At 60.4% G+C, this 112,607-nt stretch carries 108 protein-coding genes, 1 other RNA gene and 2 pseudogenes (1 of these 111 running past the window's edge); 60 read left to right on the top strand and 51 right to left on the bottom strand.

Features of this window, described 5'->3' with window-relative positions:
* Positions 1–1,265: the 5' portion of a phospholipase D family protein gene (locus AACY52_RS17695; protein ID WP_339436654.1), read on the bottom strand. 304 nt of this gene lie to the left of the window's left edge; 1,265 of the gene's 1,569 nt are visible here — the first part of the coding sequence; it begins with the start codon at positions 1,263–1,265; the stop codon falls past the left edge of the window.
* Positions 1,266–1,327: 62 nt separating this feature from the next.
* Positions 1,328–2,752 (bottom strand): PLP-dependent aminotransferase family protein, encoded by a 1,425-nt coding sequence (locus AACY52_RS17690; protein ID WP_339415096.1) that lies wholly within the window; start codon positions 2,750–2,752, stop codon positions 1,328–1,330.
* A 167-nt stretch (positions 2,753–2,919) separates the two neighbouring features.
* Here AACY52_RS17690 and AACY52_RS17685 point away from each other — a divergent pair, with 167 nt between their 5' ends.
* On the top strand, positions 2,920–3,144 hold the full coding sequence (locus AACY52_RS17685; RefSeq protein WP_339415097.1) for a DUF1127 domain-containing protein: 225 nt from the start codon (positions 2,920–2,922) through the stop codon (positions 3,142–3,144).
* A gap of 1 nt (position 3,145) precedes the next feature.
* Here AACY52_RS17685 and AACY52_RS17680 read toward each other — a convergent pair whose 3' ends face one another.
* Positions 3,146–4,438 (bottom strand): FAD-binding oxidoreductase, encoded by a 1,293-nt coding sequence (locus tag AACY52_RS17680; RefSeq protein ID WP_339438898.1) that lies wholly within the window; start codon positions 4,436–4,438, stop codon positions 3,146–3,148.
* Between the two features lie 114 nt (positions 4,439–4,552).
* Between AACY52_RS17680 and AACY52_RS17675 the strand changes: the two genes are divergently transcribed.
* Positions 4,553–4,906, top strand: a complete 354-nt coding sequence (locus AACY52_RS17675; RefSeq protein ID WP_314564404.1) for a YkgJ family cysteine cluster protein — start codon at positions 4,553–4,555, stop codon at positions 4,904–4,906.
* A 43-nt stretch (positions 4,907–4,949) separates the two neighbouring features.
* Here AACY52_RS17675 and AACY52_RS17670 read toward each other — a convergent pair whose 3' ends face one another.
* Positions 4,950–5,438 carry an Lrp/AsnC ligand binding domain-containing protein gene (locus tag AACY52_RS17670; RefSeq protein WP_003176896.1) on the bottom strand — a complete coding sequence of 163 codons (489 nt, stop codon included), beginning with the start codon at positions 5,436–5,438 and terminating at the stop codon, positions 4,950–4,952.
* A 156-nt stretch (positions 5,439–5,594) separates the two neighbouring features.
* On the opposite strand from AACY52_RS17670, the gene dadA reads away from it, so the two are divergent.
* From dadA to AACY52_RS17640, 6 genes are all read left to right on the top strand, one after another.
* Positions 5,595–6,896, top strand: coding sequence for a D-amino acid dehydrogenase (dadA, locus tag AACY52_RS17665; RefSeq protein WP_339560645.1), 1,302 nt, complete (start codon positions 5,595–5,597; stop codon positions 6,894–6,896).
* Positions 6,868–7,221 carry a RidA family protein gene (locus AACY52_RS17660; RefSeq protein ID WP_339415100.1) on the top strand — a complete coding sequence of 118 codons (354 nt, stop codon included), beginning with the start codon at positions 6,868–6,870 and terminating at the stop codon, positions 7,219–7,221. The genes dadA and AACY52_RS17660 overlap by 29 nt, the downstream gene beginning before the upstream one ends.
* 78 nt (positions 7,222–7,299) lie before the next feature.
* Complete coding sequence (gene alr / locus AACY52_RS17655; RefSeq protein ID WP_339415101.1) at positions 7,300–8,373, top strand: alanine racemase; 1,074 nt, start codon at positions 7,300–7,302, stop codon at positions 8,371–8,373.
* 116 nt (positions 8,374–8,489) lie between these two features.
* A complete protein-coding gene (locus tag AACY52_RS17650) occupies positions 8,490–9,038 on the top strand; it encodes a cupin domain-containing protein (protein WP_339415102.1) in 549 nt (182 codons plus the stop codon).
* A gap of 182 nt (positions 9,039–9,220) precedes the next feature.
* Entirely contained in the window at positions 9,221–9,631 is a 411-nt protein-coding gene (locus AACY52_RS17645) for a c-type cytochrome (protein ID WP_339415449.1), read from the top strand.
* 137 nt (positions 9,632–9,768) lie between these two features.
* Positions 9,769–11,691 (top strand): acetyl-CoA hydrolase/transferase C-terminal domain-containing protein, encoded by a 1,923-nt coding sequence (locus AACY52_RS17640; RefSeq protein ID WP_339428299.1) that lies wholly within the window; start codon positions 9,769–9,771, stop codon positions 11,689–11,691.
* An 82-nt stretch (positions 11,692–11,773) separates the two neighbouring features.
* Here the strand turns inward: AACY52_RS17640 and AACY52_RS17635 are convergent, their stop codons facing one another.
* Together AACY52_RS17635 and rep are read right to left on the bottom strand one after the other, a co-directional pair.
* Entirely contained in the window at positions 11,774–12,346 is a 573-nt protein-coding gene (locus tag AACY52_RS17635; protein WP_003195447.1) for a xanthine phosphoribosyltransferase, read from the bottom strand.
* Positions 12,347–12,404: 58 nt separating this feature from the next.
* Complete coding sequence (rep, locus tag AACY52_RS17630) at positions 12,405–14,414, bottom strand: DNA helicase Rep (protein WP_339428300.1); 2,010 nt, start codon at positions 14,412–14,414, stop codon at positions 12,405–12,407.
* Between the two features lie 256 nt (positions 14,415–14,670).
* On the opposite strand from rep, the gene AACY52_RS17625 reads away from it, so the two are divergent.
* Positions 14,671–16,335, top strand: coding sequence for a bifunctional diguanylate cyclase/phosphodiesterase (locus tag AACY52_RS17625; RefSeq protein WP_065875462.1), 1,665 nt, complete (start codon positions 14,671–14,673; stop codon positions 16,333–16,335).
* Between the two features lie 29 nt (positions 16,336–16,364).
* Here the strand turns inward: AACY52_RS17625 and AACY52_RS17620 are convergent, their stop codons facing one another.
* Positions 16,365–17,768, bottom strand: coding sequence for a NorM family multidrug efflux MATE transporter (locus tag AACY52_RS17620; protein WP_339415105.1), 1,404 nt, complete (start codon positions 17,766–17,768; stop codon positions 16,365–16,367).
* A 136-nt stretch (positions 17,769–17,904) separates the two neighbouring features.
* On the opposite strand from AACY52_RS17620, the gene AACY52_RS17615 reads away from it, so the two are divergent.
* Together AACY52_RS17615 and AACY52_RS17610 are read left to right on the top strand one after the other, a co-directional pair.
* Positions 17,905–18,825 (top strand): LysR substrate-binding domain-containing protein, encoded by a 921-nt coding sequence (locus AACY52_RS17615; RefSeq protein WP_339415106.1) that lies wholly within the window; start codon positions 17,905–17,907, stop codon positions 18,823–18,825.
* Between the two features lie 177 nt (positions 18,826–19,002).
* A complete protein-coding gene (locus AACY52_RS17610) occupies positions 19,003–20,979 on the top strand; it encodes a methyl-accepting chemotaxis protein (RefSeq protein ID WP_339415107.1) in 1,977 nt (658 codons plus the stop codon).
* Positions 20,980–21,089: 110 nt separating this feature from the next.
* On the opposite strand, the gene AACY52_RS17605 is transcribed toward AACY52_RS17610, so the two are convergent.
* The 3 genes from AACY52_RS17605 to AACY52_RS17595 form a co-directional block, all read right to left on the bottom strand.
* Positions 21,090–22,586 carry a YifB family Mg chelatase-like AAA ATPase gene (locus tag AACY52_RS17605; protein ID WP_339428303.1) on the bottom strand — a complete coding sequence of 499 codons (1,497 nt, stop codon included), beginning with the start codon at positions 22,584–22,586 and terminating at the stop codon, positions 21,090–21,092.
* 93 nt (positions 22,587–22,679) lie between these two features.
* Positions 22,680–23,960, bottom strand: coding sequence for an MFS transporter (locus AACY52_RS17600; RefSeq protein ID WP_339428304.1), 1,281 nt, complete (start codon positions 23,958–23,960; stop codon positions 22,680–22,682).
* 17 nt (positions 23,961–23,977) lie between these two features.
* On the bottom strand, positions 23,978–24,238 hold the full coding sequence (locus AACY52_RS17595) for an accessory factor UbiK family protein (RefSeq protein ID WP_339415117.1): 261 nt from the start codon (positions 24,236–24,238) through the stop codon (positions 23,978–23,980).
* Between the two features lie 422 nt (positions 24,239–24,660).
* Between AACY52_RS17595 and glnK the strand changes: the two genes are divergently transcribed.
* The 4 genes from glnK to sutA all read left to right on the top strand — a co-directional run bounded on the left by glnK (position 24,661) and on the right by sutA (position 27,441).
* Positions 24,661–24,999, top strand: a complete 339-nt coding sequence (gene glnK / locus AACY52_RS17590) for a P-II family nitrogen regulator (protein WP_002555808.1) — start codon at positions 24,661–24,663, stop codon at positions 24,997–24,999.
* A 34-nt stretch (positions 25,000–25,033) separates the two neighbouring features.
* Positions 25,034–26,371 (top strand): ammonium transporter, encoded by a 1,338-nt coding sequence (locus tag AACY52_RS17585; RefSeq protein ID WP_049710955.1) that lies wholly within the window; start codon positions 25,034–25,036, stop codon positions 26,369–26,371.
* 210 nt (positions 26,372–26,581) lie between these two features.
* On the top strand, positions 26,582–27,007 hold the full coding sequence (locus tag AACY52_RS17580) for a secondary thiamine-phosphate synthase enzyme YjbQ (RefSeq protein ID WP_339415118.1): 426 nt from the start codon (positions 26,582–26,584) through the stop codon (positions 27,005–27,007).
* A gap of 104 nt (positions 27,008–27,111) precedes the next feature.
* Entirely contained in the window at positions 27,112–27,441 is a 330-nt protein-coding gene (gene sutA, locus AACY52_RS17575; protein WP_339415119.1) for a transcriptional regulator SutA, read from the top strand.
* A 126-nt stretch (positions 27,442–27,567) separates the two neighbouring features.
* Here sutA and AACY52_RS17570 read toward each other — a convergent pair whose 3' ends face one another.
* Genes AACY52_RS17570 through AACY52_RS17545 form a run of 6 tightly spaced genes read right to left on the bottom strand, consistent with a single transcriptional unit; the run spans position 27,568 to position 32,150 of the window.
* Complete coding sequence (locus AACY52_RS17570; protein WP_339428306.1) at positions 27,568–28,263, bottom strand: HAD family hydrolase; 696 nt, start codon at positions 28,261–28,263, stop codon at positions 27,568–27,570.
* Positions 28,260–29,159, bottom strand: coding sequence for a tyrosine recombinase XerC (xerC, locus tag AACY52_RS17565; RefSeq protein ID WP_049710959.1), 900 nt, complete (start codon positions 29,157–29,159; stop codon positions 28,260–28,262). Before xerC ends, AACY52_RS17570 begins: the two co-directional genes overlap by 4 nt.
* A 2-nt stretch (positions 29,160–29,161) precedes the next feature.
* Positions 29,162–29,878, bottom strand: coding sequence for a DUF484 family protein (locus AACY52_RS17560; RefSeq protein WP_049710960.1), 717 nt, complete (start codon positions 29,876–29,878; stop codon positions 29,162–29,164).
* Between the two features lie 13 nt (positions 29,879–29,891).
* Positions 29,892–30,722: a diaminopimelate epimerase gene (gene dapF / locus AACY52_RS17555; RefSeq protein ID WP_339415121.1), complete on the bottom strand. Its 831-nt coding sequence runs from the start codon at positions 30,720–30,722 to the stop codon at positions 29,892–29,894.
* A gap of 3 nt (positions 30,723–30,725) precedes the next feature.
* Complete coding sequence (gene lysA / locus AACY52_RS17550) at positions 30,726–31,973, bottom strand: diaminopimelate decarboxylase (protein ID WP_339506454.1); 1,248 nt, start codon at positions 31,971–31,973, stop codon at positions 30,726–30,728.
* Between the two features lie 9 nt (positions 31,974–31,982).
* Positions 31,983–32,150, bottom strand: a complete 168-nt coding sequence (locus AACY52_RS17545) for a lipoprotein (RefSeq protein WP_017845169.1) — start codon at positions 32,148–32,150, stop codon at positions 31,983–31,985.
* A gap of 238 nt (positions 32,151–32,388) precedes the next feature.
* Between AACY52_RS17545 and cyaY the strand changes: the two genes are divergently transcribed.
* The 3 genes from cyaY (at position 32,389) to rnk (ending at position 33,487) form a co-directional block, all read left to right on the top strand.
* Positions 32,389–32,721: an iron donor protein CyaY gene (gene cyaY, locus AACY52_RS17540; RefSeq protein WP_339415123.1), complete on the top strand. Its 333-nt coding sequence runs from the start codon at positions 32,389–32,391 to the stop codon at positions 32,719–32,721.
* Between the two features lie 2 nt (positions 32,722–32,723).
* The gene (locus tag AACY52_RS17535; protein ID WP_082224400.1) at positions 32,724–32,942 is read left to right on the top strand and encodes a DUF1289 domain-containing protein; all 219 of its coding nucleotides are present in this window, start codon (positions 32,724–32,726) and stop codon (positions 32,940–32,942) included.
* Between the two features lie 131 nt (positions 32,943–33,073).
* Positions 33,074–33,487: a nucleoside diphosphate kinase regulator gene (gene rnk / locus AACY52_RS17530; protein WP_314564452.1), complete on the top strand. Its 414-nt coding sequence runs from the start codon at positions 33,074–33,076 to the stop codon at positions 33,485–33,487.
* Positions 33,488–33,499: 12 nt separating this feature from the next.
* Here rnk and AACY52_RS17525 read toward each other — a convergent pair whose 3' ends face one another.
* The 3 genes from AACY52_RS17525 to AACY52_RS17515 form a co-directional block, all read right to left on the bottom strand.
* The gene (locus AACY52_RS17525; RefSeq protein ID WP_339560644.1) at positions 33,500–36,340 is read right to left on the bottom strand and encodes a class I adenylate cyclase; all 2,841 of its coding nucleotides are present in this window, start codon (positions 36,338–36,340) and stop codon (positions 33,500–33,502) included.
* A gap of 167 nt (positions 36,341–36,507) precedes the next feature.
* Positions 36,508–36,762, bottom strand: a complete 255-nt coding sequence (locus AACY52_RS17520; protein WP_339415125.1) for a TIGR02647 family protein — start codon at positions 36,760–36,762, stop codon at positions 36,508–36,510.
* A 96-nt stretch (positions 36,763–36,858) separates the two neighbouring features.
* Complete coding sequence (locus AACY52_RS17515) at positions 36,859–37,143, bottom strand: hypothetical protein (protein WP_065875446.1); 285 nt, start codon at positions 37,141–37,143, stop codon at positions 36,859–36,861.
* A 126-nt stretch (positions 37,144–37,269) separates the two neighbouring features.
* On the opposite strand from AACY52_RS17515, the gene AACY52_RS17510 reads away from it, so the two are divergent.
* The gene (locus tag AACY52_RS17510) at positions 37,270–37,929 is read left to right on the top strand and encodes a glutathione S-transferase (protein ID WP_339415126.1); all 660 of its coding nucleotides are present in this window, start codon (positions 37,270–37,272) and stop codon (positions 37,927–37,929) included.
* Between the two features lie 110 nt (positions 37,930–38,039).
* Here the strand turns inward: AACY52_RS17510 and argH are convergent, their stop codons facing one another.
* Entirely contained in the window at positions 38,040–39,434 is a 1,395-nt protein-coding gene (gene argH, locus AACY52_RS17505) for an argininosuccinate lyase (RefSeq protein ID WP_339415127.1), read from the bottom strand.
* A 505-nt stretch (positions 39,435–39,939) separates the two neighbouring features.
* Here argH and AACY52_RS17500 point away from each other — a divergent pair.
* The 7 genes from AACY52_RS17500 to rsd all read left to right on the top strand — a co-directional run bounded on the left by AACY52_RS17500 (position 39,940) and on the right by rsd (position 46,350).
* Positions 39,940–40,686, top strand: a complete 747-nt coding sequence (locus AACY52_RS17500) for a LytTR family DNA-binding domain-containing protein (RefSeq protein ID WP_339415128.1) — start codon at positions 39,940–39,942, stop codon at positions 40,684–40,686.
* A gap of 138 nt (positions 40,687–40,824) precedes the next feature.
* A complete protein-coding gene (gene hemC, locus AACY52_RS17495; protein WP_339428308.1) occupies positions 40,825–41,766 on the top strand; it encodes a hydroxymethylbilane synthase in 942 nt (313 codons plus the stop codon).
* A complete protein-coding gene (locus AACY52_RS17490; protein ID WP_339428309.1) occupies positions 41,763–42,512 on the top strand; it encodes a uroporphyrinogen-III synthase in 750 nt (249 codons plus the stop codon). The genes hemC and AACY52_RS17490 overlap by 4 nt, the downstream gene beginning before the upstream one ends.
* Positions 42,513–42,553: 41 nt before the next feature.
* Complete coding sequence (locus tag AACY52_RS17485; protein WP_339415131.1) at positions 42,554–43,678, top strand: uroporphyrinogen-III C-methyltransferase; 1,125 nt, start codon at positions 42,554–42,556, stop codon at positions 43,676–43,678.
* A gap of 5 nt (positions 43,679–43,683) precedes the next feature.
* On the top strand, positions 43,684–44,925 hold the full coding sequence (locus AACY52_RS17480) for a heme biosynthesis protein HemY (RefSeq protein WP_339415132.1): 1,242 nt from the start codon (positions 43,684–43,686) through the stop codon (positions 44,923–44,925).
* Between the two features lie 236 nt (positions 44,926–45,161).
* A complete protein-coding gene (locus AACY52_RS17475) occupies positions 45,162–45,683 on the top strand; it encodes a disulfide bond formation protein B (RefSeq protein WP_339415133.1) in 522 nt (173 codons plus the stop codon).
* 208 nt (positions 45,684–45,891) lie between these two features.
* Positions 45,892–46,350, top strand: a complete 459-nt coding sequence (rsd, locus tag AACY52_RS17470; protein WP_339415134.1) for a sigma D regulator — start codon at positions 45,892–45,894, stop codon at positions 46,348–46,350.
* 53 nt (positions 46,351–46,403) lie between these two features.
* Here rsd and AACY52_RS17465 read toward each other — a convergent pair whose 3' ends face one another.
* Positions 46,404–47,081 (bottom strand): FKBP-type peptidyl-prolyl cis-trans isomerase, encoded by a 678-nt coding sequence (locus AACY52_RS17465; RefSeq protein WP_339415135.1) that lies wholly within the window; start codon positions 47,079–47,081, stop codon positions 46,404–46,406.
* Between the two features lie 192 nt (positions 47,082–47,273).
* Between AACY52_RS17465 and AACY52_RS17460 the strand changes: the two genes are divergently transcribed.
* Complete coding sequence (locus AACY52_RS17460) at positions 47,274–48,368, top strand: AlgP family protein (protein ID WP_339496774.1); 1,095 nt, start codon at positions 47,274–47,276, stop codon at positions 48,366–48,368.
* Here AACY52_RS17460 and AACY52_RS17455 read toward each other — a convergent pair.
* Positions 48,365–48,832 carry a TIGR02444 family protein gene (locus AACY52_RS17455; protein WP_339415137.1) on the bottom strand — a complete coding sequence of 156 codons (468 nt, stop codon included), beginning with the start codon at positions 48,830–48,832 and terminating at the stop codon, positions 48,365–48,367. The genes AACY52_RS17460 and AACY52_RS17455 overlap by 4 nt on opposite strands.
* 50 nt (positions 48,833–48,882) lie before the next feature.
* Here AACY52_RS17455 and AACY52_RS17450 point away from each other — a divergent pair, with 50 nt between their 5' ends.
* The 3 genes from AACY52_RS17450 to AACY52_RS17440 all read left to right on the top strand — a co-directional run bounded on the left by AACY52_RS17450 (position 48,883) and on the right by AACY52_RS17440 (position 52,086).
* The gene (locus AACY52_RS17450; RefSeq protein ID WP_339436188.1) at positions 48,883–50,793 is read left to right on the top strand and encodes an ATP-binding cassette domain-containing protein; all 1,911 of its coding nucleotides are present in this window, start codon (positions 48,883–48,885) and stop codon (positions 50,791–50,793) included.
* Positions 50,793–51,365, top strand: a complete 573-nt coding sequence (locus AACY52_RS17445) for a mechanosensitive ion channel family protein (RefSeq protein ID WP_339415139.1) — start codon at positions 50,793–50,795, stop codon at positions 51,363–51,365. Before AACY52_RS17450 ends, AACY52_RS17445 begins: the two co-directional genes overlap by 1 nt.
* Positions 51,366–51,453: 88 nt before the next feature.
* Positions 51,454–52,086, top strand: coding sequence for a LysE family transporter (locus AACY52_RS17440; RefSeq protein WP_339415140.1), 633 nt, complete (start codon positions 51,454–51,456; stop codon positions 52,084–52,086).
* Positions 52,087–52,174: 88 nt separating this feature from the next.
* Here AACY52_RS17440 and AACY52_RS17435 read toward each other — a convergent pair whose 3' ends face one another.
* The 4 genes from AACY52_RS17435 to AACY52_RS17420 are packed head-to-tail and all read right to left on the bottom strand — an operon-like array spanning position 52,175 to position 55,318.
* Positions 52,175–52,915 carry a penicillin-binding protein activator LpoB gene (locus tag AACY52_RS17435; protein WP_339415141.1) on the bottom strand — a complete coding sequence of 247 codons (741 nt, stop codon included), beginning with the start codon at positions 52,913–52,915 and terminating at the stop codon, positions 52,175–52,177.
* Between the two features lie 3 nt (positions 52,916–52,918).
* Complete coding sequence (lpoB, locus tag AACY52_RS17430; protein WP_049710984.1) at positions 52,919–53,506, bottom strand: penicillin-binding protein activator LpoB; 588 nt, start codon at positions 53,504–53,506, stop codon at positions 52,919–52,921.
* Positions 53,507–53,541: 35 nt separating this feature from the next.
* Complete coding sequence (locus AACY52_RS17425) at positions 53,542–53,913, bottom strand: YcfL family protein (protein WP_339415143.1); 372 nt, start codon at positions 53,911–53,913, stop codon at positions 53,542–53,544.
* A gap of 10 nt (positions 53,914–53,923) precedes the next feature.
* Positions 53,924–55,318, bottom strand: a complete 1,395-nt coding sequence (locus AACY52_RS17420; RefSeq protein WP_339415144.1) for a hypothetical protein — start codon at positions 55,316–55,318, stop codon at positions 53,924–53,926.
* A 269-nt stretch (positions 55,319–55,587) separates the two neighbouring features.
* Here AACY52_RS17420 and AACY52_RS17415 point away from each other — a divergent pair, with 269 nt between their 5' ends.
* Positions 55,588–57,483 carry an FTR1 family protein gene (locus AACY52_RS17415; RefSeq protein WP_339427614.1) on the top strand — a complete coding sequence of 632 codons (1,896 nt, stop codon included), beginning with the start codon at positions 55,588–55,590 and terminating at the stop codon, positions 57,481–57,483.
* A 1-nt stretch (position 57,484) separates the two neighbouring features.
* Positions 57,485–57,940, top strand: a complete 456-nt coding sequence (locus AACY52_RS17410) for a YaiI/YqxD family protein (protein ID WP_339415146.1) — start codon at positions 57,485–57,487, stop codon at positions 57,938–57,940.
* 54 nt (positions 57,941–57,994) lie between these two features.
* Here AACY52_RS17410 and elbB read toward each other — a convergent pair whose 3' ends face one another.
* Complete coding sequence (gene elbB, locus AACY52_RS17405; RefSeq protein WP_339415147.1) at positions 57,995–58,660, bottom strand: isoprenoid biosynthesis glyoxalase ElbB; 666 nt, start codon at positions 58,658–58,660, stop codon at positions 57,995–57,997.
* Positions 58,661–58,775: 115 nt separating this feature from the next.
* On the opposite strand from elbB, the pseudogene AACY52_RS17400 reads away from it, so the two are divergent.
* Positions 58,776–60,011 (top strand): annotated as a pseudogene (locus AACY52_RS17400) (sterol desaturase family protein).
* Here the strand turns inward: AACY52_RS17400 and AACY52_RS17395 are convergent.
* The gene (locus AACY52_RS17395) at positions 59,992–60,627 is read right to left on the bottom strand and encodes a DedA family protein (RefSeq protein ID WP_339427617.1); all 636 of its coding nucleotides are present in this window, start codon (positions 60,625–60,627) and stop codon (positions 59,992–59,994) included. The pseudogene AACY52_RS17400 and the gene AACY52_RS17395 sit on opposite strands and share 20 nt — an antisense overlap.
* 206 nt (positions 60,628–60,833) lie before the next feature.
* Between AACY52_RS17395 and hemB the strand changes: the two genes are divergently transcribed.
* Both hemB and ppk1 read left to right on the top strand, forming a co-directional pair.
* Positions 60,834–61,847, top strand: coding sequence for a porphobilinogen synthase (hemB, locus tag AACY52_RS17390; protein ID WP_339560643.1), 1,014 nt, complete (start codon positions 60,834–60,836; stop codon positions 61,845–61,847).
* Positions 61,848–61,865: 18 nt separating this feature from the next.
* Positions 61,866–64,088, top strand: a complete 2,223-nt coding sequence (ppk1, locus tag AACY52_RS17385; protein ID WP_339427619.1) for a polyphosphate kinase 1 — start codon at positions 61,866–61,868, stop codon at positions 64,086–64,088.
* Positions 64,089–64,225: 137 nt separating this feature from the next.
* On the opposite strand, the gene ppx is transcribed toward ppk1, so the two are convergent.
* On the bottom strand, positions 64,226–65,728 hold the full coding sequence (gene ppx / locus AACY52_RS17380; RefSeq protein WP_339415152.1) for an exopolyphosphatase: 1,503 nt from the start codon (positions 65,726–65,728) through the stop codon (positions 64,226–64,228).
* A gap of 474 nt (positions 65,729–66,202) precedes the next feature.
* On the opposite strand from ppx, the gene AACY52_RS17375 reads away from it, so the two are divergent.
* The 4 genes from AACY52_RS17375 to AACY52_RS17360 all read left to right on the top strand — a co-directional run bounded on the left by AACY52_RS17375 (position 66,203) and on the right by AACY52_RS17360 (position 70,747).
* Positions 66,203–66,853, top strand: a complete 651-nt coding sequence (locus AACY52_RS17375; RefSeq protein ID WP_339415153.1) for a DUF1120 domain-containing protein — start codon at positions 66,203–66,205, stop codon at positions 66,851–66,853.
* Between the two features lie 139 nt (positions 66,854–66,992).
* The gene (locus AACY52_RS17370; protein ID WP_339415450.1) at positions 66,993–67,685 is read left to right on the top strand and encodes a fimbria/pilus chaperone family protein; all 693 of its coding nucleotides are present in this window, start codon (positions 66,993–66,995) and stop codon (positions 67,683–67,685) included.
* Positions 67,686–67,692: 7 nt separating this feature from the next.
* Entirely contained in the window at positions 67,693–70,209 is a 2,517-nt protein-coding gene (locus AACY52_RS17365) for a fimbria/pilus outer membrane usher protein (RefSeq protein ID WP_339415154.1), read from the top strand.
* A complete protein-coding gene (locus AACY52_RS17360) occupies positions 70,199–70,747 on the top strand; it encodes a hypothetical protein (protein WP_339415155.1) in 549 nt (182 codons plus the stop codon). Before AACY52_RS17365 ends, AACY52_RS17360 begins: the two co-directional genes overlap by 11 nt.
* Here the strand turns inward: AACY52_RS17360 and AACY52_RS17355 are convergent.
* The 4 genes from AACY52_RS17355 to AACY52_RS17340 are packed head-to-tail and all read right to left on the bottom strand — an operon-like array spanning position 70,728 to position 73,568.
* Positions 70,728–71,465, bottom strand: coding sequence for an amino acid ABC transporter ATP-binding protein (locus AACY52_RS17355; protein ID WP_339415156.1), 738 nt, complete (start codon positions 71,463–71,465; stop codon positions 70,728–70,730). The genes AACY52_RS17360 and AACY52_RS17355 overlap by 20 nt on opposite strands.
* Positions 71,452–72,102 carry an amino acid ABC transporter permease gene (locus AACY52_RS17350; RefSeq protein WP_339415157.1) on the bottom strand — a complete coding sequence of 217 codons (651 nt, stop codon included), beginning with the start codon at positions 72,100–72,102 and terminating at the stop codon, positions 71,452–71,454. The genes AACY52_RS17355 and AACY52_RS17350 overlap by 14 nt, the downstream gene beginning before the upstream one ends.
* Positions 72,099–72,767, bottom strand: coding sequence for an amino acid ABC transporter permease (locus AACY52_RS17345; RefSeq protein WP_339560642.1), 669 nt, complete (start codon positions 72,765–72,767; stop codon positions 72,099–72,101). Before AACY52_RS17345 ends, AACY52_RS17350 begins: the two co-directional genes overlap by 4 nt.
* A 15-nt stretch (positions 72,768–72,782) precedes the next feature.
* Positions 72,783–73,568 (bottom strand): transporter substrate-binding domain-containing protein, encoded by a 786-nt coding sequence (locus AACY52_RS17340; RefSeq protein ID WP_339415159.1) that lies wholly within the window; start codon positions 73,566–73,568, stop codon positions 72,783–72,785.
* A 255-nt stretch (positions 73,569–73,823) separates the two neighbouring features.
* Between AACY52_RS17340 and AACY52_RS17335 the strand changes: the two genes are divergently transcribed.
* The 5 genes from AACY52_RS17335 (at position 73,824) to AACY52_RS17315 (ending at position 79,055) form a co-directional block, all read left to right on the top strand.
* The gene (locus AACY52_RS17335) at positions 73,824–74,519 is read left to right on the top strand and encodes a FadR/GntR family transcriptional regulator (RefSeq protein WP_339427620.1); all 696 of its coding nucleotides are present in this window, start codon (positions 73,824–73,826) and stop codon (positions 74,517–74,519) included.
* 121 nt (positions 74,520–74,640) lie between these two features.
* Entirely contained in the window at positions 74,641–74,970 is a 330-nt protein-coding gene (gene trxA, locus AACY52_RS17330) for a thioredoxin TrxA (protein WP_003213989.1), read from the top strand.
* 234 nt (positions 74,971–75,204) lie between these two features.
* Positions 75,205–76,464 (top strand): transcription termination factor Rho, encoded by a 1,260-nt coding sequence (gene rho, locus AACY52_RS17325; protein WP_048729328.1) that lies wholly within the window; start codon positions 75,205–75,207, stop codon positions 76,462–76,464.
* Between the two features lie 156 nt (positions 76,465–76,620).
* Positions 76,621–78,087, top strand: a complete 1,467-nt coding sequence (ubiD, locus tag AACY52_RS17320) for a 4-hydroxy-3-polyprenylbenzoate decarboxylase (RefSeq protein ID WP_049711003.1) — start codon at positions 76,621–76,623, stop codon at positions 78,085–78,087.
* A complete protein-coding gene (locus AACY52_RS17315; RefSeq protein WP_339415161.1) occupies positions 78,087–79,055 on the top strand; it encodes a CDP-6-deoxy-delta-3,4-glucoseen reductase in 969 nt (322 codons plus the stop codon). Before ubiD ends, AACY52_RS17315 begins: the two co-directional genes overlap by 1 nt.
* 65 nt (positions 79,056–79,120) lie before the next feature.
* Here the strand turns inward: AACY52_RS17315 and AACY52_RS17310 are convergent, their stop codons facing one another.
* Complete coding sequence (locus AACY52_RS17310) at positions 79,121–79,603, bottom strand: sn-glycerol-3-phosphate transporter (RefSeq protein WP_339415162.1); 483 nt, start codon at positions 79,601–79,603, stop codon at positions 79,121–79,123.
* Positions 79,604–79,898: 295 nt separating this feature from the next.
* Here AACY52_RS17310 and AACY52_RS17305 point away from each other — a divergent pair, with 295 nt between their 5' ends.
* A complete protein-coding gene (locus AACY52_RS17305; protein WP_049711006.1) occupies positions 79,899–80,552 on the top strand; it encodes a gamma-glutamylcyclotransferase in 654 nt (217 codons plus the stop codon).
* On the opposite strand, the gene glpT is transcribed toward AACY52_RS17305, so the two are convergent.
* Complete coding sequence (gene glpT, locus AACY52_RS17300) at positions 80,549–81,886, bottom strand: glycerol-3-phosphate transporter (protein ID WP_339415163.1); 1,338 nt, start codon at positions 81,884–81,886, stop codon at positions 80,549–80,551. The genes AACY52_RS17305 and glpT overlap by 4 nt on opposite strands.
* A 227-nt stretch (positions 81,887–82,113) precedes the next feature.
* Complete coding sequence (locus tag AACY52_RS17295) at positions 82,114–83,091, bottom strand: NADPH:quinone oxidoreductase family protein (protein WP_339415164.1); 978 nt, start codon at positions 83,089–83,091, stop codon at positions 82,114–82,116.
* A 150-nt stretch (positions 83,092–83,241) separates the two neighbouring features.
* On the opposite strand from AACY52_RS17295, the gene AACY52_RS17290 reads away from it, so the two are divergent.
* Positions 83,242–83,649: a flagellar basal body-associated protein FliL gene (locus AACY52_RS17290; RefSeq protein ID WP_049711009.1), complete on the top strand. Its 408-nt coding sequence runs from the start codon at positions 83,242–83,244 to the stop codon at positions 83,647–83,649.
* A gap of 57 nt (positions 83,650–83,706) precedes the next feature.
* On the opposite strand, the pseudogene AACY52_RS17285 reads toward AACY52_RS17290, so the two are convergent.
* From AACY52_RS17285 to AACY52_RS17270, 4 genes and pseudogenes are all read right to left on the bottom strand, one after another.
* Positions 83,707–84,812, bottom strand: a pseudogene (locus AACY52_RS17285) (ABC transporter permease).
* The gene (rbbA, locus tag AACY52_RS17280) at positions 84,812–87,529 is read right to left on the bottom strand and encodes a ribosome-associated ATPase/putative transporter RbbA (RefSeq protein ID WP_339438909.1); all 2,718 of its coding nucleotides are present in this window, start codon (positions 87,527–87,529) and stop codon (positions 84,812–84,814) included. Before rbbA ends, AACY52_RS17285 begins: the two are co-directional and overlap by 1 nt.
* Positions 87,526–88,491, bottom strand: coding sequence for an HlyD family efflux transporter periplasmic adaptor subunit (locus AACY52_RS17275; RefSeq protein ID WP_339415167.1), 966 nt, complete (start codon positions 88,489–88,491; stop codon positions 87,526–87,528). Before AACY52_RS17275 ends, rbbA begins: the two co-directional genes overlap by 4 nt.
* Positions 88,492–88,560: 69 nt before the next feature.
* On the bottom strand, positions 88,561–89,010 hold the full coding sequence (locus AACY52_RS17270) for an EVE domain-containing protein (RefSeq protein ID WP_339415168.1): 450 nt from the start codon (positions 89,008–89,010) through the stop codon (positions 88,561–88,563).
* Positions 89,011–89,205: 195 nt separating this feature from the next.
* On the opposite strand from AACY52_RS17270, the gene AACY52_RS17265 reads away from it, so the two are divergent.
* The gene (locus AACY52_RS17265; RefSeq protein WP_339415169.1) at positions 89,206–89,355 is read left to right on the top strand and encodes a hypothetical protein; all 150 of its coding nucleotides are present in this window, start codon (positions 89,206–89,208) and stop codon (positions 89,353–89,355) included.
* A gap of 7 nt (positions 89,356–89,362) precedes the next feature.
* Here AACY52_RS17265 and AACY52_RS17260 read toward each other — a convergent pair whose 3' ends face one another.
* The 4 genes from AACY52_RS17260 to AACY52_RS17245 form a co-directional block, all read right to left on the bottom strand.
* Positions 89,363–89,992, bottom strand: a complete 630-nt coding sequence (locus tag AACY52_RS17260) for a 5-formyltetrahydrofolate cyclo-ligase (RefSeq protein ID WP_339415170.1) — start codon at positions 89,990–89,992, stop codon at positions 89,363–89,365.
* A gap of 56 nt (positions 89,993–90,048) precedes the next feature.
* Positions 90,049–90,227: non-coding RNA, 6S RNA (gene ssrS, locus AACY52_RS17255), on the bottom strand.
* A 30-nt stretch (positions 90,228–90,257) separates the two neighbouring features.
* Positions 90,258–90,575, bottom strand: a complete 318-nt coding sequence (locus AACY52_RS17250) for a cell division protein ZapA (protein ID WP_339415171.1) — start codon at positions 90,573–90,575, stop codon at positions 90,258–90,260.
* The gene (locus AACY52_RS17245; RefSeq protein ID WP_339415172.1) at positions 90,572–90,781 is read right to left on the bottom strand and encodes a TIGR02449 family protein; all 210 of its coding nucleotides are present in this window, start codon (positions 90,779–90,781) and stop codon (positions 90,572–90,574) included. Before AACY52_RS17245 ends, AACY52_RS17250 begins: the two co-directional genes overlap by 4 nt.
* Positions 90,782–90,919: 138 nt before the next feature.
* Between AACY52_RS17245 and AACY52_RS17240 the strand changes: the two genes are divergently transcribed.
* The 9 genes from AACY52_RS17240 (at position 90,920) to gcvH (ending at position 100,330) form a co-directional block, all read left to right on the top strand.
* The gene (locus AACY52_RS17240) at positions 90,920–91,477 is read left to right on the top strand and encodes a YecA family protein (protein ID WP_058426458.1); all 558 of its coding nucleotides are present in this window, start codon (positions 90,920–90,922) and stop codon (positions 91,475–91,477) included.
* A 20-nt stretch (positions 91,478–91,497) separates the two neighbouring features.
* Positions 91,498–92,820 carry a Xaa-Pro aminopeptidase gene (gene pepP / locus AACY52_RS17235; RefSeq protein WP_339427624.1) on the top strand — a complete coding sequence of 441 codons (1,323 nt, stop codon included), beginning with the start codon at positions 91,498–91,500 and terminating at the stop codon, positions 92,818–92,820.
* Positions 92,817–94,004, top strand: a complete 1,188-nt coding sequence (gene ubiH / locus AACY52_RS17230; RefSeq protein WP_339415176.1) for a 2-octaprenyl-6-methoxyphenyl hydroxylase — start codon at positions 92,817–92,819, stop codon at positions 94,002–94,004. Before pepP ends, ubiH begins: the two co-directional genes overlap by 4 nt.
* Positions 93,997–94,482 (top strand): DUF4442 domain-containing protein, encoded by a 486-nt coding sequence (locus AACY52_RS17225; RefSeq protein ID WP_339415177.1) that lies wholly within the window; start codon positions 93,997–93,999, stop codon positions 94,480–94,482. The genes ubiH and AACY52_RS17225 overlap by 8 nt, the downstream gene beginning before the upstream one ends.
* Before the next feature lie 9 nt (positions 94,483–94,491).
* Positions 94,492–95,709, top strand: coding sequence for a 2-octaprenyl-3-methyl-6-methoxy-1,4-benzoquinol hydroxylase (locus AACY52_RS17220; RefSeq protein WP_339415451.1), 1,218 nt, complete (start codon positions 94,492–94,494; stop codon positions 95,707–95,709).
* Between the two features lie 162 nt (positions 95,710–95,871).
* Complete coding sequence (locus AACY52_RS17215) at positions 95,872–96,876, top strand: extracellular solute-binding protein (protein ID WP_339415178.1); 1,005 nt, start codon at positions 95,872–95,874, stop codon at positions 96,874–96,876.
* Positions 96,877–97,037: 161 nt separating this feature from the next.
* Positions 97,038–98,654, top strand: coding sequence for an iron ABC transporter permease (locus tag AACY52_RS17210; protein WP_339415179.1), 1,617 nt, complete (start codon positions 97,038–97,040; stop codon positions 98,652–98,654).
* Positions 98,655–98,810: 156 nt separating this feature from the next.
* Positions 98,811–99,893 carry a glycine cleavage system aminomethyltransferase GcvT gene (gene gcvT / locus AACY52_RS17205; protein ID WP_339415180.1) on the top strand — a complete coding sequence of 361 codons (1,083 nt, stop codon included), beginning with the start codon at positions 98,811–98,813 and terminating at the stop codon, positions 99,891–99,893.
* A gap of 53 nt (positions 99,894–99,946) precedes the next feature.
* The gene (gene gcvH / locus AACY52_RS17200) at positions 99,947–100,330 is read left to right on the top strand and encodes a glycine cleavage system protein GcvH (protein ID WP_339415181.1); all 384 of its coding nucleotides are present in this window, start codon (positions 99,947–99,949) and stop codon (positions 100,328–100,330) included.
* Positions 100,331–100,412: 82 nt separating this feature from the next.
* Here gcvH and AACY52_RS17195 read toward each other — a convergent pair whose 3' ends face one another.
* From AACY52_RS17195 to AACY52_RS17170, 6 genes are all read right to left on the bottom strand, one after another.
* The gene (locus AACY52_RS17195) at positions 100,413–101,555 is read right to left on the bottom strand and encodes a DegT/DnrJ/EryC1/StrS aminotransferase family protein (protein WP_339415182.1); all 1,143 of its coding nucleotides are present in this window, start codon (positions 101,553–101,555) and stop codon (positions 100,413–100,415) included.
* 175 nt (positions 101,556–101,730) lie between these two features.
* Positions 101,731–102,045, bottom strand: coding sequence for a DUF2388 domain-containing protein (locus AACY52_RS17190; protein WP_339415183.1), 315 nt, complete (start codon positions 102,043–102,045; stop codon positions 101,731–101,733).
* Positions 102,046–102,112: 67 nt separating this feature from the next.
* The gene (locus AACY52_RS17185; protein ID WP_339415184.1) at positions 102,113–102,559 is read right to left on the bottom strand and encodes an NfeD family protein; all 447 of its coding nucleotides are present in this window, start codon (positions 102,557–102,559) and stop codon (positions 102,113–102,115) included.
* Positions 102,560–102,569: 10 nt separating this feature from the next.
* Positions 102,570–103,490: an SPFH domain-containing protein gene (locus AACY52_RS17180; protein ID WP_339415185.1), complete on the bottom strand. Its 921-nt coding sequence runs from the start codon at positions 103,488–103,490 to the stop codon at positions 102,570–102,572.
* 77 nt (positions 103,491–103,567) lie between these two features.
* Positions 103,568–105,247, bottom strand: a complete 1,680-nt coding sequence (locus AACY52_RS17175; protein WP_339415186.1) for a GspE/PulE family protein — start codon at positions 105,245–105,247, stop codon at positions 103,568–103,570.
* A gap of 83 nt (positions 105,248–105,330) precedes the next feature.
* Entirely contained in the window at positions 105,331–105,669 is a 339-nt protein-coding gene (locus AACY52_RS17170; protein ID WP_339415187.1) for a hypothetical protein, read from the bottom strand.
* 127 nt (positions 105,670–105,796) lie between these two features.
* Here AACY52_RS17170 and AACY52_RS17165 point away from each other — a divergent pair, with 127 nt between their 5' ends.
* Positions 105,797–106,267 (top strand): Lrp/AsnC family transcriptional regulator, encoded by a 471-nt coding sequence (locus AACY52_RS17165; protein ID WP_339415188.1) that lies wholly within the window; start codon positions 105,797–105,799, stop codon positions 106,265–106,267.
* 115 nt (positions 106,268–106,382) lie between these two features.
* On the opposite strand, the gene AACY52_RS17160 is transcribed toward AACY52_RS17165, so the two are convergent.
* Complete coding sequence (locus tag AACY52_RS17160) at positions 106,383–107,750, bottom strand: CYTH domain-containing protein (protein ID WP_339415189.1); 1,368 nt, start codon at positions 107,748–107,750, stop codon at positions 106,383–106,385.
* Positions 107,751–107,908: 158 nt separating this feature from the next.
* On the opposite strand from AACY52_RS17160, the gene argE reads away from it, so the two are divergent.
* The 3 genes from argE to AACY52_RS17145 all read left to right on the top strand — a co-directional run bounded on the left by argE (position 107,909) and on the right by AACY52_RS17145 (position 112,440).
* Positions 107,909–109,057 carry an acetylornithine deacetylase gene (argE, locus tag AACY52_RS17155; RefSeq protein WP_339415190.1) on the top strand — a complete coding sequence of 383 codons (1,149 nt, stop codon included), beginning with the start codon at positions 107,909–107,911 and terminating at the stop codon, positions 109,055–109,057.
* Positions 109,058–109,190: 133 nt separating this feature from the next.
* Positions 109,191–110,489, top strand: a complete 1,299-nt coding sequence (argA, locus tag AACY52_RS17150) for an amino-acid N-acetyltransferase (RefSeq protein WP_065891333.1) — start codon at positions 109,191–109,193, stop codon at positions 110,487–110,489.
* Positions 110,490–111,114: 625 nt separating this feature from the next.
* Positions 111,115–112,440 carry an OprD family outer membrane porin gene (locus AACY52_RS17145; protein WP_339456532.1) on the top strand — a complete coding sequence of 442 codons (1,326 nt, stop codon included), beginning with the start codon at positions 111,115–111,117 and terminating at the stop codon, positions 112,438–112,440.
* The last annotated feature ends 167 nt before the right edge of the window (positions 112,441–112,607 follow it).

Raw genomic sequence — 112,607 nt, 5'->3', positions numbered from 1 at the left:
GCCTTGCTGTGCAGGCTGGAGTCCGAGCCGCGGAAGGTGCTGCGCCGGAACAGATGCGGCCCGCTGCCCGCGCTGGGGTCACCGGGCTGACGGCGCAGTTCGTAGAGCTTCACGCCGTGCTCCAGCAGCGCCTTGCGATAGGGCGCATAACCACCGTGCACGGCCGGCACGTCAGTGGCTTCCAGGGCGTTGGTCAGCAGGCTGACCGACACCCCCGCATCGGCGCGCCCGGTCAGGTACACCAGCCCCGGTTGCCCCGGCACGAAATACGCCGAGATCATCATCAGCTCGTGGCTGACCCCTTCCAGTTCCGGCGCCAGTTGAGTGGTGAGCAGCAACCGAGGGTCTGGGTCGGCCTTGGACAGCACCTTGCTCGGTGCGTCCCACAGGGCCTGGTTCCAGGCCCAGATCAGTTCGCGGCGCCAGATGTCCATGCGCGGTTGGGTCTGGTAGGTGCGCAAGCGGTTGTACAGCGCATGGTTCTGCTGGCGCGATTCGGCCAGCGACGCTTCCAGGTACACGCGCGCGTCGGCCAGGTCGCCTTTGGACGGTGCATTGGAAACGAAGTTGTCGATAGGCTTGCTCAGGGCGCTATTCCAGTATTGGTCGAAACTGTGGCCAAGCTGTTCGGCTACCGGGCCCACGCTGAGCATGTCGATATCGGTGAAGTTCAGGTTGGGCTCGGCATCGAAATACTCATCCCCCAGGTTGCGCCCGCCGACGATGGCCACGCTGTTGTCCGCCAGCCATAGCTTGTTGTGCATGCGCCGATGCTGCAGCGACAGGTTGAACAAGCGGCCCATGGCGCGCGTCACGCCGGTGCTGCGCCCCAGGTGCAGGGGGTTGAACAGACGGATTTCGATCTTGGGGTGGGCGGCGAGCGTGGCGATGATCTGGTCGAGGCCGTCGCTGGTGGTGTCGTCCAGCAGGATGCGCACGCGCACGCCACGGTCGGCAGCCTTGAGCAGTTCGTCCACCAGCATGCGCGTGCTGATGCCGTCGTGCACGATGTAGTACTGCAGGTCGAGGCTGGTCTGGGCGTTGCGGATCAGTTCGGCACGGGCCATGAAGGCCTCGCTGCTGTTGGGCAGCAGGCGAAAACCCGAGCGCCCTTGATACGGGGCGGCCTGGGCCTGGATCGAGCGGCCGAACGACGATTGCGCGGCGGGCAGGGCGTCGCTGGGGATGCGCGGTGCAGGCACCGTGGCGCAGCCGCCCAGGGCCAGGGCTCCCAACAGGAAAAACGGGAATAGCCGTTGAATCATCAAGGGAGTTGCTTCCAGATCAGGGCGGTTGTCGGCATATGACGGCAATTTCCTGAGAAAGGTCAGTCGGCCGCCTCGGCCAGCATTTTGCTCGCGGCAGCCCCCACCTTGCGCACCGCTTCTTCAATCTGCGGCGTAGGTTTGGCAGCGTAGTTCATGCGCAGGCAGTTCCGGTACTTGCCCGATGCAGAAAAAATGCTGCCTACGGCAATCTGGACGCCTTGCTCCATCAGCACGCGGTTGAGCTTCAAGGTATCAAAACCCTCCGGTAGCTCGACCCATAGCATGAAGCTGCCCTGGGGCCGGCTGGCGCGCGTGCCTGTCGGAAAATAGCGGCTGACCCAGTCGAGTATCAAATCGCGATTACGCTGGTATTGGGTGCGCATCCGCCGCAAATGCGGCTCGAAGTGCCCGCTTTTCAGGAATTCGGCAATGGCGATCTGCGGTTGTGTCGCCGTGGAACCCGTGCTGATGTATTTCATGTGCAGCACGCGCTCCAAGTATCGACCGGGAGCCACCCAACCAATGCGCAAACCAGGCGCCAGGGTTTTCGAGAACGAGCTGCACAGCAGTACACGGCCGTCTTCGTCGAAGGACTTGATGGTGCGCGGGCGCGGGTAGCTATAGGCCAATTCGCCGTACACATCGTCTTCAATGATTGCCACGTCAAAGCGCTGGGCCAGGGTGAGTAGTGCACGCTTGCGCGCCTCCGGCATGATGTAACCCAGGGGGTTGTTGCAGTTGGGGGTCAGCTGGATGACCTTGATCGGCCACTGTTCCAGCGCCAACTCCAGTGCTTCGAGGCTGATGCCGGTGATCGGGTCAGTAGGGATTTCCAAGGCTTTCATGCCCAGGCCCTTGAGGGTCTGCATGGCGCCGTGAAAGCTCGGCGAATCCACTGCGACGATATCGCCAGGCTCGCAAATGGCGTGGATGCTGGCGGACAGCGCCTCATGGCAACCGGTGGTGATCACGATGTCCTCGGCGGTCAGCTGGCAGCCAGAATCCAATGACAGTCGCGCAATTTGCTCGCGCAGCTCCATACAGCCGAGGATGTTGTCGTAATACAGGCCGGGCAGGTCCTGGCGGCGGCTCACGCGGGCGAGGCTGCGCAGCAAAGGTTTCAAGGTCGGGGAGAGCACATCTGGCATGCCGCGCCCCATCTGTATGACATCTTTGCGCGGCACCGCGCGAATCAGCTCCAGTACCTGGTCCCACTGGGATATCTCTACCGGTCGTTGGGCCGGTCGACCAATCTCCGGCAAGGCCGGCAGCTCGCGGCCGACGGGTACAAAATAGCCTGATTTCGGCTTGGGCATAGCGAGGCCGTTGTCTTCCAGTAACCGATACGCCTGCTGCACGGTGCTCAGGCTGACCCCGTGTTCCACACTCAAGGCCCGTACAGAAGGCAAGCGATCACCGGGGCGATAGAAGCCTTGTTCGATGCGCGTGCCCAATAATTCGGCGAGGTTCACATAAAGGGTCATGGCGGTCGCTCCTACGGAACCAGTACAGATGAGGCGAAAATACAGGATTCAGCCGCTAATGGGCAGTATCTGTATTGATTTAATAAAGGATGGTTGAATCTGTATTGGTTTGTGCTACGCACTCATGCTTGTCGCTCAAGGCAACAACGCGAATGAGGGGCAGCAAAATGAACGGTATGAGCGATGTGCGGCTGGCGTTACACAGTCAGGAACTGGAGGCCGGGCAGGAGCGGGCAACGGCGCCGCGCAACGTCAGCGGCTGGAGCCTGTTCTGGCAACGCCGTCAAACGCGCAAGGCGTTGCTGCACTTGACCCGTGAGCAACTGCGCGACGTCGGGCTGACTGCCGAACAGGCGCGCCAGGAAGGGTTGAAACCTTTCTGGCGCAGCTGATTCACACCAGCTCTTTGAAGCGGTGCCAGAGCATCCCAAGCGCCAGCAGCGGCGAGCGCAGGCGCTTGCCGCCAGGGAAAGTCATGTGCGGCACCTGGGCAAACAGATCGAAGCGGCCCTGTTGCTGGCCGCTGATGGCTTCAGCGAGCAGCTTGCCCGCCAGGTGTGTGGCGTTGAGCCCATGGCCGGCGTAGGCCTGGGCGTAATACACGTTGGGCTGCTCCGCGAGACGGCCGATCTGCGGCAGGCGGTTGGCGCCGATGCCGATCATGCCGCCCCATTGGTAGTCGATTTTCACATCGGCCAACTGCGGGAATACCTGCAACATTTTCGGGCGCATATAGGCACCGATGTCCTGGGGATCACGGCCGGAATAATGGCAGGCACCGCCGAACAACAGGCGACGGTCGGCGGACAGTCGGAAGTAATCCACCGTTACCCTTTGGTCACACACCGCCATATTCCGAGGCAGCAATTTGCTGGCCTGCGCTTCGCTTAACGGCTCGCTGGCGATGATGTAGCTGCCGGCGGGCAACACCTTGCCGCTCAGGTGCGGGTTGAGGCCATTGAGGTAGGCGTTGCACGCCAGCACCAAGGTCTTGGCGCGCACGTTGCCCTGGGCGGTGTGCACGTTGAGGTCGGGGCCGTAGTCGATGCGCGTGACCTGGGAGTGCTCGAACAGCTTCACGCCCAATTGCTGCGCGGCGGCGGCTTCGCCGAGGGCCAGGTTGAGCGGATGCAAGTGGCCCGAGCCCATGTCGATCATGCCGCCCACGTAGCGCTCGGAGCCGATTACGCTGTTCATCTGGTCTGCTTGCAGCAGGCGCACCTCATGGCGATAGCCGAGGCTGCGCAGTTCTTCGGCGTCTTCGGCCAGGCCTTTGAGGTCTCGGGGTTTGTTGGCGAGGTCGCAGTAACCCCAGGTGAGGTCGCAGGGGATCTGAAAACGTTCGACGCGCTCACGCACGATCTCCACGGCTTCCAGGCCCATCAGCTTCATTTGGCGCACACCATCGGTGCCGATCACATTGGCGAACTGGTCCAGGCCATGGCCGACGCCACGAATCAACTGGCCACCGTTACGTCCGCTGGCGCCCCAGGCGATCTTGCGCGCCTCCAACAGCACTACGCTGAACCCGCGCTCGGCCAGCTCCAGAGCCGTGTTCAGCCCGGAAAAACCGCCGCCGACCACGCACACATCGGCAGTGACTTCGCCTGCCAACATGGGGTAATCCGTTTGCGGCACGCTGCTGGCGGCGTAGTAAGAGGCGGTGTGCCGGGCGCTGGCGGTCATGGGAGCATCCCTGTTTGGAAAATTTGACGCAGGATACAGCGGTCGGACGAAGCTGTCTGCGCAGAGCGTTTTACGGCAGAATCCACACTTATTCGCCGTTCGGTAAATGTTTCGATGAGTTGCAACAGTCAGAAAATCAGCGCGCTGCGTCGGCAGATACCTTCGTTCGAGTGCGTCCCCGGTTGCCACGATTGCTGTGGGCCGGTGACCACTTCGCCCGAGGAAATGTCGCGCCTGCCGCGCAAGACTGCTGCAGAGCAGGACGCGGCCATGGATGAGCTGAACTGCGTACACCTGGGGCCCGATGGTTGCACGGTGTACGACGAGCGGCCGTTGATCTGTCGGCTGTTCGGCACCACCAAGACGTTGCCGTGCCCTAACGGGCGGCGGCCGGTGGAGCTGATTCACCCGCGGGTGGAAAAGCAGATCCACGAATACATGGCGAGTACCCGGCAGGTGCTGGTTTAACGGCTGGGCTCGGTCCAAATGTGGGCTGATTCGTGTCAGTGAGTCAGTCCGGGATAGGCAGATTCAGGCTCTCCTTCACTTCTTCCATCACGATATAGCTCTTGGACTCCCGCACATGGGGCAGTTTGAGGAGGATATCGCCGAGCAGTTTGCGGTACGACGCCATCTCGGAGATCCGCGCCTTCACCAGATAGTCGAAGTCTCCAGACACCAAATGGCACTCCAGCACATGCGGCAGTTTCAGCACGGCGCGGCGGAACTCCTCGAAGGTGTCGCCAGATTTGTAATCGAGGCTGATCTCGACAAATACCAGCAGACTGCCCTTCAAGTGCTGGGGATTGAGCCGCGCGTTGTAGCCCATGATGATCCCTTCACGCTCCAGCCGGCGCACTCGCTCGGTACATGGCGTGGTCGACAGCCCGACCTTTTCCCCCAATTCCGTGAACGAAATACGCCCGTCGGTTTGCAGGATGCGCAGGATGTTGCGGTCGATCTTGTCCAGCTCCCGCTTGGTCTGGGTGTTGGTACGCATAGGGGATACGCCTCTGTGAAAAGGGTTTTTGCCGAGAATTGTCGCCAAATATAGGCAGTTATATAGTGAAATGCACTGGCAATTGTTTTTTACACTGCGCTCATCATTGCTCGAATAACACACGTCAGCGGCCATGCCCGCGATGAGGATATAAAAATGCGCGTTCTGGTCTTGGGTAGCGGCGTGATTGGTGTGACCAGTGCCTACTATTTGGCGCGGGCCGGCTTTGACGTCGTGGTGGTTGACCGCCAACCTGCCGCCGCCATGGAGACCAGTTTCGCCAACGCCGGCCAGGTGTCCCCAGGCTATGCATCGCCATGGGCCGCGCCGGGCGTGCCGCTCAAGGCCATCAAGTGGCTGCTGCAACGCCACGCGCCGCTGGCGATCAAGGCCACCGCCGATATCGACCAATACCTGTGGATGGCACAGATGCTGCGCAACTGCACCGCCAGCCGTTATGCGGTGAACAAGGAGCGCATGGTCCGCCTGTCCGAATACAGCCGCGACTGCCTCGACGAACTGCGCGTTGAAACCGGCATTGCCTACGAAGGCCGCAGCCTCGGTACTACCCAACTGTTCCGCACCCAGGCACAACTTGACGGTGCCGCTAAAGACATCGCCGTGTTGAAAGAGTCCGGCGTGCCGTTCGAACTGCTCGACCGCGCCGGCATCGCCCGTGTTGAGCCGGCCCTGGCCAGCGTCACGGATATCCTCGCCGGAGCCTTGCGCCTGCCGAACGACCAAACCGGCGACTGCCAAATGTTCGCCACGCGCCTGGCCGATATGTGCACGCAGTTGGGTGTGGAATTCCGCTTTGAACAGAATATCCAGCGTCTCGATTACGCCGGCGACCGCATCAATGGTGTATGGATCGACGGCAAGCTGGAAACCGCCGACCGCTACGTACTGGCCCTCGGCAGCTACTCGCCGACATTGCTCAAGCCGCTGGGGATCAAGGCGCCGGTCTACCCGCTCAAGGGTTACTCGCTGACCGTGCCGATCACCAACCCGGCGATGGCGCCGAATTCGACCATTCTCGACGAGACCTACAAGGTCGCGATTACCCGTTTCGACAACCGCATCCGCGTCGGCGGCATGGCTGAAATCGCCGGTTTTGACCTGTCGCTTAACCCGCGTCGGCGAGAAACCCTGGAGATGATCGTCAACGACCTTTATCCTCAGGGCGGCGATTTGACCCACGCTTCGTTTTGGACCGGCCTGCGCCCGACCACGCCCGACGGCACGCCGATTGTCGGTGCCACCCCGTTCAAGAACCTGTTCCTGAATACCGGCCACGGCACGCTCGGTTGGACCATGGCGTGTGGCTCCGGCCGCTTGCTGGCTGACCTGATGGCCAAGAAAACCCCGCAAATCAGCGCCGAAGGCCTCGATATTTCCCGTTATGGCAACCACCAGGAGTCCGCACGACATGTCAATCCAGCGCCAGCTCACCAATGAGCGCATGAGCCAGATCGTTGTCCACAACGGTACCGTGTATCTGGCCGGGCAAGTCGGCGACGACATGAGCGCCGGGATTGAACAGCAGACCCGTGAAACCCTGGCCAATATCGAGCGTCTGCTGGAACTGGCCGGCACCGACAAGACCAAATTGCTGTCGGTGACGATCTACCTGAAAGACATTGACGCCGATTTCGCCGGCATGAACGCGGTGTGGGATAAGTGGCTGCCCAAGGGCGTTGCCCCGGCCCGTGCCACGGTTGAAGCCAAGCTGTGTGAACCGCAAATCCTAGTGGAGCTGTCCGTAGTGGTGGCGCTGCCTTAAGCAAGATCCCTCTCCCGGTGCCGATGCTGTCTGTCGGTGCCGGTTTTTCTTTACTCTGCCGCCTAGAAGCCTGCCGCCATGCGTCCAGCCCGTGCCCTGATCGACCTCCAAGCCCTGCTTCACAATTACCAACTGGCCCGTGAAGTCACGGGGGCCAAGGCCCTTGCCGTGATCAAGGCCGATGCCTACGGCCATGGTGCCGTGCGCGTGGCACAGGCGTTGGGAGCCGAGGCTGATGGATTTGCCGTGGCGTGCATCGAGGAAGCATTGGAACTGCGCGCCGCCGGGATTCGTGCGCCAGTGCTGCTGCTGGAAGGCTTTTTCGAAGCCGACGAGCTGCCGCTGATCATCGAGCATGATTTCTGGTGCGTGGTGCATTCGCTGTGGCAACTGGAAGCTATCGAACAAGCCAGGCTGAGCAAACCACTGACCATCTGGCTCAAGCTCGACTCCGGCATGCACCGCGTTGGCCTGCACCCCAAGGATTATCACGAGGCTTATCAGCGTCTGCTGGCCAGTGGCAAAGTGGCCAAAATCGTACTGATGAGCCACTTTGCGCGCGCCGATGAACTTGACTGCGTGCGCAGTGATGAACAAGTTGCGGTGTTTGAAGCGGCGCGCCAGGGCTTGTCGGCCGAGGTCAGCCTACGTAACTCGCCGTCGGTCATGGGCTGGCCAACTGTGTCCAGCGACTGGGTTCGCCCCGGCATCATGCTTTACGGCGCCACGCCGTTTGGTGAAGACCAGGCTGTGGCGGCGCGTTTGCAGCCGGTGATGACGCTGGAATCCAAGGTGATCTGTGTGCGGGAGTTGCCGGCCGGTGAGCCGGTGGGCTACGGCGCGAAGTTCATCACGCCCAAGCCGATGCGCATTGGTGTGGTTGCCATGGGTTATGCGGATGGCTACCCGCGTCACGCGCCGACCGGTACGCCGGTAATGGTGGCCGGGCAACGCAGTCAGTTATTAGGGCGTGTTTCCATGGACATGCTGTGCATCGACCTGACTGACGTGCCGCAGGCCGGGCTTGGGTCAACGGTAGAGCTGTGGGGCAAAAATATCCTCGCCAGTGACATTGCGGTCGCCGCCGAGACCATTCCCTATCAGCTGTTCTGCAACCTGCGCCGCGTGCCAAGGCTCTATTCCGGCGCTTGATCGCCAGATACGCGTGCAACCGCCTGGGATTTAGGCCCAAGTGTTGTAAATACTGAACGCTGTCGCCATGATAACGCTCAATTACAACAAAGCCTGAACCCTAGGAGGCACCTGCATTGGACGTCGGCGAACGACTGCAATCCATCCGTAAACTGAAGGGTCTTTCCCAGCGTGAGCTCGCCAAGCGCGCGGGTGTCACCAACAGCACCATTTCGATGATCGAAAAAAACAGCGTCAGCCCCTCGATCAGCTCCTTGCGCAAGGTGCTGGGCGGCATCCCCATGTCCATGGTCGAGTTCTTTTCCGAGGAGATCCTCCAGGAAGTACCGACGCAGATCGTCTATAAAGCCAATGAGCTGATCGACATCTCTGACGGCGCCGTCACCATGAAACTGGTAGGTCGGGCGCACCCGACACGGGCGATTGCGTTTCTGAACGAAATCTACCCGCCGGGCGCCGACACGGGCGAAGAAATGCTCACCCACGAAGGTGAAGAAACCGGGATCCTGGTGGAGGGTCGCTTGGAGTTGGTGGTCGGTTTTGAAACTTTTGTGCTCGAAGCTGGCGATAGCTACTACTTTGAAAGCACCAAGCCCCATCGTTTTCGCAACCCGTTCGACGTGCCGGCGCGACTAATCAGCGCAGCCACACCCGCGAACTTTTAAGAATAGAGGCGCCCTGCCAGCATTGCAGAGGTTCCCGTAGCAGTATTCCGTGAAGCCGAATCTCCCTTTGTTTAATAGGGTTGTTTCGGCCAGGCGGGCTAACCGTTATACTTTCGCCGCCTGCGAAACCGTGGCCGCAGGCGTGAATAGCCACCATTGAGGGTGAACGCGTGAACCTAATTATGAAAATGCTGGCCGCACCAGCAACCGTACTGGCCCTATGGGCTGTCAGCGCTCAAGCTGCGACCAATGATGACATTGCCAAGCGCCTGGAGCCTGTCGGCCAGGTGTGTGTTCAGGGTCAGGAATGCAAGGGGATGGAGGTCGCCGTGGCAGCGGGTGGCGGTGGGGCGAAAACCCCCGACGAAATCATCGCCAAACACTGCAACGCCTGTCACAGCACCGGCCTGCTGGGTGCGCCAAAAATCGGTGATACCGCCGCCTGGAAAGAGCGAGCCGACCAACAGGGCGGCCTCGACGGCATTCTGGCCAAGGCGATCACCGGTATCAATGCCATGCCACCTAAGGGTACTTGCGCTGATTGCTCGGATGATGACCTTAAAGGCGCCATCAAGAAGATGTCCGGCCTCTAATCAGCCGATCTTCGCCAAAAAAGCCGCTTACGGGCGGCTTTTTTGTGCCCGCAATTAGTGTTTCACCACTGTTCTTTGCAGCAAAGACCCGCCACTCTCTGTCCAACCCCTAATCACGGAATGTTCAGGAGGGTCGGATGGTGCAGTTGTGTTCAATCGAGCAAGCAGTTGATGACGTACTGGCGCGCTTGCCGGCGCATATCCACATGGGCATGCCGCTTGGCCTGGGCAAGCCCAACCTGTTTGCTAACGCGCTGTACCGGCGCATCGCTAAATTGCCGGATCGGGCGCTGACGATCTATACCGCCCTAAGTCTTGGCCGTCCGACGATGGGCGATGGTTTGCAGAAGCGCTTTCTCGAACCCTTTATCGAGCGAGTGTTTGGCGATTACCCCGAGCTGGATTTCCTCGCTGACCTGCATAAAGACAGCCTTCCAAAAAATATCCACGTGCAGCAGTTCTTCATGCAGCCCGGCAGCTTGCTCCACAGCGAATCGGCGCAGCAGGACTACGTCAGCAGCAACTACAGTCACGCTGCCCGCGACATTAATGCCGCCGGCCTGAACCTGGTGGCGCAATTGGTTGCGAGCAGCGCCGAACATCCTGATCGCCTGAGCCTGAGCTGCAACCCCGACATCACCCTCGACCTGCTGCCGATGATCGCCAAGCGACGTGATGCGGGGGAAACCGTGCTGATCGTTGGCCAAGTCCATAGCGATTTGCCCTACATGCCCGGCGATTCCGAGTTGGGCATGGACGCCTTCGACTACCTGATTGATGAAAAAGACAGCACCACGCTGTTCTCCACGCCGAATATGCCGGTGGGTTTCCAGGATCACTTTATCGGTCTGCATGCCAGCACCCTGGTGCGCGATGGCGGCACCTTGCAGATCGGTATCGGCTCGATGGGCGATGCGCTGACCGCCGCGTTGCTGGCGCGCCAAGCCGACAACGAGGCCTACCGGCTGCTGCTGACCGACATCGATGTGTATCAATGGGCGCCTTTGATCAGCCGGGAAGGGGGTGTCGATCCGTTCGCCCGTGGCCTGTATGGTTGCAGCGAGATGTTCGTCAACGGCCTGCTGGTACTGGCGGACGCGGGGATTATCCGCCGTAAGGTTTACCCGGATGTGGCGACCCAGGCGCAGGCCAACGCCGGCACGCTCGACGATGCGGCGCAGCCTGATGGCATCTCGATCCACGGTGGTTTCTTCCTTGGCCCGCGCAGTTTCTATCAGCGCCTGCAGGAAATGACCCACGCCAAGCGCCTTGAATTCAACATGACCCGCATCAGCTACATCAACGGGCTGTACGGCCAGGAAGAGCTCAAGCGCCTGCAACGCCGGGATGCGCGGTTTATCAACAGTGCGATTATCGTCACGTTGCTTGGCGCGGGTGTAGCCGACCAGTTGGAAGACGGTCGCGTGCTCAGCGGTGTGGGCGGGCAGTACAATTTCGTGGCCCAGGGCCATGCACTGGAAGGCGCGCGTTCGATCCTGATCCTGCGCAGCTGGCGCGAGTCGGCGGGGGAGGTCAGCTCCAATATCGTTTGGGGCTATGGGCATTGCACGATTCCCCGGCACCTGCGGGATATTGTCATCACCGAGTATGGGATTGCCGATTTGCGTGGGCAGACGGATGCCCAGGTTATCGAGGCATTGCTTAACATTACTGACTCACGCTTCCAGGACGATTTGATCGAACAGGCGCAAAAAGCCGGCAAGTTGCCCAAGGATTTCCAGCTGGATCCGCGCTTTGCCGATAACACGCCCGAGCGGCTACAGGCGATTCAAGCGCGCCATCGTCGGTTGTTTCCGGAATATCCACTGGGCAGTGATTTCACCGATGAGGAACGGGATTTGTTGCGGGCGCTGAACTGGCTCAAGAGCAAATTCAAGCTGACGGAGATGCTGGAGTTAGGCAAGGCGGCGTTGGATGCGCCTGAACCGGAGGCGTATCCGGAGCATTTGAAGCGGATGCGGTTGGATAAGCCGGAGGGACTGAAAGAGGACTTATACCAGCGCCTGCTACTCGCCGGCCTGCAGGCCACCGCGCACTAACAGCCAACACAGATCAAAATGTGGGAGCGAGCAACCCCGCACATTTTGATCTGTATTCACCTGGGATTTGCGGTGTCGCAAATTATTCGATGAAGGTGACCACGCCACCGGCCAGCGATTTCACACGCGCCAGCGACTCCACCCGATAACCCTGCGCATCCAGCTCCGCGCGGCCACCCTGGAACGACTTCTCGATCACAATCCCCAAGCCGGCAACGGTCGCGCCCGCCTGCTTGATGATCGAAATCAGCGCCTGGGACGCTTTCCCATTGGCCAAAAAGTCATCGATCACCAGCACGCGGTCGCTGCTGGTCAGGTGACGTGGCGAGATGGCTACGGTGCTTTCGGTTTTCTTGGTGAACGAGTACACCGTCGCCGACAGCAGGTTTTCCGTCAGGGTCAACGATTGCTGCTTGCGCGCGAAGATCACCGGTACACCCAGGTTCAGACCGGTCATGATCGCCGGGGCGATGCCAGAGGCTTCGATGGTGACAATCTTGGTGATGCCCGAATCCTTGAACAGCGCGGCGAATTCATCGCCGATCAGTTTCATCAGTGCCGGGTCGATCTGGTGGTTCAAAAAGGCGTCGACCTTGAGTACCTGATCGGAAAGCACGATGCCTTCTTCGCGAATTTTCTTGTGCAGTGCTTCCACGGAAAGCTTCCTCTAATGGCGCGGTGCGCGCCGAAAGTAGATTAAAAAGTAGTCGATTCTAGCGCTTTAACATCGCGCGTATATCCGCCAGGGCGGTGTTGCCGCGAACGGCCTTCACCTCGGTCGGGGTGTCGTCATTGCCTTCCCAGGCCAAGTCGTCCGGCGGCAGTTCATCCAGGAACCGGCTGGGCGCGCAATCGATGATTTCGCCGTACTGCTTGCGCTTGGCTGCAAAGGTGAAGGCCAGGGTCTGACGCGCGCGGGTAATGCCCACGTAGGCCAAGCGGCGCTCTTCTTCGATGGTGTCGGCTTCGATGCTGGAACGGTGCGGGAGGATTTCCTCTTCCATGCCCATGATGAACACGTAGGGGAATTCGAGGCCCTTGGACGCGTGCAAGGTCATCATCTGCACACCTTCGGCGCCGTCTTCCTCTTCTTGCTGGCGCTCGAGCATGTCGCGCAGCACCAGCTTGCCGATGGCATCCTCGACGGTCATCTCGCCGTCTTCGTCTTTTTCCAGGGTGTTCTTCAACGCTTCAATCAGGAACCAGACGTTGCCCATGCGGTAATCCGCGGCCTTGTCGCTGGAACTGTTGGTGCGCAGCCAGTTTTCATAGTCAATGTCCATGACCATGCTGCGCAGGGCGCTGATCGGATCTTCGCCGGCGCATTGCTCGCGCACCTTGTCCATGAAGCGCTTGAAGCGCGACAGGCGGTCGGTGAAGCGCGTGTCCAGGTGTTCGCCCAAGCCGATTTCGTCGGTAGCGGCGTACATCGAGATTTTGCGTTCCGTGGCGTAGTTGCCGAGTTTTTCCAGGGTCGTCGAGCCGATCTCCCGGCGCGGCACGTTGATCACGCGCAGGAACGCGTTGTCGTCGTCCGGGTTCACGATCAGGCGGAAGTAGGCCATCAGGTCTTTCACTTCCTGACGTCCGAAAAAGCTATTGCCGCCCGACAGTCGGTACGGAATCTGGTGGTGCTGCAGCTTCAGCTCGATCAGCTTGGCCTGGTAGTTGCCGCGATACAGGATCGCGAAGTCGCTGTAGGGGCGGTCGGTGCGCAGGTGTAAGGTCAGTAACTCGACGGCCACGCGCTCGGCTTCGGCGTCTTCGTTGCGGCAGCGGATCACGCGGATTTCGTCGCCGTGGCCCATCTCGCTCCACAGTTGTTTTTCAAACTCGTGGGGGTTGTTCGAGATCAGCACGTTGGCACAGCGCAGGATGCGGCTGGTGGAGCGGTAATTCTGCTCCAGCATCACCACTTTCAGGGACGGGTAGTCGTCCTTGAGCAGCATCAGGTTTTCCGGGCGGGCGCCACGCCAGGCGTAGATCGACTGGTCATCGTCGCCGACCACGGTGAACTGGTTGCGCTTGCCGATCAGCATCTTCACCAGCAGATACTGGCTGGCGTTGGTGTCCTGGTATTCGTCCACCAGCAGGTAGCGCACCTTGTTCTGCCATTTTTCGAGGACGTCGGCGTGTTCCTCGAACAGCTTGACCGGCTGCAGGATCAGATCATCGAAGTCCACCGCGTTGAACGCTTTGAGCGTGCGCTGGTAGTGGGTGTAGACGATCGCGGCAGTCTGTTCCTTGGGGTTGCGTGCGTTTTCCAGGGCCTGGGCGGGCAGGATCAGGTCGTTTTTCCAGGCGCCGATCATGTTCTTGATCTCATCCACGCCGTCGTCGCCTGCGTATTCCTTTTGCATGATGTCGGTCATCAGCGACTTCACGTCGGTCTCATCGAAAATAGAGAAACCTGGCTTGTAGCCCAGACGTGCATGCTCCTTGCGGATAATGTTCAGCCCCAGGTTGTGGAACGTACACACGGTGAGCCCGCGGCCTTCGCCACCCTTGAGCAGGGTGCCGACACGTTCTTTCATTTCCCGCGCGGCCTTGTTGGTAAACGTCATGGCGACGATGTACTGGGCGCGGATGCCGCACTGCTGGATCAGGTGCGCGATCTTGCGGGTGATCACGCTCGTCTTGCCGGAGCCTGCGCCGGCGAGCACCAATAGAGGGCCGCCGACGTAGTTCACGGCTTCTTGCTGCCGGGGATTGAGTCGGGACATACGGAATTCAGGAAGTCGTTGTTCAAAAGGGCGGGCATTTTAACAGGCTGGCAGGATTCTGCCCTGTCAGAACGACAGTGTGACGTACCACTCGATCTAAATTTGCCGGTTTTGATACTTTGCCGCAGGATGTGGGGGTTGTTTGAGACTATTGTTTACATTTTGAGTGTTTGATACCCCCTATCATTGGTGATTCTAAGGGCGCACGTCATAATGCCCGCCGCCAACGAAATATTGCAGAGTCTAGGGAGCTAGCTTGTCTACGCCTGTCGAACCCTTGCGTTTGCTGCTGCTGGCCGATGAGCCCGCGTGGGCAGCGTTATTGCGCGAGTGCCTGGCGCCGATGGGCGATGGGGCTGTGCTGATCAGCGCGCCAAACTGGGAGTCCGTGAGTCGTTTGTTCGATGACGACCACAGCGCCGTGCTATTGACCACGCCCAGCCTGCAACCCGGCCCTGGCCGTTGCAGCCTGCCGTGCGTGTTGCTGCTGGAGCAAGAGCCCCTGGTATCGCCCCTTGGCGTCAGCGATTGGCTGGTCAGTGATGTATTGGACGCCGATACACTGCGCCGCTGCCTGCGCCACGTTCGCGAGCGCGGGCTGCTGGAAAATACCTTGCAGCGCCTGGCCGAACAGGACCCGCTCACCGGCATTGCCAACCGCCAGGGCTTCCAGACCCTGCTGGCGGCGCGGCTGGCCGAGAATGAGGGGCGCGGCCTGGCCCTCGGTCACCTGGACCTCGACAACTTCCGGCACGCCAACGATGCCCTCGGGCACCAGGCTGGCGACCGGCTGATCCTGCAAGTGGTCTCACGGCTCAAGAGCCAGCTTGAGGTCGGAGACCAATTGGCGCGTCTGGGCAGCGACGAATTCGCCCTGCTGATCGACACCCGCCGTGCACCCCAGCGTGCCGAGTGGATGGCCGAGCGCATTACTGAAGTCATGGCCGAACCCTACTGGGTGGATGGCGAAAGCTTACTGATCGGTTGCAGCCTGGGTGTGGCGCATGCTCGGGCTCGCGCCGGTGCCGACCCGCTGATGTGGCACGCCCATATCGCCATGCAGCAAGCCAAGAGCACCCAGGGCTGCACCTTTCATATCTTCAACGAACGCATCAACCGCAACGCGCGCAGCCTGGCCGACCTGGAAAGCGAGCTGCGCCGCGCCTTGCGTCGTGATGAACTGGAGCTGCATTACCAGCCGCGCCTGGACCTGGACGACGGGCACATCGTCGGCCTGGAAGCCCTGGTGCGCTGGCGTCATGGCGAGCGGGGCCTGTTGCCGCCGAGTGAATTCGTGCCGTTGGCCGAGCAAAGCGGCTTGATCGTGCCGCTGGGCTACTGGGTGATTTCCCGAGCCCTGCGCGACATGCAGGACCTGCGTGAACGCGGCCTGCCGCCGCTGCACATGGCGGTCAATCTGTCGTTTCGCCAGTTTCAGGACAGCCAGTTGCTTTCGACCCTCAGCCGGCTGATTTCCGAGCGTGGTGTGGAAGCGCAATGGTTGGAGTTCGAACTGACCGAAACGGCCGTGATGCGTCGCAGTGACCTGGTCAAGCAGACCATGGATGCGCTGGGTCGCCTTGGCGTGCGGTTTTCCCTGGACGATTTCGGCACCGGTTTCTCGTCGTTCGTGCACCTCAACAGCCTGCCGATTGCCTTGTTGAAGATCGACAAGAGCTTTGTCGGTGGGATGGAAGAGCGTGAAGAAAACCGCAAATTGGTGCACGCCATGATCAACCTGGCCCACAACCTCAACCTGGAAGTGGTTGCCGAGGGGGTGGAAACGCCTGAGCAGCTAGCGTTGTTGCGGCTGTTTGGGTGTGACCAGGCGCAGGGTTACCTGATCAGCAAGCCACTGCCATTACCGGAGTTAGTGGATTACCTGACGTTTGGCAAAGGACAGCAGGCTTTGCTGGGTTGAGCTGTAAACCCAATCCAAATGTGGGATTTCTAGTCCGGCTGCATCGCCTGAAATTCAGCGCGAACCTCCGGCTCCCGCCGAATCATCCGCTTCATCTTCACTTCAAACGCCCATGTCAGGCTGACCGCCGCACACGCCAGGCCCAGCGCCAAACCCCACCACACGCCGGTCGGCCCCCAGCCCAGGGTGAAGGCCATCAGCCAGGCCGAAGGCGCACCGATCAGCCAGTAGCAGCCGAGGCCGACCAGGAAGGTGGTCTTGGCATCTTTCAACCCGCGAATACAGCCCATGGCGATGGTTTGTACGCCATCGAACAACTCGAACCAGGCCGCGACGGCCAACAGGCTGACGGCCAGCACGATCACGTCGTGAAACGCCGGGTCGTTATGGTCGAGGAACAGCCCGATCAGCGGGTCGGAGAATAGCCAGAACACCAGCGCAAATCCCAGCATCACGGCAGCACCAAAGCTGATCCCGACGCGACCGGCCATACGCGCCTGCAACAACTGACCGGCGCCGTAATGCTGGCCGATGCGCATGGTGACCGCGTAGGACATCCCCGCCGGCACCATGAACGCCACCGAGACGATCTGCAGCGCGATCTGATGCGCCGCCAACTGTGTGCTGCCCATGGTGCCCATGCACAGTGCCGCAAAGGCAAACAAACCGACTTCCACCGCGTAGGTGCCCCCAATCGGCAGGCCCAGACGCCACAGCTCGCGCAGATATTGAGTGTTGAGGCGCAGCAGGCCGTTGCTCAGCGGATAGGCGGCATAGGTGCGGTTTTGGTGGATGTACCACATCAACGCCAGTGCCATCCCGTTGGCGACGATGGCCGTGACCAGCCCGATGCCCACGAGGCCGAGCTTCGGCAGGCCGAACATGCCTTCGATCAGTGCATGGTTGAGCAGGTAGTTGGCCACCGCGCCGCCGAGGCTGATCACCATTACCGGCGTCGCCTTGCCTATCGCGCTGGTGAAGCCGCGCAGGGCCATGAAACTCAGGAAGCCGGGTAGGGCGAACGGCAAAATCGTCAGGAATTGCCCGGCCGAGTGCACATTGGTTTCGGTCTGGCCAAACAACAGCAGCAGCGGTTTGAGGTTCCACAGCAACAGGCCGGCCGCCAAAGCCATCAGCCAAGCCAGCCATAGCCCGGCCTGGGTCAGCCGAGTGGCGCCTTCGATATCGCCCGCGCCGTGGCGAATAGCCACCAGCGTACCCACGGCGGCGATCACGCCGATGCAGAAAATCGACACGAACGAATAGCTCGCCGCACCCAGGCCGCCACCGGCCAGCGCTTCGGGGCTGAGACGGGCCATCATCAGGGTGTCGGTCAGCACCATCAGCATGTGCGCCAACTGTGAGGCAATCAACGGCCCCGATAGCCGCAGAATGGCCCAGAGTTCGCTACGCGCCGGATGCTGCATGATCATCACGCTCGAAAAGTCAGAGGGGTGGGGAAGGGTTGATTCTCGGCGCTCTCCGGCCGTTGCACAAAGGGATAAATGCGATCGTTAGCATGACTAATACTCATGGTAGGGTGCGGCATTGCCTTGTAGGAGCTTCCCTATGTCGCGTCGTCTTCCTCCGCTTTATGCCTTGCGCGCATTTGAAGCCGCGTCACGGCACAACTCCTTTACCCGCGCGGCAGAGGAGCTTTCGATTACGCAAAGTGCAGTGAGCAGACATATCCGCACGCTGGAAGAGCATTTCGCCTGCCGCCTGTTCCAGCGCAGTGGGCGCACCTTGCAACTCACCGAAGCCGCGCGCCTGCTATTGCCCGGTGTCCGTGAAGGTTTCGCCGCGCTGGAACGGGCCTGCCATACCCTGAACGCCGAAGATGACATCCTGCGCATGAAGGCACCGTCGACCCTGACCATGCGTTGGCTGTTGGCGCGGCTCAGTCGCTTCCGCGCATTGCAGCCGGGCAACGAAGTGCAATTGACCAGTGCTTGGATGAACATCGACGAAGTGGATTTCAATCAGGAGCCGTTCGATTGCGCGGTACTGCTGAGTAACGGCCACTTCCCGGCAGATTGGGAGGCGTGTTACCTGTTTCCCGAAATGCTGATACCGGTCGGCGCCCCCAACCTGCTGAACGACGGCCCTTGGGATGTGGCACGGCTGGCAACCGCCGAGCTGCTGCATCCGACGCCAGATCGTCGTGACTGGCGTTACTGGTTGGAGCGCATGAGGTTGTCATCCGAAGTGTCGCTCAAGGGCGGCCAGGTATTCGATACCCTCGAGCTGGGCATGATCGCCGCCGCACGGGGTTATGGTGTGTCGATGGGCGACTTGCTGATGGTGGCCGAAGATGTGGCCCAAGGGCGGCTGAGCTTGCCCTGGCCAACCGCCGTGGCCAGTGGCGAAAATTACTACCTGGTGTGGCCGAAAACCCGTCCCGGTGGCGAGCGTTTGCGGCGCTTGGCGGAGTTTCTGCAGGCGGAAGTCAAGGCGATGGAATTGCCCCGGGTCGAATGCCTCGATTGAGGGATGGCAAACCGTTCGTGCAATCGTTTGCGCGATACCCCTGTAGATCGCTCAAGTATTGTCTCGACCTGCCGAAGTAAGGTGTGTTTGAACGTTCGTGCACAGCGTTCCCCACCCGATAATTTGCCAAGCAGCGCTATGAGATCAGGATGATCCTGGCCTCGGCCAGGAGCCTTCATGTCTCAACCTCGCGCCCGCATAGCCTCACAGTTAGGTATCGCTTTAGCCTTGATTCTGGCTGTCGCCATTGGTGGCAGCACTGTCTTTGCCCTGCGTTCCCTCGACTCAGCCAACCTCCATACCCGCGAGGAACACTTGGCCAGTGAAGCGCGGTTGCTCGCCGACCAACTCAACACGTTCCACAGCACGCTGCGTGAGAGCACCGAGCGCCTGACCGGGCTGTTCGAGAAGCGTTTCAGTGCCGGCTTGAGCGTACGGCCCGATCAACCCGTCGCGGTCGCTGGTGTACAGACGCCAAGCTTGTACTTGGGCAGCGATCTACTGAACAACAACTTCGACGAAGTGGACAAGTTCAAGCAGATGTCCGGTGGTGTGGCCACGGTATTTGTGCGCAGCGGCGACGACTTCATCCGTGTCAGCACCTCGCTGGCCAAGCAGGATGGCAATCGCGCCATTGGCACTGTGCTTGACCGCAATGCGCCGGCCTATTCGCGTGTGTTCAGTGGGCAAACCTACATCGGCCGAGCGGTGTTGTTCGATCGCTCCTACATGACTCAATACAGCCCGGTGCGCGACGCCAGCGGCAAAGTCATCGCGGTGCTGTTCATCGGCTTTGACTATACCGACGCCCAGAACGTGCAGTTCGAGAACCTCAAACGCTTCCGTATCGGTGAGACCGGTTCCCTGGCCTTGCTGGATGAGCAGAAGCGCTGGCTGGTGCCGCCGGCTGGCGTGCAGGCGCTGGATCAAGCAGTGCCCGTCATGTTGGACCTGGCTAAGACGCCAAGTGTCGGCCGCTTTTGGGCTGACAAAAACGAAGACTTCTACAGCGTATCGGTGCCCTTCGAAGGCGGGCCGTGGGCCGTGGTTGCGAGCATGCCCAAAGCCGAGATTCGCTCGGTGACGTGGGAAGTCGGCATCCGCCTAGTGATTGGCAGCGTGCTGGCGATGCTGCTGGCAGTGGGCGCAACCGTCTGGCTGCTTCGCAGCAAACTGGCGCCACTGGGCGACCTGGTGCGCCAGGCCGAAGCCTTGGGCGCGGGTGATTTGAGCGCACGCCTGAATGTGTCCAGCCATGATGAAATCGGCCAGCTAGCGCGCAGTTTCAACCAGATGGGTGAAGCGCTGTCGACCATGGTCTCGCATATCCGCAACGCCGCCGGAGAGGTCAACAGCCGTGCCCAGGCGTTGTCCGGTTTGTCCGGCGGTGCCTATGAAGGCATGGAGCAGCAGTCCGGCGAGATCACCAGCATGGCCGGCGCGGTAGAAGAGTTCAGCGCCACCTCGCTGAACATCGCCGACAACATGGGCGCCACAGAGCGCCTGGCCCAGGAAAACGCTCAGCAGACCCGCATCGGCCGTAACTCGATGCAAGAGGCGTCGTCGTCCCTGGAACACATCGCCACGGCCCTCAACAGCACGGCCACGGTGATCAACACCCTGGGCCAGCGCTCCCAGGAAATTGGGGGGATCGTCGGGGTGATTACGTCGATCGCCGATCAGACCAACCTGCTGGCACTCAACGCGGCTATCGAGGCCGCACGGGCCGGTGAGCAAGGCCGTGGTTTTGCCGTTGTCGCCGATGAAGTACGCAACTTGGCGTCGCGCACCCGAGAGGCTACGGACGAGATCTCTGGGATGATCCAGAGTATCCAGCAAGAAACCGGCAATGCCATCAGCACCATGGAAGACGGTAACGTACTGATGCAGGAAGGTCTGTCGCGTAACGCCGACGTGGCTTCAGCCCTGGCGCGTATCGACGAACAAAGCCGTTCGGCCGGTGAGCAGTTCGCTGCAATCACCACCGCCACCCAGGAACAGAGCAGCACCGCGACCTTGCTTAGCAGCAACCTGCAGAGCATTGCGCTGGCCAACAGTGAGCAGCGTGAAGTGGTGTCGAACCTGGCAGTTACCGCCAAGGAACTGGAGACGCTGGCGGCGGGTTTGCGGCATGAGGTGGATCGGTTCCGCTGAAACTCCGCAGATCAATTGTGGGACCTGGGCTTGCCTGCTAGGCACGTTCAACCTTGAATATCTATGGGTGTCGAAGGCAGGCAGCTCCCCTGTTTGATTATGTGCACGGCTCAGGTGATCGCTGCCGGCCGGTATTGCAGGGCCTCTTTAAGGTGATCGCGCGAAATGGCGACCGCTTGCTCCAGATCTGCCAAGGTGCGGGCCACCTTCAACAATCGATGAGCTGCACGCAGCGACAGCGTCAGACGCTCGCAAGCGTTCTCCAGCCAGCCCTCATCGACCTTGGTCAGCTTGCAATGCTTGCGTAGCCCCGGCAAATCAAGAAACGCGTTGGCACACCCCTGGCGTTTTTGCTGATGCTCTCGGGCCTGGGCGACCAGCGCCGATGCATGAGCAGTTGTGTCGCCAGCTTGGCGGATTGGGTTCAGCGCAGTCGTTTCCCGTGCCACCGTCAGGTGCAAGTCGATCCGGTCCAGCAATGGCCCGGAGAGTTTGTTGCGGTAACGCTGGATCTGCTCCGGCGTGCAGCGACAACGCCCGCTGGGCTCCCCCATATAACCGCAAGGGCACGGGTTCATTGCCGCCACCAACTGAAAACGAGCTGGAAAACTCACGCGGTCGCGCGCGCGGGAGATGACGATATGTCCCGATTCCAACGGCTCTCGCAGCACCTCCAACACCTTACGGTCAAACTCCGGCAACTCATCTAGGAACAACACACCATGATGGGCCAGGGTGATCTCCCCAGGTTGCGGTTTTGATCCGCCGCCCACCAGCGCCGGGCCTGAGGCCGAGTGATGTGGCTGGCGAAACGGCCGATGCGGCCAATGACTCAGCGGGGCCAGGCTGACCACGGACTGAATCGCTGCAACCTCCAAGGCTTCCTGCTCACTCAAGGGTGGCAACAATCCAGGCAGACGACTGGCGAGCAACGTTTTACCGGTACCAGGCGGGCCGCTGAACAACAAGTTATGCGCCCCCGCCGCCGCTATCAGTAACGCCCGCTTGGCCGCCAATTGGCCTTGTACTTCACTCAGGTCGGGATAGGGTTTATTCAAGTACAGCAAGCCATCGGATTTGTACGGCTCAATCGGCTGATGCCCATTCAGGTGCGCGACCACCTGAAGCAAGTGGTCCACTGCGATCACTTTCAACCCCGACGCCAGGCACGCCTCTTCGGCATTCGCCCTGGGCACTATCACGGTACGCCCGGCCTTGCGCGCCGCCAGCGCCGCCGGTAACACGCCTTTCACGGCGCGTACTTCCCCGGACAGCGCCAACTCCCCCAGGCATTCCACGTCATCGAGCATCAACGCCGGCACCTGCACACTGGCTGCCAGGATGCCCAGGGCAATCGCCAGATCAAAACGCCCGCCGTCCTTGGGCAGGTCGGCGGGCGCGAGGTTGAGGGTGATGCGCCGGGCCGGGTATTGCAGGGCGGAGTTGAGGATAGCGCTGCGCACGCGGTCCTTGCTTTCCTTGACCGCCGTTTCCGGCAGGCCCACCAGCGTCAGGGACGGCAAACCATTGGCCATATGCACTTCAACGGTGACGGCGGGGGCTTCGACGCCAATCTGGGCGCGGCTGTGGACGATCGCGAGGGACATGCTCGTTCCTTGAATGGGAGGCCGCTTCCTGCGGTTTTTCAAGGGTAGACGAGGGATGGCAGGGGGTAAGGGATCAGACTTTTACAGGACGTATCAACGCGCAAAGGCGTCGGGATATTTATCCAGGTAAGCATCGCTGAGTTGTGTGTCGGGGGAGCGCATGAATGTGCGGAAGTCGGGAATCAGGAACACAAGTAGCGACAACCACAGCACCATCGCACCCAGTGACGTGATGGTCAGTGCGACACCGAGGTGAGCGATCAGGCCGTTCATGGCAAAACTGCCCAGCGGGCTGGCGGCTGCGGAGAGGAAGGACACGGTGGCAAAGATCCGATTGCGATGCTGCTTGGGTGTCGCCAGCAACCTGACGGCAGAGGTAGGAATGTTGATCAGCATCAGGCCTACCCCGCCGCAGAAAAACGCCAGCGGTACCTCGAATATCGACGAGAGCGTGCCTGCCACCCACAGATTGCCTCCCAACAGTGCAAACCCCGCAGCGACACACAAGTCACGCGGCACCCGCTCGGTCAACCAGCCGACGATCTTGTAACTGCCCGCCAAAATGCCCAGGCCAAAGCACGCATCCAGCAGGCCGAGGTAGGTCACCGGGTACTGGATAACCGTCTTCACATACAACGGTAGCAGGATGGTAAAGAACGGAAACAGGGCAAAATTGACGAGCATCGCCACGAGCGCAAGGTAGAACTCGACCTTCACACCATAGACCGCCTTAAATCCCGAATAAATCATTCTGAAGCCGTTGGAGGTTGGCGCTTGTTCATCCGGAGCACTGGCGCCGAGCTGGCTTGGGACCGTTGCAACCAACAGTGCCGCTCCCAGCATCGCAAAACAGTCGACGGTAAAAGTCAGCAGGGTTCCAAAACCGAAAATCAGCGCGCTGGCGATGACGGGGCCAAGCAAGTTGGCAATGGACGACAGCATGCTTTTGGTGCGAACGGCGAGCGAGACCTGATCGGCGCCCGCGAACAACGGAATAATCGACGATTGCAGCGGGTCCCTCACGCCGGCGACGGCACTGCCGATCAGCATCAGGGCGCCGACGCTCCACGGGTTGAACAACTGCGTAGCGGACAGCACAACCATCAGCAGCGCGGTCAGCACGCTTGTCAGGGAGGCCAGCTTGAGGATCAGAATCTTGTTGTACTTGTCACCCAGCCATCCCAGCAGTGGCCGGGCGAGCACTTCCGCCGCGATTGAACAGGCGATCATGTTGGCGAAGGCGAGGGCGGAGCCGATTTCCTGCAAGGCCCACCACGCCACAGCAAGCTGGTTGCAGCGTCCACCGAGCACGACCAGCAAAAAGCTGAATTGTATTTTCAGCAGGCGCCGGTCAAGGGCGGGTAAGCCCCACATGGAGGGTTTGATGCCGGTTATTCGCCCGCTGGCGTCAACCGTGCTTCCAACTCCGCGACTTTAGCCTCCAGGCTCTCCAATCGCGCACGCGTGCGGGCAAGCACCACCATCTGGCTATCGAACTCTTCCCGGCTGACCAGATCAAGTTTGCTGAAGCCGCTTTGCAGCAATGCCTTGAATTGGCTTTCGATCTCATTGCGAGGCAGCGGGGTATCTCCGTTGAACAAGCGGGAGGCGTGGCCGCTCAGGGCGTCGAGGAGGTCTTTGGGCGCGAGCATGGGAAATATTCCGGAAAACTGTTGGCCGCCAGTGTATCACGCAGCGTCTATAGTCTTTTTCATGGCGGCGCACGCACGCTTTTCGCGCAGGGGGCTGGGCGCTGGCGCACTGTTTTTGTGCGCATTGCCGCCGCCATTAGGCCCAGCAGGTGGACATAAGTGGGCAAAGGACTGATTTCAGTCATTTTTACGGAGCTGGCAAGGTTTCTGCTTAGACGATCATGACCCATGCACTGATGCAGTCGCTGTGACGAATGCAGTGCGCCGACGGATCAGGGGTACAGGTTTCGTCACCAGTGGTTCGCTGGCGTCGCAAAGGCAAATGCCGAGGCGACGACGCGTTACAAAGCCAGGCACTGCGCTTAGACTTGAGACGGGTTTGTTTTCCTGGGGCAAGTCCACCAATTCGGGAGAGAGTTTTCATGAAGCTAGTCACTGCCATCATCAAGCCGTTCAAGTTGGACGATGTGCGCGAGTCGTTGTCCGAGATCGGCGTGCAGGGCATTACCGTTACTGAGGTCAAAGGCTTCGGTCGGCAGAAGGGTCACACCGAGCTGTATCGCGGCGCGGAATACGTGGTCGATTTCCTGCCAAAGGTGAAGATTGATGTCGCCATTGACGACAAGGATCTTGACCGGGTTATCGAGGCGATAACCAAGGCTGCCAACACCGGCAAGATCGGTGACGGCAAGATCTTCGTGGTCAATCTGGAACAGGCTATTCGCATCCGTACCGGCGAAACCGATACCGACGCAATCTAAGCCGCCAAACCCCAACGCCCCAGGAGAAAACAATATGACTCTGCGTAAATTCGCAGGGCTCGGAGCCCTGTTGTCCATCGTAATGCCAAGCCTGGCCATGGCGGCAGACGAAGTGGCGGCTCCAGTCCTCAATTCCGGTGACACCGCGTGGATGCTTACGTCCACCGCGCTGGTGCTGTTCATGACCATTCCAGGCCTGGCGCTGTTCTACGGCGGTATGGTGCGCTCCAAAAACATTCTTTCCGTGATGATGCAGTGCTTTGCCATCACCGGCCTGATCAGCATCCTGTGGGTCGTCTACGGCTACAGCATCGCGTTTGATACGACCGGGATGGAGCAGGGCGTCGTCAACTTCAACTCCTTCTTCGGCGGCATGGGCAAGGCGTTCCTGGCGGGCGTTACCCCGGCCAGCATCACCGGGCCTGCGGCACTGTTTCCGGAAGCCGTGTTCATCACCTTCCAGATGACGTTCGCCATCATCACCCCGGCGCTGATCGTCGGTGCCTTCGCCGAGCGCATGAAGTTCTCCGCGATGCTGATCTTCATGGCTATCTGGTTCACCCTGGTCTATGCGCCAATCGCGCACATGGTCTGGAGCGGTAACGGTGGGCTGTTGTGGGACTGGGGCGTGCTGGACTTCGCTGGCGGCACCGTGGTGCACATCAACGCCGGTGTGGCGGGTCTGGTGGCGTGCATCGTGCTCGGCAAGCGCAAAGGCTTCCCGACCACCCCAATGGCACCGCACAACCTGGGTTACACCCTGATCGGCGCGGCCATGCTGTGGGTGGGCTGGTTCGGCTTCAACGCCGGTTCCGCTGCTGCCGCCAACGGCACCGCCGGCATGGCGATGCTGGTTACCCAGATCGCTACCGCTGCTGCGGCGCTGGGCTGGATGTTCGCTGAGTGGATCACCCACGGCAAGCCAAGCGCACTGGGTATCGCCTCGGGTGTAGTGGCTGGCTTGGTTGCAGTCACCCCAGCTGCCGGCACTGTCGGCCCGATGGGTGCCCTGGTGATCGGTCTAGTCGCCGGTGTGATCTGCTTCTTCTGCGCCACCAGCCTCAAGCGCAAGCTGGGCTACGACGACTCCTTGGACGCGTTCGGCGTGCACGGTATCGGCGGTATCGTCGGTGCGATCCTCACCGGTGTGTTTGCAGCCCCGGCACTGGGCGGCTTCGGCACCGTGACTGACGTGGCTGCACAGGTCTGGATCCAGTGCAAAGGTGTAGGTTTCACCGTGATCTACACAGCTATCGTGACCTACATCATCCTCAAGGTGCTGGACATGGTCATGGGCTTGCGGGTGACCGAAGAGGAAGAGGCTGTCGGCCTCGACCTGGCGCAACACAACGAGCGCGGTTACAACTTGTAATTACGCGAAAAAAGATGCCCGGCTTGCCGGGCATTTTTTTGCCTGGAGTTTGTCAGTCATACCAAGCTGTACCGGTTTTTACGCAGCGTTTGTGATGGGATACACAAGGCGCTTTTCAGCGTGCCAATGTCTTACAGGCATGTAGGCGTATTCGGCACTTTGTTTTTTCCCAGAGCACGCTAGAATGCGCGCCGATAGGCGGAGAACTGTATGTGGCAACAGACCTTGATTACTCTGCGGCCCAAGCCCCGGGGCTTTCACCTGGTGACCGATGAGTTGCTGGCCGGCTTGCCTGGATTGAAGGCCTGTCGCGTGGGCTTGTTGCATTTGTGGCTGCAGCACACCTCGGCCTCGTTGACCATCAACGAGAATGCCGACCCGGCGGTTCGCCGTGACTTCGAACGTTTTTTCAACTCGCTGGTGCCGCAAGGGCGTGCAGGGTTCGAACACAACGACGAAGGTCCGGATGATCTGCCGGCGCATTTCAAGGCCAGTCTGCTGGGCTGCCAGCTGAGTTTGCCGGTGCAGGCCGGCCGCTTGGCGATAGGGACCTGGCAAGGTGTTTATCTGGGCGAGCACCGTGATCATGGCGGTGCTCGTAAAGTCCTCGCCACCTTGCACGGTGATGGGGCGTAAGCCACTGGTTATCCGGTGGATGTTGATTTTTTTTCCGGCAGCCGTCGACAGAGGGTGAAGCTGGGCTATAACTAATCTGCTTTTCGCAAGTCATGAGGTAGAACATGAGCGACGATGATCTGGAAAACGACGAACTCGAAGTAGGTGACGACGAGACCGAGGAAGGTCTTGAAGCGGCAGTCGAAGACGTTGCTGACGAAGGTGATGACGGTGGCGATGACGCACCTGTCAAAGCAGCCAAGGGCAAAGCCAAGGCAGCTGTGTCGGTAGATGAATTGCCAAGCGTTGAAGCCAAGAACAAAGAGCGCGATGCCCTGGCCCGTGCGATGGAAGAATTCCTCGCTAAAGGCGGCAAAGTGGTCGAAGTCGAGGCTAACGTGGTGGCAGACCCGCCGAAGAAGCCTGATAACAAGTACGGCAGCCGGCCTATCTAGGGTCAATTGCATGCTTGCGTGAAAAGCCCGCCGTCGCTGCGGGTTTTTTCATGGGTGGAATAAATTCGCGGCCTGCCGTAATACTCTGTGAGAGCAGGCAAGCCAGCTCCCACATTCGGCTCTGTGCTAGTTCCAGCTATCCAGCAATGCTGGCAACTCCGTCAGGCTACGAATCTGCGCATCCGGGCGTTTTTCCCCCTCCCACACCTTGCCTGTCGGATTGAACCACACCGCCCGAAGCCCCGCCTGCTGTGCGCCGGCAATGTCATCCCCTGGATGATCGCCAATATGCACCGCTGCGCTGGCGTCCACGCCACCGCGCTGCAACGCTTCCTGAAACAATCGCGCATCCGGCTTGGCGATACCTATGTCTTCGGCACGCAGCGCAAAGTGGAAATAATCCGCCAAGCCCACCCGCTGCACATCGGCATTGCCGTTGGTGATCACCCCCAGCAGAAAGTGCTGGCGCAGCACTTGCAGCATCGGCTCGGCTTCGGGGAATGGGGTGATCTGGTGCCGCGCATGGATGAAGGCTTCGAAACACACGTCCGCCATCTCCGTGGCCTCAGGCTGTGGATAACCGGCCTCTTCAAATGCATGCATCAACACCCGGTGGCGCAGGAGGCTGATACGGTGTTTCAGCTCAGGATAACGCTCCAGCACCTGTTGGCGCAGAGTGGCGAAATGCTCCAGAGGCAGGTCGCCGACCTTGGACGCGTGGGTGGCCAGCCATTCGCGCATCGACGCTTCGGCGCTGATGATGACCGGTACGTTGTCCCAGAGCGTGTCGTCCAGGTCGAAGGTGATCAGCTTGATACTCATGAGTCGCCGCCCTTGATGCGTTTGGCCCGTGGATGGGCGCTGTCGTACACCGTTGCCAAGTGTTGGAAATCCAGATGGGTGTAGATCTGCGTGGTCTTGATGTCAGAGTGGCCGAGCAGCTCTTGAACTGCGCGCAAGTCTTGAGACGATTCCAGCATATGGCTGGCAAAGGAGTGTCGCAGCATGTGTGGGTGCAGGTTTTGCCCCAATTCGCGCTCACCCGCCGCCTTGACCCGCACTTGAATCGCCCGTGGCCCCAGGCGGCGGCCTTGCTGGCTGACAAACACCGCGTCGTCCGCCGGGTTGGTCAACAGGCGCAGCGGTAGCCACAACTGCAAGGCTTCCCGCGCTTTGCGGCCTACGGGCAGCACTCGGGTCTTGCTGCCCTTGCCGAGCACTTGCACCAGGCCGTCGGCGAGGTCGAGTTGATCCAGGTTCAGGCCGGTCAGCTCCGAGAGGCGCAAGCCTGAGGAATAGAACAGCTCCAGGATCGCCTGGTCGCGATGGGCCAGGAAGTCATCCTCGACGGCACCATCGAGCAGTTGCAGGGCGCGGTCGGTGTCCAGGGTCTTGGGCAGGCGCCGTTCGCCCTTGGGGGGCGACAGGCCATTGGCCGGGTCGTGGTCGCACAGGCCTTCACGGTTCAGATAATGATAAAGCCCGCGGACGGCCGAGAGCAGGCGCGACAGGCTGCGCGAAGATTGGCCCGCCTGGTGCAGGCGCGCGACCAGGCTGCGCAGGCTCTGGATATCCAGGGCCTTCCAGCTGCTGATCTGTTGTTTTTCGCAGTACGCCAGGACCTTGTTCAAGTCCCGCCGGTAAGCTTCCAGGGTGTGAGGCGACACCTGGCGCTCGTTGCGCAGGTGAGCGCAGTAAGCGTCCAGTTGCCGTTCCATGGCTAGCGCACCGCGCGCAGGGCGGTGGTGAAGCGCGGCAAGACGCGGCCCAATACTTCGGCGATGTAGGTCAAAAACAGCGTGCCTACTGAGCTCTTGTAGTGCTGAGGGTCGCGACTGGCGATCGCCAGCACGCCGTGCAAGCCTTGATGGCTGAGGGCGACCACAGCGGTGGAGCCGATCTGCTGGCGCTGTTCGGCGCCAAACAGGAAGTCCAGCTCATGCTCGCGCAAGGTGCCGCTGATGGTCTTGCCTTCGGAGAGCAGGCCGCCAATCGCCGTTTGTGCTTCGCTGCCGCTGACCCAACGACCTACCGGCATCGGGTTGTCGCTGAACAGGATCAGGCTGACAAAGGGCACCTGGAAGTCCTGGCGCAGGCTGTCTTCCACGGCGATCACCGTTTCTTCCAGGCTGGTGGCGTCCATCAGCGTAAGAATAAGGCGGCGAGTCTTGTCGAACAGGCGGTCGTTGTCGCGGGCGACGTCCATCAGGTGCGAAAGCTTGTGGCGCATTTCGATATTGCGCTCACGCAGGATCTTCATCTGCCGCTCCACCAGCGACACGGTGTCGCCGCGCTGGTGGGGGATGCGCAGGGCCGGCAGCAGTTCTTCGTGTTCGACGAAGAAGTCCGGATTAGCCTCAAGGTACGCCGCGACGGCAGCGGCCTCCAGGCTGTCGCTCGGGGTAGCGTGTGCGGGTACTTGAGGCTTATCGGTCATTGGCTTGGCTCACTCATAGACGGACCTGTCCTTCGTATACGCGCGAAGCCGGCCCGGTCATCATCACCGGGTGGCCAGGGCCTGCCCACTCGATGGACAAACGTCCACCGGGCAGGTCGATCAACAGCGGCGAATCCATCCACCCCTGGCTGATCGCGGCTACGGCAGCGGCGCAGGCGCCAGTGCCGCAGGCTTGGGTTTCGCCGGCGCCGCGTTCCCACACACGCAGCTGCGCGCGGGAACGGTCGATCACCTGTAGGAAGCCCACATTGACCCGTGCCGGAAAGCGCGGGTGGTGTTCGATCTTCGGCCCCAATTCATGCACGGGCGCAGTGTTGATGTCGTTGACCCGCAGGACGGCATGGGGGTTGCCCATGGACACGGCGGCCAGGTCGACGATCTTACCGTCGACCTCAACGGCATAGCTGGAGGCTTGCTCGGTGGCTTGGAACGGAATGTCCGCTGGCACCAGGCGTGGCGCGCCCATGTCGACGCTGATCTGGCCGTCGCTGCGGATGTCCAGCTCGATCACGCCGCTTTTTGTCTCAACGCGGATCTGCCGCTTGGCGGTCAGGCGCTTGTCCAGCACAAAGCGCGCGAAGCAGCGCGCACCATTGCCGCACTGTTCCACTTCGGAACCGTCGGAGTTGAAGATCCGGTAACGGAAATCCACCTCCGGGTTGGTCGGTGCTTCCACCAGCAGCAATTGGTCGAAACCAATGCCAGTATGACGGTCGCCCCACTGTTTAGCGTGTTTGGGCAGGATGTGCGCGTGCTGGCTGACCAGGTCGAGGACCATGAAATCATTGCCCAGCCCGTGCATCTTGGTAAAACGCAGCAGCATGGCTTACTCCGGCAGCAGGCTTTCGCCAGCATACAACTCGGCTACCGTCTCGCGGCGACGCACTTCAATCGCTTGTTCACCGTCCACCAGCACCTCGGCGGAACGCCCGCGGGTGTTGTAGTTGGAACTCATGACAAACCCGTAGGCACCGGCCGAATGCACGGCCAGCAGATCGCCTTCCTCCAGCGCAAGCTGACGATCCTTGGCCAGGAAGTCGCCGGTTTCGCAGATCGGACCGACAATGTCATAGGCGCGGGCTTCGCTTGCGCGAGGCGTCACGGCGGTGACATTCATCCAGGCCTGGTACAGCGCCGGGCGGATCAAGTCGTTCATCGCCGCATCGACGATGGCGAAGTCCTTGTACTCGGTGTGCTTGAGGTACTCGACCTGGGTCAGCAGCACGCCTGCGTTGGCGACGATATAACGGCCCGGCTCAAACATCAGGGTCAGGCCGCGACCTTCAGTGCGCTCGCGCACAGCCTGGATGTAATCGCCGATCAGCGGCGGCTCCTCGTCGCGATACTGCACGCCCACACCACCACCCAGGTCGATGTGTTGCAGGTAGATGCCGCACTCGCCGAGGCGGTCGGTCAGCGCCAGCAGGCGGTCGAGCGCATCGAGGAATGGAGGCAGGCTGGTCAGTTGCGAGCCGATATGGCAGTCGACGCCCAATACTTCCAGGTTCGGCAACTGCGCGGCGCGGATGTATACGTCTTCGGCGTCGGCAATGGCGATGCCGAACTTGTTCTCTTTGAGACCGGTGGAAATGTACGGGTGGGTACCGGCGTCAACGTCCGGGTTGACGCGCAGGGAGATCGGCGCGCGAACGCCCAGCTCGGCGGCCACGACTTGCAGGCGCTCCAGCTCGTCGGTGGACTCGACGTTGAAGCAATGCACGCCGACTTCGAGGGCGCGGCGCATGTCTTCGCGGCTTTTGCCGACGCCGGAGAAGACGATCTTGTCAGCCTTGCCACCGGCAGCCAGTACGCGTTCCAGCTCGCCACGGGACACGATGTCGAAACCAGCGCCCAGGCGCGCCAGGACATTCAGTATGCCCAGGTTGGAGTTGGCCTTGACCGCGTAGCACACCAAGTGCGGCACGCCGTTCAGTGCGTCGGTGAAAGAGCGGTACTGGGCTTCGATATGAGCACGGGAGTACACATAGGTCGGGGTACCAAAGCGATGGGCAATCGCGGACAACGCCACGCCTTCCGCGAACAGCTCGCCGTCCCGGTAGTTAAAAGCGTCCATGAGGTTCCCTTAATAGGTATCGTGCTTATGCGCTTTGGCTGGTTTTTGCGACGATTGCGCCTGTTCATTCGGGTCTTTGCTGTCATCGGGCAGGTACAGCGGGCCTTTTTGACCACAGGCACTAACGAGGCAAGCGACCGCGACGAGCGCAGCAAGGGAAGAGATCAGGCGCTTCATGGCGAAATCCTTGAATATGCATTAATTGCGCCCGAGTATACCGACCACCCGCCAGCTTGCCTATGCGCCGGAATACCCGTCTGGCGGGGGTTTGCCGAGATAGTCGAGAAGCGCACTACGCTGTTTGAGGATATTTCACGCCGTCAATCGTGTTGAAATCGGTATCCTTTGCAATCGGCGGGGCTCGCCCGTATCGTGCGGCGCTTGAGCAAAACCAGACACTTTTGAGGTTGCCACAATGAGTTTGACCGAAGCCCGTTTTCACGACCTGGTGGATTCGACCCAGGAGAAGTTGGAAGATATTTTCGACGACAGCGGCCTGGACGTGGACCTTGAAAACTCGGCCGGCGTGCTGACCGTCAAGTTCGAGAATGGCACCCAGTTGATCTTCAGTCGCCAGGAACCGCTGCGCCAGCTGTGGCTGGCTGCGCGTTCCGGTGGTTTTCACTTCGATTTCAACGAAGAAGACAATAACTGGCAGTGCGATAGCAGCGATGAGCTGCTCAGCGAAATGCTCGCGCGCCTGGTCTTGGAACAAGCCGGTGCCGATCTGGATTTCGAAGAGATCTGATAGTGAGCCAGCCAGCCCCAGTACGCCCGCCGAAACCGCTGTTCAGCAATGTCAGCCCGGCGGTGCCGTCACCTTGTATCAGTTTGTGTCGCCTGGACGAGCAGAAAGTCTGCCTCGGTTGCTTCCGACATGTGGAAGATATCCGCGAATGGCGCTCTGCCGACGACGCGCGGCGCCGAGTGATCTGTGCCGAGGCTGAGCAGCGCCGGGCCCACGCCTGAGGCCGTCTTGTTTATTTGTGACGCTGTGGTAGTGTCCGGGTACGCCTCAACTCATCGAGGCCCGTGAGAACCCCGCCTTTTCCTGGCGGGGTTTTGCTTTTTTGTGCAGAAAAAAGGAGTCTGCCTGAATCATGACCACCGCACCGTCCATCATCCTCACCCGTCTTGACGTGCAGCGTCTTGAGCAACTGATCGACCGCTTGGGCGACGAGTTTCCCGGTGTCGAAGCGTTGCAACACGAACTCGACCGCGCCGAAGACGTGGTTGGCCACGATGAAGTGCCTGCAAGTGTCGTGACCATGAACGCCAGCGTGCATTGCCGCGAGCAAGGCAGCGGCAAGGACTATCACCTGACCTTGGTTTATCCCAAGGACGCCAACGCCGACGAAGGCAAGATTTCGATCCTGGCGCCGGTGGGCAGTGCGTTGCTTGGCCTGCAAGTGGGCCAGCATATCGACTGGCCGGCACCCGGCGGCAAGACCCTCAAGCTGGAATTGCTCAGCGTGGAAGGCCAGCCCAAAGACGGCGGCCCTTTCTCTCTTTAAAACAGAGTCGCTCTAAATCTGGCTCAGCGCCTCATTGAGCGACAGCTCCAGTTCGGCCTTGTAACGCAAGTAAAGGTTGCTCGGGCTTTGTACATCACCTAGCAGGCCGGACAGGTCCAGATCGGTGATGTAACAGCGGTAACGCTCGGTTTCCTGGCGTTGCCCGACGATTTGCTGGGCGACCACTGCAAACAGCTGGTCGCCAAACTCCAGTTCGGAAAATTCCCGCTGATTGCAATACAGGGTAATGCCCACCTGGCCCGGCGCGGCCTTGCCGATAATGGCTTGCACGTCATAAAACGGTTTATTTGCCAGATTCACCGGTGCTGGTCGAGGCTCGATGCTCCGTGCGCGCCCGCTGCCGGAGGGCAATAGCTGGTAATACATGATTTGCACGGCCCCCAGCGGATCTTGCTGGTCCAATGGCGACAACGCATTCCGTCGATAAATGATCGACTGCAAAAAGCGCTGCAACGGCGCCAGCAAGCTCTGCTCATCATGAAACGGCAGACGTTGTTGCCAGAGTGCGTTGAACTCATCCAGCACATACAATTCGGCAGAGCCTTCGCTGACCCGATAGAACACCTGCACGCAATCGGGCATACCCATTGGCAGCAGCAGCGCCAGGTCGTGCTCTTCCAAGGCCATGGCATCCAGATGCAGCGGGCTGTAGCTGGCCAGTTCTTCGCTGAGGTAGGTGATCAGCGCATCCTGGGTCTCTAGGGAAACGTGGGTGGCTTGGCCTGGCATCAACTCCATCACGTGATAGTGCTGCTGCACTTGCAGCAGGTAGCGATGATTGGACTGACCCAGCAGCAGGTGCTGCGCCGTGTCGAAGATTTCTTCCACGCGCTGGGCAATGAACTGCGCACGGTTGTGACAGAAGCAGCGCACTCGCAGCCGTGGCAGGTGGTCCGGCGGTAACTGGTTAAGGTAGTCGCGCAGGCAGTCGAGCAGGGCGTGGGGGCCGTCGTAGCGGCTGACCATCACTTCGTTCCAGCTATTGAGCGTGACCTGGTCCAGCGTCAGCACTAGGTTGTCGCGCACGCCGGCATAACTCAGGGAATCGGTGCGCTCGGTGGTCATCAGGATATTCAGGTCGCGGTGGTGCTTGAGCGGGTCAACGCCGACGTTGATCAGCAGTAACACTTCCTCGGGCACCGCCGAACGCAGCAGGCGCTCTTCAACAACGCTGGTCAAGGGCAGGGCGACGGTCTGTTGCAAGCGGCCCAGCAGGTTGAACAACTCGAACTCAGTCATGTCGCTGGTGCCGGGGTGCAAGGCCAGGCGGGTGCTGCTGTCGATCACGCCGTTGCGGTGGCACCAGGTGAGCATCTCCAACAGGTCACGGCTGCGCTTGATCGGCGCGAAGTGTTCCCATTCCAGTGCAGTGAGGTTGCCGTTGTACAAACCCCAGTGGTGCTGGCCGGGCTCCTTGCGGTTGGGCGATTGCACCAGGGTCAAGGTGTCTTCGGCCAAGTCCGGGGCGATGCCGGGGTTTATGAACTCGACTTTGCCGGCCTTGCGTTCAAAGGCGGCGTACAGGCGCCTGCCCAGCACATTGAGGTCACGCTTGTTGATCAGGCTGACGGTCTGCTCGGTGCGGGCGAACTGGGTCAGGAAGCGGTAGCTGTAATTCAGCTCGTTGACCAAGGCGCGACGCTCGGAGGCGACCTGGCGCACTTTCCACTGGCTGCGGCTGTCCAGCAGTGCCAGTTGGCGCTGGTCCCAGTCCCACTCATGTGCCAGGCGGTCGAGCAACAAGCGCTGCCAACTGGTGTTGCGCTGGCCAGCGGTGAGCTTGCAGTTGACCTTCAGGTACAGCGCACGCCGCACCAGCTCCAGACGCTCGGGCTCGTTTCGGGCCTTGAGGTATTCCTCGATGCGGCGGTACACCACGATGTAGGGGTCCAACTCATCCAGGCCCATCTGGTTGGCGAACACCGCCCGCTTGAAGCGCAGACTCAGGCACTGCACGTTAGGGTGTTCGCTGGCGTAGACCTCGATCAGCAGCAGTTTGAGCACCGATTTGTAGGGGGACTCGATGCCTTTGAACAATTGCCACAGCCCGGCACCGATGAATTCGCCTGGGGGAATCCGTGCCAGATGGCCAAGATCGAGGGTTTCATCGGCGCGGATAAAGCGCTTGGAAATCAGCGTGTGGGTGAATTCGGCGTAGCGGGGTTCTTCATACACCGGCACCAGCCACCAGATAGGCGTACGCCCGGCCAGCCAGATGGCGGTGCGGTAGAACTCGTCCAGCAGCAGGTAATGCTGGGTGGTGCCGCAGTCTTCCGAGCTGAGCTGGGTGTCGCGCTCGCCGAGCACAAAGCGTGTCGGCTCGATCAGGAAAAAGTGGGCCTCGGCGCCCATGGTCAGCGCCCAGGCTTCCAACAGTTGGCATTTCTTGCGCAGTTCAGCCAGTTCATTTTCGCTGAGGTCCGCCGCGTGGCAGACCCACACGTCCATATCGCTCTGGTCGGCTTGGGCCAGGGTGCCGAGGCTGCCCATCAGAAACAGTCCGTGAATCGGACGTGGCGGGTTGCCGTGGCGCGGTTTGTAGGAGAACGAACGGGTGAGGCGCTGGGCTTCTGTCAGGGCCTGGGCGTCGGGCTCAAAGTTGGATAATCCAGCCGGGGTACTGCCCGACACATAGCCCGGCAGCAGCGGATGGTTGACGTGGAAAAACAGCGGCAACAGGGTCAACACGCTTTGCTGGCGTGGCGTCAGCCCCTCGATGGCCCGCGCCATGCGGCCTTCGTTGAGGGCCATGAACCGCGCACGCAATTGGGCCAGTACCTTGCGGTCGATGCCTTCTTCCAGGTCGGGGCGGATTTCATGGGTGCGGGTCATGTCGAAGTCGGTGGCTCGCAGAGCCCGACGTGGGCGGCCATGTAGGAGTTTACAGCCAGTAGCGTAGGAGGTTTAGCGAGAAATGGTTTTTGACGTCAGAATTTTCGCACTTGCGCAGCAACGCCCATGGAATCCGCAAGTGGCGGACTCCATGGGCGTATCGGGTATCAGGCGGCTTCTTTGGCGTTGACGGTGGTCAGGATGGTCAGCAGGGTTTTAGCTTGTTCTGCGGCATCCCGACCAAGTGGGGTCAGGTAGCCCCCGTCTTTCTGATCGATCAGTCCTTTCTCGAACAGGCGCTTGGCAGCGGCGATGGCAGTAGGGGCAGCGGTCTGATGGACTTTCAGACCTTCCTGGGTGCTATCCAGGCTGAAGAGTACAAGGATTTCCAGTTCGGCAACCAACTCAGGGGTAAACGACATAAGGACTCCAGACTTTCTAAGAATTTATTAGAGGCTAGCAGGCCATAAGGTGAACGCACTTTGCCGAACTGTCCAGTGTGTTGCTGCGTGTTGGATTTATTGCTTTTCGGGTGGCAATTCGGGCAGTGCACGCAGTGCAGTTTCATACCACTCGGTATTGAAAGCACGGTCCTCTTCCAGTAGGGCATCAATCTCGACAGCGAGCACGTGGGCCATCAGTTGCAGGATCTCTTCACGCTCATAACCCACCAGGGTCAGCTTGTTGAACGTTGCCTTGGCGGCGGGTGGGTTTTCGCTCTCGATCTGGTTTTCGATCGCTTCGATCAGGGTGGTTTCAGTGAATTCTTCTTCGTCGTTGTCGATATCGGTCGGCTCGCTCATGGCAGGCTCCTCTAGGAAAGGGCGCCAGTCTACCCCCATTCAAGCCGGTGATGCTGCTGGCAAGGCCCGGCACGGGGAGCTATAACGCTTGCAGCCAACCCCATTCCCGGCACGGAGGCAACCGCAATGCTCAAGCTCTACGGATTCTCGGTCAGCAACTACTACAACATGGTCAAACTGGCGCTGCTGGAGAAAGGGCTGCCGTTCGAAGAGGTGCCTTTTTATGCCGGGCAAACGCCCGAAGCCCTGGCAGCCAGCCCGCGTGGCAAAGTGCCGGTGTTGGGCGTTAAACAGGGTTTTATCAATGAGACCAGTGTCATCCTCGAATACATCGAGCACACCCAGGAAGGGCCTGCACTGCTGCCGGCCGAGCCGTTCCAGCGTGCACAGGTGCTGGCACTATGCCGGGAAATCGAGTTGTATATCGAGCTGCCCGCGCGGGCGTGTTTTGCCGAAGCGTTTTTTGGTATGCCGGTGCCGGAGGCGATCAAGGAGAAGTCCAAGGCCGAATTGCTATTGGGCTTGAGTGCGCTGGGCAGGCACGGCAAGTTCGCGCCGTTTGTGGCGGGGGATAATTTCACGATTGCGGATTTGTATTTCATGTACAGCGTGAACCTCGCCTGTGCGGTGGGCGAGAAGCTGTTTGGAATGGATTTGCTGGCAGAGATGCCGGCGGCCAAAGCGTTGCTGGAAAGACTGCATGCTATGCCCAACGCTCAGAAAGTAGCGGCGGACCGGGAGGCTGCAATGCCCGCGTTTATGGCGATGATTGCTGCCAAGAAATAGAGGGTAGGTGCCTGTGGTGAAGCCTTCGCGAGCAAGCCCGCTCCCATACTTGATCGCGTTCCACTTTTGGAATGCAGTCAAGTGTGGGAGCGGGCTTGCTCGCGAAGCTTTTAACGGCTGGCGAGCAAGGCCTGGCCGCGCACGACAGCTGCCTTCACCTGCGCCGGCGCAGTACCGCCGATGTGATTACGGGCATTCACCGAGCCTTCCAGGGTCAGCACGGCAAACACATCCTGTTCGATCTGGTCGCTGAACTTGCGCAGTTCTTCCAGGCTCATTTCCGCCAGGTCCTTGCCGGTGTCTACGCCATATTTCACCGCGTGGCCGACGATTTCGTGGCAGTCGCGGAACGGCAGGCCACGGCGCACCAGGTAGTCCGCCAGGTCGGTCGCGGTGGAGAACCCACGCAGTGCCGCTTCACGCATGATCGCGTGCTTGGGCTTGATCGCCGGGATCATGTCGGCAAACGCGCGCAGCGAGTCGCGCAGGGTGTCGGCGGCGTCGAACAACGGCTCTTTGTCTTCCTGGTTGTCCTTGTTGTAGGCCAGGGGTTGGCCTTTCATCAGGGTCAGCAGGCCCATCAGCGCGCCGAATACACGGCCGCTTTTGCCTCGTACCAGTTCTGGTACGTCGGGGTTTTTCTTTTGCGGCATGATCGAGCTGCCGGTGCAGAAGCGGTCCGGCAGGTCGATGAACTGGAACTGCGCGCTGGTCCACAGCACCAGCTCTTCCGAGAAGCGCGACAGGTGCATCATCGCGATGCTGGCCGCCGCGCAGAATTCAATGGCGAAGTCACGGTCCGACACACCATCCAACGAGTTGCCACCGACGGCATCGAAGCCCAGCAGCTGCGCGGTGTACTCGCGGTCGATCGGGTAGGTGGTGCCAGCCAGCGCGGCGCTGCCCAAGGGCATGCGGTTGGCGCGCTTGCGGCAATCCACCAGGCGCTCGTAGTCGCGGCTGAGCATTTCGAACCAGGCCAGCAGGTGGTGGCCAAAGGTCACGGGCTGGGCGGTCTGCAGGTGAGTGAAGCCCGGCATGATGGTGTCTGATTCACGCTCGGCCTGTTCAAGCAAACCTTTCTGCAGGCGGGTGATTTCGGACAGGATCAGGTCGATTTCATCACGCAGCCACAGGCGGATGTCGGTGGCCACCTGGTCGTTACGGCTGCGGCCGGTGTGCAGCTTCTTACCGGTCACACCGATGCGGTCGGTGAGGCGCGCCTCGATATTCATGTGCACGTCTTCCAAGTCGACGCGCCAGTCGAACGTGCCAGCTTCGATCTCACCACGAATGGTGGTCAGGCCGTCGATGATGCTGTCGCGCTCGGCGTCGGTCAGTACGCCGACCTTGGCCAGCATCGTCGCGTGGGCGATGGAGCCCATGATGTCGTGGCGGTACAGGCGCTGGTCGAAGGTGACGGAGGCGGTGAAGCGGGCGACGAAGGCGTCGACGGGTTCACTGAAGCGGCCGCCCCAGGACTGGTTGGTCTTGTCGGTGCTCATGGATTCGCTCGTGATCTGCTTAATAAAGAGGCATGAAGTTGTGCCGGCGATGATAACAGGGTTGCCCGTGGAGGCGGGGCTGCGGGTCGTCGGCATTTTTATTTACTCCAAGGATGGCTAAGTGCCTTGCCGCCGACCGCGTCCAGGACGAGACTGGGTACAGGGGCTTATTGAAACGATATTTGCCGATTCAGCAATGTCGTCTCAGCGAGCGTCTACAGTTGGACTGATAGTGTGTGAATGCACCAAAGTCGGGTGATGCGGTCATAGCCCAGACTATCCATTAGAAAAGGGGGGGTATTCGATTGTGTATCAGCAAACCCTACTACGACGCCCGAAGGCAGCAGGTCTTGGGCGCTATTGAACAGGTCCGGGTAAATTTGGGTGCCACTCTCAGGGCACTTTTTGCCGCTCGCGCTAGTCTTAGCGTGGATCGCTGTGACGCACGTCACCGCACCTGTCTACGCTATCCTTGTGCGAGACTCACGCAGGAATCCAGCGCAATATGAATGTCCTGATCGTTGATGACGAACCCCAAGCCCGCGAAAGACTGAGCCGTCTGGTCAGTGAACTCGAGGGTTATGCAGTATTAGAGCCGAGCGCCACCACGGGCGAAGAGGCGTTGACGCTGATCGACAGCCTCAAGCCTGATGTCGTGTTGCTCGATATCCGTATGTCGGGCCTTGACGGCCTGCAAGTTGCCGCCCGACTGAGCGAGCGAGAGTCCCCACCGGCCGTAGTGTTCTGTGCAACGGGCGAAGAGTTTTCTGCGCAGACGTTGGAAGACAGCGGAGTCAGCTTTCTCATCAAGCCGGTGGTAGGCGAAGCATTGCTCAAGGCCCTGAAAAAGGCCGAACGCCCAACCCGCATGCAGCTCGCCGCACTCACTCAGCCAGCCGCCCAAAGTGGTAATGGGCCACGCAGCCATATCAGTGCTCGTACACGCAAAGGCATTGAGCTGATCCCTCTGGGCGAGGTGGTCTATTTTATTGCCGATCACAAGTATGTGACCTTGCGCCACCAAGGCGGCGAAGTGTTGCTTGATGAGCCGCTCAAGGCGCTTGAGGATGAGTTCGGCGACCGCTTCGTGCGTATCCACCGCAACGCGCTGGTGGCCCGCGAGCGAATCGAACGCCTGCAACGCACGCCCCTGGGTCATTTTCAGCTATTCCTGAAAGGCCTTAACGGCGATGCGTTGATCGTCAGCCGACGGCATGTTGCCGGCGTGCGCAAGATGATGCAGCAGCTTTAGCCCCGCGTCTGTGGCGAGGCCTGAATTCCTTATCCCGGTGCGTCGTGGCCAGGGAGGCCCCTCACTTGCTGATTCAAATCAAAGCGTATTTCCCTGAGCTGTTATTATCCGTCATATATTTTCAGTACGGATTGATCCATGTCCTCTCGCGAAATCCGCATCGCCACCCGTAAAAGCGCCCTCGCCTTGTGGCAGGCCGAATACGTCAAAGCACGCCTGGAGCTGGCCCATCCCGGCCTCAAGGTGTCCCTGGTGCCTATGGTCAGTCGTGGCGATAAGCTGCTCGACTCGCCTCTGTCGAAGATCGGCGGCAAGGGTTTGTTCGTCAAAGAACTGGAAACAGCGCTGCTGGCGAACGAAGCCGACATCGCCGTGCATTCGATGAAAGACGTGCCCATGGACTTCCCTGAAGGCCTGGGTTTGTTTTGCATCTGCGAACGCGAAGACCCGCGCGATGCTTTCGTTTCCAACACCTACGCGTCCCTGGAAGAATTGCCCCTGGGCAGCATCGTCGGCACGTCGAGCCTGCGCCGCCAGGCACAGCTGCTGACTCGCCGCCCGGACCTGCAGATCCGCTTTCTGCGTGGCAACGTCAACACCCGCTTGGCGAAGCTGGACGCCGGCGAATATGACGCGATCATCCTCGCAGCGGCGGGCCTCATCCGCCTGGGTTTCGAAGACCGTATCACCTCGGCCATCAGCGTCGAGGACAGCCTGCCCGCAGGTGGGCAAGGCGCCGTTGGCATCGAGTGTCGCACCGCTGACAGTGAAATCCACGCCCTGCTCAAACCCCTGGATCACCACGACACCGAAGTGCGCGTCACGGCCGAGCGTGCGCTGAACAAGCACCTAAACGGCGGCTGCCAGGTGCCAATCGCCTGCTACGCCGTGCTCGAAGGTGAAAACCTGTGGTTGCGCGGACTGGTAGGGGACCCGCAAGGTGGCACCTTGCTGACTGCCGAGGTGCGCGGCCCGCAGCGTGACGCGACGGCACTGGGCATCCAGGTAGCCGAAGAACTGTTGGACAAGGGCGCCGGTGCCATCCTGCAAAAAATCTACGGCGAGGCCGGTCCGCAGTGAACGAATGGCGTGTGCTGCTGACGCGGCCTGCCGAGGAGTCGTTGGCCCTGGCGGCGACGTTGGCCGAAGCCGGCATTTTCAGCAGCAGCCTGCCGTTGCTGGACATCGAGCCGCTTCCCGTTACACCTGAACAGCTGGAAGTCTTGCGTGACCTGGGCCGCTATTGTGCGGTGATTGTCGTCAGCAAACCCGCCGCGCGCCTGGCCGTGCGACAGTTGCATCGAGCATGGCCGCAACTGCCGTGGTTCAGCGTCGGCGCAGCCACCGCGCAGGTACTGGCCGAACACGGCCTCAACGTTCACTATCCCCCTACTGGCGATGACAGCGAGGCCTTGCTTCAATTGCCTGCGTTGCGCGAGGCTATCGCACGCCCGGATGCACGCGTGTTAATCCTGCGCGGCGAGGGCGGTCGCGAGCTGCTGGCAGAGCGTTTGCGCGCGAGTGGTGCTAGTGTCGACTATCTGGAATTGTATCGCCGTTTCCTTCCGGCCTACGACGCCGGGGTACTGATGCAACGCATCCAGTTGGAACGCTTGAACGGCCTGACGGTCAGCAGTGGGCAGGGTTTTTTGCACCTGCACGCCTTGGCTGGAGCCGATTGGCCACAGGTGGCACAGTTGCCGTTGTTCGTGCCGAGCCCGCGAGTCTTCGAGATGGCGCGGTGCGCTGGCGCAGAAAAAGTTGTGGATTGCCGCGGTGCGAGTGCCGCGGCTTTGTTAGTGGCGTTACGCAGCTTTGCCCTATGAGGCATGCCGTAGTCACTCTCTGAAACGCAAAGGACGGATACGTGAGCGAAACAGCCTTGCCTAAAGATGAAGCCCAACCCGCACTCGGTGCGCCGGTTGAGTCACCGGTCACCGCGCCGCGCCGTGGCAATGGCCTGGCGGTCGTCGCCTTGCTGCTCGGCGCCGCCGGTGTTGCCGCCGGCGGTTGGGGGATCTGGCAGGTCCGCGCCCTGCAAGCCAGCAGCCAGCAACAGCTGGGCCAGGTGCAGACCCTCGATGACCAATCCCAGTCCCTCAAGCAGAGCCAGCAACAACTGGCCGCGCGGCTGGCGCAGTTGCCGGGTGCTGATGAGCTGGAGGAGCGCCGTCGCCTGGTCGCCCAGTTGCAGGGCGATCAGCAGCGCCTGAGCCAGCGCCTTGAGACCGTGTTGGGGTCCAGCCGCAAGGACTGGCGTTTAGCCGAGGCTGAACACTTGATTCGCCTGGCGAGCCTGCGTCTGTCTGCCTTGCAAGATATCAATAGCGCCCAAGCGCTGGTGCAGGGCGCCGACGAGATTCTTCGCGAGCAAAGCGATCCAGGTTCCTATGCCGCCCGTGAGCAGTTGGCCAAGAGCCTTGCAGCGCTGCGCAGCACCGAGCAGCCGGATCGCACTGGGCTGTACCTGCAATTGGCGGCTTTGCGTGACCAGGTCGTGCAACTGGCGGCCATTGCCCCGGAATATCAACTGACCGAGCCGGCTTCCGAGGGGCGTCCGACCACGGATACGGACAGCCGTTGGCGCCTATGGTGGGAGCAGATTTCCCGTTACTTCCGCATCGACTTCAATCCGGATGACAACATTCGCCCACTGCTGGCCGGCCAAGGCCTGAACCAGGTGCGCCTGGCGTTGAGCCTGGCGCTGGAGCAGGCGCAATGGGCGGCGCTCAACGGGGAGTCGGCTGTATACAGCCGCTCCCTCGGCGAGGCGCGTAGCGTGTTGCAGGATAACTTTAACCAAGGCAATCCGCAGAGCAAGGCGATGCTCGCGCGTATTGCCGAACTTGAGCCCAAGGCGGTGTCGGTGGTGACGCCGGACCTGGCCTCGAGCCTGGCTGCCGTGCAGGCGTATCTCGAACGTCGTCATCTGTCTGCTGACGAAGCCAAGGCGGCGGCCACACCGGCGGCTACGTCGGCGAAGCAGGAGTAGAGCCGATGAAACGCTTCTATGTGATCCTGGTGCTGGCGATTGCAATCGCGTTGGCGCTGGCTGTGGGCATTTCGAAACACACCGGCTATGTGCTGATTACTTACCCTCATGTGCTGCACTACGAGTCGAGCTTGTGGGCGACGGTGGTGGCGGTGTTTGCCATTGGTTTGGTGATCTACCTGATCCGTGTGCTGTTGAGCCTGGTCACCACCTCCGGTGGTGTGGTCAACCCGTGGTCGCGGCGTAACCGCAGCCGCCGCGTGCAGATCGCCATCGAGCAGGGCCAGATGGACCTCGCCGAGGGCCGCTGGGCCAGTGCCGAGCGCCACCTGCATCGCGCCGCCGAAGCCGAGCGCCAGCCACTTCTGTACTACCTCGGCGCCGCGCGTGCTGCGAATGAGCAGGGTCGTTACGAAGAGTCCGACGGCTTGCTGGAAAGAGCACTGGAGCGTCAGCCCCAGGCCGAGCTGGCAGTTGCCTTGAGCCATGCGCAACTGCAACTGGACCGCGGCGATACCGATGGTGCACTGACCACCTTGCAGGCGATGCACGAGCGTCATCCGCATAACGGCCAGGTCTTGCGTCAATTGCAGCGCCTGCATCAGCAGCGGGGTGATTGGTCGTCGGTGATCCGTCTGTTGCCGGAGTTGCGCAAAGATAAAGTCCTGCCTGCCAGCGAACTGGCTGAGCTTGAACGCCGTGCCTGGGGTGAGAACCTTAGCCTGGCTGCTCAGCGAGAAGAGCAGGGCGAAGCCGGTTTGCAGTCCCTTGAGCGCGCCTGGCAGCAACTCACTTCCGCCCAGCGCCAAGAGCCGCAACTGGTTCTGGCTTACGCCGAGCAGCTGCGCCAATTGGGCGCCGATGCCAAGGCCGAGGAAGCGCTGCGTGGCGCCATCAAACGCGGCTACGACAGCCACCTGATCCGGCTATACGGCCTGCTGCGTGGCAGTGATCCAGCCCGACAGTTGAAGTTTGCCGAGGGCTGGCTCAAGGATCACCCGGGCGATGCCAGTCTGCTGTTGACGTTGGGCCGCCTGTGCCTGCAAAACAGCCTGTGGGGCAAGGCGCGGGATTATCTGGAGAGCAGCCTACGAGTGCAGCGTAATCCTGAGGCTTGTGCCGAGCTGGCGCGCTTGTTGGCCCAACTGGGTGACACCGAGCGAAGTAATCAGCTGTTTCAAGAGGGTCTTGGACTGCTGGATAACCGTTTGCTTGCGTCTCCGCTACCTGTCACTGCTCGGGTTTGAGGTAGGAAAGGGGCAAGGGTTGGCTCAGATGTATCTGGCGGCCAACCTTTCATTAGCTCGAAAAGAGTGAGGGGGGAGCGTTCGGCGGCAAAGTCCGACGCTCGATTGCCCAAGGTCTTCCATCTTCTGACGGGAAGTCCTTACCTTCTCACGGAATCGTCTGCTCTGGCATGTATTGAAAGCGGTCAGGCCTTTCCTCTACCGTAGCGACCTATCTTTCGCGATGCGGATAAAGCATGTCTTTGGCCCCTTCACGTTCCTTGTTTTTCCTCGCGTTCCTGGCGGGTACGCTGACATTGGGCGCGTCCTTTTACCTCGAGTTTGGCGTCTCGTTGCGTCCGTGTTTCCTATGCCAAGTGCAACGGGGATTCCTGGCCGCTTTCACATTGATCAACCTGGTCGCCGCACTCCACAATCCCAAGCGACCCGTGATCTGTCTTTATGGGCTGGCAAGCATGGTCTGCGCCTTGCTGGGCGCCCTAACCGCCGTGCGCCAGGTGCTGCTACAAAATGCCGCGCCGGATGAGGCAGCCGATTGCTGGCCCAGCCTGCACTACATGATCGAAAACCTATCGTTTTGGCAGGCCCTGCAGTTGACGTTCAAAGGCACTGTCGACTGCGTGGAAACCAACTGGACGCTGTTTGATTTGAGCCTTCCCGAGTGGAGCCTGCTGTTCTTCATCGGGATGTTGATCCTTGGCCTGATGCAGTTTTCACGGCTGTTTTTAAGCCAGTGTTCGCGCCCGGCGAGGCGCTGAAAGCGAGTCGCAGTTTGGAGAGCGGGATTAAACACTTGTATGAACTTTCTCTCCTGCGTACCTTGAAGCCATAGTCATGCGGGCATAATCTGGCCCGCACGTGTTATTGAAACCGTTTGTCAGATGTTGCCTTGCCCAGCGCTGCTTTATCCTTGAAGTGTTGCGCAGGCACCAGGCGGCAGCGCCCCTATAGGGAAGAGAGATCACCATGCTGGAAAGTTGTCAGAATGCTCAGGAACGCTGGGGTGGGGTGCACAAGCTGATCGACAATTGGCTGAAGGCACGCCACGAACTGGTTCGTGCCTTTGATGCTCTCGGTGCCAAGCCTGAGGCGCTGGCTGAGAACCGCGAACCGTTGCAGGACTTCTGCGTTGTATTGGTGGACTACGTGTCGGCCGGCCATTTTGGTGTCTACGATCAACTCACCAAGGAGGCGGAGGCCTTTGACGATCAGCGTGGCCTGGATTTGGCTGAGACCATTTACCCGCGCATCGATGTCATTACCGAGAAGCTGCTAGCGTTTACCGACCTGTGTGATGCCGGAAACTGTGTTGCTGAAAAATTCAAAGAGTTGGGCGCGCTGCTGCACGAGCGATTCGAGCTGGAAGATTGCCTGATCGAAGTGCTGCACAATGCTCACAAAGAAGAGGCTGCCACCCAGGCCTGACCCTCGACAGCGGTACGAAAGACGGTGCGCATTGCGCGCCGTTTTTTATTGGGTCAAGGACGGGTACCGAGCAACTCAATCTCGAATACCAGCGGTGTATAAGGTGGGATCAACTCGCCGGCACCGTCGGCGCCATAGGCCTGGGCCGATGGAATCACTAATCGCCATTTCGCGCCCACGGGCATTTGTTGCAACGCGCTGCTCCAGCCGCTGATCACACTGTCCAGACGAAACCATTGAGGTTGCCTGCTCTGGTCGAACACTGTCCCATCGGGTAATCGCCCCACGTATTTCACTTCAACCTGGTCGTTGGCCTTGGGCTTTCCACCCGTGCCGGGGGTGAGTTCGGTGAGCAGGATTCCATCAGCCAATTCGCGTACGCCTTTTACGGCTTTTTCTTTGCTCAAAAATTGTTGTTCGGCCACAAGTGCTTTTTCACTTTGAGGTCCCTGCGCTTCGGCTGCGTTTTGTGCTTCGTGCTGGGCAAGAATCTGTTCGATACGTGCGTTGTCCAGCGCCAGCGGTTTGCCCTGATAGGCTTGCTTGAGGCCGTCGATCAAAGCCTGGATCTGCAGGTCGGGGACCTCCTGCCGCAGGCGCTCACCGAGACTGGCGCCCAAGCTGTAGGCGAGGTCGTGCTGGTTCTGATCAGCGTTTTTTGGCGGCGATTGATCGCTCGCATTGGCCACCGAAATGGCCAAGCCAAGCACAAGAAAAAGGTAACGCGACATGGGCATTCTCCCGCCGAAAGTGCGACGGATTATGCCAGTGTGATGAGGTGAGAAGTGGCGCGTATTTACGTTATATCGACAAGAATTTTTACACGGTGCAACGCAAGTCAAACGATACTGTCAACATGCCCTAGCGGCGGTAAGAGCAGAGGGCTAGTATGAGCCGCACCCAAGTCAGCCAGGAGGTAAACCATGTCGGCCAAACAGAAGCCTGTTAATACCCCGTTGCATTTACTCCAACAACTCTCGGGCAGTTTGCTCGAACATCTGGAAAGCGCTTGTTCCCAAGCCTTGGCCGATGCAGAAAAACTGCTCGCCAAGCTGGAAAAACAACGCGGTAAAGCGCAAGAAAAGCTGCACAAATCCCGCACCAAACTGCAAGATGCTGCCACTGCCGGCAAGGCCAAGGCTCAAGCCAAAGCCAAAGACGCTGTCAAAGAACTTGAGGACCTGCTCGACGCCCTCAAGGATCGCCAAGCTGAAACCCGCACCTACATTTCCCAACTCAAAAAAGATGCCCAGGAAAGCCTGAAGCTGGCCCAGGGCATTGGTCGTGTGAAGGACGCTGTAGCTAAGGCGCTGGGCGCTCGTACGCCTGCAAAAGCTGTTGCAGTAAGCGCGGCGAAGAAGCCTGCAAGCAAAGCTGCTGCCGCCAAGGCGCCTGCTAAAGCAGCCGCGAAGCCAGCTACCAAAACCGCCGCTGCTAAACCGGCCGCCAAGCCAGCGGCTAAAACTGCTGCTGCAAAGCCAGCCGCGAAGCCAGCTGCTAAAACCGCTGCTGCAAAGCCCGCCGCGAAGCCAGCTGCTAAAACCGCTGCTGCAAAACCGACCGCCAAGCCAGTTGCCAAAACTGCTGCTGCAAAACCGGCCGCCAAGCCGGTTGCCAAACCTGCTGCTGCAAAACCGGCCGTCAAGCCAGTTGCCAAACCTGCTGCTGCAAAACCGGCCGCCAAGCCAGCCGCCAAACCTGCTGCTGCAAAACCAGCCGCCAAGCCAGCTGCTAAAACTGTTGCTGCAAAACCGGCCGCCAAGCCAGCTGCTAAAACCGCTGCCGCAAAACCAGCCGCGAAGCCAGCCGCCAAACCTGCAGCTGCAAAACCAGCCGCTAAGCCAACTGCCAAACCTGCTGCCAAGCCAGCCGTTGCCAAACCAGCTGCCGCAAAACCAGCACCGGCCAAGCCAGCAACACCTGCTGCTGCCCCGGCAGCGTCGAGCGCTCCAGCTGCACCGGCCAGCAACACGCCTGCCCCGGTAGCGCCAAGCACCACCCCAACCAGCGCCTCCTAAGTGCTGGTGACCACGACGCGCAGCTGCTGCAGCGCGTCGTGGTCAAGGTTGGCGGCATCCTCAGCCGCCAGTCCTTCCAGCCACTGTTGATGACCCATCGCCTCACCCGTCGGCCACATTCGCGCCCGTGTTTCCAAGCGCGCGAGCAATTGTCGTTCGGCCTCAAGCTCCAGGGCTTTGACCCGTTCGCGTAACCCCGCCAAATCCTCGTCCTGCTGCGCCATCGCACGCCATTGCATGCGCACCCGTCGTAACGGCTTAACCACGTGCGCCTGCCAAGGCTCGGCGATCTGTTTCAGCGCCTGAATGCGCTCGGCCGTCACGGCCACAGCGCGCTGTTCCAGCCACGCGCCACAGAGCAATAGGCACACATCCGCACCTTGCGCCTGTAAACGCAGGCAACCGGCTTCGACGCCCGGGCGGGCGTAAGTCGTGAGGGCAAAGTTCCATAGGTCAGCGCACATATTCACACCCAAGCCAGCGGGCAACGAAGCTGGTAGACTCCGCCGCCATTATGATCCGACTTCAAAGCCTAACATTACAGCGTGGCCCGCAACGTCTTCTCGAAGACGCCGAGCTGACCCTGCACGCCGGTCACAAAGCCGGCTTGATCGGTGCCAATGGCGCCGGCAAATCCACGTTGTTCGCCCTGTTGCTGGGCGAGCTGACCCCGGATTCCGGGGACTGCTTGTTGCCGGCCGACTGGCGTATCGCCCACATGCGCCAGGAGATCGACACCCTGGACCGCATCGCAATCGACTACGTGCTCGATGGCGACCTGCGCTTGCGCCAGGTGCAACACGACCTCGCCGAGGCCGAGAAAGCCCAGGACGGCGCCGCCCAGGCGCGCCTGCACTCGGAACTCGACAGTGCCGACGGCTACACCGCCGACGCCCGCGCCCGCAAAATGCTCGCCGGCCTTGGCTTCACCAACGAGCAGATGGACCGCCCGGTCGCCGACTTCTCCGGTGGCTGGCGCATGCGCCTGAACCTGGCCCAAGCGCTGATGTGCCCCTCGGACCTGTTGCTGCTCGATGAACCGACCAACCACTTGGACCTCGATGCGATCCTGTGGCTGGAAGACTTCCTCAAGAATTACCAGGGCACATTGCTGCTGATTTCTCACGACCGCGATTTCCTCGACGCCGTGGTCGACAACATCGCCCACGTCGAACAGAAGAAAATCACCCTGTACCGTGGCGGCTATACCGCATTCGAGCGCGCGCGCGCCGAACGCCTGGCCCAGCAACAACAGGCGTTCGAGAAGCAGCAGGCGCAGCGTGCGCACATGGAAAGCTACATCGCCCGGTTTAAGGCCCAGGCCACCAAGGCCCGCCAGGCCCAGAGCCGGATCAAGGCCCTGGAGCGCATGGAAGAGCTATCGGCGGCCCATGTCGATTCGCCGTTCGACTTTGTGTTTCGCGAGTCGGTGAAGATATCCAGCCCGTTGCTGGACCTTTCGGATGCTCGCCTGGGTTATGGCGACAAAACCATCCTGGAAAAAGTGAAGCTGCAGCTTACGCCAGGTGCACGCATCGGCTTGCTCGGTCCTAACGGCGCGGGCAAGTCGACGCTGATCAAAAACCTGTCGGGTGAGCTTGAGCCCTTGGCCGGTCGTTTGACCCGTGGCGAGAACACGGTGGTGGGCTACTTCGCCCAGCATCAGCTGGATTCCCTCGACTCCAAAGCCAGCCCGTTGCTGCACTTGCAGCGCCTGGCGCCGATCGAGCGGGAACAGACCCTGCGCGACTTCCTGGGTGGTTTCGACTTCCGGGGGGCGCGCATCGACGAGCCGGTGCTGAATTTTTCCGGTGGCGAAAAAGCCCGACTGGCCCTGGCGTTGATCGCCTGGGATCGTCCGAACCTGCTGCTGCTCGACGAACCGACCAACCACTTGGACCTGGAAATGCGCCTGGCGCTGACCATGGCCTTGCAAGAGTTCAGCGGTGCGGTACTGGTGGTGTCTCACGATCGCCACTTGCTCAAGAGCACCACTGACAACTTCCTGCTGGTGGCCGATGGCAAAGTCGAAGAGTTTGACGGCGACCTGGATGATTACGCGCGCTGGCTGACGGATTACCGCCTGCGCAACGCGCCGGTCAGCAATACGCCAGTCAACCCGGACAAGACCGACAAGAAAGCCCAGCGTCAGGCCGCCGCTGCACTGCGTCAGCAGTTGGCGCCGCACAAACGTGAAGCCGACAAGCTGGAAGCCGAGCTGGGCAAGGTGCACGAGCGCCTGGCCAAGATCGAAACCAGCCTGGGCGACAGCGCCGTTTACGAGGCAGCCCGCAAGGACGAGCTGCGTGACCTGCTGGCTGAACAGGCCAAACTCAAGGTGCGCGAAGGGCAGTTGGAGGAAACCTGGATGGAAGCTCTCGAGCTGCTGGAAACCCTGCAAGCGGAGCTGGAGGCGCTGTCCTGATGGAAGCGTTGCATCTGCCGTTACCGGCGCAATGGGTCGAGCCCGTGTGGATCGGCGTGCAAATCCTGCTGATTCTGCTGGCCGGCTACCTGGCCCAGCGTTTTGTAGCCAAAGGCCTGACTCGCCTGGGTGAGCGCTACCCATTCCCCCCGCAACTGCTGATGCCGCTGCGCGGTGGCTTGCGCTGGTTGATCATGGGCAGTGCGCTGATCTTTGTGCTGGGCCGCCTGGGTGTCTCCGCGACCGTGTTGTGGACGGCGCTTTCCGGGTTCGTCGCGGTCGCCGCCGTGGCGTTCTTTGCCATGTGGTCGGTGCTGTCCAACCTGCTGTGCGCCATTCTGATCTTCACCGTCGGGCCGTTTCGCCTGGGTGATATCGTCGAGCTGGTGGATACCGTCGATAAACCGGGCGTGAAGGGCCGGGTCGTGGCGATCAATCTGCTCTACACCACACTGGTTGAAGTGGCGGAAGCCGGCACCGACAGCGCAATGGTGCAGGTGCCCAACAGCCTGTTCTTCCAACGCGCGGTGCGACGTTGGCCAGGTACCCACGTGTTTCCGGGCGATCGCTAGCATTCACATCTTGTAAAAATCTATAGCTATCCGTTGGTCGGCGGAGTTAGCTTAAGGGAAAACCGCTAACTCCCCCCTGAGGTGTGTAATGGCACTCGATACGTGGCTGGCCTTTCTCCTGGCCAGTTGGATCATCTCCCTTTCCCCTGGCGCCGGCGCCATTGCCTCGATGTCCAGCGGCCTGCGATACGGTTTCCTGCGCGGTTATTGGAATGCCATTGGCCTGCAGCTAGGCCTGGCGATGCAGATTGCGGTCGTCGCCTGCGGCCTGGGAGCCATCCTGGCGACGTCGTCCACGGCGTTTTATGCGATCAAATGGTTTGGTGTGGCGTACCTGGTGTACCTGGCCATCAAGCAATGGCGCGCGTTGCCTATGGACATGACCGACGACGCGGCCGTGCGCCCGATCGGCAAGCCGATGGCGATGATGTTCCGAGGCTTTCTGGTCAATGCCAGCAACCCTAAGGCCCTGGTGTTCATGCTGGCGGTGCTGCCGCAGTTTGTGAACCCGCAAGCGCCGTTGCTGATCCAGTACCTGATCCTGGGTGCGACGATGATTTGCGTCGATATGGTGGTGATGGCGGGGTATACGGGGCTGGCGTCGAAAGTGTTGCGTTTGTTGCGCACGCCTAAGCAGCAGAAGCGTATGAACCGTACGTTTGCTGGGTTGTTTGTGGGGGCGGCGGGCTTTCTCGCCAGCCTGCATCGCGCAACGGCATAAACCGCACGCCAACTGAAGAAACCGAATCAAAAAATGTGGGAGCGGGCCTGCTCCCACATTGGTTTTGTGTTGACAGTGAGTTTTAGGCTCAGCGCAGGATCTTCGGCGCTTCATCCCTTGGCAGGTTGTTGCGCAACGGCGGTTGGCTCGGGTCTTGATACCCGCCACCCAATTGCTCCGCCAACTGCCGCGCTACATCCTCACCCAGCGCTTTCGAGACTTCTTTCACCACCCGCGGCCGATTCAGGCTCACACGCACATCGCGGCTGCTCACCAGCTTGGTGTCCTGGCCTTCACCCATGGCGGTGAACGCCGAGGTGATCTCGTAGGTGCGGGTGTTGATCAGGCTGAAGTCCGCCACCAGCGTCAGGCCCAATACCGCCGAGTAGCTGTTGGTGTGGTCCAGGGCGTTGATGTCCTGGGTGAAGTCGATGTCTGAGAGCGTACCGAACAGCACATAGTCAGCCCCCTTGAAGTGGCCGGCCTTGATGCGCTTGATCACGTCGTAGACGTCACCCTTGGCATCGGCGGTGTAGGGCGTGCCCTGCACCAGTTGGAACTGGCGGGACTTGAGGATCTCGCCCTTGATGTCACCGCTGAATTTACGCAGCTCGCTCTGTTCGATGTAGCTGGTACGGCTTTCGTACTCGCTGTAATTCGATGCGCCGCTGGCGTGGTAAGCGCTGGCCTGGAAGTTATTGCTCGCCGACACTTGGTGAATGTATTCCTCGACCCGCGCCTCGTAGGCCAGGTCAGTCACCGCGATCTTCGGGGCGGCCGAGGCGCCGAAGGCGCAAAGCAGGCCGATCATGCCGATCCATGCACGCATTGCTTAGCGCTCCGTGGTCTTGCGGATTTCTTTTTCGTCCATCCATTCGGCCAGGCCGCTCTCGACGTCGATCAGTTGCAGGCTGAACTTGTAGAACACGTCCTTGTAGTCCGAGCTGCGCTTGACGATGGAGCTGATGGAGCCTTCCAGGCGGTACTTGGCGGCGACCATGTTGCCGGTCTTGCTGACGGTGGACTTCTTGTACAGGCCGCTCTGGTTCTGCAGCTTGAGCTGGTCAACCTGGCTTTGCATATCGGTGTTGTCGCTGGCAAAACGCGCGGTGCCGGTCTTCATCAACTGGGTCTTGATCGACGTGGTGATCTCGCGGGTATCGATGTATTCGCTGGTCTTGTTTTTCACGTCATACACCTGCACCACCGGGCGGCCTTGCAGGATGCCGGACTGGGCCAGGGAGCGGGTCATGCTTTCGGCGATCATCTGCAGGTCGGTGGAGCCGAACTCGTTGGTCACCAGTTCTACGGCCTTGGTATCGCCGTAGCTGATGTTTTTACCGCCCAGTACCGGCGAAGTGTTAGAGCAGCCGCTGGCCAATACGGCAACTACGGCGAGGATCGAGAAGCGTGCAAACATGGGGAAATCTCTCAGTAGCAAAAAGGGTGAACGGCTCAAGGCGTTTTCACTTCAAGACGGAAGTCTGCCGCCTGGGGCAAGTTGGCAATCGCTGGCAGGAAGGTCGCCTGGTTGGCGTACAGGTTCAGCACCTTCCAGGTTTCTTCATCGCCCACCGGGAAGCCATCGGCGCCCAGCCAGGCAAAGCGGTAATACATCATCTGATTGCTGCTGGTGATGTTGCTCAACTGCACCTTGGCGGTGAGAAAGCCGTTCTCGCGGGCAACACGAATGGCACCGACCGCGACGCCCTTGAATTTGCCCATTACTACGATTTTGCTCGCGGCGCTGCCGGGCTCCGGCGGCGGTGGGGTGGCACAGCCTGCAAGCAGGACCAGCGCCAGGGCGCCAGGGATGAAATGACGCATAGCGTGCTCCTTAAGGTTGTTTGAGGGCGATGGCTTGAGTGGCCGTGTTCGGCACCACATGGGCGGCCAGGCCGCCCGCGAACACTTGGTTACCAACCACGCGCAGGGTGATCACCTGATAGCGCTGATCAGCCTTTACCGTCACCAGCGTGCCGCCCAGGGCATTGGGCAGGCTGATCTGGTGTTCGCCGTGCTTGAGGCGCAGGCGGGTCACCTGGGTCAGGTCCGGCAGTGTGCGCCAGGTGCGGGTGTCGGCGCCTTCGGTGACGGCCGAGGCGATACCCAGCACCAGGCCCGCCATAGGGTTGGTCTTGTTCAGGTTGTTCTGCGCCACGCCACGGGTGACCGCGCGCACGGTGGTGCGCAGGATGATCCCTGGCATGTCATCGCGCAGTGCGCGGCGGGACATGGCCGTGGTGCTGTTGAGTGCAGTGAGGTTCTGCTGCTGGCCGTCGACGCCGATCTGGGCGAAGGTCGCGGTGGACGTATCCGCCTTGATCACCGGGAATGACAGCGGTGTGATCACCAGGTTGCCATTGATGGGAATCGGCAGCGGCAGGCGAATCGAATCGCGGGCCGGTGCCAGGCCGCTCTGCACCACGATCAGCACGTCGGTTTCATTGGCGCCGACCTTGGATTTATCCAGGTTCAGCAGGGCCTGTTCCAGCAACGGGGTATTGGGGCGCAACTCGGCGGCCTTGCGGTAGCCGGGGGCCGCCAGGTCTTTTTCGCCCAAGGCTTCGTAGACGAAACCGGCCAGGTAATGGCTGAACGCACTCTGGTAGCTGTTTTTCAGGCCGACCACTTCCGGCGCATCCAGTGCTTCCACCGGGTAGCCGCGCAGGTCTTTCATCCGGGTGGTCACGCCTTCACGCTCGGCTTCGTTCTCGCGCTTGAGGTATTCCTTGTCCCTCAGGTCGGCAATCACCGCTTCGCGTTCATGGGTCTTCTTGATTTGAGTGCGCGCGCCGTCGAAGTCGTTCAGGGCCAGGAGGTTCAGGGCCATCTGCGTGGTCAGCATGACCTTTTCGTAGTCATAGCCTTCGTAGCGCCGCACTTTGTCGTTGGCAACGAAACTGCCGAACTGGGCGAGGTACCTGGCGCTGTCAAACTTGACCGAGTCCTCCCACTTGGCGACTTGCAGGTCGGCACTGCGCCAGGCTGTCTGGCTGCCAGTCATGTCGCCTTTAGCCCGCAGCAACTCGCCCTTCTCGAAGAAATAGAGCAGGTCCTTGTCGTCGCCGGTGTTGTTCTTTTCCAGCAGCGTCAGCGCGGCGTCGACATTGCCGGTGGCCAATTGCTGGTTGGTGGCTTGCAGTTCGGTGTCGTAATTGCGGAACATCGAACAGCCGGACAGCAAGGTAACCGCCGCAAGCGCGAGCGAAGGTAAGGCGCGAAATGCCATGCAAACTTCTTCCCTGAAAAGTATCAACCGATGTGGTAATTCCTCATAAAAACGAGGAACGAAATTCCCTTTCGCACTAACAGGGCGCGGCATTATAGGCACCATTACTGGCAAAACAATGGCTATTTGCTCAGATGAAATCGACTGGAGTGCCACCCTCCCGCATTTAAAACGCTCCGCCCCCACAAACGACAAATCACTTACGGCTTGAGTCAAACCCGTAAAGCCTTAACAATGTGTTACTTCGTATTTCCATTTGAGATTCGTTCATGACTGCCCCCTTCCGTTTTCTCGCCTGGCTGATATTGCCGGCGTTGATGTCGTGCAGCTTCAACCTGTTGGCCGCGACTGCCGAGGGCGCCCCACAAGCTCTGCATTTGCTGGACTACATTGGTGCTGACTATCCTCCGACGGTGGAGGCGGGCAAGGTTATCGATGAATCCGAATACCGCGAACAGCTGGAGTTTCTCGGGGTGTTGCAGGGGCTGGTGGCAGAGTTGCCACAGCACCAGGAACGCGCGGCGTTGGTCAACGGTGTTGATGAACTGTTAGCGGCTATAACCGCTCATCAGGACGGCGCGACAGTCGCACGCCAAGCCCGGCAATTGGGGGCTCAACTGGCCGTGGCCTATGAAGTCAGTCAGGCCCCGGCGATCACGCCTGATCCAACCCGTGGCGCGCCGCTCTACGCCCAACATTGCTCGGTGTGCCACGGCACAGCGGGCTCCGGTGATGGGCCGGCCAGTGTGGGTATGACGCCGCCGCCCGCTAATCTGCGGGACGCTGTGCGTCTGGATCGCCTGAGTCTCTACGCGATCTACAACACGCTGGGCCTGGGTGTCGAAGGTACCGATATGCCGTCCTTTGCCGACCAACTGGACGATCGCCAACGCTGGGACCTGGCCACTTACATCGCCGGCTTCACCGCCGACCCGGCCGCCGCCAAAAGTGAGCAACCGTTTAACCTCGCCGACCTGGCTCGCCAGACGCCCAATGAAGTGCTGGCCGCTAACGGCCCGGCTGCCGCCGCGACGTTCCGCGCCCAGCGTGCGCAACCGCCGCAGGTCAAGCGTGGCCCTGCGCAGCTGCTCGAATACACCGCTACGACCCTGGACAAGAGCCTGGCCGCGTTCCGCAGCGGTGATCACGAACAGGCCTACGACCTGTCGGTGGCCGCGTACCTGGAAGGCTTCGAGCTGGTGGAAAGCTCCCTGGACAACGTCGACGCCAACGTGCGCAAAGACACCGAGAAGGCGCTGATGGCCTACCGGCAGTCGTTGCAGGACGGTTTGCCGGTCGAGCAGGTTCAACAGCGTCTGGACGTGGCCAAAGGCAAACTCGCCGAGTCCGCCGGCTTGCTGGGCAGCGACGGCCTGAGCTGGTCGTTGAGCTACATCTCCGGTTTGTTGATCCTGCTGCGTGAAGGCCTGGAAGCGATCCTGGTGCTGGCCGCGATCCTCGCGTTCTTGCGCAACACTGGCCAGCAGTCGGCGGTGCGCAGCGTCAACGTCGGCTGGGGCCTGGCGCTGTTGGCGGGTTTGGCGACCTGGGCGTTGGCCGCGTATGTGATTGACGTGAGCGGCGCCCAGCGCGAGCTGCTTGAGGGCTGCACGGCGCTGTTCGCCAGCGTGATGGTGCTGTGGCTCGGCGTGTGGATGCATGACCGTCGCCACGCTGCGGCCTGGCAGGATTACATCAAGAGCAGCCTGGTGGGCGGTGGCGGGCGTTTTGGCTTTGCGATGCTGGCGTTCTTCTCGGTGTACCGCGAGCTGTTCGAGGTGATCCTGTTCTACGAAACCCTGTGGCTGCAAGCCGGTCCGGCCGGGCACAACGCTGTGCTGGCGGGTGGCGCCACGGCGTTGGTGCTGTTGGTGGGCCTGGCGTGGGTAATCCTGCGGGGTTCGGCGAAGCTGCCGTTGGCGTTGTTCTTCGGAATCAACGCCGCGCTGCTGTGTGCACTGTCGGTGGTGTTTGCGGGGCACGGCGTGAAGGCGTTGCAGGAAGCCGGGATCTTCGGCACGCGGCCGGTGGCATTCTTTGACTTTGATTGGCTGGGGATTCACGCCGATGCCTACTCGCTGAGTGCGCAGGCAGTAGCGATCCTGGCGATTGTGGTGCTGTATGGCCGCAGTCGGATGGCGGAGAAGCGCCGGGTGGCGGCATAAGATGCGCGTGTGGATTGATGCCGACGCCTGTCCTCGGGCGGCCAAGGACCAAGTGGTGAAGTTCGCCCTCAAGCGCCAGTTCGAAGTGGTGCTGGTGGCCGGTCAGAGCCAGATCAAGCCGAGCTTTGCCTGCGTGAAGCTGATTGTGGTGCCCAGTGGCCCGGATGCGGCGGATGACTACCTGGTAGAGCACGCAGAGCGTGGTGAACTGGTGATCTGCAGCGATGTGCCGCTGGCTGACCGTTTGGTGAAAAAGGGTGTCACGGCCCTCGATCCACGGGGCAAGGAGTTCAGCCCGGCCAACATGAGTGAGCGCCTGGCAGTGCGCAACCTGTTCACCGATCTGCGCGAGCAGGGCCAGATGGGCGGCGGTCCACCGCCCCATGGCGAGAAGGACAAGCAGGCGTTTGCCAATGCCCTTGACCGAATCCTCACCCGGTTGATGCGCCAAGCCTGATCTGTGTAGGGAGCGGGCAAGCCCGCTCACTACACCCAGTGTTTGGCAAGCTGATCAGTCGTTTTCGTGTGTGAGCTCCAGCAACCGATCCACCAGCTTGTTGATCCCCGAAGCGACCTCGCTGATGTTCTTGCCGAGCATATAGGCCGGGGTACTCACCAGTTTGCGCGCCTGGTCTTCGACGATATCTTCCACCGCGCACTCCTGGTGGGTGGCGCCCATCTTGTCCAGTGCGGCGGCGGTGTCGGCACAGTTGCCAATGGTGCAGGTCACGCCAGGACCGTAGATTTTCGCCGCCAGGGCCGGTGAAATGCAGATCAACCCGACGGGCTTGCCCGCTTCGGCAAAAGCCTCGGCCAGCTCCAGAACCTGCGGGTTGACGCTGCAGCCGGCGCCTTCCACGGCAAAGTTCGACAGGTTCTTCGCCGCACCAAACCCGCCGGGCACGATCAGCGCATCGAAGTCTTCGGCATTGGCTTCGCGGATGTCTTTCACGTCACCCCGGGCGATCCGCGCCGACTCCACCAGCACATTGCGTGACTCGGGCATCGCTTCGCCGGTGAGGTGGTTGATCACGTGCAGTTGCGCGATGTCTGGGGCGAAGCATTGGACCAGAGCGCCGCGCTGGTCCAGGCGCAGCAGCGTGATCACGCTTTCTTGGATCTCTGCGCCGTCGTACACGCCACAGCCGGAAAGGATCACTGCTATCTTTTTGCTCATGGGCATTTCTCCTGGGTTCTTGGCGTTAAATGTCTACTAATTTGTCATCTGTTGCCAATGGGGTCTCGCGCCGCTGCACCTAATCTGATGTAACAAAAATAAACCGGACCAGACCATGGACTTCGTGCCTTACGCGGTACCGTTTTTCATCGCCCTGATTGTGGTGGAGCTGCTCGCAGATCATTGGCGCGGCCAGCGTAACTACCGGGTGGCGGACGCCATCAACAGCCTTAGCACCGGTGTGCTGTCTACCACCACGGGGCTGCTGAGCAAGGGCGTGGGGCTGTTGACCTATGCGTTCGCCCTCAAGCACCTCGCGGTGGTCGAGCTGTCGGCCTAAAGCGTCTGGACCTGGGTGTTCGCCTTTGTGTTCTACGACTTCTGCTACTACTGGCTGCATCGCATGGGGCACGAACGCAACATCTTGTGGGCCGCGCACTCGGTGCATCATCAGAGCGAGGACTACAACCTCAGCACTGCCCTGCGCCAGACCAGCACCGGTTTCCTGCTGAGCTGGATCTTCTACCTGCCGCTGGCCGCACTCGGTGTGCCGTTGGTGGTGTTTATCAGCGTGGCGTCCGTCAACTTGCTGTATCAATTCTGGGTGCACACCCGGCATGTGCCCAAACTCGGCTGGTTCGAATGGTTTTTCGTCACGCCATCCAATCATCGGGCCCACCATGCACAGAACGCTCTCTACATGGATCGCAACTACGGCGGGGTGTTCATTATTTGGGACCGCCTGTTCGGCTCCTTCCAGGAAGAAGACGACAACGAGCCGGTCATTTTCGGCGTGACCACGCCGTTGGCCAGCTGGAACCCGCTGTGGGCCAACCTGCAGTTTTATGCACAGCTGTGGAGTGATGCACGGCGCACAGAAAACCGGTGGGACAAGCTGCGCATCTGGTTCATGCGCACCGGCTGGCGCCCGGCGGACGTGAAGGCCAAGTACCCGCTGGCGAAACATGATTTGAGCCAGTTCTGCAAATTCGAGGTAGCGCTGGATGTGCGCCAACAGGTCTACATCGCCCTGCAGTTCGCGGCGTATGTCGGCTTTGGTAGCTATTTGATGAATGTGGGCGAAGGCTTGCCCACGGCGGCGCTGATCCTGGGTTGGAGTGCCATGGCGTTGGGGCTGTTTACATTGGGTGTGGCTTTGGAGAACCGCCCGTGGGCGTTCAGCGCCGAGCTTTCACGGCTGGTGCTGAATGTGCCGCTGGTATGGCTGGCACCGTTGGTCGGTCTGTGGCCGGTCTGCAACCTGGGCTGGCTGGGCCTGCTCAGTTACAGCCTGCTCAGCGTCATTGGCCTCTACTGCTGCACAAGCCGGTTTACTCGACGGGTGTCTTAGGCGTTTCAACCCGTGCTTGCTCGGCGGCAAGCCGGGCCTTTTCATCGGCACAGGCCTGACGAGCGATACGGGCGTTCTTGAAGCGGCGGCGCAGCCAGAGGCCAACGCCTAGCAGCAGCAACGCGCCCAATACCCATAACTCATATTTCTTCACGCTACCGAGCATGCCTTCCAGCACCGCGCCGAAGTGATAGGCCGCTGCGCCCAACGCGGCCGCCCAGATCGCGGCACCAATACCGTTAAGGATCAGGTAACGCAGCGGTGAGTAGCCGGAAAGACCGATCGCCACTGGCATGACCGTGCGTAGCCCGTAGACGAAGCGAAAGCTCAATACCCAGATATCCGGGTGCTTGCGGATATGTTCCAGGGCTTTGTCGCCCATCAATTGCCAGCGCGGCTTGCGCGCCAACAGCTTGCGGCCGTGCTTGCGGCCCATGTAATACCAAAGCTGATCACCGGCGTAGCTACCGAAAAAGGCAACCACCACCACCAGGTTGATATCCATGTACCCACGGAACGCCAGGAAGCCTGCGAGAACAAGAATGGTCTCGCCTTCAAAGAAGGTGCCTAGGAAGAGGGCAAAGTAGCCGAAGTCATGCAGAAATTGTTGAAGCATGGTCTGGGTGCTGGCGAAATGAACGCGCAGCCTACGCCTTCACGAAGATTCATGAAAGTATCGAGATGTGTCGCGAAGTGAACATTTCCTATGTAAATGGCGAATGCGACTACAGGTCGCATCCTTAAGCACAACTGTCATACCTTCGTCATAATGGCCGCTTATAACTGCAACGCTCGCCCGTGAACCGGGCTCAGGAGTCTGTCGTGAGCTTTAACCCTGCCAATCGCCTGTTTCCCGCCACCCGTCTGCGTCGCAATCGTCGTGATGATTTTTCTCGTCGTCTGGTGCGTGAAAACGTACTGACGACCGACGATCTGATCCTGCCGGTGTTTGTGCTGGACGGTGAAAATCGGCGGGAAGCGGTGGCTTCGATGCCAGGTGTCGAACGCCTGAGCATTGATCTGCTGCTTGAAGAAGCCGCGGGCTGGGTCGAGTTGGGGATTCCAGCGCTGGCGCTGTTCCCGGTCACGCCGTCTGAACTCAAGTCGCTGGACGCTGCCGAAGCCTGGAACCCGCAAGGAATCGCCCAGCGCGCCACGCGCGCCCTGCGCGAGCGTTTCCCGGAGCTGGGGGTGATCACTGACGTGGCGTTGGACCCGTTCACCACCCACGGTCAGGATGGCATTCTTGACCGGGACGGCTATGTTGAAAACGACATCACCGTGGATGCCCTGGTCAAGCAAGCCCTGTCCCATGCAGCAGCCGGTGCCCAGGTGGTTGCACAGTCGGACATGATGGACGGCCGGATCCAGGCGATCCGTGAATCCCTGGAGCTGGCCGGTCACGTCAACGTGCGGATCATGGCCTATTCGGCCAAGTACGCCAGCGCCTATTACGGCCCGTTCCGCGATGCGGTGGGCTCGGCGCTTAACCTGGGCAAGGCCAACAAGGCTTCGTACCAGATGGACCCGGCCAACAGCCATGAAGCCCTGCACGAAGTGGCGGCCGACTTGGCCGAAGGCGCTGACATGGTGATGGTCAAGCCGGGGATGCCCTACTTGGACATCCTTTATCGGGTCAAAGAAGAATTCAAGGTGCCGACCTTTGTGTATCAGGTCAGTGGCGAATACGCCATGCACATGGCAGCAATACAGAATGGATGGCTGAGTGAAGGGGTGATCCTTGAATCCCTCACAGCCTTTAAACGCGCCGGGGCTGATGGCATTCTGACCTACTTCGCCGCCCGCGCCGCCCAATTGCTTAGAGAGCAACAATAGCCCTCACAGGAACACTCGATGAATACCGAAGGACTCACAGAAGTTGCCGTAAAAGACACTCACCCGGCGGTTGAACAAGTCACCGCAACGCCGCCGGAGCACCAGCCCGCCGTGCCTGTCGTGGTGGCCGAGCCACCTGCGCCGGCCCCAGTGGTCGCTGTGACCAACCTGGATGACAGCAGCCTGTACATCCACCGCGAGCTGTCACAACTGCAATTCAACATCCGCGTACTGGAACAGGCGCTGGATGAGTCCTATCCGCTGCTGGAGCGGCTGAAGTTCCTGCTGATCTTCTCCAGCAACCTGGACGAGTTCTTCGAGATCCGCGTCGCCGGCCTCAAGAAACAAATCACCTTTGCCCGCGAACAAGCCGGCGCCGACGGCCTGCAGCCGCATCAGGCGCTGGCGCGCATCAGCGAACTGGTACACGGCCATGTGGACCGCCAATACGCGATCCTCAACGACATCCTGTTGCCGGAACTGGAAAAACATCAGGTCCGCTTCATCCGTCGTCGTCACTGGACCACCAAGATCAAGACCTGGGTGCGCCGTTACTTCCGTGACGAGATTTCGCCGATCATCACCCCAATTGGCCTCGACCCGACGCACCCGTTCCCGTTGCTGGTGAACAAGAGCCTCAATTTTATTGTCGAGCTGGAAGGTATCGACGCCTTCGGCCGTGACTCAGGCCTTGCGATCATCCCGGCACCGCGTCTGTTGCCACGGATCATTAAGGTACCGGAAGAGGTGGGGGGCGCTGGCGATAACTATGTATTCCTGTCGTCGATGATCCATGCGCACGCCGATGACCTGTTCCAGGGCATGAAGGTGAAGGGCTGCTACCAATTCCGCCTGACCCGTAACGCCGACCTGGCGCTGGACTCCGAAGACGTCGAAGACTTGGCCCGTGCTCTGCGCGGCGAGCTGTTCTCGCGGCGCTACGGCGATGCGGTGCGCCTGGAAGTGGCCGACACCTGCCCTAAACACCTGTCGGACTACCTGCTGAAACAGTTCAACCTGGCCGAATCCGAGTTGTACCAGGTCAACGGCCCGGTGAACTTGACGCGCCTGTTCAGCATTACCGGCCTGGACAGCCATCCGGAACTGCAATACACCCCGTTCACCCCGCAGATCCCGAAATTGCTGCAAAACAGCGAGAATATCTTCAGCGTGGTGAGCAAGCAGGACATCCTGCTGCTGCATCCGTTCGAGTCCTTCACGCCAGTGGTCGACTTGCTGCGACAAGCCGCCAAGGACCCACACGTGTTGGCCGTGCGCCAGACCCTGTACCGTTCCGGCGCCAACTCGGAAATCGTCGACGCCCTGGTCGACGCCGCGCGTAACGGCAAGGAAGTCACGGCGGTGATCGAGTTGCGTGCGCGGTTCGACGAAGAGTCCAACCTGCAGTTGGCCAGCCGCCTGCAAGCGGCCGGCGCGGTGGTGATCTACGGTGTGGTCGGCTTCAAGACCCACGCCAAGATGATGCTGATCCTGCGCCGCGAAGCCGGTGAGATCGTGCGCTACGCGCACTTGGGCACTGGTAACTACCACGCCGGTAACGCCAAGCTCTACACCGACTACAGCCTGCTGACGTCCGACGATGCCTTGTGTGAAGACGTCGGCAAGTTGTTCAGCCAGTTGATCGGCATGGGCAAGACCTTGCGCATGAAGAAGCTGCTGCACGCGCCGTTCACCCTGAAGAAGGGCATGCTCGACATGATTGCCCGCGAAACCCAGTTCGCCCTCGACGGCAAACCGGCGCACATCATTGCCAAGTTCAACTCGTTGACCGATCCGAAGATCATTCGCGCGCTGTACAAGGCCAGCCAGTCCGGCGTGCGCATCGATCTGGTGGTGCGCGGCATGTGCTGCCTGCGTCCGGGCATTGTCGGGGTTTCGCACAACATCCATGTGCGCTCGATCATCGGCCGCTTCCTGGAGCACACGCGGGTTTTCTACTTCCTCAACGGTGGCGAAGAGCAGATGTTCCTCTCCAGTGCCGACTGGATGGAGCGCAACCTTGATAAGCGTGTGGAAACATGCTTCCCGGTGGAAGGCAAGAAGTTGATCATGCGGGTCAAGAAGGAGCTGGAAAGCTACCTCACCGACAACACCCACAGCTGGAGCCTGCAGTCGGACGGCCGCTATATTCGCAACACGCCGACCGGCAACCAGAACCCGCGCAGTGCGCAGGCGACGTTGCTGGAGCGCTTGGGTAGCCCGATCCTGACGGTTAACTAACTGCCGACACAAACCTAATGTGGGAGCGGGCTTGTTCGCGAATGCGGTAGATCAGTCAGTACATCTAGTGACTGACACTCCGCATTCGCGAGCAAGTCTGCTCCCACATTTGTTTTTGCAGTGTTCTTTGGACCGGCTCAGCGCATGTTCAGGCTGAACCCCACCCGCGTCAGCCACTCCGCTTCCTGGGCGAAATCCGCCTGGGTCAGCTGATTCTCATCCAGCCAACCTTTCGGGAACACTACGTCCAGGCTGTCGCCGTCGGCGCGCAGGGTCACCTGGGGCATTTCCTGGGTGCCACGGATATGGTGGAACAGGATTGCAAAGCGCAGCAGCACGCACAGGCGAATCAGCTTGATGCCTTCGTCGCCGAACTCTGCGAATTTGTCTTTAGGGATGTTACGGCGGTGGCCACGCACCAACAGCGCCAGCATTTGCTGGTCTTCCCGGGAGAAGCCGGCAAGGTCCGAGTGCTCAATCAGATAGGCACCGTGCTTGTGGTAATGGTAGTGGGCGATATCCAGGCCCACCTCATGCACCTTGGCCGCCCAGCCCAACAACTCGCGCCATACGCCGTCTTCCAGGTCCCAATCCTCGGCGACCTGGTCGAAGGCGTGCAGGGCTTTACGCTCCACCCGGGCTGCTTGTTCCAAGTCGACGTGGTAACGCTCCATCAACGAACTGAGCGTGCGCTCCCGCACGTCCTCGTGGTGGTGGCGGCCCAGCAGGTCGTAGAGCACACCTTCGCGCAGGGCGCCGTCGCAGTGGTCCATGCGTTGCAACTCGAGGGCGTCGAAGATCGCTTCAAGAATCGCCAGGCCGGCCGGGAAGATGGTACGACGATCCGGCTTGATGCCGTCGAAGTCGATTTTCTCGGCGTCCCCCAGCTTGAACAGTTTGCGTTTTAGCCACGCCAGGCCTTCGGCATTCACTTCACCGGTGCCATGGCCGCCGGCTTTCAGGGCCAGGCCGATGGCGCGGATAGTGCCGGACGAGCCGATGGCTTCATCCCACGTCAGGCGGTGCAGGGCGTGCTCGATGCTCATGATCTCCAGTCGCGCCGCCGTGTAGGCCTGGGCGTAGCGCGCCGGGGTGATCTTGCCATCCTTGAAATAGCGTTGGGTAAAGCTGACGCAGCCCATCTGCAGGCTTTCGCGCAGTAGCGGTTCGAAGCGCTGGCCAATGATGAATTCGGTACTGCCCCCGCCGATGTCGGCGACCAGGCGTTTGCCGGGCGTATCAGCCAGGGTGTGGGACACGCCGAGGTAGATCAGGCGCGCTTCTTCACGGCCAGAGATGACTTCAACGGGATGCCCAAGGATCTCCTCGGCGCGGCGGATGAATTCGCCACGGTTGCGGGCTTCGCGCAGGGCGTTGGTGCCGACGATTCGCACGGCGCCCAGGGGCATGCCGTTGATCAACTGGGCAAATCGCTTGAGGCAATCGAGCCCGCGCTGCATGGATTCTTCGTTGAGTTGGCGCTCATCGTCGATTCCGGCAGCCAGTTGCACTTTTTCGCCGAGCCGCTCAAGGATGCGGATTTCGCCGTTCTGGGCCTTGGCCACGACCATGTGAAAGCTGTTGGAGCCCAGGTCGATGGCGGCGATCAGGGACAGATTCTTGGCTTTGGATTGCGGCATGGTTAGGGGGTCTCGGTCGATAACCCAGCCATCGTGCCACGATCGACCTTTGGTGCCAACGCGTACTGCTTCGGTAATTTTTCTTCGGCTGTGTGTAAGGAATTCTTGTGGGGAATGTAGGACGGTTTTCTAAGCCCGTAGCGAATGATGTTTCATCTTTGTAGGCGTAATTAAGCGCTTGTTGTTTTCAGGCTGTTTACGATTTTGCCTACACTAAGTCGGGTAATCACTAATTGGTTTTGTACTTAAGCCTACTCGACGATGAATTCTGGCCCACTTTCTCTATTTACGCCTCCCACGAAGAGTGGCGTGTTCTCTCATTCTTTATTCGGGTGGCAAAGCGACAGACTGTCACTCGGCAATTTTGCCGTGGTGTTATTTATGTATGGTCCTATGTTCAGGATGAAGAAAAGATGGGTAAAGGATACCCGGCCATCGTAAACGCACCTGCCCACTATAGATGACAGGTTAAACATGAAAAAAATGCTTGGTTTGACAGTAGGTACTCTGTGTCTGGTCGCGAGTATCGGCGCTCATGCAACAACGGCTGCTGAACTGATTGTACGAGGGACGATCAAGCCGTTGGCTTGCAACCTCAGCCTCGCCGGTGGAGGCATCGTGGATTACGGAATAATTCCCTCCGGCAGTCTGTCCGCCACTAACTTCAATCCGCTAACAGAAAAACCTGTCAGGTTGTCCGTCAGTTGCGGCAAGGCGCCAGCCCAATTCGGCCTGACGCTGACTGACCTGCAATCGGGCAGCAAGGTGACCGGGATTCTCGGTTCCGGGTTCACCGAGGCGCAGAACTTCGGGCTTGGCCTTGCCAACGGCAAGCGTACGGGTGGCTACTCCGTGAGGCTGACGAATCTGAGCTCGTCCACCGGGCCCCTGAACCCTCTCGTGCGTGTTGGCACCACAGGTTCCTGGCAGCGCAGTGACGGCAAAGTCGCGCAAAGGCCGAGTCAATATTCGTGGGGCAACGGCTCCAGCCTGCAACCCGCATCCATCACCCAACTTACGGGCACTCTGGCTGTGAAAGCCGTTATCAACCGCACGCAAGATCTGGACCTGACCCGTGATACGACGCTGGACGGCCGCGCCACTCTGGAATTGAGTTACATCTAAATACGTTATTAGCGGCCGACATTAACGCACAGGCAGTGATGCGTCTCTGTTAAGTGTCGGCTGTTTTTGCGTGGGTGTTCGTTAATTATTGGCTTTATGGCGGTGAGGGAACTCAGTGAAGGCTCTTTCAATAATAGTGATGGCGTTTCTACGGTATATAAGCGTGTGCCTTTGCTTGTGTGGTATGGCCGTAGCTGACGGGATGCAACCCGAGACAACAGTTGTGATTTTGAATGAAGAGGACGGTGAGGCGACACTTAATATAACAAACACTGACCCTGGTGCGGCGTTACTGCATTCGGTCATACAAAACATACCTGAAGATTTGGAATCCTTATTGATTGTTACGCCGCCCATTACTCGGGTCGAGGCGGGCGACACTCAACTTGTACGCTTCATCATGACCACGAAGGCACCGCTCAAGACCCAACGCCTGAAGCGAGTCTCCTTTGAAGGTATCCCCCAGGCTCGCGCGCCCGGCGGTGCGACCATTGGTATCACCCTGCGCCAGAACCTGCCGTTGATCCTGCATCCCAAAGGCTTGCCCAAGCACGATGCGCCATGGCAGTTGCTCACCTGGAAGCGCGAAGGTGACCAGATAAAGGCTTATAACAACAGCGCTTACGTTGTGCGGATGGCACTGGAAGTCCAACTGCATCCGCTGGCGCGTCTGGGAAAGTTACCGCGTACCTACATTCTGCCGGGTGAAGTGCTCACGCTAGCGACAGACAACTCAGTGGCGGGAGTGGTCGCGGTGGAGATTCAACCGGCCACGGTCTACGGGTTTACGGTGGACAGCTACCGCGCACCCGTTACGGCAGATGTGGACTGACGAGCCTATGAAAAAGATCAGGCACTCAGGTCGCTCTGCCAAAAGCGCGTCTGGCAAGTTATTACAGGCGCGTTCCAGGGTCTTGCTGGGGCTCGCGACGCTGTGGGGGTTGCCAGGCTCCAGCGCAGCCGTGGCGCTCGGAGAAGGTTTTGACCTGGCCGCGTTGACAACCCTTGGGATCGACCCGCAGGTGTCCGAATACTTTCGCAGCGCGGCGCGCTTTCGCGAAGGTGTGCATGTGGTCGGGCTGCGGGTCAATGGCGCCCCGCTGGGGTTGGTAGACGCGCGGTTCGATTACCAGGGCCAGTTGTGCTTCACCGAGGCGTTACTGGCGAAGGCGGGTCTGGTCAAACCCTCCCGTGTGCTACGCGAAGGCATCAGCCCTGACCAGGCCTGCCATGATTTCGTTGGGGAATACCCGGCGACCATGGTACGGCTGCGCCCGAGCAGCGATGAGGTCACCCTGGTAGTGCCGACCCAGTCCCTGCGCGCGCCAGAGTGGGAAGCCGGGAATTTTTCTCAGGGCGGCGCGGCAGCCATCTTCAACTATGACGTGTTGGGTTTCGATACCCGTTCGCGAAGTGGGCCAAGTCGCTTTGTGTCGGCCTATACCGAGGCAGGGTTCAACCTGGGTAACTGGATTGTTCGCAGCCGCCAGTTTTTTATCTCTGACAATGGCCAGACGCGAACCGAGCAGGTGGACGCCTACGCCCAGCGTGATATCGCGGCGTTGCAGTCGACTTTCCAGGCCGGACAGATTTCCAGCAACAACCCGATATTTGGCGGGGTGCAACTGGCTGGCTTGCAGTTTTTTCCGGATGGTCAACAACGCGCGGGTGGGGGCAGCAGCGAGGTAGTGGTTGAAGGGCTGGCCCAAAGCCAGTCACGGGTCGAGGTGCGTCAGTCGGGTGCATTGATCCATACCACGCTGGTGCCGGAGGGGCCGTTCAGGCTCACTGGATTACCGTTGCTCAACAGCACCAGCGACCTCGATGTGAGCGTGATTGACGTGCGGGGCGCAAAGCGCAGTTTTGTCGTACCCGCCGCGTCCTTTCGAGGTGGGGCTCCGGTTGCGCCGGGGTATTACTTTTCCGTCGGCAAGGTGCGTGACACGTCCTTCGACAGCCGGGAAGCGCCCGTTGTTGCCATGGGCAGCGGCACCTGGGGCCTGGGCCAGAACTCGTCACTGGGTTTCGGTTTGCTGAGTACCGACGAGTATCAGTCGGCAGGCGGCTCACTGAGCAGTGTGTTTTTCCATCAAATGACGGTGGGCATGCGCCACAACCTGTCCCGTGATGGCCAAGATGGCGTAGGGGGCGCACGCAGCACACTCTCTGTGGGCAGCCCGTTGTTCGCCAACCTCGACATGAACCTGAGCGCCTCTACGCAAAGCCGAGGCTACCGGGAGGTGCTGGACGCAGGCCAGGCGTCGCGTGGGTACGACTTCGATGCGCGTTTCAAGCGCCAGTACACGGCAGGGTTGAGCTGGGCGGACCCGTTTGTGGGTGGTTTTTCCATCAGTTTCACGCGTAGCACGCAGTTTGACGGGCAGTCCGCCGATCACCTCTTTGCCTCATGGAACAATACGTTTAACGGTGTGGGTGTGGCGCTGATCGCCGACGCTCAGGTCGGTGGGGCCAGGCCTCAACGGCGTGACTCGGTGGCGGGTGGCCGACGCGACGGACGGCTGGACGAAGACACCTCCCTCCGGCTGCAGGTGACCGTGCCCCTGGGCGGTGATCGCCGAGTCAGTTCTTACGTCAGTCGTCGAGGCGACCGACTGGATGCTGGCACTGCTCTCAGCGAGCGGGTCAACGACTATGTGAACTACGAGGTCGGTGTTGATCGAGACGTGAGCGAGCGTGAGCAGAGCGTGCGCGGCCGTGTGGACGTACTGCCGCTTTATACCCGCGTGAGCTTGGGTGCCAGCCGTGATCCGTCGAGCACCAGTTATTCCGGGCAACTGCAAGGCGGCATTGTCGCCCATGAACACGGCGTGACGTTCTCGCCGTATGCAGTGCAGGACACGTTTGGCATCGTCTCGGTGGGCGATATTGCTACGGCCAAGGTCTCCACGGCCCAAGGGCCGGTATGGACGGATTTCAGCGGCCAGGCGGTGATCCCCGGGCTGCAGGCCTACGGCAATAACCATGTGCAAGTACAGACCCAGTCGCTGCCCAAGCGCGTCGACTTGAAGAACGGGACCAAGGTGCTCGCTGCTGGTCGTGGCTCAGTCAATATCCTCAACTTTGATGTGGTGAAAGTCCGTCGTCTGTTGCTTGAAGCCCTGGATGAACAGGGCCTGCCCTTGCCTCAAGGGGCCGCGGTGTTCGGCGAGGACAACAACTTTATGACCAGTGTGGTGGGTGACGGCATGATTTTTCTCAATAACATCGATGGGCCGCAAACGCTGAGGGTTTCATTGCCGGACTCGGCGTCCTGTGTGCTGCAAGTCAACCCTGAGCAAGAGTCTGGCGATGACCAACTTTTCGAAACCGCATCGGAGGTATGCCATGCTCGCTAAGCCGATGAGTGGCCCGCCTGTTGCCCGCCTGTGCCTGTTGTTGGTCGCCCTGATGGGCAGCCCTGCGCGTGCTGACGACTGCCGGATGACCTTGAGCGAGCCTCGGATCGACTACGGGGTGATGCGTCCTTCGCAAGCGTCGTCTGGCAGGGCGACATTGATGCTGGATACGCAACGTACGCTGCACCTGAGCGTGCTCTGCGCGACTCCCACGGGGATGAGCCTGCGCTTCAGCGGTGCACCCGCTGATGCCCAAAGCTATCAGTTTGGCCGGCAAGGGCGTTTCACTTTGAGCCTGAGGCAGGCGCAGGTCGACGGCAGCCCGGTGTCGTGGCAACCCGATGAAACCGCCAGCGGGCGGCTGCTACCCGGTCGCACGTTGTTTGCCAATGCTGCCGGTGTGGCGGTGACGGGCCGCCGGTTGACGGCCCAGGTGGAGATTGAGGTTCAACTGCCGGCTGATGCCCTCGCGGTACGCCGGGAGATGCAACTGGAGGGCCACGGCCAATTCGAGCTGGTCAGTCCGGCTGCTCCGTAGAGCCGATGAAGTTGGCCAGTTCGGCGGTTTTCGGGTGCGCGAACAAGTGTTTGGGGTCGCCGACTTCATGCACCTTGCCCTGGTGCATGAACACCAGCTTGTCGCCGACTTCGCGGGCAAAGCGCATCTCGTGAGTCACCATGATCAGGGTCATGCCGTCCTTGGCCAGTTGGCGCACCACGCTGAGCACTTCATTGACCAGTTCCGGGTCGAGGGCCGAGGTGATTTCATCGCACAGCAGCACCTTGGGCGACATCGCCAGTGCGCGGGCAATCGCCACGCGTTGCTGCTGGCCGCCGGACAAGCGATCGGGGAAGGCGTCGAATTTCTCCCCCAGCCCGACGCGCTCCAGCATTTGCTTGGCCAGCAGCGCAGCCTTGGCCTTGGGTACTTTTTGGACGACTTGCGGCGCGAGCATCACGTTTTCGCCGACGGTCAGGTGCGGGAACAGGTTGAACTGCTGAAACACCATGCCGACTTTCTGCCGCAGGCTGCGTAGGTCAGCGCGGGCGGCGTCGAGGTATTCGCCGTCGACTTCGATCACGCCGTCGTTGATCGATTCCAGGCCGTTGAGGGTGCGCAATAGTGTGGATTTACCCGAGCCGCTGCGACCGATGATCGCCACCACCTGGCCTTCTTCAACGGTCAGGTCGATGCCCTTGAGTACGTGGTGATCGCCGTAAAACTTATGCAGGGCGGAAATTCTAAGCAGAGGCATGCAGTCTCCTTTCCAGGTAGCGCGCACTGAGGGATAGGGGGTAGCAGAGCAGAAAGTAACCAAGCGCCACCAGGCCGTAGACCATGAAGGGCTCGAACGTGGCATTGGCGAGCATGCCGCCGGTCTTGGTCAGTTCGGTAAAGCCGATGATCGAGGTCACGGCGGTGCCTTTGACCACCTGCACTGAGAAGCCCACGGTGGGCGCCACGGCAATGCGCAGGGCCTGGGGCAGGATTACGTAGCGCAGCTGCTCAAGCGGGTTGAGCGCCAGGCTGGCCGACGCTTCCCACTGCCCGTGGGCGATGGAATCGACGCAGCCGCGCCAGATTTCAGCCAGGTAGGCGCTGGTAAACAAGGTCAGGGCGATTGCCGCCGCGAGCCAGGGCGAGATATCCACACCCAGCAGGGCAACGCCGAAAAACACCAGGAACAGCTGCATCAGCAGCGGCGTGCCCTGGAACAGTTCGATATAGGTACGCGCAACGTTGCGCGGGAGCGCCTTACTGCTGATGCGCATCGTCATCACCAGCAAACCGATCACGCCGCCACCCACAAACGCCACCAGCGACAGCAACAGCGTCCATTGCAGGCCCGTGAGCAGGTTGCGCACGATGTCCCAGAAAGAGAAATCACTCATCGGCTGTTCCTCATCACCCACCTGCGGCCGATCCAGTTGAGCAACTGGCGAATCACCAACGCCATGCACAGGTACACCAAGGTGGTCAGGGCATAGGTTTCAAAAGCGCGGAAATTGCGCGACTGGATAAAGTTGGCGGCGAAGCTCAGCTCTTCAGTGGCGATCTGCGAGCAGACTGCCGAACCGAGCATCACGATGATGATCTGGCTGCTCAGGGCCGGCCACACCTTGCCCAGCGCCGGCAGCAGCACCACGTGGCGGAACGCTTCGAAGCGCGTCATCGCCAGCGCTGCGGCAGCTTCCAGCTGCCCGCGTGGAATCGCCTGGATGCCAGCGCGGATGATTTCCGTGGAGTAGGCGCCCAGGTTGATCACCATCGCCAGCACGGCGGCTTGCCACTCGGTGATCTTCAGTCCCAGGGACGGCAGGCCGAAGAAGATGAAGAACAACTGCACCAGGAATGGTGTGTTGCGGATCAACTCGACGTACACACCGAAGAACCACGCAAACGGCTGGATCTTCCAGGCCCGCACCACCGCGCCGACGGTGCCTAACGCTACGCCGAGAATCGCGCCAATGGCTGTCAGTTCAAGGGTGAACAGCGCGCCGCGCAACAGCAGGTCGGTATTGGCCAGCACCGGCACAAAGTCGAATTGATAGGCCATGAATCAGCTCCGCTTTTAGAGATCGGCAGGCAATGGTTCTTTGAGCCACTGCATCGCGTTCTTTTCCAGGCTGCCATCGGCTTTGGCAGCGACCAGGATCTGATTGACCTTCTCCAGCAGCGCCGGCTCGTTCTTGTTCACGCCCACGTACACTGGCGAGTCCTTGAGCTTCACTTTCAGTGCAGGCACGCGTTTCGGGTTGCGTTCGCTGATCGCCACCATCACCACGTTGCCGCTGGCGATCAGGTCGACCTGGCCGGCCAGGTAGGCGGCGATGGTCGAGTTGTTGTCTTCGAAGCGCTTGATGGTCGCCTCTTTGGGCGCGACGGCAGTCAGCTCGATGTCTTCGATAGCGCCACGGGTCACGCTGATGGTCTTGCCCTTGAGATCGTCCAGGGTACTGATGGCGGCATCAGGCGGGCCGAACACCGCCAGGTAGAACGGTGCGTAGGCCTTGGAGAAGTCGATGACCTTTTCGCGCTCGGCGTTTTTGCCCAGGCTGGAAATCACCAGGTCGACCTTGCCGGTGGTGAGGAACGGGATACGGTTGGTGCTGTTGACCGGGGTCAGTTCCAGCTTGACCTTGAGTTGGTCGGCCAGCAGCTTGGCAGTGTCGATGTCCAGGCCGCGTGGCTTCATGTCGGGGCCGACCGAGCCGAACGGCGGGAAGTCCTGGGGCACGGCGACCTTGAGGGTGCCACGGGCAACGATGTCGTCCAGACCGTTGGCATGGGCAGGTGCCTGGCTCAGCATCAGGCTGGCAAACAGTGCAGTAAGCAGGGCGCTGTAGCGCTTGGTCATGGCAACTCTCCGAGAAGGGCGAAGGAATTTTCTGGATTTGTTCAGTGCACAGCCCATGCCATTACCGCTGGAACTGTCTGCGAGGCCGGGATTTGTTGAGCTTCCGTGGTCTTACTGGTCTGAACAGTGAGCGGACGTTTCGCACCCTTTTCGAGCGCCGGTAAAACCCGGCGAGCCCCTTTGGGGCGTGGCTTGCCGCCCGACCCGAATAGCTTTACAACTAGCCGCTCAGTTGACTGGAACCTTGAGTTTTTTATGAATTCCATCGCCCAAGCCGTACCGGAAGCGGCCCTGCAGGCCATCCGCAAACTGATCAAGGAGCAAGGCTTCGGGCCGGGCGATGCTTTGCCGTCCCAGCGCGATCTTGCGCTGCAGTTGGGCGTAAGCCGGGCGTCGTTGCGCGAGGCGTTGTCGTCCCTGAGCGCCTTGGGCGTGGTGAGTGTGCAGCCGGGCAAGGGCGTGTTCGTACAGGCTGCCGACGAGTCGCCGGGGTTTGCCTGGCCGTTTGCGGCGCAGGCTACGCCGCTGGATATCTTCCAGTTGCGCTACGCCCTTGAAGGCTTTGCGGCGGGGTTGGCGGCGGTGACGCTGACCATCGATGAGCTGGATAGCCTGGAAGACAACGTCGAGGCCATGCGCAAGGTGCTCAAGGCCGGCGACTTCGAAGCGGCTGCCCGACTGGACTTCGAATTCCATCAGCGCATCCTGCTGGCCAGTGGTAATCAAGCGATGGTGAGTATTCTCAGCGCCAGTGCCGAAGTGTTCCTCGAGAGCCAGAAACTACCGTTCATCCGGCCGGAGCGGGCCATGGAAACCTGGCAGGAGCACCGCCGGATAGTGCGCGCCCTGGCCCGTCGCGGCAGTGCAGCGGCGCAGAAAACCATGCAGGAACACGTGCGCAATGCGGCGTTGCGCACGGGCATCGCTTTCGTGACTCCCGTAACACCCTGAGTGGGGCGATACCCACACTCATGCGGCACCATAGCAAGACTCAATCAGAGGCGGCTTCCTGAACGGGGGAAGGGCGGCTATGATGGGCCACGTTTTTTTTGCTTACAATCCGGAGACATCCATGAGCAACGATCTTATCAAGCACGTCACCGACGCGACCTTTGAGGCCGAAGTACTCAAGGCTCAAGGCCCGGTGCTGGTTGACTACTGGGCTGAGTGGTGCGGCCCTTGCAAAATGATCGCTCCAGTCCTGGACGACATTGCAACCACTTACGAAGGCAAGCTGACCATTGCCAAGCTGAACATTGACGACAACCAGGAAACCCCGGCCAAGCACGGCGTGCGTGGTATTCCGACCCTGATGCTGTTCAAGAACGGCAACGTCGAAGCCACTAAAGTAGGCGCGCTGTCGAAGTCTCAGCTGCAAGCTTTCCTCGACGCGAACATCTAAGCGTCTTCAAAAAAGCCCCGCAAATCGCGGGGCTTTTTCGTGAAACAGGGCTAGACGCTCCGAAATTCAGATGGTACATTCGGCCCCGCACTGGTTTCTCCACTGCCCCCTGCAAGCCGTCGCCGACGCATTCCTTTTCGATTAGTACGCGATCCTGTCGCCTTCTCTGCGGCGCGGCCTCATTAAGCCAAAAGCTTAATTTCCCCCCTCCATAAATGATTACGTCATTCCTATATGAATCTGACTGAACTCAAGCAAAAGCCGATTACCGACCTGCTCCAACTGGCCGAAGAAATGGGCATAGAAAATATGGCCCGTTCGCGCAAGCAGGACGTGATTTTCTCCCTGCTCAAGAAGCACGCGAAAAGCGGCGAGGAAATCTCCGGTGATGGCGTGCTGGAGATTCTCCAGGACGGCTTCGGCTTCCTCCGCTCTGCAGACGCCTCCTATCTTGCCGGCCCAGACGATATCTACGTCTCGCCGAGCCAGATCCGTCGTTTCAACTTGCGCACCGGTGACACCATCGTTGGCAAGATCCGCCCTCCTAAGGAAGGCGAGCGCTATTTCGCCCTGCTCAAGGTCGACACGATCAACTTCGATCGTCCAGAGAACGCGAAAAACAAGATTCTCTTCGAGAACCTGACCCCGCTGTTCCCGACCGTGCGCATGAAGATGGAAGCCGGTAACGGTTCCACCGAAGACTTGACCGGTCGTGTGATCGACCTGTGCGCCCCGATCGGCAAAGGCCAGCGTGGCCTGATCGTCGCGCCGCCGAAAGCCGGTAAGACCATCATGCTGCAGAACATCGCAGCGAACATCGCGCGTAACAATCCTGAAGTTCACCTGATCGTACTGTTGATCGATGAGCGTCCGGAAGAAGTGACCGAAATGCAGCGCACCGTGCGCGGCGAAGTGGTTGCCTCCACGTTCGATGAGCCGCCAACCCGCCACGTGCAGGTTGCCGAAATGGTGATCGAGAAGGCCAAGCGCCTGGTCGAACACAAGAAGGACGTGGTGATCCTGCTCGACTCCATCACCCGTCTGGCCCGTGCCTACAACACCGTGATCCCGAGCTCCGGCAAGGTATTGACCGGTGGTGTCGATGCCCACGCCCTGGAGAAACCGAAGCGTTTCTTCGGCGCTGCGCGCAATATCGAAGAAGGCGGCTCGCTGACCATTATCGCCACCGCGCTGGTTGAAACCGGTTCGAAGATGGACGAAGTGATCTACGAAGAGTTCAAGGGTACCGGCAACATGGAACTGCCCCTGGACCGTCGTATCGCGGAAAAACGCGTGTTCCCGGCGATCAACATCAACCGTTCCGGCACCCGCCGCGAAGAGTTGCTGACTGCCGACGACGAACTGCAGCGCATGTGGATCCTGCGCAAGCTGCTGCACCCGATGGACGAAGTCGCCGCCATCGAGTTCCTGATCGACAAGCTGAAAGCCACCAAGACCAACGACGAGTTCTTTTTGTCGATGAAGCGTAAGTAATACGACGTTTCAGGTCCGAAAGAATGGCGCCCTCAGGGGCGCCATTTCTTTTCGTCGGTTTTTTAAGCATTCTCTGTACCCAAATGCACCGCGATAAGCTGCCAGTCGCCGTCATAGCAGGTAGGATGTAGGCCTATTTTACGGGTGGCATGGTTAATGAAATTCAAGGATCTTCGGGATTTCGTGCAGCAACTTGAGCAGCGCGGAGAGTTGAAACGTATCCAAATGCCGATTTCCCCGGTGCTGGAAATGACTGAGATTTGCGACCGTACCCTTCGCAACAAGGGCCCGGCACTGCTGTTCGAGAACCCGACCGGCTTTGATATCCCGGTGCTCGGCAACCTGTTCGGCACCCCCGAGCGCGTGGCTTTTGGCATGGGTGCCGAGGCGGTCAGCGAACTGCGCGAGATCGGCAAGCTGCTGGCCTTCCTCAAGGAGCCCGAGCCGCCCAAGGGGCTGAAGGATGCCTGGTCGAAGCTGCCAATCTTCCGCAAGATCATTGCCATGGCCCCCAAAGTGGTCAAGGACGCGGTGTGCCAGGAAGTGGTCATCGAAGGCGATGACGTCGACCTCGGCATGCTGCCCGTGCAGACCTGTTGGCCAGGCGACGTCGGCCCGCTGATCACCTGGGGCCTGACCGTCACCAAAGGCCCGAACAAGGACCGCCAAAACCTCGGTATCTACCGCCAGCAAGTGATCGGCCGCAACAAGGTGATCATGCGTTGGTTGAGCCACCGTGGCGGCGCCCTGGACTTCCGTGAGTGGTGTGAAAAGCACCCTGGCAAGCCGTTCCCGGTTTCCGTGGCCCTGGGTGCCGACCCGGCTACCATCCTCGGCGCCGTGACCCCGGTGCCGGACAGCCTGTCCGAATACGCGTTTGCCGGCCTGCTGCGCGGCAACCGCACCGAACTGGTGAAGTGCCGTGGCAATGACCTGCAAGTGCCGGCCACGGCCGAAATCATCCTCGAGGGCGTGATTCATCCGGGCGAGATGGCCGATGAAGGGCCGTACGGTGACCACACCGGCTATTACAACGAAGTCGACAGCTTCCCGGTGTTCACCGTCGAGCGCATCACCCATCGGATCAAGCCGATCTACCACAGCACCTACACCGGCCGGCCGCCGGATGAGCCGGCTATTTTGGGTGTGGCGCTGAACGAAGTGTTCGTGCCGATCCTCCAAAAGCAATTCCCGGAGATCACCGACTTCTACCTGCCGCCGGAAGGCTGCTCGTACCGCATGGCCATCGTGACCATGAAGAAGTCGTACCCAGGCCATGCCAAGCGGGTAATGCTCGGTGTGTGGTCGTTTTTGCGACAGTTCATGTACACCAAGTTCGTTATTGTCACCGACGACGACATCAATGCCCGAGATTGGAACGACGTGATCTGGGCCATCACCACGCGCATGGACCCCAAGCGCGATACGGTGATGATCGACAACACGCCGATTGACTACCTCGACTTCGCCTCGCCAGTGTCGGGCTTGGGTTCGAAGATGGGCCTGGACGCCACCCACAAATGGCCGGGTGAAACCACCCGCGAATGGGGTCGGGTGATCGTCAAGGATGAAGCCGTCACTGCCCGTGTCGATGCGATCTGGAAAGAATTGGGAATAGATTGATGCGTGTAACCCTGCAACCTTCCGGCGCCGTGCTGGAGCTGGTCCCTGGCGAGCGAATCCTCGAAGGCGCGCGCCGCTTGGGCTACGAATGCCCCGAGGCCTGTCGCAACGGCGTATGCCATGTGTGCGCCGCGCTGCTCGTGGAGGGCCGAGTGCGGCAAGCCGGTGAAGTGCGCGACCATGGTGAGTTCTACACGTGTATCGCTGAGCCGCTGGAAGATTGCATTGTGTTATGGGATGGCGTGCTGGCGCCGGGAGAGTTGCCATTGCGCAAGTTGTCATGCCAATTGAGTGAATGCGTAGAAGTCGGTGGCGATGTATGGCGCGTGCGCCTGCGCGCGCCGGCCGGCAAGGCGGTGCGTTACCACGCCGGGCAATACTTGATGATCGAGCGCGACAATGGCGAGAAATCGGCATTCTCCCTGGCGTCGGCACCCCATGCTGGACGCGAGCTGGAGTTGCATGTGCTGGTCCGCGAGGACAGTGCGCGCACCCTATTGGAGCAACTGCAGCGTAACCAGATGGCCCGGATCGAAATGCCCTTTGGTGACACCCACTTGGCCGAGCTGCCGGACGGGCCGCTGGTGTTGATCGCTGCCGGTACCGGCATGGCGCAGATGCACAGCCTGATCGAGCATTGCCGCGCCTCCGGCTTCAAGCACCCGGTGCACCTGTACTGGGGCGTACGTCGCCCGGAAGATTTCTACGACATTGAGCACTGGGACCAGTGGCGGCAACTGCCCAACCTGTTCCTGCACAAAGTTGTCAGCGACTTGTGTGGTTGGGAAGGGCGCTGTGGGTTGTTGCATGAAGCGGTGTGTGAAGACATCACCGACCTCAAGTCGGTGCACGTCTACGCCAGCGGTTCACCGGCGATGATCTACGGTACCCTGGATGCGCTGGTAGATGCCGGCATGGATGCGCACCAGATGCGTGCCGATGTGTTCGCCTACGCCCCCCGGGCCTGACGCGATCACATACATCATGGGTGTACGCCGATCAAACTGTGGGAGCGGACTGCGTCGTGTCTGTGTCAGAAGCGCACGCCTGTGGTCACCATCGCCGCATTGAACCCCAGCAATACCATCTCTGCCGCCACCGGCCCGTAATGCGCGCCCACCGACGGAATGATCACCGGTGCCACGCCGTAACGATTCAGTGGGATCTTGTCGCGGTACTTGCCGCGATAACCCTGGATCGCTCCGCCGGTCAGCTTCAAATACACCGGATAGTTCGCCATGTCGTAGCGCTTGCCCGCGTACGCGTAATACGAGCGCTGCCTGAACGAATTGCGAAACGTTGCCCCGCCATACACGAAACCTGACGCTTCGTTGCGCTCCAGGCCGATCAGGTCCTGGTTGTTGTTGTGCTCCGGATCGGGCGCGAAATGCCGAGTGTAGACGCTGGTCTGCGCGTACCAGAAGCCTTTGTCGTCCTCGCTCGCGAGTGTTTCGCCAGCCAGTGCGGTGGTGGCCTGGGCCAGGAACAACAGGCCAGGCATTCGGAATCTCTTCATGGGGGCGACCTCAAGAGTCGATTTGGTGGGCGTCTAAGTGGGTCGTGATGTGTGCGCTATTTTGATGGGTTGGCGGGTTCCCAGGCTGAACCGGGGCTGAAAGCGACGGTATTGGCACGCGTAATGCTGACAAATGGCTGTGGCGCTTATATCCGTACTTATTCGCTTAGGGTATTTAGTGTCTCAGGCAAATGTCCTTAAGCTATATCTGAGACGGGCGGCTTATTGCTGCGGGTTTTATTACGGTAAAGTTGCTTACAACTGGTAATACATAGGAGGCGTACCGCTTTTCGCCATGACCGCCATTGAAACTGATCTTTTGCAGTTGGCTTACCCTCCGCGTCTCGATCTTGGGCCGCAACTCACTCACGAACAATTGATGAGCTCGATGCAGGCCACCATGGCCCGGCATAAGGGTGGGCCGGTCTGGCTATTTGCGTATGGTTCGCTGATCTGGCGCCCTGAATGCTCGTCGACCGAGCGCATGCGGGCACGGGTCCATGGTTATCATCGGGGTCTTTACTTGTGGTCCCACGAGCACCGGGGTACGCCGGAATTACCAGGTTTGGTCTTTGGTCTGGATCGCGGCGGCTCTTGCAGCGGGTTTGCTTACCGCTTGCCGGAAGATCAACTGGAGGCCTCGCTCTACGCCTTGTGGCAGCGCGAGATGCCTTACCCCTCTTACCGGCCGCACTGGCTCAGCTGCCGTCTGGAAGATGGCAGTACGGTGCAGGCATTGGGATTTGTCTTGGAGCGGCACCTGCCCAGCTACGCCGGCAACTTGCCGGATATCGTGCTGAACCACGTGTTGCAAAGCGCTTGCGGGCGTTACGGCACTACGCGTGATTATGTCGAGCAGACCGTCAACGCCCTGCGTAGCCACGCCATGCCAGATAAAAACCTGGAGGCGCGGCTCAAGCGTTGTGCGAAGGATTGCTCAGGCGGTTAACGCGCCGAGCTGACGCTGTTGGTGTGCCACAACGTTGGGATCAGGAAGGCGATTGCCAACACGCACGCGCCGATCAGCAGCACGAAACCGCCGTCCCAGCCGAAGTGGTCCACGGTGTAGCCCATGGCCGCACTCGCTGCCACCGAGCCCCCCAGGTAACCGAACAAACCGGTGAAGCCCGCCGCTGTGCCGGCGGCTTTCTTCGGCGCCAGCTCCAGCGCCTGCAGGCCGATCAGCATTACCGGGCCGTAGATCAGGAAACCGATGGACACCAGCGCGAGCATGTCGACCATCGGGTTACCCGGCGGGTTGAGCCAGTACACCAGGGTCGCCACGGTCACCAGGGCCATGAACACGATGCCGGTGAGGCCACGGTTGCCACGGAAGATCTTGTCCGACATCCAGCCGCACAGCAGCGTGCCCGGGATACCTGCCCACTCATAGAAGAAGTACGCCCAGGACGATTTGTCGACCGTGAAGTGCTTGGCTTCTTTCAAGTAGGTCGGCGCCCAGTCCAGTACGCCGTAGCGCAGCAGGTAGACGAACACGTTGGCGAAGGCGATGTACCAGAGCATTTTGTTGCGCAGCACGTACTTGACGAAGATTTCCTTGGCGCTGAATTCGTCTTCGTGGCTGGCGTCATAGCCTTCCGGGTAGTCGTTCTTGTACTTCTCGATCGACGGCAGGCCGACTGATTGCGGGGTGTCGCGCATGGTGATGAAGGCAAACGCCGCCACTGCCAATGCCACGGTCGCCGGTACATAAAACGCTGCGTGCCAGTCGTTGAACCAGCCCATGCCCAGCAGGAACAGCGGGCCGATCAGGCCGCCGCCGACGTTGTGCGCCACGTTCCATACCGACACCACGCCGCCGCGTTCTTTCTGCGACCACCAATGCACCATGGTCCGTCCACTGGGCGGCCAGCCCATGCCTTGAGCCCAGCCGTTGATGAACAGCAAAATGAACATCATGGTCACGCTGGACGTCGCCCAAGGTGCGAAACCGAAAATGAACATGACCCCAGCTGAAACCAGCAGGCCGAAGGGCAGGAAATAGCGCGGGTTGGAGCGGTCGGACACCAGGCCCATGAGGAACTTGGACAGGCCGTAGGCAATCGCGATAGCCGACATCGCCAGGCCCAGTTCACCACGGGTGTAACCCTCGTCGATCAAGTAGGGCATGGCCAGCGAGAAGTTTTTACGCAGCAGGTAGTACCCGGCGTAACCGAAGAAAATACCCGCGAAGATCTGCCAGCGCAGGCGTCGGTAGGTACTGTCTATTTTTTCTTCAGGCAGGGGCGCCTGATGTGCGGCAGGACGAAAGAAAGCAAACATTCAAGAGCTCCAAATTTCTTGTTTTGACTGCGGATGCGAATGTTACAGTTTCGTTACCGAAAATAGCATCGCCTCTTATCTGCAAACACAGGAAATCAGAGCAATTGCATGTTCTCTTATGAACATGTCGCGAATAGATAAGTGCTGGTCGGGATTGAGTTCGTGAGGCGTTGGAGATCCCAATGTGGGAGCGGGCTTGCTCCCACATTGACCGAATTTCACATCGTTTAGCGAGTTTGGACGACGACCTTGCCCACCGCCTTGCGCTGCCCCAAATCATTGATCGCCTGGGCGGCCTGTTCCAGCGGGTACACCTGCGACACCAGCGGCTTCAACTTATCCTCGGAATACCATGTGAACAACTGCTGGAAATTCGCCGCATTATCCTGCGGCTGACGCTGCGCAAATGAACCCCAGAACACCCCGACCACTGCGGCGCCCTTGAGCAGCGCCAGGTTCACCGGCAGTTCCGGAATACGCCCACTGGCAAACCCCACCACCAGCAGGCGGCCGTTCCAGGCGATGGCGCGGATGGCCTGGTCAAACAGATCGCCACCCACCGGGTCGTAGATCACATCGGCACCGTTGCCGTCGGTGAGGCGCTTGATCTCGTCTTTCAGGCTGGCTTCGCTGTAGTTGATCAGCTCATCAGCGCCAGCCGCCTTGGCCACTGCGAGTTTGTCGGCACTGCTGGCGGCGGCGATAACGCGTGCGCCCATGGCTTTGCCGATCTCCACGGCGGCCAGACCCACGCCACCGGAGGCGCCGAGGACCAACAGCGTTTCGCCAGGTTGCAGGTTGGCCCGCTGTTTCAGCGCGTGCATCGAGGTGCCGTAGGTCATGCTGAAAGCCGCGGCGGTGTTGAAGTCCATGCTCGGCGGGATCGGCAGTACGTTATAGCCCGGCACCGCGACCTGTTCGGCAAAGCTGCCCCAGCCGGTCAGCGCCATGACCCGATCACCGACTTTCAGGTGGCCGACCTTTTCGCCCACTTCACTGACCACGCCCGACGCTTCGCCACCCGGCGAAAACGGGAAGGGCGGCTTGAACTGGTACTTGCCCTCAATGATCAAGGTATCCGGGAAGTTGACCCCGGCGGCATGCACGTCCAGCAGGATTTCGTTCTTCTTGATCGCCGGGCTGGCGATTTCTTCCAGCACCAGGGTTTCGGCGGGGCCGAAGGCTTTGCACAGCACAGCTTTCATCGGACTATTCCTTTTGGCATCGTGGCCGATAAGTGTAGGAGGGTACGCCCGTGGGTCAACGAGCATGCCCGGGCCTGATAAGTCGCCATAAGCTTGTGCTCAGCCTTGCTAGCGTTATGCTACTTGGCAACCGAATGTGAGGAATGAACTGTGAAAGCGTGGATCCTGTTGATGCTGGCCCTGACCTTGCCGATGGCAGCCCAGGCCGAAGAGGCCAAAGAAGGCGAGGCGCCGAAGGTCAGCTATATCAGCCTGAGCCCGCCGTTCGTGGGCAACTACGGCCTGGATGGCACGGCGAAACTCAAGGTGTTCAAGGCCGACATCGCCCTGCGCGTGACCGGCACCGAAGCTGCCGCTGCGGTCAAAGCCAATGACGCGTTGATCCGTAACCAACTGGTGGCACTGTTCACTCAGCAGACCAACGAGAGCATGAGCACCGTTGAAGGCAAGGAAAAACTGCGCCAGGAAGCTCTGAAGCAAACCCAGCAAGTGATGAACGACGAGACCGGCAAGCCGGTAGTGGAAGACTTGTTGTTCAACAACCTGATCATCCAGTAACACCCTCCCCCGTAGCCGCTGTCGAGCCCTGGCGAGGCAGCGGCTACGTAGGCTTCGTCACGAGGCCAGGCTCTTCCTGAACCGCGCCAGCGCCACCGCAAAAAACACCAACCCAATCCCGGCCAACGCCAGCAAGTCCGGCCACACCAAGCCCACCCCCGCATCCCGGAACAGAATCGCCGCACTCAAACTCACAAAATGTGTCGACGGCGACCCTTGCATCACCCACTGCAACCACTCGGGCATGCTGTCCAACGGCGTGCTGCCGCCTGAGAGCAACAGCATGGGGATAATCACAAGCCGAACTGCGGCGTCGAACGCGCAAGCGTCGCCAGGAAAATCCCTAGGGCCGTACTGGCAAACAGGTACAGCGCCGTCACAAACAGAAACAGCCCGAGCGACCCGGCCAGCGGCACGCCGAGCAGCCCTTTGACCACCACTTCCAGCGACAGCCAAGTGCACAACACCACCACCAGCATGTTGCTCCAGATTTTTGCCAGCATGATCTCCAGCGCGGTCAGCGGCAGCACCAATAGATGGTCGAGGGTGCCGTGCTCACGCTCGCGCAGCAGCGCGGTACCGGTCAGGATAATCGCGAGGATGGTGATGTTGTTGACGATCTGGATCACCGCCAGGAACCAGCCACCTTCCAGGTTGGTATTGAACAATGCGCGGGTGGTCAGCAGGGCGGGCGCGTGGCGGGCGGCATCGGTCTGGCCGCTGTAATTGAGCAGTTCCCTCTGGAAAATCCGCCCGATATAGCCCGCGCCCATGAATGCCTGGCTCATCGCCGTGGCATCGACGTTCACCTGTACGCCGGGCTGGCGACCGGCCAACAGGTCGGCCTGGAAATTCGCCGGCACATTGATCACGAAGGTGTACTCGCCGCTGTCCATGACCTTGTCCAGTTGGTCATAGGGCAATGGCATGGGGGCCTGGAACTCGGGCGGTTGCAGCGCCTCGGCCATCTGACGCGAAAGCGGACTGTGGTCTTCATCGACAAACGCCACGCTGGCGTTGTGCACGCCGATCACCGATCCAGCGGCGGGCATATAGATAGCGACGGTGAAGGCGTAGAACAGGAACAGCAGCAACACGCTGTCGTGGCGCAGGCTGGTCAGTTCCTTGATACCCAGGCGCAGGATGTGCGCAAACTTATGCATCAGGCCTCCTGCTTCTTGAGCATGATCAGGCTCAGCCCGGTAAACCCTATAAAGAACCCGAACAGTGCCAGGCACTGCGGCCACAACTGGCGCAAGCCCAGGGCCTTGGTGAAAGTGCCCACGGCGATATCCAGAAAGTGCCCCGCCGGAAACAGCGTGCCCATCAACGCAGCCGCGCCTTCCAGGGACGAGCGTGGCACGATCAGCCCGGAGAACTGGATGGTCGGCAGGCTGGTGATGATCATGGTGCCGAGGATGGCGGCGATCTGCGTGCGGGTGAACGCCGAAATCAGCAGGCCCATGCTGGTGGTGGCCAGCACATACAGCAGGCCGCCGAACGCCAGTGTGAGGGCGCTGCCTTTGAACGGCACGCCGAACAGCCAGCGGTTCATCGCCACCAATATCGCCAGGTTGACCAGGCTCACCGCCAGGTAGGGCGCCTGTTTGCCGAGCAGGAATTCCAGGCGGGTCAGCGGCGTGGCGTAGAAGTTGGTGATCGAGCCCAGCTCCTTCTCGCGCACGATGCCGAGTGCCGTCAGCATCGCCGGGATAAACGCCAGGATCAGCGCCATCACCCCGGGGCCGATGGCATTCACACTGACCACGTCCTGGTTATAGCGGAAGCGGGTTTCCAGCTTGACGGCGGCTGAGTTGTTACGAGGCAGGCTGCTCAGCTCGGCCAGTTGCCGGAGGTTCTCCTGGTGCACGGCTTCAACGTAGTTGCGGCTGGTTTCCGCGCGAAACGGCATGCCGCCATCAAGCCAGGCAGCCACGGTGGGCTGGCGACCGGCGTAGAGATCACGGCCAAAACCGGGCGGTATCTCCAGCGCCAGTTTTATTTCCGAGCGTTGCAGGCGTCGGTGCAATTCATTCGAGTCGCTGATCAGCGGTTGCTCGGCGAAGTAGCGCGAGCTGCGAAAAGCCTCCAGGTAGGCGCGGCTTTGTGGCGTCTGGTCCTGGTCGTAGACCGCGAAGGCGAGGTTTTCCACATCCAGGGAGATGCCGTAGCCGAAGATCACCATCATGAACATTGCCCCCAGCAGCGCGAAGGCCATGCGCACTTTGTCGCGCAACAGTTCCTTGCCTTCGCGGCTGGCTACGGCAAGCAGGCGAGACAGACTGAAGCCGCGCTTGCTCACGGGTGGCGCACTGGTTTCGCTGACGGTTGCGGCGGGCGCAGTGGGTTCCGGCTCGCCTTGGGCTTGTTCCAGGCAGGTGACGAACGCCGCTTCCAGCGTCTCGCCGTGGAATTGTTGTTGCAGCGCATCCGGCGTATCGCAGGCCAGTACCTTACCCGCGTGCATCAAGGAGATGCGGTCGCAACGCTGGGCTTCGTTCATAAAGTGGGTGGACAGGAAGATGGTCACGCCTTGTTCGCGGGACAGCTCGATCAGCAACCGCCAGAAGTCGTCGCGCGCGGCCGGGTCGACACCCGAAGTGGGCTCATCAAGGATCAGCACTTCAGGCCGATGCAGCACGGCCACGGCCAATGACAACCGCTGGCGCAAGCCGAGGGGTAGTTCGCCGGATGGTTGCTCGGCCACATCGCCGAGGTCGAAGCGCTGGATCAACTCATCAATACGCGGGCCACTGTCCGCCTTTGGCAAGTCGAACAATTGCGCATGCAGCATCAGGTTCTGGCGCACGCTGAGTTCGCCGTACAGCGAGAAGCTTTGTGACATGAACCCCACGCGTTTGCGAGTGGCCAGGTCCTTGGCGTTGACAGGATTGCCCAGCAGTGTCGCGCTGCCCTCAGTGGCGGGCATCAGCCCGGTGAGGACTTTCATGGTGGTGGTCTTGCCGCAGCCGTTGGAGCCGAGAAAGCCGAATATTTCGCCTCGGCCGATGGCGAAGCTGACGGTGTTCACCGCCGTGAAATCACCAAAACGCAGTGTCAGATCGTGGGCTTCGATGGCGATATCGGTGTTGTCGCTTTCCCTCGGCGGAATCACCAGCGGCTTATTGTCGTGGGCGCTGTCGCCCTGGAAGTGGGTGAAAGCCTCGTCCAATTTGCCGCTGGATGTTGCGGCGGCCAGTTCACTGCTCAAGCCGACCGCGATCAGTTTGCCGCGATCAAGCATCAAGCAATGTTCGAACTGCTCGGCTTCTTCCATGTAGGCCGTGGCTACCAGCAGCGTCAGTTGTGGGCGCTCGCTGCGTACGCTTTCGACCAGTTCCCAGAAGCGCCGGCGTGACAGTGGGTCGACGCCAGTAGTGGGCTCGTCAAGGATCAACAGGTCCGGGTCGTGGATCAGCGCGCAGCACAGGCCGAGTTTCTGCTTCATGCCGCCAGACAGCTTGCCGGCCGGACGCTCGGCGAAGCGCGCAAGGTCGGTGGCCAGCAGCAGGTTGTGCATGCGCTGGTCGCAGTCGGCTCTGGACAGGCCAAACAGCGTGGCAAAGAAACGGATGTTTTCACTGATGGACAATTCGGGATACAAATTGCCGCCCAAACCCTGGGGCATAAACGCGATGCGTGGGTACAGGCTGTTGCGGTGGCGGCGGTCTTCGATGGCGCCACCGAGCACTTCCAGCTGACCCTCCTGGAGTTTCTTAACCCCGGCGATCAAGCCCAGCAGGCTTGACTTGCCCGCGCCGTCCGGGCCAATCAACCCGCAGCGCGTACCGGCCGGCAGGCTGAAGGCGATGTCGACCAGTGCCTGCTGCTTGCCGTAGCGGTGGTTGATCCCGCTGGCCTGCAGCGCCAGCGCGGTCATTGCAGGTTGGCCGGCCAGTCGATGTCAGCTGTGCGTACATAACCCGCGCCGGGCATGCCCGGTTTGGCTTGGGGCACAGCGCTGGGTTGAGTCAGGCGCAGTTTGACGCGGAAGACCAGTTTCTGGCGTTCGTCGCGGGTTTCCACTTCCTTGGGTGTGAACTGGGATTTGGCGGCGACAAAACTGATCGTGGCCGGCAGCGGTTGGTCGGGCAGGGCATCGAGCAGGATGCGTGCGTCACTGCCGACGGTGAGGCGCCCGGCGACGGAGGCAGGCAGGTAGAGATTCATGTATTGATCATTGGGATCAATCAGCAGCAACACACGCCCGCCCGCACCCAGCACTTCGCCGGGTTCTGCCAGGCGCAGTTGGATGATCCCGTCGATAGGTGCGCGCAGGCTGCTGTCGTCGATTTCGCTGGTGAGCTGTGCGACTTGGGCTTGGGCGGCGACGATGGCGGCTTTCACCGAGGCGACTTGGGCTTGTGCGGCAACGACTGCTGCATTGCCGGTGTTCTGCCGCGCTTGCTGCTGGTCGATCAACTGGCTACTGGCGAAGCCGCGTTTGTACAGCTGTTGGGTACGCCTGAGTTCCTGGTTTGCCAGCAGTTGTTCGCTCTGGCGCAGTTGCACATTGGCTTCGGCAGCGGCGAAGTTTTCCTTGGCGCGCAGCACTTCAGCCTCGGCCTGGGCGCGTTGGGCTTCGAGGGTGCGGGTGTCCATGCGTGCGAGCAGTTGGCCCTTGAGTACCTTGTCGCCTTCGTCCACCCGCACGTCGGCCAGACGCCCGGGGATCTTGGTGGCGATCTGCACTTCGGTGGATTCCAGGCGGCCGTTACCCATGCCCAGCCCTTCGGGCAGGCGGTCCTGGGTGGAGCGCCAGTAACCGAAGCCGCCGGCACCCAGCAGCAGCGCGATGAGTGCGACGGCGAAAAGGCGGGAGGTGTGGTGGTTCGTCGACATGGCTGCTTCCAGCGGCTTTAGCGTTCCAGTGTGACCGGTTTGCCCTGAGAGGGCCTTGATGCCGGTCAGTTAAAGCAAATTGATCACGGCGGCCCATTGCTCGGGCGTGACGGCCATCACCGAAAGCCGGCTGCCTTTTTGCACCAAGGGCAATTCGGCGAGGGCGACTTGTTGTTTCAGATAGCCCAGGCCCAGCACGTTGGGAAAGGTCCGGACGTGCGCAACGTTGATCGCGCTCCACGGATTTTTTTCCCGGGTGGCCTTGCCGTCGAAATAGTGGCTTTCTGGTTCTAGCGCTGTGGGGTCCGGATAGGCCGCCTCGACGATTTTGCCGATGCCGGCAATGCCAGGCTCGGGGCAGCTGGAGTGGTAAAAGAAAAACTCGTCACCTACCGCCATCGCGCGCAAAAAGTTGCGCGCCTGGTAGTTGCGCACCCCGTCCCAGCGCGCTTCACCGAGCTTTTCCAAGCCTTTGATAGAGAGTTCATCGGGCTCGGATTTCATCAACCAATAGGCCATCTTTGGGCTCCTGAAAAAGACAGTGGGCAAGTTGTCAGGTAATTTGATGACAAACCGACAGTCGGTTGGCGCCAAGGTTTGCGTGTTGGTTCACGTTACCGCAGAATGCCGGCTTTTAAAGCTTGGCGCAGCTGCAACGGACTCCTTTGGAACGTTGTTGTCATCGTGTACGAGGTGCCTGCAGGGGGGCAATCGATGCAACGTAAACCGGATTTACTATGGATTTTGGTGATTTTGTTTGGTCTGGGCGTCGTGACCACCGGGTATGCACAAAGCTTGTGGTCGAACAACACCGATGCTCCCGTTGAACTGGCTCAGCAGCAGTCGCAACCGTTCAAGCGTTAACACTTCTTCAAGGCGCCGCTGATTCCAGTGGCGTCTGTGCGATGTACCAATTCTTATCTGTTACGGTGCCCGCCAACGGCACGTCCCAGCTCGCTTGCGCCAAACGATCGACCTTCTGACATTCATGGGCCAGGCCCAGCAACGTCGGCTTGCGCCAGCTCTTGCGGCGCGCCAGATAAGCCAGGCTGCGATCGTAAAACCCGCCGCCCATGCCCAGTCGCCCACCCGCATCATCGAACCCTACCAACGGCAGCAGCACCAGGTCCAGCGCCCAGACCTTGCGCTGACGGCTGATATTCACCCGTGGCTCCAGAATGCGAAACCGATTGGGCATCAGCTTTTCCCCAAGCCTTACGCGCTGGAACACCATCTTGGTTCGCGGCCAGGCGCTGAGTACCGGCAGGTACGTGGCCTTGCCTCGGCGCTGGGCTGCGCGCAGCAGCAAGCGCGGATCGATTTCACCGTCCGTCGGTAGATACAAAGAGATATGTTTGGCCCGGCGAAACAGCGGGTGCTGTGCCAGTTGCCGATACAGGCCGTGGGCGGCCTTGCGCTGCTCGCTTGGCGTGAGGGCGCGGCGGGCCTGGCGCAACATGCGTCGAAGGTGCGGACGGGAAAGCGGCGCAGGTTCGGTCATGGTTTCGGCTCATAAAACAATGCCAGTCCGAGGACTGGCATTGAGTTTGGGAATTCAGGCTCCCCGACAGAGCCGCTGTCGACTTAGCCCTTGAACCCGAAAGTTCAAGGTGGAAGATGCAGTAGGCTTTAAGGCTTTCCGTCTAGCGGACATGCACACCAGCCCAACGTGCAACTTCCAGGGTAGTGCGAATCGGCTCAGGGACATCGCCGACTGGCAAACACGCCAGGGAGTGGGGCGAGTATACCTTAAACAGTCGCGGCAATCAGCCCTTGGGTGCGTCTGTGTCGCTGGAAAGCGCCAGATCAACACGCTCCAGCAGGTCACGCACCTGCTCACGGGTAGAGCCGCTGGCCTGCACGTCAGGGCGTTCCTGCTTATGCAGTAAATCGTGAGTAATATTCAGCGCGGCCATCACGGCAATGCGGTCGGCGCCGATCACTTTGCCGCTGCTGCGGATTTCACGCATCTTGCCGTCCAGGTAGCGGGCGGCGCTCACCAGGTTGCTGCGCTCTTCTTGGGGGCAGATGATCGAATAGTCTTTGTCGAGGATCTGCACGGTGACGCTATTGCTTGAACTCATGAGTCTTGCTCCAGGGCCTTCAGGCGCGAAATCATCGATTCGACCTTACGCCGGGCGATTTCGTTTTTTTCAATGAGGTGAGCGCGTTCCTCGCGCCAGGTCTTTTCCTGAGCTAATAGGAGTCCGTTTTGAGTCTTTAGTTGCTCGACCCGGGTAATTAGCAATTCGAGTCTGGCCATCAGCGCTTGCAGGTCGGTGTCTTCCATTGGGTTCCACTGGATTTGTCTGATGAATGGCAACTGCAGGATAAACGATCTGACGCCCTTGATAGTCTTGGTACGCCTGCCGGTGCTAGGATACGACGCTCCATTCTAGACATTGCGCCGTCTGGCGCCTAGCTCACCATGCCTATTCAGAACTCCCCGTACGATGCTTTTTCCAAACTGCTGAGCGCCAGCGGCCACCCCTGCTCGCCTGCCGAACTGCACGGCGTGCTCCTGGGCCGTAGTTGCACCGGCGTTGGCTTTGACGCTGATAACTGGCTGGCCGATGTGGCCGAGCTGCTCGAAACCGAGCCGACCGACAACGTGCGTAACGCGCTGATCGGCTTGCAAGAGATGGTCAAGGGCGAGCTGACCGGTGATGACGTCACCGTGGTCCTGCTGCTGCCGACTGACGACGCGCCGCTCACCGAACGCGCTGCAGCCTTGGGCCAATGGTGCCAAGGTTTCCTCCACGGCTTTGGCGTAAACGCCGGCGGCCTGGAATTGAGCACCGACGCCAAGGAAGTGTTGCAGGACCTGGCAGCCATCTCCCAGGTGCAAGACGCCCTGGAAGAATCCGAGGACGGTGAAGGCGACTATATGGAGGTGATGGAATACCTGCGCGTCGCGCCGCTGCTGCTATTCACAGAGACCAAGAAGTCTGCTGAGCCCGCTGCACCCAAGCCGTCGCTGCATTAAGAAAGGAAGCCCATCTGTCCATGATTCATATCCCCCGAGCGGAATACACGCGGCGCCGCAAGGCGCTCATGGCGCAGATGGAACCCAACAGCATCGCGATCCTGCCGGCCGCCGCCGTGGCGATCCGCAACCGTGATGTCGAACACGTGTACCGCCAGGACAGCGATTTTCAGTACCTGAGCGGTTTCCCCGAGCCGCAAGCGGTGATCGTGCTGATGCCCGGCCGCCAGCACGGCGAGTACGTGCTGTTCTGCCGCGAACGCAATGCCGAACGCGAGCTCTGGGACGGCCTGCGCGCCGGCACCGAAGGCGCAATTCGCGACTTTGGCGCCGACGATGCCTTCCCCTTCACCGATATCGACGACATCCTGCCCGGCCTGATCGAAGGCCGCGACCGGGTGTATTCGGCCATGGGCAGCAACGCCGAATTCGACCGGCACCTGATGGAGTGGATCAACGTGATCCGCTCTAAAGCGCACCTCGGCGCCCAGCCACCGAACGAATTCGTTGCCCTGGATCATCTGCTTCACGACATGCGTCTGTATAAATCGGCGGCAGAAGTGAAGGTGATGCGCGAGGCCGCACGCATCTCCTGCGCCGCCCATGTGCGGGCGATGCAGGCCAGCAGGGCTGGTTTGCACGAGTTCAGCCTGGAAGCCGAGCTGGACTACGAATTCCGCAAGGGCGGCGCGAAAATGCCGGCTTATGGTTCCATCGTCGCCGCTGGCCGCAACAGCTGCATCCTGCATTACCAGCAGAATGACGCGCTGCTCAAGGACGGCGACCTGGTGCTGATCGACGCCGGTTGCGAGATCGACTGCTACGCCAGCGACATCACCCGTACCTGGCCGGTCAACGGCAAGTTTTCGCCCGAACAGAAGGCGGTCTACGAAATTGTGCTGGCCTCCCAGGAAGCTGCCTTTGCCCAGATCGCCCCCAACAAGCATTGGAACCAGGCCCACGAGGCCACAGTGCACGTCATAACCGCCGGGCTGGTGAAGCTTGGGTTGTTGCAGGGTGACGTCGACGAGCTGATCGCCAGCGAAGCCTATAAAGCGTTCTACATGCACCGCGCCGGCCACTGGCTGGGTATGGATGTGCATGATGTGGGCGAGTACAAAGTGGGCGGTGAGTGGCGTGTGCTGGAAGTCGGTATGGCGTTGACCGTTGAGCCGGGGATCTACATCTCACCGGACAATCAGAACGTGGCAAAGAAATGGCGTGGCATTGGCGTACGCATTGAGGACGACGTGGTGGTAACCAAGCAAGGCTGTGAAATCCTGACCGGCGGCGTGCCCAAGACCGTCGCCGATATCGAAGCGCTGATGGCGGCTGCGCGATGAGCCGGGTCAACCTGGCGATCATCGGCGGTGGCCTGGTCGGTGCCAGCCTGGCGTTGGCGTTGCAGGCGGGGGCCAAGGCGCGCGGCTGGAAGATCGTGCTGATCGAACCGTTCGCGCCGGGCGACAGCTACCAGCCGAGCTACGACGCGCGCTCTTCGGCGCTGTCCTTCGGCGCCCGGCAGATCTATCAGCGTTTGGGCCTGTGGCAGGGCATTTCCCGTCGCGCCGAGCCGATCAAGCAGATCCATGTGTCCGACCGTGGGCGCTTCTCCACGGCGCGTCTGTCGGCCATGGAGGAGGGCGTGCCCGCCCTTGGTTATGTGGTGGAAAACGCCTGGCTGGGCCAGTGCCTGTGGCAGGGCCTGGATAAAGACGTGGTCAGTTGGCGCTGCCCGGCGGAAGTCACGCGCATGGAGCCGCTGTCCGATGGCTACCGCCTTACCCTCAACGATGAAACCGTGCTGGAATGCGACCTCGCGGTGCTGGCCGACGGCGGCCGTTCCGGCTTGCGCGAGCAACTGGGCATCGGCGTTAAAACCCGCCCGTATAACCAGAGCGCGCTGATCGCCAACATCACGCCTAGCGAAGCCCACAACGGCGAAGCATTCGAGCGCTTCACCGATGAAGGCCCCATGGCCTTGCTGCCGCTGCCCGACAACCGTTGCGCGCTGGTGTGGACGCGCATCGGTTTGGATGCCCAGCGCCTGGCCAACCTTGATGAACGTAGCTTCTTGAGTGAATTGCAGGACGTGTTCGGCTACCGCCTGGGCACCCTGAAGCAAGTCGGCGCACGTCATCTGTACCCGCTGACGTTGGTTGAGGCCGAGGAGCAAGTGCGTTCGCACTTGGCAATCCTTGGCAATGCCGCCCACAGCCTGCACCCGATTGCCGGGCAGGGCTTCAACTTGTCCCTGCGCGATGCGAATGCCTTGGCTGAGGCCTTGCTGGCCGGCCCGCAAGTACCGGGCGACCTGGCAACCTTGCAGTGCTATCGCGAGCGTCAGCGCCTCGACCAGAAACTTACCGTGGGCTTCTCCGACCAGGTCACGCGCCTGTTTGGCAGCGCCCAACCGCTGGTCGCGCTGGGCCGCAACATGGGCCTGCTGGGCCTTGACCTGTTACCGCCGGCCAAGCGCTGGTTCGCCCGTCAGGCCATGGGCCTGGGCACGCGTCCCGATGCGTAAGTGGTTGATCGAGCGCCTGGGCAAGGCGCGGTTGTTGCGTTGGATCATGACCCTGTATCCGCCTTACTTGGGGGCGGGGGTCCGCGTCCGGTATATGAGCGCCGATTTCCGTCAGGTCAAAGTGCGTATGGGCCTGGGCTGGTACAACCGCAACTATGTCGGCACGCAATTCGGTGGCAGCCTGTATTCGATGGTGGATCCGTTCTACATGCTGATGCTGATGGAGAACCTGGGCCGCGACTACATAGTGTGGGACAAGGCCGCGAGCATCGATTTCATCTCGCCGGGCAAAGGCCCGGTGTACGCCGAGTTTTGCGTCGACGACGCCTTGCTCGCTGAGGTGCGTCGACACACCGAAGGTGGCGAGAAGTACTTGCCCCACCTCAAGGTCGAGATACATGACGGCTCCGGCACCCTGGTGGCGCGGGTCGACAAAACCCTTTACGTGCGGCGTAAGCCGCCAGCGAGACAGGCTTAAAGCATGGACATGCGCGCAGATGTGCTGATTGTCGGGGCCGGAATGGTCGGAAGCGCCCTGGCGCTGGCGTTGCAAGGCAGTGGCCTGCAGGTGCTGCTGCTCGACGGCAGCCCGCTGAGCGTCAAGCCTTTCGACCGCGAGGCCGCATTCGAACCCCGCGTGAGCGCCTTGTCGGCCGCCAGCCAGCGCATCCTCGAGCGCCTGGGGGTGTGGGACGGCATCGTGTCGCGCCGTGTCAGCCCTTATGGCGAGATGCAGGTGTGGGACGGCAGCGGCACCGGGCAGATCCACTTCTCGGCGGCCAGCGTGCATGCCGAGTTGCTGGGGCATATTGTCGAGAACCGCGTGGTTCAGGATGCCTTGCTCGACCGTCTGCACGACTGCGACCTGGGCCTGTTGGCCAACGCGCGTCTGGAGCAGATGCGCCGCTCCGGCGATGACTGGTTGCTGACCCTGGCCGATGGGCGCAAGTTGCGTGCGCCGTTGGTGGTTGCCGCCGATGGCGCCAACTCCGCCGTGCGCCGCCTGACCGGCACGGCGACCCGTGAATGGGATTACCTGCATAACGCCATCGTCACCAGCGTGCGTAGCAACGAGCCGCACCAGCGCACGGCGTGGCAACGCTTTACCGATACCGGCCCGCTGGCGTTCCTGCCGCTTGTGCGGGATGGGCAGGAGGATTGGTGCTCGATTGTCTGGTCGACCACGCCCGCTGAGTCTGAACGCCTGATGGCGCTGGATGATCAAAGCTTCTGCCGTGAACTGGAGCGGGCTTTTGAAGGCCGGTTGGGTGCGGTGCTGAGCGCCGACCCGCGCGTTTGTGTGCCGTTGCGCCAACGTCATGCCAAACGCTATGTGGCCGAAGGGTTGGCGTTGATCGGCGACGCGGCCCACGTCATCCATCCATTGGCGGGGCAGGGCGTGAACCTGGGCTTTCTTGACGCAGCGACACTGGCCGAAGTGCTGCTGTCGGCGACCGAGCGCGGTGAGCGCCTGGCGGATGTGAAGGTGCTGAGCCGCTACGAACGCCGACGCATGCCGCATAACCTAGCGTTGATGGCGGCGATGGAAGGCTTCGAGCGGCTGTTCCAGGCTGACCAACTACCGCTGCGCTGGTTGCGTAATGCCGGATTGAAGCTGGTCGACCAGATGCCCGAAGCCAAGGCCGTGTTTGTACGCCAGGCGCTGGGCCTGACCGGCGATCTTCCTGACCTGGCAAAACCCTGACATCGAAGCCCGGTCCCCTGTGGGATCGGACTTGCCCGCGAAGAGGCCATCAGCTCCACCGCAAAAAGTTGGCTATGCAACATCTGGTAACGCCTGCGGCAAGCACCACCAAATGTGAGTCCTTATCATTTGCCCTCTTTTCGCAAATGAGAGACCGCCCCCATGCTGGCACCCAAGCGCCTCCTGACTGCCCTGGCACTCACCCTGATCGGCAGCACCACCGTGCAGGCCGCCGACGAAGTGGTGGTCTACTCCTCGCGCATCGACGAACTGATCAAGCCAGTGTTCGACGCCTACACCCAGAAGACCGGCGTGCAGGTGAAGTTCATCACCGACAAGGAAGCCCCGCTGATGCAGCGCATCAAGGCCGAGGGCGAGAATGCCACCGCCGACCTGCTGCTCACCGTGGATGCCGGCAACCTCTGGCAGGCCGAGCAGATGGGCATCCTGCAACCGTTCACCTCAACGGTGATCGATAAGAATATTCCGCTGCAGTATCGCTCGTCGGCCCACGCCTGGACTGGCTTGAGCTTGCGCGCGCGGACTGTCGCCTATTCCACCGACCGGGTAAAACCGGGTGACCTCACCACTTACGAAGCCCTGGCCGACAAACAGTGGGAAGGCCGTCTGTGCCTGCGTACGGCGAAAAAGGTCTACAACCAGTCGCTGACTGCCACCCTTATCGAAACCCATGGCGCGGCCAAGACCGAAGAAATCGTCAAGGGGTGGGTCAACAACCTGTCCACCGACGTATTCTCCGATGACATCGCGGTGCTCGAAGCCATCAACGCCGGGCAGTGCGACGTAGGGATCGTCAACACCTACTACTACGGCCGCCTGCACAAGCAGAAGCCGGACCTGGCGGTAAAGCTGTTCTGGCCGAACCAGGGCGACCGTGGCGTGCATGTGAACCTGTCGGGTATTGGCCTGACCAAGCACGCGCCGCACCCGGAAGCCGCCAAGGCGCTGGTGGAGTGGATGACCACGCCTGAGGCGCAGAAGATCTTTGCCGACGTGAACCAGGAGTTCCCGGCGAACCCGGCGGTAGCGCCGTCGGCCGAAGTGGCATCCTGGGGTAAATTCGTGGCGGACACCTTGCCGGTGGAAGTGGCGGGCAAGCGTCAGGCTGAGGCGATTCGGTTGATGGATAGGGCTGGCTGGAACTAAATTTGTAAAACGCCGTAGATCGAAATGTGGGAGCGGGCTTGCTCGCGAAAGCGTCGTGTCAGTCGATGCATGTGTGACTGATACACTGCATTCGCGAGCAAGCCCGCTCCCGCATTGGTTAGCGGCGCCTTGAAAGTCTTTAATATTCTGAGAGTTTCTCATTGGCCCACCCCGCCCAACGCCGTTGGTACCTGCCAGTCTTCACCGTCGCTGCCCTGGTGCTGCTGCCGCTGAGCGTGATGTTGCTGTCCTGGCAGAGCATCGATGCGCAGATCTGGTCCCACCTCTGGGAAACCCAGATGCCGCGCCTGCTGGGCAACACCCTCACCCTGGTGTTGGGCGTCGGTGTCGGTGTGACCTTGTTGGGCGTCAGTCTGGCCTGGTTGACCAGCCTCTGCGAATTCCCCGGACGGCGCTGGCTCGATTGGGCGCTGATGTTGCCCTTCGCCATTCCCGCGTACGTGCTGGCTTTCGTGTTTGTGGGCCTGCTGGATTTTGCCGGCCCGGTGCAAACCCTGCTGCGCGAATGGTTCGGCAGCGGCCTGCGCCTGCCGCGCGTGCGCTCGACCAGTGGTGTGATCATCGTGCTGGTGCTGGTCTTTTACCCGTATGTGTATTTGCTGGCGCGCACGGCGTTCCTGGCCCAGGGCAAAGGCCTCATGGAAGCGGCGCGGGTGCTGGGGCAATCGCCATGGCGAGCGTTCTGGCACGTGGCCCTGCCCATGGCGCGGCCGGCGATTGGTGCCGGGGTGGCGTTGGCATTGATGGAGACGCTTGCGGATTTCGGTGCGGTCTCGGTGTTCAACTTCGATACATTCACCACCGCCATCTACAAGACCTGGTATGGCTTCTTCAGCCTTTCCAGCGCGGCACAGTTGGCCAGCCTGTTGCTGCTGGTGGTGATGTTGGTGCTGTACGGTGAACGTCGCGCACGCGGTGCCAGCCGGCCGAGTAATGAGCGGCCGCGGGGCAAGGCGCTGTATCACTTGCGTGGGCTCAAGGCAGCAGCGGCCAGTGGCTGGTGCGGGCTGGTGTTCGCCTGTGCGTTTGTCATCCCGATGCTGCAACTGGTCGTCTGGTTCTGGCAGCGCGGCCGCTTCGACTTGGATGAGCGCTATTCGGGCCTGATCGTCCACACGCTCTACTTGGGCGGCATGGCAGCGTTGATCACCGTAAGCGTGGCGTTGGTGCTGGCATTTGCCAACCGCCTGGCGCCGACCCGGGCGATCCGCTCCGGCATCAGCCTGGCCAATGTTGGCTATGCTTTGCCGGGCTCGGTACTGGCGGTATCGCTCATGTTGGCGTTCAGTTATCTGGATCGTGAGCTGGTGGTGCCGCTGTCTGGTTGGCTCGGTGGTGCGGGCAAGCCGTTGCTGCTGGGCAGCCTGTCGGCATTGGTGCTGGCTTACTTGGTGCGTTTCCTGGCGGTGGCCTATGGGCCGCTGGAAAACAGCCTGGCGCGCATCCGCCCGTCCTTGCCGGAAGCAGCACGCAGTCTGGGCGTCAGTGGCCCGCGACTGTTTTGCAAAGTGTATCTGCCGTTGTTGCTGCCGGGTACCTTGAGTGCAGCGCTGCTGGTGTTTGTCGACGTGCTCAAGGAAATGCCCGCCACCTTGCTGATGCGCCCGTTCGGCTGGGACACCCTGGCGGTTCGGATTTTCGAAATGACCAGCGAAGGCGAGTGGGCACGGGCCTCTTTGCCGGCGTTGACCCTGGTGCTGGTGGGCCTGTTACCGGTAATCGGGCTGATCCGACGCTCTGCCCGGCAAATCGGTTAGGTGCCAGTCCTACAGCTTGCAGCTACAATGCGCGGCATTCGGTGCGGCCCGTCTTTCGGGTCGAGTCGCTGGGCGTGGCTGCGGGCCTTGTAATTCAAGGTGTTTGGCACGAACGGCAACGCTGCGCACCTTCGCCACGCCCGGAAGGAGAAACCCATGGGACAGCGTACGCCTCTGTACGACCTACATCTCGCCCTCGGCGCGAAAATGGTCGATTTTGGCGGTTGGGATATGCCTCTGCACTACGGCTCGCAAGTTGAAGAACACCACCAGGTGCGACGCGACTGCGGGGTGTTCGATGTATCTCATATGACCGTGATCGATGTCAGCGGCCCCCAGGCCAAGGAATGGCTGCAGTATTTGCTGGCCAATGATGTCGAACGTCTGCATGGCTGCGGCCGTGCGTTGTACAGCGCCATGCTCAACGAAAAGGGCGGCGTGGTGGACGATATGATTGTCTACCGCACCGAGGACGCTTATCGGCTGGTGGTCAACGCAGCCACCCGCGATCAGGACATGGCGTGGATGCACGCGCAACTGGGCAATTACCAGGTGCAACTGCATGAGCGCCCTGAGTTGGCCATGCTCGCCATCCAAGGCCCCCATGCACGGCAGAAGATTGCCGAGCTGGTCACCCAGTCTCGCAGCATGCTGATTAACCAGCTCAAGCCCTTCGAAGGCCACGCCGATGGCGATTGGTTTATCGCGCGCACGGGCTACACCGGCGAAGATGGCCTGGAGATTGTCCTGCCTGCTGATCAGGCGCCAGGCTTTTTCAACGACCTGGTGGGCGCGGGGATTTCACCCATCGGTCTCGGCGCCCGGGATACCCTTCGCCTGGAGGCTGGCATGAACCTGTATGGTCAGGACATCCACCAGGACGTTTCGCCCCTGGCATCGAACATGGCCTGGAGTATTGCCTGGGAACCTGCCGAGCGAAATTTCATTGGTCGCACCGCGCTGGAAGCGGAAAAAGCGGCGGGTGTGCAGTTCAAACTGGTCGGGCTGGTACTGGAGGAACGCGGGGTTCTGCGTGCTCACCAGGTGGTTCGTATCGCCAATATTGGCGAAGGGGAGATCACCAGTGGTAGTTTCTCTCCTACGCTGAGCAAATCCATTGCCCTGGCGCGTGTACCGACGGCCACCGCCGATCGGGCCGAAGTGGAAATCCGCGGCAAGTGGTACCCGGTTCGAGTGGTCAAACCGACCTTCGTGCGCCATGGCAAGACCTTGATCTAACCTATTCCCGGCAGGCCGAAGGCCGCTGACATTACTTCTTGAGGACACAGACTATGAGCGATATCCCTGCCGACCTGCGTTTTGCCGAAAGCCACGAATGGGCACGCCTGGAAGCTGACGGCACCGTGACCGTCGGGATCTCCGACCATGCCCAGGAAGCGTTGGGTGATGTGGTGTTTGTTGAACTGGCTGAAGTTGGCGCTACGTTTGAAGCCGAAGGCCAGGCGGGGGTGGTTGAGTCGGTGAAGGCTGCTTCGGATATCTACGCCCCGGTTGCAGGCGAAGTGATTGCAGTCAATGAGGAGCTGAGCGGTAGCCCTGAACTGCTGAACTCCGACCCGTACGGCGCGTGGATCTTCAAGCTCAAGCCAAGCAACCCGAGTGATCTGGAAAAACTGCTGGATGCGGCCGGTTACAAAGCCGCCATCGGCGAGTAAACGCCAATAGCTGAAACAGCACAAACCAATGTGGGAGCTGCGCACCGCAGCTCCCACATTTGGTTGTGGTGAGCCAGATTTTTCAGCTCGCTTTCAAGACGGCCTTCACGGCTGCCACCGACCGCTCCACATCCGCCTCTGTCATCGCCGTAAACATCGGCAATGACACGATCAAACGCCCTACCTTTTCCGCCACCGGAAACATGCCTTCCTTGAACCCCTGCGCCCGATAAAGGCTTAGCAGATGGATCGGCGGGTAGTGATAGCCAATGCCGACGCCGCGGGCCTGCATCTGCTCCATGAATGTGGCGCGTGCCGGCAGACCGTCCTGACGCTCCGGCAGCACCAGTTGGAACAGGTGCCAGTTGCTGTTTTCGAAATCAGCCGGCGGCAGTTGCGCGCCGTATTGCGCTTCAAAGTCATCGCCAAAGCATTTGAAATAGTGCCGCGCCAGGTTCTGGCGGTGAGCGGTGATCTTTTCGATATGGGCAAACTGCCCCAAGCCGATGGCTGCGGCGATGTCGGTCATGTTGAACTTGCCACCCAGCACATCCACATCCAGGCCGTCGAAGCCTGTGCGGGTAACGCCTTGCAGGCGGTACTTTTCTGCCAGCCGCGCTTCTTCGGCATTGTTCAACACAAGGCAGCCGCCTTCGGAAGAGGTGATGTTCTTGTTGGCCTGGAAGCTGAACGACACAAAATCCCCGGTGGCGCCGATACGCTCGCCATCCCAGCTTGAACCCAGCGCTTGGGCAGCATCCTCGACGATACGCAGGTTGTACTTGTTGGCCAGTGCATACAGCATCGGCATGTCCAGGGGTAGGCCAGCGAGGTACACCGGGATGATAGCTTTGGTGCGCGGGGTAATCGCAGCCTCCACCTGGGCCAGGTCGATATTGCGGGTAATCGGGTCAATATCGGCAAACACTGGCGTAGCGCCGACTTCCAGGATCACGTTGGCCGTGGCAACCCAGGAGATCGGCGTGGTGATGACTTCATCGCCCGGCCCGATACCAGCAATGCGCAAGGCAATCTCCATGGTGCAGGTGCCCGAGTTGAAGGTGCGCACCGGGCGGCCGCCAAAGTATTCAGATAACTGAGCCTCAAATGCCTGCACTTTCGGCCCGCTGGTGATCCAGCCCGAGCGCAATACATCGCCAACCGCCGAGATGGTGGCTTCGTCAATGGTTGGTTTGGAAAACGGCAGGAAGGGCTGTTGGCTCATGACGACGAAGGCATCCGTTTCAGATTGGCGATGAGTAGGCGAGGTATCAGTACCGGCATGGTTGCACGGGCTGACTGAATATAGCCTGTCGTCCGTGAATGAATTGTCATACTGCGGGTTAAAACGGGGGCAATAAAATGCCGCTTCAGCAGCGGCATTTTTCAGAGCGATGAAATCACTCGGTAACGGCGTTTTTCGCGAGGATGGCGTTGGCCAGCTCCATATCCGTGGCCTGCAGGCCAGGGTTATCGGCGCGGACTTTCTGCATTGCGGCTTCCAGGTATGGGCCACGGATGCCGCCGTCGCTGGCAACAAAGCTGCCGGCGTCGTCTTGTGCGGCAACCACCAGCTTGTGGTCCTTGAACGTCAGGTACGTCGAGCCGGTAGTGGCGCCCGACGAGATGATATTGCGCCAGAAACTGTCGGCCATGGCTGAACCGACAGGGAGGGAAAGCACAGCAAGGGTTGCGACAGCATATTTGAGACGCATGATGGGTGACTCCGGTGGGTATCTGTGAATTATGATTGTAGATAGCCCAGCCGAGTTCCATCACTGACTAAACAGTTTCAACCTTTAACACCACGCCCTCCTGGCTGACCACCCGGACTTGGGCGCCTATAGGGCTGTCCGGGCCGGTCACCATCCACACGCCATCGCCGACCTTCACTTTGCCCCGGCCGTCCACGATCGCCTGATGCACGATAAAGGTGCGGCCGATAAACGCCGAGCCACGTTCGTTCAGCCCGGGCTGGTCACTCGCCTTGGCGCTGCTGCGCTGACGCTTCCACCAATACACTGCGGTCAGGATCGACAACACGGCAAACAGTAGCAACTGCCACTCCAGCCCCAGGGGCGGCACCAGGAATTTGATCACGCCCACGGCAGCCGCTGCGATACCCATCCACAACAGATACCCACCGGCGCCAAATACTTCAAGGATCAACAGCACCGTCCCCAGTGCCAGCCAATCCCAGAACGACAAATGCTGCAGGAAATCCCACATGGTGCTGGCCTCAGCCTTTCTTGTTGTCGAACGTTGCCTTGACGATCTCGCCGATACCGCCGACCGCACCGATCACCTGGCTGGCTTCCAGCGGCATCAGGATGACCTTGCTGTTGTTGGCCGACGCCAGCTTGCCCAGGGCGTCGATGTATTTTTGCGCGACGAAGTAGTTGACGGCTTGAACGTTACCGGTGGCGATCGCCTCGGAAACGACTTGAGTCGCACGAGCCTCAGCTTCAGCCTGACGCTCACGGGCTTCAGACTCCAGGAACGCAGCTTGGCGCCCACCTTCGGCCTCAAGAATTTGTGCCTGCTTCTTGCCTTCGGCTGTCAGGATCGCCGACGCCCGCAGGCCTTCGGCCTCCAGGATCTGCGCACGCTTGATCCGCTCGGCTTTCATCTGGCCCGACATTGCTGCCATCAGGTCGGCGGGTGGGCTGATGTCCTTGATCTCGATACGGGTGATCTTGATGCCCCATGGCGCGGTAGCTTCATCAACGGTGCGCAACAGTTTTTCGTTGATACCGTCACGCTGGCTGAGCATGGCGTCCAGCTCCATGGAGCCGAGCACAGTACGGATATTGGTTTGCAGCAGGTTGCGGATGGCGTGTTCGAGGTTATTGACCTCATAAGCCGCCTGGGCGGTGTTGACCACCTGGAAGAAGCACACGGCGTCGATCTGCACGGCGGCGTTGTCGGCTGTGATCACTTCCTGGGGCGGGATGTCCAGCACGCTTTCCATCACGTTGATCTTGCGACCAATGCGGTCCATGACCGGGATGATGATGTTCAGGCCAGGTTTGAGGGTGTTGGTGTAGCGGCCAAAACGCTCGACCGTCCACTGGTACCCTTGGGGTACGACCTTGAAGCCCATGAGCAGGATGGCGATGGCCAGGCCCACAAAAAGAAGCAGTACGGTTCCGATCTGCATAGCGATTCCCTATCTGATGGTGTCAGTGAAACGACGTTCGGCCGATTGTAACGGTGTTGTCACCGATAAGAACGGTTTCACCGCGTAACAAACAAAGGATTTGTTACCGAATCCCCAGGGGTCACCCGCAATACTTCCGCCATGGTGGTCAGCCCCGCTTCGATTTTTTGCATACCCGCGCTGCGCAGGCTGCACATGCCTTGTGCAACCGCTGCCTGGCGCAGGGCCTGCACGTCGGCGCCGGGCGTGATCAGCGCCTTGAGTTCTTCGTTCAATACCATGATTTCGTAAACGCCGGCTCGCCCCCGAAAACCACTGTTTCGGCATTCAACGCACCCGACGGCCTCATGAACCTCACCCAGCGCACGTTTGCAGTGAGGGCACAAAACCCGCACCAACCGCTGCGCCATTACGCCGAGCAAGGTGGCCTTGATCAAATAGTGAGCAATGCCTAGCTCCTGCAAGCGGCTGATAGCGCTGGGTGCATCGTTGGTATGCAGTGTGGATAGCACCAAGTGCCCGGTCAGCGCGGCCTGGATCGCCATTTCAGCGGTTTCCTGGTCGCGGATTTCACCGATCATGATGATGTCCGGGTCCTGGCGCAGCAGGGCGCGGATGGCGCTGGCAAAGGTCAGGTCGATGTTGTGTTGCACCTGCATCTGGTTGAACGCGGGTTCGACCATCTCGATCGGGTCTTCCACGGTGCACAGGTTGACCTCCCGGGTCGCCAGTTGCCTGAGCGTGGTGTACAGGGTGCTGGTCTTGCCCGAACCCGTAGGGCCGGTGACCAGGATGATGCCGTTGGCCTGGCCAGTCATGGCGAGCCAGCGTTGTTGGTCCTCACTGGACAGGCCTAACTGGTCAAAGCCCTTGAGCAGCACCTGAGGGTCGAAAATCCGCATCACCAGTTTCTCGCCAAATGCTGTCGGCAGGGTGGAAAGACGCAGCTCGACTTCCGCCCCCGCCGGGCTTTTGGTTTTGACCCGGCCATCCTGTGGCCTGCGTTTTTCCGCCACGTTCATGCGGCCCAGGCTCTTCAGGCGGCTGACCACGGCCATCGTGACCTGGGGCGGAAACTGATAGACGTCATGCAGCAGCCCATCGATGCGAAAGCGCACACGGCCCTGTTCACGGCACGGTTCAATATGGATATCACTGGCGCGCTGGGCAAAGGCGTACTGCAGCAGCCAGTCGACGATATTGACGATATGCGCGTCGTTGGCATCAGGCTCCTGGTCGCTGGCGCCAAGGTTGAGCAGGTCCACATGGCCAGGCGCCGCGACCTTTTGATCGGCGCCGCTGACGGACTTCGCCAGCCGGTAAAACTCGCCGATACAGCGGGCGATGTCCTGGGGGTTGGCGACCACTCGCTTGATCGAGCGCTTGAGCACCTGGGCGAGCCCAGCTTCCCAACTGGTGACGTGGGGCTGGGCGCTGGCGACGGTGACGGTCTGTGCGTCCACCGCCACCGCCAGTATGGCGTGGCGTTGAGCGAAGGCGTGGGACATCAGCGGCACGACCGTCCCCACGTCGATCTTCAACGGGTCGATACGCAAATAAGGTTGCCCTGCATGCTGGGCAAGCCATTCGGTGAGGGTTTCCAGGTTGGGGCCAAGGGCTGCGATGCTTTCCAAGGGATGCTGGGTGTTACTGGCCGGTAGCGCCGACAAGCGTTGCGCAACCTCGGGTGTGATCAGTTTTCCGTCGACCAAAGCCGGCAACAGTTGATGCAATTCCAAACGTTGGTCAACGAGCATGAAGGTTTTCCTGGGGGCAGTGGGCGTAAATCCCAGGCTAGCCAGCCCCTGAATATTTGCCTCCCAGGGTGTATTGCAGCTTTTTACCGAGCGCCCGCCACCATCGTTTGAAGCCCCGTAGAGTCCGCCGACCACACATCCAACTCGCACACGTTGATCAGGTTTCGAATCTTTTCACCGATCACCTGGGCGCGGTGCCAGCTCAGGCCGTCCATCACGATACCGATGTTCAGCACGTCATCCTCCCTGTTCACTGTGACGTGTCGCGGTGTCAAAAACTGCAGCGCGAAATAGTTGAGCACTCGGCACAGCGCATCCGGCTCCGCCTCGGCGACGATCTGGTAATGCGCCTGGCAATGGGCGTTGTTGGTGGCCCACGCATCGGCGCGAGTGACAGGGTGAGTGGTTTCGACGCCGTGCATGGGAAAGCTCCAGATTTGACTGGAGAAATTTTTACATTCGCCGTGGGAGATTTTTTATCTAAGATGAGCCTGTTTTGCGAATAATCGAATCAATCAATTCAAGATAAGCACCTTGGAAGGTATTTATATGCACAGCGAGCTGGACGCCTACGACCGCCGTATCCTGGCCCTGCTGCAAGAAGACGCGTCGCTCTCCAGTGCGCAAATTGCCGAGCAGGTGGGCCTGTCCCAGTCGCCGTGCTGGCGGCGCATCCAGCGGCTCAAGGAAGAGGGGGTGATCCGCGGCCAGGTCACCTTGCTCGATCGCAAGAAGATCGGTCTCAACACGCAGATATTCGCCGAGGTCAAACTCAACGCCCACGGCCGTTCCAACTTCACTGAGTTCACCGACGCGATTCGCGGCTTTCCGCAAGTGCTGGAATGTTATGTGCTGATGGGGGCGGTGGATTTTCTGTTGCGAATTGTCACTTCGGACATTGAAGCGTATGAGCGGTTTTTCTTCGAGAAGCTGTCGATGGTGCCGGGGATTCAGGAGGTCAATTCGATTGTGGCGCTATCCGAGATCAAGTCCACGACCAGCCTGCCAGTATTGCGCTGACCTTGTGGGAACGGGGTTGCTCGCGAAAGCAGCGTGTCAGTCACCGAATGTGTTTCTGATCCACTGCTTTCGCGAGCCAGCCCGCTCCCACACTTTGACCGAGGCGTCCTTTGAATTACAGACGCAGCAAAGTCTTCCAGGCACGGTTCTGATACACCGCAATCGCCTGATGCATCCGCGCATCCAGCGACTCATCGGTGATCGGCTGATTGGCCAGTTGCGCCAACTTGTTCAGCTCGCCATACAGGCGGTCCAGCTCCAGAAGGTCGACCACGTTACGCGCATGGTGCAGCCAGGCCTGGATGCGTTCGATACGCGGCAGTTGCTCAGCCAGGTCTTCCGGTTGCTGCTGGTAGCGCGGCAATTGCAGGGCGACTGCATCGTCGGCCAGCAGGCGTGGCAGCCAGTTGGTGATTTGCGCAGCGCCCTGGCGGTTGCCACGCACATTGCGGTCGGCGGTCCAGGTGCGAGCCAGCAGCCAGCGCGAGGCGTTCAGTGAGAACTGGCCCCAGCGCAGGTCTTCCAACTCTTCGGCGAACTGCTCAGGCGCAGCTTTGCGGATGTCTTCATCGTCGTCACCGGCTTGTACCAGTGGGCGCCAGTCTTCCAGCAGGGCATCGAGTGCGCTGCGCAGTTCGCTGGTGGATTGACGCGGTGCGGCCTGGCCGAGGCTGCCGATCAGGGCGCGCAGTTCGCCGAGGGTGTCGACCCAGTCTTGCAACAGGCGCCAGTGGCCATTGAAACGGTATTGCTCGGCCAGGCGTTGGCTGCTGCCGAGCAGGTGCCACATGATCGCAGCGAAGGCATCGTCCAACGGCATTTCGGCGTGGATCTGCGGCGCTGGCAGGCTCAACGAGTAGCTGCTGGCGTCATACAAGCGGTAGCCACGCTCGGCCTTGCTGATGTCGCAAGGCATCAGCGCCAGGGTCGCGGCCAGCTCGGCGGCGAGTTCCAGCAGGGCAGCCGGTTCGCCTTCGCGCAGTTCCAGTTCCAGCTCGCAGATTTCTTCTTTCTGCTTCCCAACCACCACGTGTCCCAGGTCCAAAGCGGCTTCGATCACCACCTTGGCTTTGCCACGGCCCCAGGCGATTTCGGCGCGTTCACGCACAAAGTCGGTGGTGAAGATCGGCTTGAGGGTCTTTTTGTCCAGCTCGGCCAGTTGCTCGGGCCAGCATTCGCCGTCGAGTTTCTTCACGTCGAGCTTGGCTTTGGGCAGGTCCCAGTTGTATTCGTTACGTTCCGACAAGCCGGCGACGCTCTGACCGCGGGTCTTGAGGGTCTGGATGATATCGTCACCGTCCTTGCGCAGGCGCAGGGCGACTTTGGCCTGGGCCAGGTCGCGTTCGGGGGTGTCGAAATACTGGTTCATCAACTCACGGCGTTCCCAGCCACTTTTGTTGCGTTTTTTCAGTAGCGGGTGCTCACGCAGCGCGGCGAGTGTTTCGCGGCTGACGCGGAGCTTGATTTCGGTTTCTTTCTGCATGGCCGGAAAATCCAGGATCGGGAGCGCAGCCGGGAAAAAGAGTGGCTGCCAAGGTCGTGCAGTGTACAGGACTGAGCCCGGCAACGTGCCGCAACGGTTTATTGTGTCGTGCAGATGCCTTTATAGTGGGACTCATCCGGGAAGTTGGGAGACCGCGAATGCCATTACCGTCCATGAAAGAGCAATTCGCCGCATTGGTTGCCGCGCCGTCGGTCAGTTGCACCCAAGCGTCTCTCGACCAGACCAACCGCCCGGTGATCGACCTGCTTGCCACCTGGCTGGGCGATTTGGGTTTCGCCATTGACATCCAGCAGGTCAGCCCTGGCAAATTCAACCTGCTCGCCAGTTTCGGCAGCGGCCCCGGTGGCCTGGTGTTGGCCGGCCATAGTGATACCGTTCCTTATGACGCCGCGCTGTGGAAGACTGATCCGCTCAAACTGACGGAAGTCGACGGCCGCTGGGTAGGACTGGGCAGTTGTGACATGAAGGGCTTTTTTGCTCTGGCGATTGAGGCGGTGCTGCCGCTACTGGATCAACCGTTCAAGCAACCGCTGCTGATTCTCGCCACCTGCGATGAAGAAAGTTCCATGTCCGGCGCCCGCGCGCTGGCCGAGGCAGGGCGCCCGTTGGGCCGCGCGGCGGTGATCGGTGAACCGACCGGGCTCAAGCCGATCCGCCTGCACAAAGGCGTGATGATGGAGCGCATCGACATCCTCGGCCAGAGTGGCCATTCGTCGGACCCAAGCCTGGGCCACAGCGCCCTCGAAGCCATGCATGACGCCATGGGCGAACTGCGCGGGCTGCGCCTGGCCTGGCAACGTGAGTACCGCAATCCGCAATTCAGCGTGCCACAGCCGACCCTGAATTTTGGCTGCATCCATGGCGGGGACAACCCTAACCGCATCTGCGGCCAGTGCTCCCTGGAGTTCGACCTGCGGCCCTTGCCGGGCATGGACCCGCAGGTGTTGCGCGCGGCTATCCGGCACAAGCTTGAACCCTTGGCCGAGCGGCACAAGGTCAAGATCGACTACGCGCCGTTGTTCCCCGAAGTGCCGCCGTTTGAGCAAGCCGAAGACGCCGAGCTGGTGCGGGTTGCGCAACGATTGACCGGTCATCGTGCTGAAGCAGTGGCGTTCGGCACCGAAGCGCCTTATCTTCAGCGCCTTGGTTGTGAAACCCTGGTACTTGGCCCTGGCGACATCGCTTGCGCCCATCAGCCGGGCGAGTACCTCGAAATGTCACGCTTGACGCCTACAGTGCGTCTATTGCGGGAACTGATCGAACATTACTGCCTGAAACCTGCATAAATTAACCTCTGCCCATTCGTACATAAGGAGAGTGAGCGTGTCGCCAAGCCTGTTCCGACGATAACCATCAGCCCGCTGTGCGCTTTCACGATTCATCCTTTTTCGGCTGCTTTTTATTACAGGCCCAGGTTCTATGCCCGACTACGTTAATTGGCTTCGTCACGCGTCCCCTTACATCAACGCCCACCGCGACTGCACTTTTGTAGTCATGCTGCCCGGCGATGGTGTGGAGCATCCGAACTTCGGTAATATCGTCCACGACCTGGTGCTGCTTCACAGCCTGGGGGTGCGACTGGTGCTGGTGCACGGTTCGCGCCCGCAGATCGAAGTGCGCCTCGAAGCGCGTGGCCTGACCCCTACTTACCACGAAGGCATGCGCATCACCGATGCGGCGACGCTGGAGTGTGTGATCGACGCGGTCGGCCACCTGCGTATCGCCATTGAAGCGCGCCTGTCGATGGACATGGCCTCGTCGCCGATGCAGGGCTCGCGCCTGCGCGTGACCAGCGGCAACTTCGTGACCGCGCGCCCTATCGGCGTATTGGATGGCGTGGACTATCACCACACCGGCGAAGTGCGCCGGGTCGACCGCAAGGGTATTAATCGCCTGCTGGACGAGCGCTCCATCGTGCTGTTGTCGCCGCTGGGGTATTCGCCCACTGGTGAGATCTTCAACCTGGCCTGCGAAGACGTCGCTACTCGCGCCGCCATCGACTTGGGTGCCGACAAGCTGCTGCTGTTCGGCGCCGACTTGGGCCTGATCGATGAAAATGGTCGCCTGGTGCGCGAACTGCGCCCGCAACAAGTGCCGGCCCACCTGCAGCGCCTGGGCAGCAACTACCAGGCCGAATTACTCGACGCCGCCGCAGAAGCCTGCCGGGGTGGAGTAGGGCGCAGCCATATCGTCAGCTACGCCGAAGACGGCGCTTTGCTCACCGAGCTGTTTACCCGTGACGGCGGCGGTACGCTGGTGGCCCAGGAGCAATTTGAACTGGTGCGCGAAGCGGCGATTGAAGACGTGGGCGGCTTGCTCGACCTGATCAGCCCGTTGGAAGAGCAGGGCATCCTGGTGCGCCGTTCGCGGGAAGTGCTGGAGCGTGAGATCGAGCAGTTCAGCGTGGTGGAACGCGAGGGCATGATCATCGCTTGTGCAGCGCTGTATCAGATCGCAGATTCGGATGCAGGTGAGCTGGCGTGCCTGGCAGTGAACCCGGAATATCGCCACGGCGCGCGGGGTGATGTGTTGTTGGAGCGCATCGAAACCCGAGCGCGGGCGCAAGGGTTGAAGACATTATTTGTCCTCACCACCCGCACCGCCCACTGGTTCCGTGAGCGCGGTTTTGTGCCCAGCAGCGTGGACCGTCTGCCCTCGGCGCGGGCTTCGCTGTACAACTATCAGCGTAATTCGAAGATTTTTGAGAAGGCCTTGTAGGCCCGATTTCGGCGGTCAAGCAGGTCAAAGTGTGAGAGGGGGGGCTTGCTCCCGATGGCGGAGTGTCAGTCGATAGTACTTGACTGGCTCACCGCTATCGGGAGCAAGCCCCTTCTCATTTCTATCACTTCAGAAGTATTGATCAGAGCCGATACGATGGCAGGCACACCGTTAAATCAGCGGCTTTGACATCAAAAGAAAGTATTAGAGATACAAAAACTGTAACAAATTGACGGGAGGATGTGCGTTTCGCCATCATGGCGTCGCTTTTTTGATCGTGAGTGACGTATGAAAACGTACAGTCAGACTAAACGGTCTAAAAGTGCGCTGGTAAATACCCTTTAGGAATAGCTTTTGTAACGTTCAGCCAACGTAGGCTGGCTCGTATCACGAAAACTTTTATTCCTTAATCGTATAAAAAAGAATGAAGCAATTCTTTTTGGGTGTATGGAAAACTCATTACCCTGCAGGGACCAAATCAACTGCGATTAGGCGAAGGTAGTAGACACACAAGGTTACGATTGACTTGTCAGTCACTATGCGGTGCTAATCGCGCATCTGTGGATCGAGGGCGTCAGACCCGAGACCAAAGAACTACAAAAATTAGAAACGAGAGGAGCGGTACATGAAGAAGTCCACCTTGGCTTTGGCTGTAGCTTTGGGCGCCATCGCCCAGCACGCAGGCGCTGCCGGTTTTATCGAAGACAGCAAGGCAAGCGTCAGTTCCCGAACGTTGTATTTTGATGGCGATGCGCGTGATGGCGGCGCGGATCAGCGCGAAACAGCCACAGGCTTGAAGTTCAACTACCAGTCTGGTTTCACTCAAGGCGTGGTTGGGTTTGGGATTGATGCACAGGCGCTGGTGGGTTTCCACCTGGACGGCGGTCGTGGCCATCACCCAAACAGCAACTCCTTCGTTCCAAGCGATACCGACGGCTCTGCCGTAAGCAGCTGGAGCAGCGCGAGCGCCAACGTCAAGGCCCGCTTCTCCAAGACTGAAGCGCATTTGGGTGGCGCACTGGCTCCAAACCTGCCGATCCTGATTGCAAGCGACGGCCGTCTGCTTCCTCAAACCTTTGAAGGCGGCACCATCACCTCCAAAGAAATCGACAATGTGACCTTCAACGCCGGTCAACTTGAGCACGCCACTGGCCGTGCTTCGAGCAACAGCACCGGTTTGGCTGTCAACGGCGGTTCGAAGGAAAGCAACCAGTTCCGTTTTGGTGGCGCTGACTGGAAGGTCACCAAAGACCTGACCCTGCAGTACTACTACTCGAATCTGGAAGACTACTACAAGCAGCAGTTCCTCGGTCTGGTGCACGTTTACCCAATCAGCGAAGGTCAATCGTTCAAGACCGATTTGCGCTACTTCGACAGCAGCTCCGATGGCAAGAATGGTCAAGCTGGGTACCGCTTCAACAACAACGGTGGCTACGCTAAGAACACTGGCGAGGTTGATAACAAAACCTGGAGTGCCATGTTCACCTACGCCTTGGGTGGCAGTGCTTTCATGGTCGGCCATCAGCGCGTCAACGATGACGGCGGTTTTGTTTGGCTGAACCAAGGTAGCGTTGTTAACGGTAGCGGCGGTAGCGAGGGTGCTGGTGGTTCAAGCTTCTATCTGTTCACCGACAGCATGATCAACTCCTTCGTTCGCGCGGGTGAAAACACTACCTTCGGTCAATACTCGTATGACTTCGCTGCGCTGGGTGTTCCAGGTCTGAAAACCTCGATTGCCTATCTGCACGGTGACAACATCAAAGCCAGCAACGGCAGCGGTGATCAATCCGAGTGGGAACGCGACATGCGTATCGACTACACCGTTCAGCAAGGCGCGCTTAAGGGCTTCGGTACCACGCTGCGCCACGGTGCTTATCGTGGTAGCGGTACAGGCATCCAGGACCAGGATCAGACCCGTCTGATCTTCAACTACACTTATAGCTTCCTGTAAGACTAAGTGAAGTAGTTGAAAAAAAACCTCGCGCTCGCGCGTAATGCTGTTCACTTAAGCGGAGCAGCCTTACGATTCACCGGAAACCGGGTCTTTGATATCTTCACCGTCCTGGGTCTCGAAGGCCTTGGACGGTGGTTCAGAAACATCCCTCCAACACCCGCCCT

It is taken from the genome of Pseudomonas sp. EA_65y_Pfl1_P113 (assembly GCF_963970525.1).
Taxonomy (GTDB): Bacteria; Pseudomonadota; Gammaproteobacteria; order Pseudomonadales; family Pseudomonadaceae; genus Aquipseudomonas; species Aquipseudomonas tritici.
This window is presented reverse-complemented; position numbering and strand designations above follow the sequence as displayed.

Coding starts and splice junctions, on each gene's coding strand:
- AACY52_RS17690 (WP_339415096.1), bottom strand. CDS start 2,752: ATGACCCTTTATGTGAACCTCGCCGAATTATTGGGCACGCGCATCGAA.
- AACY52_RS17685 (WP_339415097.1), top strand. CDS start 2,920: ATGAACGGTATGAGCGATGTGCGGCTGGCGTTACACAGTCAGGAACTG.
- AACY52_RS17680 (WP_339438898.1), bottom strand. CDS start 4,438: ATGACCGCCAGCGCCCGGCACACCGCCTCTTACTACGCCGCCAGCAGC.
- AACY52_RS17675 (WP_314564404.1), top strand. CDS start 4,553: ATGAGTTGCAACAGTCAGAAAATCAGCGCGCTGCGTCGGCAGATACCT.
- AACY52_RS17670 (WP_003176896.1), bottom strand. CDS start 5,438: ATGCGTACCAACACCCAGACCAAGCGGGAGCTGGACAAGATCGACCGC.
- dadA (WP_339560645.1), top strand. CDS start 5,595: ATGCGCGTTCTGGTCTTGGGTAGCGGCGTGATTGGTGTGACCAGTGCC.
- AACY52_RS17660 (WP_339415100.1), top strand. CDS start 6,868: ATGTCAATCCAGCGCCAGCTCACCAATGAGCGCATGAGCCAGATCGTT.
- alr (WP_339415101.1), top strand. CDS start 7,300: ATGCGTCCAGCCCGTGCCCTGATCGACCTCCAAGCCCTGCTTCACAAT.
- AACY52_RS17645 (WP_339415449.1), top strand. CDS start 9,221: ATGAAAATGCTGGCCGCACCAGCAACCGTACTGGCCCTATGGGCTGTC.
- AACY52_RS17640 (WP_339428299.1), top strand. CDS start 9,769: ATGGTGCAGTTGTGTTCAATCGAGCAAGCAGTTGATGACGTACTGGCG.
- rep (WP_339428300.1), bottom strand. CDS start 14,414: ATGTCCCGACTCAATCCCCGGCAGCAAGAAGCCGTGAACTACGTCGGC.
- AACY52_RS17620 (WP_339415105.1), bottom strand. CDS start 17,768: ATGATCATGCAGCATCCGGCGCGTAGCGAACTCTGGGCCATTCTGCGG.
- AACY52_RS17615 (WP_339415106.1), top strand. CDS start 17,905: ATGTCGCGTCGTCTTCCTCCGCTTTATGCCTTGCGCGCATTTGAAGCC.
- AACY52_RS17610 (WP_339415107.1), top strand. CDS start 19,003: ATGTCTCAACCTCGCGCCCGCATAGCCTCACAGTTAGGTATCGCTTTA.
- AACY52_RS17605 (WP_339428303.1), bottom strand. CDS start 22,586: ATGTCCCTCGCGATCGTCCACAGCCGCGCCCAGATTGGCGTCGAAGCC.
- AACY52_RS17600 (WP_339428304.1), bottom strand. CDS start 23,960: ATGTGGGGCTTACCCGCCCTTGACCGGCGCCTGCTGAAAATACAATTC.
- AACY52_RS17595 (WP_339415117.1), bottom strand. CDS start 24,238: ATGCTCGCGCCCAAAGACCTCCTCGACGCCCTGAGCGGCCACGCCTCC.
- glnK (WP_002555808.1), top strand. CDS start 24,661: ATGAAGCTAGTCACTGCCATCATCAAGCCGTTCAAGTTGGACGATGTG.
- AACY52_RS17585 (WP_049710955.1), top strand. CDS start 25,034: ATGACTCTGCGTAAATTCGCAGGGCTCGGAGCCCTGTTGTCCATCGTA.
- AACY52_RS17580 (WP_339415118.1), top strand. CDS start 26,582: ATGTGGCAACAGACCTTGATTACTCTGCGGCCCAAGCCCCGGGGCTTT.
- sutA (WP_339415119.1), top strand. CDS start 27,112: ATGAGCGACGATGATCTGGAAAACGACGAACTCGAAGTAGGTGACGAC.
- AACY52_RS17570 (WP_339428306.1), bottom strand. CDS start 28,263: ATGAGTATCAAGCTGATCACCTTCGACCTGGACGACACGCTCTGGGAC.
- xerC (WP_049710959.1), bottom strand. CDS start 29,159: ATGGAACGGCAACTGGACGCTTACTGCGCTCACCTGCGCAACGAGCGC.
- AACY52_RS17560 (WP_049710960.1), bottom strand. CDS start 29,878: ATGACCGATAAGCCTCAAGTACCCGCACACGCTACCCCGAGCGACAGC.
- dapF (WP_339415121.1), bottom strand. CDS start 30,722: ATGCTGCTGCGTTTTACCAAGATGCACGGGCTGGGCAATGATTTCATG.
- lysA (WP_339506454.1), bottom strand. CDS start 31,973: ATGGACGCTTTTAACTACCGGGACGGCGAGCTGTTCGCGGAAGGCGTG.
- AACY52_RS17545 (WP_017845169.1), bottom strand. CDS start 32,150: ATGAAGCGCCTGATCTCTTCCCTTGCTGCGCTCGTCGCGGTCGCTTGC.
- cyaY (WP_339415123.1), top strand. CDS start 32,389: ATGAGTTTGACCGAAGCCCGTTTTCACGACCTGGTGGATTCGACCCAG.
- rnk (WP_314564452.1), top strand. CDS start 33,074: ATGACCACCGCACCGTCCATCATCCTCACCCGTCTTGACGTGCAGCGT.
- AACY52_RS17525 (WP_339560644.1), bottom strand. CDS start 36,340: ATGACCCGCACCCATGAAATCCGCCCCGACCTGGAAGAAGGCATCGAC.
- AACY52_RS17520 (WP_339415125.1), bottom strand. CDS start 36,762: ATGTCGTTTACCCCTGAGTTGGTTGCCGAACTGGAAATCCTTGTACTC.
- AACY52_RS17515 (WP_065875446.1), bottom strand. CDS start 37,143: ATGAGCGAGCCGACCGATATCGACAACGACGAAGAAGAATTCACTGAA.
- AACY52_RS17510 (WP_339415126.1), top strand. CDS start 37,270: ATGCTCAAGCTCTACGGATTCTCGGTCAGCAACTACTACAACATGGTC.
- argH (WP_339415127.1), bottom strand. CDS start 39,434: ATGAGCACCGACAAGACCAACCAGTCCTGGGGCGGCCGCTTCAGTGAA.
- AACY52_RS17500 (WP_339415128.1), top strand. CDS start 39,940: ATGAATGTCCTGATCGTTGATGACGAACCCCAAGCCCGCGAAAGACTG.
- hemC (WP_339428308.1), top strand. CDS start 40,825: ATGTCCTCTCGCGAAATCCGCATCGCCACCCGTAAAAGCGCCCTCGCC.
- AACY52_RS17480 (WP_339415132.1), top strand. CDS start 43,684: ATGAAACGCTTCTATGTGATCCTGGTGCTGGCGATTGCAATCGCGTTG.
- AACY52_RS17475 (WP_339415133.1), top strand. CDS start 45,162: ATGTCTTTGGCCCCTTCACGTTCCTTGTTTTTCCTCGCGTTCCTGGCG.
- rsd (WP_339415134.1), top strand. CDS start 45,892: ATGCTGGAAAGTTGTCAGAATGCTCAGGAACGCTGGGGTGGGGTGCAC.
- AACY52_RS17465 (WP_339415135.1), bottom strand. CDS start 47,081: ATGTCGCGTTACCTTTTTCTTGTGCTTGGCTTGGCCATTTCGGTGGCC.
- AACY52_RS17460 (WP_339496774.1), top strand. CDS start 47,274: ATGTCGGCCAAACAGAAGCCTGTTAATACCCCGTTGCATTTACTCCAA.
- AACY52_RS17455 (WP_339415137.1), bottom strand. CDS start 48,832: ATGTGCGCTGACCTATGGAACTTTGCCCTCACGACTTACGCCCGCCCG.
- AACY52_RS17450 (WP_339436188.1), top strand. CDS start 48,883: ATGATCCGACTTCAAAGCCTAACATTACAGCGTGGCCCGCAACGTCTT.
- AACY52_RS17445 (WP_339415139.1), top strand. CDS start 50,793: ATGGAAGCGTTGCATCTGCCGTTACCGGCGCAATGGGTCGAGCCCGTG.
- AACY52_RS17440 (WP_339415140.1), top strand. CDS start 51,454: ATGGCACTCGATACGTGGCTGGCCTTTCTCCTGGCCAGTTGGATCATC.
- AACY52_RS17435 (WP_339415141.1), bottom strand. CDS start 52,915: ATGCGTGCATGGATCGGCATGATCGGCCTGCTTTGCGCCTTCGGCGCC.
- lpoB (WP_049710984.1), bottom strand. CDS start 53,506: ATGTTTGCACGCTTCTCGATCCTCGCCGTAGTTGCCGTATTGGCCAGC.
- AACY52_RS17425 (WP_339415143.1), bottom strand. CDS start 53,913: ATGCGTCATTTCATCCCTGGCGCCCTGGCGCTGGTCCTGCTTGCAGGC.
- AACY52_RS17420 (WP_339415144.1), bottom strand. CDS start 55,318: ATGGCATTTCGCGCCTTACCTTCGCTCGCGCTTGCGGCGGTTACCTTG.
- AACY52_RS17415 (WP_339427614.1), top strand. CDS start 55,588: ATGACTGCCCCCTTCCGTTTTCTCGCCTGGCTGATATTGCCGGCGTTG.
- AACY52_RS17410 (WP_339415146.1), top strand. CDS start 57,485: ATGCGCGTGTGGATTGATGCCGACGCCTGTCCTCGGGCGGCCAAGGAC.
- elbB (WP_339415147.1), bottom strand. CDS start 58,660: ATGAGCAAAAAGATAGCAGTGATCCTTTCCGGCTGTGGCGTGTACGAC.
- AACY52_RS17395 (WP_339427617.1), bottom strand. CDS start 60,627: ATGCTTCAACAATTTCTGCATGACTTCGGCTACTTTGCCCTCTTCCTA.
- ppk1 (WP_339427619.1), top strand. CDS start 61,866: ATGAATACCGAAGGACTCACAGAAGTTGCCGTAAAAGACACTCACCCG.
- ppx (WP_339415152.1), bottom strand. CDS start 65,728: ATGCCGCAATCCAAAGCCAAGAATCTGTCCCTGATCGCCGCCATCGAC.
- AACY52_RS17375 (WP_339415153.1), top strand. CDS start 66,203: ATGAAAAAAATGCTTGGTTTGACAGTAGGTACTCTGTGTCTGGTCGCG.
- AACY52_RS17370 (WP_339415450.1), top strand. CDS start 66,993: ATGGCGTTTCTACGGTATATAAGCGTGTGCCTTTGCTTGTGTGGTATG.
- AACY52_RS17365 (WP_339415154.1), top strand. CDS start 67,693: ATGAAAAAGATCAGGCACTCAGGTCGCTCTGCCAAAAGCGCGTCTGGC.
- AACY52_RS17360 (WP_339415155.1), top strand. CDS start 70,199: ATGCTCGCTAAGCCGATGAGTGGCCCGCCTGTTGCCCGCCTGTGCCTG.
- AACY52_RS17355 (WP_339415156.1), bottom strand. CDS start 71,465: ATGCCTCTGCTTAGAATTTCCGCCCTGCATAAGTTTTACGGCGATCAC.
- AACY52_RS17350 (WP_339415157.1), bottom strand. CDS start 72,102: ATGAGTGATTTCTCTTTCTGGGACATCGTGCGCAACCTGCTCACGGGC.
- AACY52_RS17345 (WP_339560642.1), bottom strand. CDS start 72,767: ATGGCCTATCAATTCGACTTTGTGCCGGTGCTGGCCAATACCGACCTG.
- AACY52_RS17340 (WP_339415159.1), bottom strand. CDS start 73,568: ATGACCAAGCGCTACAGCGCCCTGCTTACTGCACTGTTTGCCAGCCTG.
- AACY52_RS17335 (WP_339427620.1), top strand. CDS start 73,824: ATGAATTCCATCGCCCAAGCCGTACCGGAAGCGGCCCTGCAGGCCATC.
- trxA (WP_003213989.1), top strand. CDS start 74,641: ATGAGCAACGATCTTATCAAGCACGTCACCGACGCGACCTTTGAGGCC.
- rho (WP_048729328.1), top strand. CDS start 75,205: ATGAATCTGACTGAACTCAAGCAAAAGCCGATTACCGACCTGCTCCAA.
- ubiD (WP_049711003.1), top strand. CDS start 76,621: ATGAAATTCAAGGATCTTCGGGATTTCGTGCAGCAACTTGAGCAGCGC.
- AACY52_RS17315 (WP_339415161.1), top strand. CDS start 78,087: ATGCGTGTAACCCTGCAACCTTCCGGCGCCGTGCTGGAGCTGGTCCCT.
- AACY52_RS17310 (WP_339415162.1), bottom strand. CDS start 79,603: ATGAAGAGATTCCGAATGCCTGGCCTGTTGTTCCTGGCCCAGGCCACC.
- AACY52_RS17305 (WP_049711006.1), top strand. CDS start 79,899: ATGACCGCCATTGAAACTGATCTTTTGCAGTTGGCTTACCCTCCGCGT.
- glpT (WP_339415163.1), bottom strand. CDS start 81,886: ATGTTTGCTTTCTTTCGTCCTGCCGCACATCAGGCGCCCCTGCCTGAA.
- AACY52_RS17295 (WP_339415164.1), bottom strand. CDS start 83,091: ATGAAAGCTGTGCTGTGCAAAGCCTTCGGCCCCGCCGAAACCCTGGTG.
- rbbA (WP_339438909.1), bottom strand. CDS start 87,529: ATGACCGCGCTGGCGCTGCAGGCCAGCGGGATCAACCACCGCTACGGC.
- AACY52_RS17275 (WP_339415167.1), bottom strand. CDS start 88,491: ATGTCGACGAACCACCACACCTCCCGCCTTTTCGCCGTCGCACTCATC.
- AACY52_RS17270 (WP_339415168.1), bottom strand. CDS start 89,010: ATGGCCTATTGGTTGATGAAATCCGAGCCCGATGAACTCTCTATCAAA.
- AACY52_RS17265 (WP_339415169.1), top strand. CDS start 89,206: ATGCAACGTAAACCGGATTTACTATGGATTTTGGTGATTTTGTTTGGT.
- AACY52_RS17260 (WP_339415170.1), bottom strand. CDS start 89,992: ATGACCGAACCTGCGCCGCTTTCCCGTCCGCACCTTCGACGCATGTTG.
- AACY52_RS17250 (WP_339415171.1), bottom strand. CDS start 90,575: ATGAGTTCAAGCAATAGCGTCACCGTGCAGATCCTCGACAAAGACTAT.
- AACY52_RS17245 (WP_339415172.1), bottom strand. CDS start 90,781: ATGGAAGACACCGACCTGCAAGCGCTGATGGCCAGACTCGAATTGCTA.
- AACY52_RS17240 (WP_058426458.1), top strand. CDS start 90,920: ATGCCTATTCAGAACTCCCCGTACGATGCTTTTTCCAAACTGCTGAGC.
- pepP (WP_339427624.1), top strand. CDS start 91,498: ATGATTCATATCCCCCGAGCGGAATACACGCGGCGCCGCAAGGCGCTC.
- ubiH (WP_339415176.1), top strand. CDS start 92,817: ATGAGCCGGGTCAACCTGGCGATCATCGGCGGTGGCCTGGTCGGTGCC.
- AACY52_RS17225 (WP_339415177.1), top strand. CDS start 93,997: ATGCGTAAGTGGTTGATCGAGCGCCTGGGCAAGGCGCGGTTGTTGCGT.
- AACY52_RS17220 (WP_339415451.1), top strand. CDS start 94,492: ATGCGCGCAGATGTGCTGATTGTCGGGGCCGGAATGGTCGGAAGCGCC.
- AACY52_RS17215 (WP_339415178.1), top strand. CDS start 95,872: ATGCTGGCACCCAAGCGCCTCCTGACTGCCCTGGCACTCACCCTGATC.
- gcvT (WP_339415180.1), top strand. CDS start 98,811: ATGGGACAGCGTACGCCTCTGTACGACCTACATCTCGCCCTCGGCGCG.
- gcvH (WP_339415181.1), top strand. CDS start 99,947: ATGAGCGATATCCCTGCCGACCTGCGTTTTGCCGAAAGCCACGAATGG.
- AACY52_RS17195 (WP_339415182.1), bottom strand. CDS start 101,555: ATGAGCCAACAGCCCTTCCTGCCGTTTTCCAAACCAACCATTGACGAA.
- AACY52_RS17190 (WP_339415183.1), bottom strand. CDS start 102,045: ATGCGTCTCAAATATGCTGTCGCAACCCTTGCTGTGCTTTCCCTCCCT.
- AACY52_RS17185 (WP_339415184.1), bottom strand. CDS start 102,559: ATGTGGGATTTCCTGCAGCATTTGTCGTTCTGGGATTGGCTGGCACTG.
- AACY52_RS17180 (WP_339415185.1), bottom strand. CDS start 103,490: ATGCAGATCGGAACCGTACTGCTTCTTTTTGTGGGCCTGGCCATCGCC.
- AACY52_RS17175 (WP_339415186.1), bottom strand. CDS start 105,247: ATGCTCGTTGACCAACGTTTGGAATTGCATCAACTGTTGCCGGCTTTG.
- AACY52_RS17170 (WP_339415187.1), bottom strand. CDS start 105,669: ATGCACGGCGTCGAAACCACTCACCCTGTCACTCGCGCCGATGCGTGG.
- AACY52_RS17165 (WP_339415188.1), top strand. CDS start 105,797: ATGCACAGCGAGCTGGACGCCTACGACCGCCGTATCCTGGCCCTGCTG.
- AACY52_RS17160 (WP_339415189.1), bottom strand. CDS start 107,750: ATGCAGAAAGAAACCGAAATCAAGCTCCGCGTCAGCCGCGAAACACTC.
- argE (WP_339415190.1), top strand. CDS start 107,909: ATGCCATTACCGTCCATGAAAGAGCAATTCGCCGCATTGGTTGCCGCG.
- argA (WP_065891333.1), top strand. CDS start 109,191: ATGCCCGACTACGTTAATTGGCTTCGTCACGCGTCCCCTTACATCAAC.
- AACY52_RS17145 (WP_339456532.1), top strand. CDS start 111,115: ATGAAGAAGTCCACCTTGGCTTTGGCTGTAGCTTTGGGCGCCATCGCC.